Origin of the sequence: Rhizobium redzepovicii (assembly GCF_019793435.1) — a bacterium.
In the GTDB taxonomy this organism is placed as follows: domain Bacteria; phylum Pseudomonadota; class Alphaproteobacteria; order Rhizobiales; family Rhizobiaceae; genus Rhizobium; species Rhizobium redzepovicii.
The window spans coordinates 225,857-338,013 of the sequence record NZ_JAILYH010000006.1 but is presented as its reverse complement, the minus strand read 5'-3'; the positions used below and the strand labels follow the sequence as shown (position 1 = coordinate 338,013).

The 112,157-nt window shown below is 61.2% G+C and carries 111 protein-coding genes, 4 tRNA genes and 1 pseudogene (2 of these 116 running past the window's edge); 35 read left to right on the top strand and 81 right to left on the bottom strand.

Translation table 11 applies throughout. From position 1 onward, the window contains the following. The 4 genes in view from K6N12_RS12350 to K6N12_RS12335 are tightly spaced (at most 5 nt apart) and all read right to left on the bottom strand, a layout consistent with a single transcriptional unit that may run on beyond the window. Positions 1-1,456, bottom strand: partial view of an aldehyde dehydrogenase family protein gene (locus K6N12_RS12350; protein WP_097629936.1) — the 5' portion only. Its footprint begins 65 nt before the window's first position; 1,456 of the gene's 1,521 nt are visible here — the first part of the coding sequence; its start codon is at positions 1,454-1,456; the stop codon falls past the left edge of the window. Further along, complete coding sequence (locus K6N12_RS12345; RefSeq protein WP_097629937.1) at positions 1,456-2,235, bottom strand: enoyl-CoA hydratase/isomerase family protein; 780 nt, start codon at positions 2,233-2,235, stop codon at positions 1,456-1,458. The genes K6N12_RS12350 and K6N12_RS12345 overlap by 1 nt, the downstream gene beginning before the upstream one ends. Beyond that, positions 2,228-3,841, bottom strand: a complete 1,614-nt coding sequence (locus K6N12_RS12340) for an acyl CoA:acetate/3-ketoacid CoA transferase (RefSeq protein ID WP_179867209.1) — start codon at positions 3,839-3,841, stop codon at positions 2,228-2,230. Before K6N12_RS12340 ends, K6N12_RS12345 begins: the two co-directional genes overlap by 8 nt. A gap of 5 nt (positions 3,842-3,846) precedes the next feature. Next, positions 3,847-4,920 carry a LacI family DNA-binding transcriptional regulator gene (locus K6N12_RS12335; RefSeq protein ID WP_097629941.1) on the bottom strand — a complete coding sequence of 358 codons (1,074 nt, stop codon included), beginning with the start codon at positions 4,918-4,920 and terminating at the stop codon, positions 3,847-3,849. Positions 4,921-5,197: 277 nt separating this feature from the next. Here K6N12_RS12335 and K6N12_RS12330 point away from each other — a divergent pair, with 277 nt between their 5' ends. The 3 genes from K6N12_RS12330 to K6N12_RS12320 all read left to right on the top strand — a co-directional run bounded on the left by K6N12_RS12330 (position 5,198) and on the right by K6N12_RS12320 (position 7,939). Beyond that, positions 5,198-5,518 carry a hypothetical protein gene (locus tag K6N12_RS12330; protein ID WP_239620371.1) on the top strand — a complete coding sequence of 107 codons (321 nt, stop codon included), beginning with the start codon at positions 5,198-5,200 and terminating at the stop codon, positions 5,516-5,518. 198 nt (positions 5,519-5,716) lie between these two features. Beyond that, a complete protein-coding gene (locus K6N12_RS12325) occupies positions 5,717-7,252 on the top strand; it encodes a sensor histidine kinase (protein ID WP_097629943.1) in 1,536 nt (511 codons plus the stop codon). 63 nt (positions 7,253-7,315) lie between these two features. Further along, positions 7,316-7,939, top strand: coding sequence for a carboxymuconolactone decarboxylase family protein (locus K6N12_RS12320; RefSeq protein ID WP_012557380.1), 624 nt, complete (start codon positions 7,316-7,318; stop codon positions 7,937-7,939). A 39-nt stretch (positions 7,940-7,978) separates the two neighbouring features. Here the strand turns inward: K6N12_RS12320 and K6N12_RS12315 are convergent, their stop codons facing one another. Both K6N12_RS12315 and K6N12_RS12310 read right to left on the bottom strand, forming a co-directional pair. Further along, on the bottom strand, positions 7,979-8,953 hold the full coding sequence (locus K6N12_RS12315) for an alpha/beta hydrolase (RefSeq protein WP_179867210.1): 975 nt from the start codon (positions 8,951-8,953) through the stop codon (positions 7,979-7,981). Positions 8,954-9,123: 170 nt separating this feature from the next. Beyond that, positions 9,124-10,011 carry a LysR family transcriptional regulator gene (locus K6N12_RS12310; protein WP_097629946.1) on the bottom strand — a complete coding sequence of 296 codons (888 nt, stop codon included), beginning with the start codon at positions 10,009-10,011 and terminating at the stop codon, positions 9,124-9,126. 132 nt (positions 10,012-10,143) lie between these two features. Here K6N12_RS12310 and K6N12_RS12305 point away from each other — a divergent pair, with 132 nt between their 5' ends. After that, positions 10,144-10,995: an oxidoreductase gene (locus K6N12_RS12305; RefSeq protein WP_097629948.1), complete on the top strand. Its 852-nt coding sequence runs from the start codon at positions 10,144-10,146 to the stop codon at positions 10,993-10,995. Positions 10,996-11,079: 84 nt separating this feature from the next. Here the strand turns inward: K6N12_RS12305 and K6N12_RS12300 are convergent, their stop codons facing one another. Continuing rightward, positions 11,080-12,018 (bottom strand): alpha/beta fold hydrolase, encoded by a 939-nt coding sequence (locus K6N12_RS12300; RefSeq protein WP_097629958.1) that lies wholly within the window; start codon positions 12,016-12,018, stop codon positions 11,080-11,082. Positions 12,019-12,186: 168 nt separating this feature from the next. Here K6N12_RS12300 and K6N12_RS12295 point away from each other — a divergent pair, with 168 nt between their 5' ends. Further along, on the top strand, positions 12,187-12,498 hold the full coding sequence (locus tag K6N12_RS12295) for a DUF1883 domain-containing protein (RefSeq protein WP_131711842.1): 312 nt from the start codon (positions 12,187-12,189) through the stop codon (positions 12,496-12,498). 286 nt (positions 12,499-12,784) lie between these two features. Further along, the gene (locus tag K6N12_RS12290; RefSeq protein WP_097629950.1) at positions 12,785-13,459 is read left to right on the top strand and encodes a VIT1/CCC1 transporter family protein; all 675 of its coding nucleotides are present in this window, start codon (positions 12,785-12,787) and stop codon (positions 13,457-13,459) included. A 32-nt stretch (positions 13,460-13,491) separates the two neighbouring features. Here K6N12_RS12290 and K6N12_RS12285 read toward each other — a convergent pair whose 3' ends face one another. After that, on the bottom strand, positions 13,492-14,808 hold the full coding sequence (locus K6N12_RS12285; RefSeq protein WP_097629952.1) for a replication-associated recombination protein A: 1,317 nt from the start codon (positions 14,806-14,808) through the stop codon (positions 13,492-13,494). Continuing rightward, positions 14,805-16,208: a DegQ family serine endoprotease gene (locus K6N12_RS12280; protein WP_097629953.1), complete on the bottom strand. Its 1,404-nt coding sequence runs from the start codon at positions 16,206-16,208 to the stop codon at positions 14,805-14,807. Before K6N12_RS12280 ends, K6N12_RS12285 begins: the two co-directional genes overlap by 4 nt. Positions 16,209-16,465: 257 nt before the next feature. Here K6N12_RS12280 and K6N12_RS12275 point away from each other — a divergent pair, with 257 nt between their 5' ends. Then, on the top strand, positions 16,466-16,846 hold the full coding sequence (locus K6N12_RS12275) for a YkvA family protein (RefSeq protein WP_097629954.1): 381 nt from the start codon (positions 16,466-16,468) through the stop codon (positions 16,844-16,846). Positions 16,847-16,867: 21 nt separating this feature from the next. Further along, on the top strand, positions 16,868-17,221 hold the full coding sequence (locus K6N12_RS12270) for a lysozyme inhibitor LprI family protein (protein WP_097629955.1): 354 nt from the start codon (positions 16,868-16,870) through the stop codon (positions 17,219-17,221). 36 nt (positions 17,222-17,257) lie between these two features. On the opposite strand, the gene ilvD is transcribed toward K6N12_RS12270, so the two are convergent. Beyond that, a complete protein-coding gene (gene ilvD / locus K6N12_RS12265) occupies positions 17,258-19,096 on the bottom strand; it encodes a dihydroxy-acid dehydratase (RefSeq protein WP_097629956.1) in 1,839 nt (612 codons plus the stop codon). Positions 19,097-19,432: 336 nt separating this feature from the next. Between ilvD and msrP the strand changes: the two genes are divergently transcribed. Both msrP and msrQ read left to right on the top strand, forming a co-directional pair. Continuing rightward, positions 19,433-20,380: a protein-methionine-sulfoxide reductase catalytic subunit MsrP gene (msrP, locus tag K6N12_RS12260; protein WP_222148812.1), complete on the top strand. Its 948-nt coding sequence runs from the start codon at positions 19,433-19,435 to the stop codon at positions 20,378-20,380. Continuing rightward, the gene (gene msrQ, locus K6N12_RS12255; RefSeq protein ID WP_097629957.1) at positions 20,380-21,036 is read left to right on the top strand and encodes a protein-methionine-sulfoxide reductase heme-binding subunit MsrQ; all 657 of its coding nucleotides are present in this window, start codon (positions 20,380-20,382) and stop codon (positions 21,034-21,036) included. The genes msrP and msrQ overlap by 1 nt, the downstream gene beginning before the upstream one ends. 10 nt (positions 21,037-21,046) lie before the next feature. Here the strand turns inward: msrQ and K6N12_RS12250 are convergent. The 32 genes and pseudogenes from K6N12_RS12250 to rpsL all read right to left on the bottom strand — a co-directional run bounded on the left by K6N12_RS12250 (position 21,047) and on the right by rpsL (position 40,775). Continuing rightward, a pseudogene (locus K6N12_RS12250) lies at positions 21,047-21,467 on the bottom strand (ribosomal maturation YjgA family protein). A gap of 166 nt (positions 21,468-21,633) precedes the next feature. Then, on the bottom strand, positions 21,634-22,056 hold the full coding sequence (rplQ, locus tag K6N12_RS12245; protein WP_003573769.1) for a 50S ribosomal protein L17: 423 nt from the start codon (positions 22,054-22,056) through the stop codon (positions 21,634-21,636). A gap of 123 nt (positions 22,057-22,179) precedes the next feature. Next, positions 22,180-23,190, bottom strand: coding sequence for a DNA-directed RNA polymerase subunit alpha (locus K6N12_RS12240; protein ID WP_003547579.1), 1,011 nt, complete (start codon positions 23,188-23,190; stop codon positions 22,180-22,182). Between the two features lie 97 nt (positions 23,191-23,287). Next, positions 23,288-23,677 carry a 30S ribosomal protein S11 gene (rpsK, locus tag K6N12_RS12235; RefSeq protein ID WP_003547577.1) on the bottom strand — a complete coding sequence of 130 codons (390 nt, stop codon included), beginning with the start codon at positions 23,675-23,677 and terminating at the stop codon, positions 23,288-23,290. 133 nt (positions 23,678-23,810) lie between these two features. Next, positions 23,811-24,179: a 30S ribosomal protein S13 gene (gene rpsM / locus K6N12_RS12230; protein WP_003573772.1), complete on the bottom strand. Its 369-nt coding sequence runs from the start codon at positions 24,177-24,179 to the stop codon at positions 23,811-23,813. 221 nt (positions 24,180-24,400) lie between these two features. Then, a complete protein-coding gene (locus K6N12_RS12225; protein ID WP_222148811.1) occupies positions 24,401-25,051 on the bottom strand; it encodes an adenylate kinase in 651 nt (216 codons plus the stop codon). Continuing rightward, complete coding sequence (secY, locus tag K6N12_RS12220) at positions 25,048-26,388, bottom strand: preprotein translocase subunit SecY (RefSeq protein WP_012557367.1); 1,341 nt, start codon at positions 26,386-26,388, stop codon at positions 25,048-25,050. The genes K6N12_RS12225 and secY overlap by 4 nt, the downstream gene beginning before the upstream one ends. 233 nt (positions 26,389-26,621) lie before the next feature. After that, the gene (gene rplO / locus K6N12_RS12215; RefSeq protein ID WP_012557366.1) at positions 26,622-27,098 is read right to left on the bottom strand and encodes a 50S ribosomal protein L15; all 477 of its coding nucleotides are present in this window, start codon (positions 27,096-27,098) and stop codon (positions 26,622-26,624) included. A gap of 16 nt (positions 27,099-27,114) precedes the next feature. After that, on the bottom strand, positions 27,115-27,324 hold the full coding sequence (gene rpmD, locus K6N12_RS12210) for a 50S ribosomal protein L30 (RefSeq protein WP_003547566.1): 210 nt from the start codon (positions 27,322-27,324) through the stop codon (positions 27,115-27,117). 14 nt (positions 27,325-27,338) lie between these two features. Continuing rightward, positions 27,339-27,908, bottom strand: coding sequence for a 30S ribosomal protein S5 (rpsE, locus tag K6N12_RS12205; protein ID WP_003573784.1), 570 nt, complete (start codon positions 27,906-27,908; stop codon positions 27,339-27,341). Positions 27,909-28,038: 130 nt separating this feature from the next. Beyond that, entirely contained in the window at positions 28,039-28,401 is a 363-nt protein-coding gene (rplR, locus tag K6N12_RS12200; RefSeq protein WP_003573785.1) for a 50S ribosomal protein L18, read from the bottom strand. A gap of 12 nt (positions 28,402-28,413) precedes the next feature. Beyond that, a complete protein-coding gene (gene rplF / locus K6N12_RS12195) occupies positions 28,414-28,947 on the bottom strand; it encodes a 50S ribosomal protein L6 (RefSeq protein ID WP_003578670.1) in 534 nt (177 codons plus the stop codon). Positions 28,948-28,989: 42 nt separating this feature from the next. After that, a complete protein-coding gene (gene rpsH / locus K6N12_RS12190; RefSeq protein WP_003547562.1) occupies positions 28,990-29,388 on the bottom strand; it encodes a 30S ribosomal protein S8 in 399 nt (132 codons plus the stop codon). A gap of 12 nt (positions 29,389-29,400) precedes the next feature. Beyond that, the gene (gene rpsN / locus K6N12_RS12185; RefSeq protein WP_003573787.1) at positions 29,401-29,706 is read right to left on the bottom strand and encodes a 30S ribosomal protein S14; all 306 of its coding nucleotides are present in this window, start codon (positions 29,704-29,706) and stop codon (positions 29,401-29,403) included. A 32-nt stretch (positions 29,707-29,738) separates the two neighbouring features. Then, positions 29,739-30,296: a 50S ribosomal protein L5 gene (gene rplE, locus K6N12_RS12180; protein WP_003573788.1), complete on the bottom strand. Its 558-nt coding sequence runs from the start codon at positions 30,294-30,296 to the stop codon at positions 29,739-29,741. Next, positions 30,289-30,597, bottom strand: coding sequence for a 50S ribosomal protein L24 (gene rplX / locus K6N12_RS12175; RefSeq protein ID WP_003587195.1), 309 nt, complete (start codon positions 30,595-30,597; stop codon positions 30,289-30,291). Before rplX ends, rplE begins: the two co-directional genes overlap by 8 nt. An 11-nt stretch (positions 30,598-30,608) precedes the next feature. Beyond that, positions 30,609-30,977 (bottom strand): 50S ribosomal protein L14, encoded by a 369-nt coding sequence (rplN, locus tag K6N12_RS12170; protein ID WP_003573790.1) that lies wholly within the window; start codon positions 30,975-30,977, stop codon positions 30,609-30,611. A 257-nt stretch (positions 30,978-31,234) separates the two neighbouring features. Then, a complete protein-coding gene (gene rpsQ / locus K6N12_RS12165; RefSeq protein WP_003573791.1) occupies positions 31,235-31,474 on the bottom strand; it encodes a 30S ribosomal protein S17 in 240 nt (79 codons plus the stop codon). Between the two features lie 12 nt (positions 31,475-31,486). Continuing rightward, positions 31,487-31,687 carry a 50S ribosomal protein L29 gene (gene rpmC, locus K6N12_RS12160; RefSeq protein ID WP_003547556.1) on the bottom strand — a complete coding sequence of 67 codons (201 nt, stop codon included), beginning with the start codon at positions 31,685-31,687 and terminating at the stop codon, positions 31,487-31,489. 12 nt (positions 31,688-31,699) lie between these two features. Beyond that, positions 31,700-32,113 carry a 50S ribosomal protein L16 gene (rplP, locus tag K6N12_RS12155; protein ID WP_003573792.1) on the bottom strand — a complete coding sequence of 138 codons (414 nt, stop codon included), beginning with the start codon at positions 32,111-32,113 and terminating at the stop codon, positions 31,700-31,702. Positions 32,114-32,149: 36 nt separating this feature from the next. Beyond that, complete coding sequence (rpsC, locus tag K6N12_RS12150) at positions 32,150-32,881, bottom strand: 30S ribosomal protein S3 (RefSeq protein ID WP_003587196.1); 732 nt, start codon at positions 32,879-32,881, stop codon at positions 32,150-32,152. Beyond that, positions 32,881-33,270, bottom strand: a complete 390-nt coding sequence (gene rplV, locus K6N12_RS12145; RefSeq protein WP_003573794.1) for a 50S ribosomal protein L22 — start codon at positions 33,268-33,270, stop codon at positions 32,881-32,883. Before rplV ends, rpsC begins: the two co-directional genes overlap by 1 nt. A gap of 2 nt (positions 33,271-33,272) precedes the next feature. Continuing rightward, the gene (gene rpsS, locus K6N12_RS12140) at positions 33,273-33,551 is read right to left on the bottom strand and encodes a 30S ribosomal protein S19 (protein WP_003573797.1); all 279 of its coding nucleotides are present in this window, start codon (positions 33,549-33,551) and stop codon (positions 33,273-33,275) included. Between the two features lie 15 nt (positions 33,552-33,566). Continuing rightward, on the bottom strand, positions 33,567-34,403 hold the full coding sequence (rplB, locus tag K6N12_RS12135) for a 50S ribosomal protein L2 (RefSeq protein ID WP_003547551.1): 837 nt from the start codon (positions 34,401-34,403) through the stop codon (positions 33,567-33,569). A gap of 11 nt (positions 34,404-34,414) precedes the next feature. Continuing rightward, a complete protein-coding gene (locus tag K6N12_RS12130; RefSeq protein ID WP_003547550.1) occupies positions 34,415-34,708 on the bottom strand; it encodes a 50S ribosomal protein L23 in 294 nt (97 codons plus the stop codon). Further along, positions 34,705-35,325 (bottom strand): 50S ribosomal protein L4, encoded by a 621-nt coding sequence (gene rplD, locus K6N12_RS12125; RefSeq protein ID WP_003587197.1) that lies wholly within the window; start codon positions 35,323-35,325, stop codon positions 34,705-34,707. Before rplD ends, K6N12_RS12130 begins: the two co-directional genes overlap by 4 nt. A gap of 13 nt (positions 35,326-35,338) precedes the next feature. Further along, positions 35,339-35,980, bottom strand: a complete 642-nt coding sequence (gene rplC, locus K6N12_RS12120) for a 50S ribosomal protein L3 (protein ID WP_003587198.1) — start codon at positions 35,978-35,980, stop codon at positions 35,339-35,341. A gap of 39 nt (positions 35,981-36,019) precedes the next feature. After that, the gene (rpsJ, locus tag K6N12_RS12115; protein ID WP_003547547.1) at positions 36,020-36,328 is read right to left on the bottom strand and encodes a 30S ribosomal protein S10; all 309 of its coding nucleotides are present in this window, start codon (positions 36,326-36,328) and stop codon (positions 36,020-36,022) included. A 154-nt stretch (positions 36,329-36,482) separates the two neighbouring features. Further along, a complete protein-coding gene (gene tuf, locus K6N12_RS12110; RefSeq protein ID WP_003573803.1) occupies positions 36,483-37,658 on the bottom strand; it encodes an elongation factor Tu in 1,176 nt (391 codons plus the stop codon). Between the two features lie 68 nt (positions 37,659-37,726). After that, positions 37,727-39,826: an elongation factor G gene (fusA, locus tag K6N12_RS12105; RefSeq protein WP_097630068.1), complete on the bottom strand. Its 2,100-nt coding sequence runs from the start codon at positions 39,824-39,826 to the stop codon at positions 37,727-37,729. A 29-nt stretch (positions 39,827-39,855) separates the two neighbouring features. Further along, entirely contained in the window at positions 39,856-40,326 is a 471-nt protein-coding gene (gene rpsG / locus K6N12_RS12100) for a 30S ribosomal protein S7 (RefSeq protein ID WP_003578662.1), read from the bottom strand. Between the two features lie 77 nt (positions 40,327-40,403). Next, positions 40,404-40,775 (bottom strand): 30S ribosomal protein S12, encoded by a 372-nt coding sequence (rpsL, locus tag K6N12_RS12095; protein WP_003547537.1) that lies wholly within the window; start codon positions 40,773-40,775, stop codon positions 40,404-40,406. A 498-nt stretch (positions 40,776-41,273) separates the two neighbouring features. Between rpsL and K6N12_RS12090 the strand changes: the two genes are divergently transcribed. Next, positions 41,274-41,567, top strand: coding sequence for a hypothetical protein (locus tag K6N12_RS12090; RefSeq protein ID WP_003587200.1), 294 nt, complete (start codon positions 41,274-41,276; stop codon positions 41,565-41,567). A gap of 162 nt (positions 41,568-41,729) precedes the next feature. On the opposite strand, the gene rpoC is transcribed toward K6N12_RS12090, so the two are convergent. The 14 genes from rpoC to K6N12_RS12025 all read right to left on the bottom strand — a co-directional run bounded on the left by rpoC (position 41,730) and on the right by K6N12_RS12025 (position 57,422). After that, on the bottom strand, positions 41,730-45,938 hold the full coding sequence (gene rpoC / locus K6N12_RS12085; RefSeq protein ID WP_097630069.1) for a DNA-directed RNA polymerase subunit beta': 4,209 nt from the start codon (positions 45,936-45,938) through the stop codon (positions 41,730-41,732). A 190-nt stretch (positions 45,939-46,128) separates the two neighbouring features. Then, positions 46,129-50,268: a DNA-directed RNA polymerase subunit beta gene (gene rpoB / locus K6N12_RS12080; protein WP_097630070.1), complete on the bottom strand. Its 4,140-nt coding sequence runs from the start codon at positions 50,266-50,268 to the stop codon at positions 46,129-46,131. A 261-nt stretch (positions 50,269-50,529) separates the two neighbouring features. Beyond that, complete coding sequence (gene rplL, locus K6N12_RS12075) at positions 50,530-50,907, bottom strand: 50S ribosomal protein L7/L12 (RefSeq protein ID WP_064838108.1); 378 nt, start codon at positions 50,905-50,907, stop codon at positions 50,530-50,532. A 58-nt stretch (positions 50,908-50,965) separates the two neighbouring features. Then, positions 50,966-51,484, bottom strand: coding sequence for a 50S ribosomal protein L10 (gene rplJ, locus K6N12_RS12070; protein ID WP_003587203.1), 519 nt, complete (start codon positions 51,482-51,484; stop codon positions 50,966-50,968). Positions 51,485-51,813: 329 nt separating this feature from the next. Continuing rightward, entirely contained in the window at positions 51,814-52,515 is a 702-nt protein-coding gene (gene rplA, locus K6N12_RS12065; RefSeq protein WP_049734093.1) for a 50S ribosomal protein L1, read from the bottom strand. A 4-nt stretch (positions 52,516-52,519) separates the two neighbouring features. Further along, positions 52,520-52,951 (bottom strand): 50S ribosomal protein L11, encoded by a 432-nt coding sequence (rplK, locus tag K6N12_RS12060; protein ID WP_003547518.1) that lies wholly within the window; start codon positions 52,949-52,951, stop codon positions 52,520-52,522. A gap of 177 nt (positions 52,952-53,128) precedes the next feature. Further along, the gene (nusG, locus tag K6N12_RS12055) at positions 53,129-53,659 is read right to left on the bottom strand and encodes a transcription termination/antitermination protein NusG (protein WP_003573823.1); all 531 of its coding nucleotides are present in this window, start codon (positions 53,657-53,659) and stop codon (positions 53,129-53,131) included. A gap of 17 nt (positions 53,660-53,676) precedes the next feature. Continuing rightward, a complete protein-coding gene (secE, locus tag K6N12_RS12050; RefSeq protein WP_003547514.1) occupies positions 53,677-53,877 on the bottom strand; it encodes a preprotein translocase subunit SecE in 201 nt (66 codons plus the stop codon). Between the two features lie 194 nt (positions 53,878-54,071). Further along, positions 54,072-54,147: transfer RNA gene (locus K6N12_RS12045), tRNA-Trp, on the bottom strand. Between the two features lie 167 nt (positions 54,148-54,314). Next, on the bottom strand, positions 54,315-55,208 hold the full coding sequence (locus tag K6N12_RS12040) for an NAD-dependent epimerase/dehydratase family protein (RefSeq protein ID WP_097630071.1): 894 nt from the start codon (positions 55,206-55,208) through the stop codon (positions 54,315-54,317). 170 nt (positions 55,209-55,378) lie between these two features. Then, a complete protein-coding gene (locus K6N12_RS34645) occupies positions 55,379-55,513 on the bottom strand; it encodes a hypothetical protein (RefSeq protein ID WP_275593030.1) in 135 nt (44 codons plus the stop codon). Between the two features lie 204 nt (positions 55,514-55,717). Continuing rightward, the gene (tuf, locus tag K6N12_RS12035) at positions 55,718-56,893 is read right to left on the bottom strand and encodes an elongation factor Tu (RefSeq protein WP_003573803.1); all 1,176 of its coding nucleotides are present in this window, start codon (positions 56,891-56,893) and stop codon (positions 55,718-55,720) included. A 346-nt stretch (positions 56,894-57,239) separates the two neighbouring features. Further along, positions 57,240-57,313 (bottom strand) — tRNA-Gly (locus K6N12_RS12030). A gap of 24 nt (positions 57,314-57,337) precedes the next feature. Next, positions 57,338-57,422 (bottom strand) — tRNA-Tyr (locus K6N12_RS12025). 30 nt (positions 57,423-57,452) lie between these two features. On the opposite strand from K6N12_RS12025, the gene K6N12_RS12020 reads away from it, so the two are divergent. Genes K6N12_RS12020 through K6N12_RS12010 form a run of 3 tightly spaced genes read left to right on the top strand, consistent with a single transcriptional unit; the run spans position 57,453 to position 59,246 of the window. Further along, positions 57,453-57,629, top strand: coding sequence for a hypothetical protein (locus tag K6N12_RS12020; protein ID WP_165503909.1), 177 nt, complete (start codon positions 57,453-57,455; stop codon positions 57,627-57,629). Further along, positions 57,626-58,516 (top strand): 23S rRNA (guanosine(2251)-2'-O)-methyltransferase RlmB, encoded by an 891-nt coding sequence (rlmB, locus tag K6N12_RS12015; RefSeq protein WP_012557362.1) that lies wholly within the window; start codon positions 57,626-57,628, stop codon positions 58,514-58,516. Before K6N12_RS12020 ends, rlmB begins: the two co-directional genes overlap by 4 nt. A 37-nt stretch (positions 58,517-58,553) precedes the next feature. Beyond that, a complete protein-coding gene (locus K6N12_RS12010) occupies positions 58,554-59,246 on the top strand; it encodes an AprI/Inh family metalloprotease inhibitor (protein WP_097627271.1) in 693 nt (230 codons plus the stop codon). 7 nt (positions 59,247-59,253) lie between these two features. Here K6N12_RS12010 and K6N12_RS12005 read toward each other — a convergent pair whose 3' ends face one another. Next, positions 59,254-59,994 (bottom strand): hypothetical protein, encoded by a 741-nt coding sequence (locus K6N12_RS12005; RefSeq protein ID WP_097627270.1) that lies wholly within the window; start codon positions 59,992-59,994, stop codon positions 59,254-59,256. 154 nt (positions 59,995-60,148) lie between these two features. Here K6N12_RS12005 and K6N12_RS12000 point away from each other — a divergent pair, with 154 nt between their 5' ends. Together K6N12_RS12000 and K6N12_RS11995 are read left to right on the top strand one after the other, a co-directional pair. Next, positions 60,149-60,355 carry a hypothetical protein gene (locus tag K6N12_RS12000; protein WP_097627269.1) on the top strand — a complete coding sequence of 69 codons (207 nt, stop codon included), beginning with the start codon at positions 60,149-60,151 and terminating at the stop codon, positions 60,353-60,355. Positions 60,356-60,419: 64 nt separating this feature from the next. After that, entirely contained in the window at positions 60,420-60,557 is a 138-nt protein-coding gene (locus K6N12_RS11995) for a hypothetical protein (RefSeq protein ID WP_165503910.1), read from the top strand. Between the two features lie 33 nt (positions 60,558-60,590). Here K6N12_RS11995 and K6N12_RS11990 read toward each other — a convergent pair whose 3' ends face one another. After that, positions 60,591-60,926: a hypothetical protein gene (locus K6N12_RS11990; protein WP_097627268.1), complete on the bottom strand. Its 336-nt coding sequence runs from the start codon at positions 60,924-60,926 to the stop codon at positions 60,591-60,593. A gap of 111 nt (positions 60,927-61,037) precedes the next feature. Next, positions 61,038-61,113 (bottom strand) — tRNA-Thr (locus K6N12_RS11985). Positions 61,114-61,268: 155 nt separating this feature from the next. Between K6N12_RS11985 and K6N12_RS11980 the strand changes: the two genes are divergently transcribed. Genes K6N12_RS11980 through K6N12_RS11970 form a run of 3 tightly spaced genes read left to right on the top strand, consistent with a single transcriptional unit; the run spans position 61,269 to position 63,610 of the window. Next, positions 61,269-62,042, top strand: coding sequence for an NAD kinase (locus tag K6N12_RS11980; RefSeq protein WP_049734088.1), 774 nt, complete (start codon positions 61,269-61,271; stop codon positions 62,040-62,042). A 4-nt stretch (positions 62,043-62,046) separates the two neighbouring features. Further along, positions 62,047-62,556 (top strand): hypothetical protein, encoded by a 510-nt coding sequence (locus K6N12_RS11975; protein ID WP_097627267.1) that lies wholly within the window; start codon positions 62,047-62,049, stop codon positions 62,554-62,556. A gap of 34 nt (positions 62,557-62,590) precedes the next feature. After that, on the top strand, positions 62,591-63,610 hold the full coding sequence (locus K6N12_RS11970) for an alpha/beta hydrolase family protein (protein ID WP_097627265.1): 1,020 nt from the start codon (positions 62,591-62,593) through the stop codon (positions 63,608-63,610). Between the two features lie 55 nt (positions 63,611-63,665). Here the strand turns inward: K6N12_RS11970 and prfB are convergent. The 3 genes from prfB to K6N12_RS11955 form a co-directional block, all read right to left on the bottom strand. Beyond that, positions 63,666-64,797, bottom strand: a protein-coding gene (gene prfB, locus K6N12_RS11965) for a peptide chain release factor 2 (protein WP_165503911.1) whose coding sequence is annotated in 2 segments (ribosomal slippage) — positions 63,666-64,727 and positions 64,729-64,797 — 1,131 coding nt in all. Because the reading frame shifts where the segments join, the coding sequence is not laid out codon by codon here. Positions 64,798-64,897: 100 nt separating this feature from the next. Then, a complete protein-coding gene (locus K6N12_RS11960; protein ID WP_097627261.1) occupies positions 64,898-67,357 on the bottom strand; it encodes a penicillin-binding protein 1A in 2,460 nt (819 codons plus the stop codon). 365 nt (positions 67,358-67,722) lie between these two features. Then, entirely contained in the window at positions 67,723-68,997 is a 1,275-nt protein-coding gene (locus K6N12_RS11955; protein WP_097627257.1) for an N-acetylmuramoyl-L-alanine amidase, read from the bottom strand. Between the two features lie 625 nt (positions 68,998-69,622). On the opposite strand from K6N12_RS11955, the gene K6N12_RS11950 reads away from it, so the two are divergent. Then, the gene (locus K6N12_RS11950) at positions 69,623-72,526 is read left to right on the top strand and encodes an Rne/Rng family ribonuclease (protein ID WP_097627255.1); all 2,904 of its coding nucleotides are present in this window, start codon (positions 69,623-69,625) and stop codon (positions 72,524-72,526) included. Between the two features lie 141 nt (positions 72,527-72,667). After that, a complete protein-coding gene (locus tag K6N12_RS11945) occupies positions 72,668-72,877 on the top strand; it encodes a type II toxin-antitoxin system VapB family antitoxin (protein WP_097627292.1) in 210 nt (69 codons plus the stop codon). A gap of 285 nt (positions 72,878-73,162) precedes the next feature. Here K6N12_RS11945 and K6N12_RS11940 read toward each other — a convergent pair whose 3' ends face one another. Then, positions 73,163-74,821 carry an acyl-CoA dehydrogenase family protein gene (locus K6N12_RS11940; RefSeq protein WP_097627253.1) on the bottom strand — a complete coding sequence of 553 codons (1,659 nt, stop codon included), beginning with the start codon at positions 74,819-74,821 and terminating at the stop codon, positions 73,163-73,165. Between the two features lie 179 nt (positions 74,822-75,000). On the opposite strand from K6N12_RS11940, the gene K6N12_RS11935 reads away from it, so the two are divergent. The 9 genes from K6N12_RS11935 to rpmG all read left to right on the top strand — a co-directional run bounded on the left by K6N12_RS11935 (position 75,001) and on the right by rpmG (position 86,490). After that, positions 75,001-75,957: an aspartate carbamoyltransferase catalytic subunit gene (locus K6N12_RS11935; protein WP_097627251.1), complete on the top strand. Its 957-nt coding sequence runs from the start codon at positions 75,001-75,003 to the stop codon at positions 75,955-75,957. Continuing rightward, positions 75,954-77,243: a dihydroorotase gene (locus K6N12_RS11930; RefSeq protein ID WP_097627249.1), complete on the top strand. Its 1,290-nt coding sequence runs from the start codon at positions 75,954-75,956 to the stop codon at positions 77,241-77,243. Before K6N12_RS11935 ends, K6N12_RS11930 begins: the two co-directional genes overlap by 4 nt. A gap of 61 nt (positions 77,244-77,304) precedes the next feature. Beyond that, entirely contained in the window at positions 77,305-77,925 is a 621-nt protein-coding gene (gene plsY / locus K6N12_RS11925) for a glycerol-3-phosphate 1-O-acyltransferase PlsY (RefSeq protein WP_097627247.1), read from the top strand. After that, a complete protein-coding gene (dprA, locus tag K6N12_RS11920; RefSeq protein WP_097627244.1) occupies positions 77,925-79,067 on the top strand; it encodes a DNA-processing protein DprA in 1,143 nt (380 codons plus the stop codon). The genes plsY and dprA overlap by 1 nt, the downstream gene beginning before the upstream one ends. A 171-nt stretch (positions 79,068-79,238) precedes the next feature. After that, entirely contained in the window at positions 79,239-81,893 is a 2,655-nt protein-coding gene (gene topA, locus K6N12_RS11915) for a type I DNA topoisomerase (RefSeq protein ID WP_097627242.1), read from the top strand. A gap of 1 nt (position 81,894) precedes the next feature. Continuing rightward, positions 81,895-84,267 carry a ribonuclease R gene (gene rnr, locus K6N12_RS11910; RefSeq protein WP_131711060.1) on the top strand — a complete coding sequence of 791 codons (2,373 nt, stop codon included), beginning with the start codon at positions 81,895-81,897 and terminating at the stop codon, positions 84,265-84,267. Between the two features lie 71 nt (positions 84,268-84,338). Further along, the gene (locus K6N12_RS11905; RefSeq protein ID WP_097627238.1) at positions 84,339-84,791 is read left to right on the top strand and encodes a DUF983 domain-containing protein; all 453 of its coding nucleotides are present in this window, start codon (positions 84,339-84,341) and stop codon (positions 84,789-84,791) included. 254 nt (positions 84,792-85,045) lie between these two features. After that, positions 85,046-86,230, top strand: coding sequence for an MFS transporter (locus K6N12_RS11900; RefSeq protein ID WP_054181885.1), 1,185 nt, complete (start codon positions 85,046-85,048; stop codon positions 86,228-86,230). Between the two features lie 92 nt (positions 86,231-86,322). Next, a complete protein-coding gene (rpmG, locus tag K6N12_RS11895) occupies positions 86,323-86,490 on the top strand; it encodes a 50S ribosomal protein L33 (protein WP_003587245.1) in 168 nt (55 codons plus the stop codon). Positions 86,491-87,236: 746 nt separating this feature from the next. Here the strand turns inward: rpmG and K6N12_RS11890 are convergent. Next, complete coding sequence (locus tag K6N12_RS11890; RefSeq protein WP_097627236.1) at positions 87,237-88,610, bottom strand: PleD family two-component system response regulator; 1,374 nt, start codon at positions 88,608-88,610, stop codon at positions 87,237-87,239. An 18-nt stretch (positions 88,611-88,628) separates the two neighbouring features. Next, the gene (locus K6N12_RS11885) at positions 88,629-89,000 is read right to left on the bottom strand and encodes a response regulator (RefSeq protein WP_003547430.1); all 372 of its coding nucleotides are present in this window, start codon (positions 88,998-89,000) and stop codon (positions 88,629-88,631) included. 132 nt (positions 89,001-89,132) lie between these two features. Here K6N12_RS11885 and K6N12_RS11880 point away from each other — a divergent pair, with 132 nt between their 5' ends. Both K6N12_RS11880 and K6N12_RS11875 read left to right on the top strand, forming a co-directional pair. Next, positions 89,133-89,441 (top strand): DUF3572 domain-containing protein, encoded by a 309-nt coding sequence (locus K6N12_RS11880; RefSeq protein WP_097627234.1) that lies wholly within the window; start codon positions 89,133-89,135, stop codon positions 89,439-89,441. An 11-nt stretch (positions 89,442-89,452) separates the two neighbouring features. After that, positions 89,453-90,121, top strand: coding sequence for a hypothetical protein (locus K6N12_RS11875; RefSeq protein WP_097627289.1), 669 nt, complete (start codon positions 89,453-89,455; stop codon positions 90,119-90,121). Here the strand turns inward: K6N12_RS11875 and K6N12_RS11870 are convergent. Next, the gene (locus tag K6N12_RS11870; protein ID WP_097627232.1) at positions 90,096-90,683 is read right to left on the bottom strand and encodes a GNAT family N-acetyltransferase; all 588 of its coding nucleotides are present in this window, start codon (positions 90,681-90,683) and stop codon (positions 90,096-90,098) included. The genes K6N12_RS11875 and K6N12_RS11870 overlap by 26 nt on opposite strands. A 75-nt stretch (positions 90,684-90,758) precedes the next feature. On the opposite strand from K6N12_RS11870, the gene K6N12_RS11865 reads away from it, so the two are divergent. After that, the gene (locus tag K6N12_RS11865; RefSeq protein WP_097627284.1) at positions 90,759-92,051 is read left to right on the top strand and encodes a DNA polymerase IV; all 1,293 of its coding nucleotides are present in this window, start codon (positions 90,759-90,761) and stop codon (positions 92,049-92,051) included. A gap of 92 nt (positions 92,052-92,143) precedes the next feature. After that, positions 92,144-93,400 (top strand): L,D-transpeptidase family protein, encoded by a 1,257-nt coding sequence (locus tag K6N12_RS11860; protein WP_097627230.1) that lies wholly within the window; start codon positions 92,144-92,146, stop codon positions 93,398-93,400. Between the two features lie 58 nt (positions 93,401-93,458). Here K6N12_RS11860 and dnaE read toward each other — a convergent pair whose 3' ends face one another. After that, positions 93,459-96,956, bottom strand: a complete 3,498-nt coding sequence (gene dnaE / locus K6N12_RS11855; protein ID WP_097627228.1) for a DNA polymerase III subunit alpha — start codon at positions 96,954-96,956, stop codon at positions 93,459-93,461. Between the two features lie 503 nt (positions 96,957-97,459). Between dnaE and K6N12_RS11850 the strand changes: the two genes are divergently transcribed. Further along, positions 97,460-97,924 carry a DUF5680 domain-containing protein gene (locus K6N12_RS11850; protein ID WP_097627226.1) on the top strand — a complete coding sequence of 155 codons (465 nt, stop codon included), beginning with the start codon at positions 97,460-97,462 and terminating at the stop codon, positions 97,922-97,924. Between the two features lie 8 nt (positions 97,925-97,932). Here K6N12_RS11850 and K6N12_RS11845 read toward each other — a convergent pair whose 3' ends face one another. The 14 genes from K6N12_RS11845 to nuoH all read right to left on the bottom strand — a co-directional run. Then, a complete protein-coding gene (locus K6N12_RS11845) occupies positions 97,933-98,616 on the bottom strand; it encodes an ABC transporter ATP-binding protein (RefSeq protein WP_097627223.1) in 684 nt (227 codons plus the stop codon). Between the two features lie 14 nt (positions 98,617-98,630). Beyond that, a complete protein-coding gene (locus tag K6N12_RS11840) occupies positions 98,631-99,935 on the bottom strand; it encodes a lipoprotein-releasing ABC transporter permease subunit (protein WP_097627221.1) in 1,305 nt (434 codons plus the stop codon). Positions 99,936-99,950: 15 nt separating this feature from the next. Beyond that, the gene (gene proS, locus K6N12_RS11835) at positions 99,951-101,273 is read right to left on the bottom strand and encodes a proline--tRNA ligase (protein ID WP_064838076.1); all 1,323 of its coding nucleotides are present in this window, start codon (positions 101,271-101,273) and stop codon (positions 99,951-99,953) included. A gap of 593 nt (positions 101,274-101,866) precedes the next feature. Next, positions 101,867-102,142, bottom strand: coding sequence for a DUF1467 family protein (locus K6N12_RS11830; RefSeq protein WP_097627219.1), 276 nt, complete (start codon positions 102,140-102,142; stop codon positions 101,867-101,869). A gap of 131 nt (positions 102,143-102,273) precedes the next feature. Further along, the gene (gene mce, locus K6N12_RS11825; RefSeq protein WP_097627217.1) at positions 102,274-102,678 is read right to left on the bottom strand and encodes a methylmalonyl-CoA epimerase; all 405 of its coding nucleotides are present in this window, start codon (positions 102,676-102,678) and stop codon (positions 102,274-102,276) included. Between the two features lie 2 nt (positions 102,679-102,680). Then, complete coding sequence (locus tag K6N12_RS11820) at positions 102,681-104,351, bottom strand: ribonuclease J (protein WP_097627215.1); 1,671 nt, start codon at positions 104,349-104,351, stop codon at positions 102,681-102,683. Between the two features lie 17 nt (positions 104,352-104,368). After that, a complete protein-coding gene (locus K6N12_RS11815) occupies positions 104,369-105,133 on the bottom strand; it encodes a biotin--[acetyl-CoA-carboxylase] ligase (protein WP_097627213.1) in 765 nt (254 codons plus the stop codon). Continuing rightward, the gene (gene nuoN / locus K6N12_RS11810) at positions 105,133-106,578 is read right to left on the bottom strand and encodes an NADH-quinone oxidoreductase subunit NuoN (protein WP_003587266.1); all 1,446 of its coding nucleotides are present in this window, start codon (positions 106,576-106,578) and stop codon (positions 105,133-105,135) included. The genes K6N12_RS11815 and nuoN overlap by 1 nt, the downstream gene beginning before the upstream one ends. A gap of 18 nt (positions 106,579-106,596) precedes the next feature. Beyond that, the gene (locus K6N12_RS11805) at positions 106,597-108,108 is read right to left on the bottom strand and encodes an NADH-quinone oxidoreductase subunit M (RefSeq protein WP_097627212.1); all 1,512 of its coding nucleotides are present in this window, start codon (positions 108,106-108,108) and stop codon (positions 106,597-106,599) included. Next, positions 108,108-110,108 carry an NADH-quinone oxidoreductase subunit L gene (gene nuoL / locus K6N12_RS11800; RefSeq protein ID WP_097627210.1) on the bottom strand — a complete coding sequence of 667 codons (2,001 nt, stop codon included), beginning with the start codon at positions 110,106-110,108 and terminating at the stop codon, positions 108,108-108,110. Before nuoL ends, K6N12_RS11805 begins: the two co-directional genes overlap by 1 nt. 7 nt (positions 110,109-110,115) lie before the next feature. Next, complete coding sequence (gene nuoK, locus K6N12_RS11795; protein ID WP_049734055.1) at positions 110,116-110,424, bottom strand: NADH-quinone oxidoreductase subunit NuoK; 309 nt, start codon at positions 110,422-110,424, stop codon at positions 110,116-110,118. 22 nt (positions 110,425-110,446) lie between these two features. Further along, on the bottom strand, positions 110,447-111,061 hold the full coding sequence (locus K6N12_RS11790; RefSeq protein WP_003573901.1) for an NADH-quinone oxidoreductase subunit J: 615 nt from the start codon (positions 111,059-111,061) through the stop codon (positions 110,447-110,449). 140 nt (positions 111,062-111,201) lie between these two features. After that, positions 111,202-111,693: an NADH-quinone oxidoreductase subunit NuoI gene (gene nuoI, locus K6N12_RS11785; RefSeq protein WP_003587270.1), complete on the bottom strand. Its 492-nt coding sequence runs from the start codon at positions 111,691-111,693 to the stop codon at positions 111,202-111,204. Positions 111,694-111,733: 40 nt separating this feature from the next. Next, positions 111,734-112,157 carry the final stretch of an NADH-quinone oxidoreductase subunit NuoH gene (gene nuoH / locus K6N12_RS11780; RefSeq protein WP_003587271.1) on the bottom strand. Its footprint extends 620 nt past the window's final position, so only the last 424 of its 1,044 coding nucleotides appear in the window; the start codon falls outside the window, past its right edge; it ends in the stop codon at positions 111,734-111,736.

Sequence of the window (112,157 nt, the reverse complement as noted above, 5' to 3'; positions counted from 1 at the left end):
TCTTGGTCTCGGTATAATCCTCGACCGCATGGCGGCCGAGTTCGCGGCCGAGGCCGCTCTGCTTGTAGCCGCCGAAGGGAAGCTCCGAGGCGCCGTCCATGAAGGTGTTCATCCAGACCGTGCCCGCCCGCACCGACCGGCCGATCGTCAGGCAGGTGTCGAAATCACGGCTCCAGACACCGGCCGACAGGCCGTAGTCGATGGAATTGGCAATCCTGATCGCTTCGGCTGAAGTCTCGAATGTCAGGACTGACAGGACCGGACCAAAGACTTCCTCGCGCGCCACCGGCATATCGGGCGTGACGGCTTCGAGGATCGTCGGCGACATGAACTGCCCCATGCCGAGGTCGAGCGTCTCGCCGCCATGGGCGACGCGGGCGCCGCTGCTCCTGGCGCCGGCGACATAGCCTGAAATCTTCTCCAAATGGTGCGGCGTGATGATCGCGCCGACCTGCGTCGAGGGATCGAGGGGATCGCCGACCTTCACCCCCTTCGACAGCTCGGCGACACGCCTGACGACGTCTGAGGCGATCGACTTGTGAAGGATCAGCCGCGAGCCGGCGTTGCAGCACTCGCCGGCATTGAAATAGGCGCCGAAGACCGCGGCATCGATGAAGGCATCGAGGTCGGCATCGGGGAAAACGATCTGCGGGTTCTTGCCGCCCAGCTCCAGCGAGACTTTCTTCAGCGTCTGCGCGGCATTCGACATCGTCAGTTTTCCGACACCGGTCGAGCCGGTGAAGGAGACCATGTCGACATCGGGATGCGAGGTCATGACCGCGCCGACTTCAGGTCCCGTACCGGTGACAATATTGACGACGCCATCGGGAATGCCCGCCTGCTGCAGGATTTCGCCCAAGACGAGCGTCGATCCCGACGTCAGTTCCGAAGGCTTGACGACGGCCGTGCAGCCTGCGGCGAGCGCGAAGGGCAGTTTCTGGCCGACGATCAGGAACGGGAAGTTCCACGGCGTGATGATCGAGACAACGCCGATCGCTTCGCGCAGGACGACGCCGAGCGTGCCGTCGCCGAGCGTATTGTAACTTTCGCCATGGAGATCGCGTGCCAAAGCCGCCGCATAGCGCCAGATGTCGACCGAGCCGGCAATTTCTCCCCTCACCTGGGTGATGGGTTTGCCTGCCTCGATGGCATCGAGAAATGCCAGTTCTTCAGCACGCGCCGCGATCAGATCTGCAGCCTTGAGCAGGATGGCGGAGCGTTCGGACGCGGTCATGCGCGGCCACGGCCCGTCATCGAAGGCCTTGCGTGCTGCAGCAATCGCGCGCTCGGCATCCTTCCGACTGCCGGTCGAAAACCGGCTGACCACGACGTCATGGCTTGGCGCGATACGTTCGATCGGATTGGAGGCGCCGGCCTCCCATTTGCCGTCGATCAGCATCTTGAAATCGCGCGCCTTGTGGTCGCTGAGCGCCGTGGGGTTGACGAGAACCGTCATTACCATTCTCCCTTGAACGTTGCCGGGCGCTTCTCGCTGAATGATGCGACGCCCTCCTTCAGATCGCCGGTTTTCGCGGCGAGGATCGAGCCCAGGGCTTCGACCGCCGTTCCGTTGTCTTCGCCGTTCGCCGATGCGATCATCAATTTGACGATCTCGAGGGCCGCCGGTCCCCTCGCCGCGATCCGCCCGGCATATTCCCTGGCGGCGGCGACCGAGTTTCCTGTCGGAACGACCGCGTCGACGATACCGAGCAGGCGGGCTTCCTCGGCGGTGAATATCTCGCCGCCGAGCGCCATGCGACGGACGGCCTGGGCGCCGAACCGGCGCACGAGACGCTGGGTGCCGGACCAGCCCGGCACCATGCCAAGGCCGGTTTCCGGCAGGCCTATCTTAATGTGTTCCTCGGCGATGCGAATGTCGGCAACGCCCGCCAGCTCGAGCCCGCCTCCGAGAGCGTGGCCGTTCAGCGCCGCGACCAGCGGCACCCGAAGCGTCGCCAGCCGTTCGAAGATCCGGTGACCATGCCGAACCCAGGCGTGACCGAACTCCTGGGGCAGCATTCCGCCCCAGGCCTTGATATCGCCTCCGGCGGAAAAACCCTTTCCTTCACCGGTCAGAACCGCGGCGCGTACGTCCGGGTTTGCCTCCACGGCATCGGCGGCGTCCGCCAAGGCTTTCAGCATGTCGAGATCGAGCGCGTTGAGTTTCTCAGGACGACAAATTGTCAGGGTCGCAACATGTCCGTCGATATCGATCCTGACTGTTCCGCTAGCCATGGAAAGTGCCCTCCAGCGTCCGTGCCCGTTTGGCTGGAAGCGACAGGCCGATGCCGGCCTCGCCGAAGAGTGTCGCATCCATGACCTTCAGGTCGGGCGCGACGATCAGCGGAAATTCGGACTGATCGAGGATCTGGGACTGAAGATCGACGCCCGGGGCGATCTCGGTGAGGACGATGCCTTCGGGCGTCAACTTCATCACGCAGCGCTCGGTGACATAGATGATATCCTGCCCCTGCTCGATCGCCCGCCTGCCGCTGAAAGTGACGTGTTCGACCTTGTTGACGAGCTTCTTCAGCTTGCCCTCTTTTTCAATGAGCAGAGCCCCATCGGCGATCGAAAGCTTCGCCCCGGCGTTGAACATGCCTGAAAAAACAATCTTCTTTGCCCGCGCCGTGATGTCGACGAAGCCGCCGGCGCCGGCCGTCACATGCGGCCGGAAGGAAAGTTTGGAGACGTTGACCGACCCGTCCTTGCCGATCTCGAGGAAGGAGAGCAGCGACGCATCGAAGCCAGCGCCCTGAAAGTAAGTGAACTGATAAGGGGATGGCATATAGGCGTCGGCATTGGAGGCGCAGCCGAAGGCGAAATCGAGCAGCGGCACGCCGCCGACCGCGCCTTGCTCGATCACCCAGGTGACGGCGCCGTGGAGCCCCTCCTCCAGCAGAATGCGCGGTACATTGGCCGAAATTCCGAAGCCGAGATTGACGCAGCTTCCCGCCTGCAACTCCTGCGCGACACGGCGCGCGATCACCTTCTGAACATTGAACTCCGGAACGTGGAAGCTGTCGAGCGGGCGGAAGATCTCACCCGAAATCGCCGGATCATACCCAGTCTGCGTTGTCTGCTTCTGATCGGGATCGACGACGATATAGTCGACCAGCATTCCCGGCACTCGGACGTCATGCGGTTTCAAAGAGCCTTCCTTGGTGATCCGCTTGACCTGGGCGATGACGATGCCGCCGTTGTTGCGGGCGGCGAGCGCCTGATCGAGACCGCCGAGATAGGCGCCCTCATGTTCGTATGTCAGGTTGCCGCGCTCATCAGCGGTGGTGGCGCGGATGATGGCGACCTGAGGGACGATCGAGGGGAAGAACAGCCAGTCGTCGCCCTCGAAGCTGACGCGCTTGACCACCTGCTGCTCCGAAGCCAGCTCGTTCATCGCGCAGCCCTGCCGCCGGGGGTCGACGAATGTGTCGACGCCGATCTTGGTCAGCACGCCCGGCCGCTTGGCGGCGGCTTCGCGATGGATGTCGAACAGGATGCCAGAGGGAATGTTGTAGGCCGGGATCTCGTTGTTGGTGATCATCTGCCAGATCAGCGGCGGCTCGGACGATGACGGTCCCGACGGGTAGGAGCCGCCGATGATACGTTTCAGCAGGCCCTTCCTGGCAATATGGTCGATGCCCTTGATACCGCTCATGTCGCCGGCAGCGATCGGATGAAGGGTCGTCAAATCACGGGGATGGCCGGTCGCCTCGAAACGCTCGCCGATCGCCTTCAGCATGAGATCCGGGCAACCGAGACCGCTCGAAGACGATACCGTCACGACGGCGCCATCCGGGATGAGCGCGGCCGCTTCGGCTGGGGTGAGATGCTTCTTCATGTGCATTACTCGGCGTCCTGTTTCGATTTTACGCTCTTGCCGGTCTTCGACGGCGGGGCCCTGCCGGCGCCGCAGCTTTCGCGAACGACCAGCCGAACGGCCGTCGTCACCGTCTCCGCTTCGGCCTTGCCCGCATTGATCTGCTTGAGCAGCATCTGCGCGCCGCGACGCCCGATGCCCTGCGGGTCGACCGAGACCGTCGTCAGCGCCGGGACCGCTGCCTGGGCCTCGATGACATCGTCGAAGCCCACCACGGCGAAGTCGGCACCCGGCTCCAGCCGGCGCGCGCGCAACCCGTCGCAAACGCCGAACGCCACCGCATCGTTGAAGCAGACGGCCGCGGTCGGCCGGCGGCCGAGCGCAATCGCTTTTCCGATCGCCTCTACCCCGCCGGCCCGCGACGGCGCGGACGCGATGACGAGTTCTTCGTGATAGTCGAGCCCGGCTGCCTCAACGCCGCTTCGGTAGCCGGCAAGCCTGTCGTCGAAGACGGCGGTGTCCGGAAAGCCGCCGAGAAAAGCGATGCGCTTGTGACCGAGGCCCGCCAGATGCTTGACCGCGGACATCATGCCGGCCTGGTTGTCGGAAACGATCGACGAGACCTTGGCGCCGGGCAGGTTTCGAACGACGACCACAACTGGAATCCCGGCTGCAACGAGCGGCTTGAAGTCGGCGGCATCGGTGGCGCGGGCCGGCGAGACGATGAGGCCGGAAATGCCGTGCTCACGCATCGACGCGACAACCTCACGCTGCCGGTCGATGCTCTCGCCGGTGTTCGACAGGAACTGCACGAAGCCGGCCGACTGAACGACCATATCGACGCCGACCGCCAGCTCCGCAAAGAAGCTGTTCGTCAGATCGTTGACGACAACTCCGACAATCTTCGATTTCGCACCGGCTTGGCGAAGATTGGCGGCGCCGCGATTATAGACATAGCCGAGTTCGCGCATCACGGCATTGACCTTGGAGCGCGTCCCCTCATTGACCAGGGAGGAGCCCTGCAACACCAGCGACACCGTCGACTTGGAGACGCCGGCGGCCTTTGCGATGTCAATGACGGTCACCCGCGCCTTTGTCATTTCCCTCTCCGACCACGACGTCGACTGATGGATAAATATTTGGAACGTTCCAATTCTGTCAAGGGAAATTTAGGGATCCGGTATGCATTTATTTGCTTCTAGTGAGTTGCCAGCTTTATTTCGTTGTCAACATTTCAACTAAAAAATTGGAACGATCTAAATTCCGGCCACAGTTGAGAGGCGCCTGCGGTTGCAAAGTCGTGGAGGATTCGGGACTCGTCCCTTATGCTGTCGAGACAATGATTGCGCCGCGACCAGTGGAGGAGATCATCGAAACATGACATTGCGCGCTGAACTGACCGCTCTGCCGCCACGCGAACAGGCACAGCGCCTGACAGCCGTCGCCGCATCTCTGGTGGCGCAAATTAGGCGCACCGAACCCGACGCGGCGGAAGCAGAGGCCGCCTTGGCGGCAATCCGCGCCTGGGGCGATGGCGGGCGCCTAACCGGCGGATATTTCTCCGATCTTGTCTACGGCGATGAGGAGCGCGGGACTCTTCGTCGTCTTACCGAGGCGGCAGGTAAGCCCAGCGAAGGCGGGTGGAATGCACGTCGCCTGGCTTGTTTATCAGGAGACCGGCAAAGCCATGCCGAGTGACGTCAACGAGGCGGGAGAGGACAGCCTTGATCTTCTGGACGAGCAGCGCGACCAACGCGGCTAAGTGATGCAAAACCGCGGCGCACTGTTGCTGGAATTGCTCTCGATGAGCTCCCGCCGATAGGCTTTAGCGAAACTTTATCGTTTCTGACGAATGCTACGGATACGTGCAACGTGTCAGATCTGAAGCAGGGCGGGATGACGCCACACTCGTTTGAATCCATTCTGGAGAGCCTGCCGCAGGGCATCGTTCTGCTTGATTCTGCCAATAGGGTGACGGCGTTCAACTCCCGCACCCTCGATATTCTCGGGCTGCCGGCTGGAGCCATCGGCAGAGGAATGAATATCGACGGACTGCCGGGCACCGCCGATTGCCGCGCGGCCGCATGCCGGCGGTCGACGACAGGCAGGCCGCACACGTCTCAGTTTGCGCTGTCTGACGGACGGATGGTCTCAATGACCTACGCCCCATCGAAAGAGGGAGGCTGGATCCTCAGCTACGAAGACATCTCGACCCTGATCCGCGTCGAAGACAGTCTCACCGAACAACATCACCGGTTCGACGCAGCACTCCGCAACATGCCGCACGGGCTGTGCATGTTCGATTCGACGAAGAAGCTGATCCTGTGCAACCCAGCCTACGCGCGGATGTACAATCTGCCGGACCGATTGACGCAACCGGGGACGCCGCTTGTCGATATCCTGGCTTATCGCAGCCGCGAGGGAAATGGTCCGGCCGACACTGCCACCTATTTCGATGTGGTGTTCGAAGCGACCGCGCGCGGCGCGGTGGCCAGCCAGAATATCGTGCTTTCCGACGGCCGCGTCATCAAAATCACCCACAATCCGATGCAGAACGGTGGATACGTCGCCACCCACGAAGACGTCACCAAAACAGTGCGGCTGACGGAAGAGCTGCGCCAGCACCACGATCAGCTCGAAACGACGGTGCAGAGCCGCACGGCCGAGGTCGAGCGGCAGGCGCGGGAACTCGAGCGAATGCTTGCGCAGGAGCGGAACATCAACGAATTGCAGCGGCAGTTCGTGGCAATGGCCTCCCATGAATTCCGCACCCCGCTCGCCATCATCGACGCTGCCGCCCAGCGGCTGCTGCGCAAAAGAGGAGCAGTCGAGCCCGAATTCTTAAGCGACAAGGTCGATCAGATCCGCGCATCGGTGAACCGGATAGTCGATCTCATGGAGAGCATCCTTTCGGCCGGGCGCCTCGACACCGGCAAGATCGACATCAGCTACGATGCCTGCGCCTTGCGATCATTGATAAGAAGCTGTTGCGAGCGGCAGTCGACGATCGCCAAAACGCACAGCTTCGTGTTGGATATCGACGGGCTGCCGGAGTTCATCGATGCCGATCCCCGAACTTTAGCGCAGGTCTTTACCAACCTGCTGTCCAACGCCGTCAAATACGCGCCCGGAACCTCGGAAATTCGCGTCACGGCATGGGAGGAGACGGGAAACGTCAAAGTTTCGATCAGCGATGACGGGGTGGGGATCGATCCCGAAGACGTGCCCCGGCTGTTCCAGCGCTATTTTCGTGCCGGAACGTCGACCGGAATTGCCGGGACGGGCATTGGCCTGAACCTGGTGAAGCAGATCGTCGAACTGCACAACGGCTCGATAGAGGTTCGAAGCGCGAGAGGCTGCGGATCGACATTCACCGTAACCCTTCCGATCAGGCGCACCGGTAACGCTTCAGAGAACAGCGACGCTGCCTGATATTTCAGGATTGCTGTCCTCAATATCTACCCTATCCTTCTCGCTATAGAGGAGGACCATGCCATGGCTTTCATTCACACCCCCAATGCATCCGCCAGCGAGAAGACGACGTCGATGTATGCGTCGGCCGAGGCGAATTATGGTTATCTGCCGAACATGTACCGCGCCTTCGGACACCGGCCGGAGGTGATGGAGAACTGGGCAGCGCTGCTTTCCAGCATTCGCGGACATATGAGCCTCAGGCGCTATGAGCTGGTGACGCTGGCGGCGGCCAAGGAGCTGAAATCCTCCTATTGCATGCTGGCGCACGGCTCGGTGCTGCTGCGGGAAGGTTTTACCAGCGACGGGCTGACGGCTGTCGTCAACGAAACGGAGAAAGCGCCGATCGATGCCGGCGAAAGGGCGATCATGGCTTTTGCCGCCAAGGTGGCGCGCGACGCGACGTCGATCACCCAGCAGGATATAGACGGGCTGAAAAAACACGGGCTGAGCGATGCCGAGGTCTTCGACGTCACGGCCGCGGCGGCGGCCCGGTGTTTCTTCTCGAAAATGCTGGATGCGCTGGGGGCTGCACCCGATCACGCCTATATCGAGCGGCTGGAGCCGAATGTCAGAAAGGCGCTCAGCGTCGGCCGGGAGGTCGAGCGGCCTCTGGCGCCGTCACCGTCGCGTGGCACATCGCAATAAGGCGGAGCGCGAGGACGTGAAGCCCCTGCTTCTGCGGTCCTACTCCTGCGGCTTGTCTGCGAAATGCCGGATCGCAAATTCGGCGATATTCTGGCTCGACCGGTCGGCATCGTCGAGCAGCGAGGGAAACAGCTGCCACTGATGCGGCATGCCCGGCCAAATCTCGGTGGTGACATCCACCCCCGCCTGACGTGCCTTGTCGGCAAGCCGCAGCGTATCGTCCAGCAGCGCTTCGCCGGAGCCAACCTGCAGCAGTAGCGGCGGAAAGCCGGTCATGTCGGCATAAAGCGGCGATGCCTGGGGATCGTTCGGCGACCGGCTGCCGAGATAGGCCTTGCGCAAAGTTTCGATCGAGGCCCTGCCGACCAGCGGATCGCTGTCGGCATTCGATGTCATCGATCCACCGGTCGCGGCAAGATCGGTGATGGGGCTGAGCGCAATGACGGCCGCCGGCAGCGGTTTTGCCGCCTGCCTCTGCCGCAGCACCGTCTCCAGCGCGATATTGCCGCCGGCGCCGTCTCCCGCCACGACGACATTCTCGGCGCGATAGCCGTTGTCGAGAAGCCAGCGATAGGCCGTCAGCGCGTCGTTGATCTGAGCGGGATAGGTATATTCGGGCATTAGCCGATACTCGATCAGAAGCACGTCGCTGGATGCGGCCTTGGCGAGCGAGCCGGCAAGCAGGCTGTGCGTGCGGATAGAGCCGCCCGAAAAGCCGCCGCCATGAATATAAAGGATCACCCTTTGGCCGATCGGGTGATGAAGACGGGCGGGCCACATCAGCTCGGCATCGACGCCGTCGGCATCGACCTGCCGGACCTGGATGCGTGTTGGCCCCGGCGTCGTTTCCAGCAGCGTTCGGAAGGCTGTCCGCCGCTGCTGCAGGCTATCGGCGCCGGTAAAATGATCCTTCCAGAGGCCGACGAGTTTTTCGACCTGCTCGCGCGAGGCCTGGCTTTGCGGTTCAATGTCCTTTCCGACGGCCGCCGAGGCCAGCAACATCACCGTGGCCAATGCGGGCAACAGACCGCCGAGCCGCTTTAATGCGCTTCGATTGACAGTTGGCAAAATCCGACCGTTCATCAACCTCTCCCGATGATGCTGACCATGGCGGCCATGGCAGCATCATTGGCCGGTTCACCCGCAGGAGTCAAAAGGGTGAAGAGTGCGAATCCTGAGCTTTTTTACTCGGCTTTCATCGCATCGATGACCGCCCTGAAGCCCGCCGACATGTGGCGGCGGCTCGGATAGTAGAGATAGAGCGGCTCCTCCGGCTGGCACCAGTCGTCGAGCACCTGGATCAGTTCTCCGTCGGCAATCGCCTTCTCCACCCGCGGCTCCCAGATATAGGCAAGGCCGACGCCGCCGAGCGCTGCCTGCAGCATCAGTTCGTGATCATCGAGCGACAGAGGTCCGGTCGGCTGAAAGCTGACCGTCTGGCCATCCTTCTCGAACTCCCAGGCATAACGCGCGCCTGACGGAAACATGTTCTGGATACAGAGATGGCGCTTGAGATCGTGCGGCGTCGCCGGCTTCGGTCGGGCCTCGAAATAGGCAGGCGAACCGACGACGACCAGACGGATCCGCGGCTTGATGCGTAGCGCGATCATGCCCTCGGTGACACGCTCGCCGAAGCGGATGCCGGCATCGAAACCCTCCTCGACGATATCGACCAGCCTGTCCGTTGCGTTGATCTCCAGTTGCAGATTGGGATTACGCTGGAGCAGCGGGGCAATGACGCGGCCGATGACGAAGGGGCCGATCGAATTCGGCACGTTGATCCTCACCTTGCCGAAGGGCGTGTCGCGGTAACGGTTCAGCGCATCGAGCGCTGCCGCCATCTCGCCGAAGGCGGGGTCGAGATGCGAGATCAGTAGTTCGCCGGCCTCGGTCAGCGAGACGCTGCGCGTCGTGCGGTTGAGCAGGCGAATGCCTATCCGATCTTCGAGGTTGAGCACCGCATGGCTGACCGCTGAGGCGGTGACACCCCTCTCCTCGCCCGCTTTGCGAAAACTCTTATGGCGGGCAACGGCCGCGAAGGCAGCGAGTTCGGAAAGGTCGGTGGCGCGCATTGCTGAATTTTGCTCATCATAGTTTCAAGAATAACAAATCTTATACAGCAACGGATTTTCGGTCAAATTCAGCCTAGTCAGCACAGAGATGCGACGCCGAGACAGCCAATTAGTCGTCGAAAGGAATTTGTCATGAAAGTCTGGTTCATCACTGGTGCATCCCGCGGCTTCGGCGCGCTGATGACCAAGGAAGCTCTCGCCGCTGGCGATGCCGTTATCGCCACCGCCCGCAACCCGAAGACCGTCACCGAGCAGTTCGGCGATCATCCGAACCTCCTCGCCGTCGCCCTTGACGTCACCAACGAGGCCCAGGCGAAAGAAGCTGCGGCAGCCGGCATCGCCCGCTTCGGCCGCATTGATGTTCTCGCCAACAATGCTGGCTACGGCCTGCTCGGTGCCGTCGAGGAGGCCACGGCCGAGGAGATCGAAAAGCTCTATGCCACGAATGTCTTCGGCCTTCTGAAGGTGACGCGCGCCGTGCTGCCCTATATGCGCCGCCAGCGTTCCGGCCATATCCTGAACTTTTCCTCGATCGGCGGTTACTTCGGCTATCCCGGCTGGGGCGTCTACGGCTCGACGAAATTCGCCGTCGAGGGGCTGTCGGAATCGATGGCCGCCGAACTCGAACCCTTCGGCATCAAGGTGACGATTGTCGAGCCCGGCTTCTTCCGCACCGACTTTCTCGCCGACACATCGCTCGCGGTCAGCCCGGCCTCCATCGCCGATTACGAAGGCACGCCGGCCGGCAACATGCGCAATTTCGCCGCCGACGCCAATCATGCCCAGCCCGGCAACCCCGCCAAGCTCGCAGCCGGCATCATGACAATGGTCAATTCGGCCAACCCGCCGCTGCGCATGCCGTTCGGCAGCGACACGGTGGCGATGATCGAAGGGCAGCATGCGAGCGTCGAAATGGAACTTGCCGCCTGGCGTGAACTTGCCGTCTCCACGGATTTTCAGAGCGATGCAACGGCCTCGGCCTGATACCCAAGACCATGCCTGCGCCGCTTCCCGGATATCGGGGTGCGGCGCAGGTTCGCTCGTGACCAGAAGCCCGACCGCCTCACTTTATTTGCCGACCTGCTCGGCCCAGTTCGGCGCCTTGCCGCCGCCGTCGAGGAAAGTCATCGCCACATTGGCCATCAGCGGCGAAGCGAAGGTCTCGTAATGGGTGAGATCGGGCAGGATCGCCAGCCGGTTCTTCGACATGTTCTCCCGCATCCAGCCCGCATCGCGCAGGCCGCCGCCGAGCTTGTGGTAGAAGTCGATCATATGCTCGGGGCGGATCATATCGGCATCGCCATAGATCAGCATGACCGGCATGGTGAGCCTTGCGACGGCATCGCTATAATCCTTGGGTTCGCGCATCAACGCACCCATGGCGTCGAGCAGCTTCGGAAACTCGGAAACGTCGGGCGCCACCGCTTTGTAGGTGAGGAACATCGGCGTGTCTTTCATCATCTCGGCCATGCCGGCGCCGACGGCCGCCTGCTGCGGCAGCATCTCCGGGAAGAAGCCGTTCTGCGCATAGGGCGCCGAGAGGATTACCAGGCGGCGCACGCGGTCGGGCGCATTCGCCGCCATGTTCAGCGCCACCCCGCCGCCGAAGGAATAACCGAAGACGTCGAGCTTGTCGTAACCGAGCTGCTTCACCAGGATCGCAAGGTCGGCGCCGATTGCCGCAAGGTCGATCGGCCGCTTGCCGAGGGGCGTACGGCCATGGCCCTGCAGATCGACGGCGATCACCTGCCGGTGGTCGGCGAAAACAGGCATGACCGGCGCGAACATCTCGATCTGCCCGAGGCCGCCGTGCAGTAGCAGCAGCGGTTCGCCCTTCCCGCGGATTTCGTAGTAATAGTCAATACCGTTGACCGGTACGCTTCCCTTCCTGACTATCGGCGCGACCGCCTTATCCTCGCTCGGCGCACCGCCGGCGCCTGCCATGTCGGGCGCGGCCAGGAATGCGGCGACGGTTGCGATCATCGAAATCAGCCTCATTTTCAACATGTCCTTGCTCCGTTTTTGCATCAATACCGCAAGGACGGCGGGGGCCAGGCTTTTCCGACACCGGGTTTCGGAATTTCTCCGATCGGGCTTTGCGAGCGATATCCAACTTTTCCTTAACCGGCATGCTGGTAAAATCTCGCCGCAGAGACGTCAGACACCACGAGACCGATGCCGAAACCGAATTTTCGCTTCACCCACTACGATCTTAAGGAACAACGCGCCGGAACGATCGTCGAGGTGTCGTTGAATGCGGTGAACAATGTGCGGCTGATGTCGGCGCCGAATTTCCAGCGCTTCACCGAAGTTCTCGATTTCAAATATATCGGCGGCGTGGCGCGCAAATCGCCAGTCAAGCTTGCCGTTCCGGAACACGGTCACTGGCATGTCGTCGTCGACATGGAAGGTCATCACGGGTTGGCGGAATCCACCGTCAAGGTAATCGCCGCGCCAGCCAATCAGAAGACGCCGCGGTCCTCCTAAGCTTTGCAGCACCGCCCCTCCGCCACGTGGAAAGCACCGGGCATGTGCAGACAACGCCCCATCAGCAAGAGGCCCTGGTCACAATGTGGCCAATCACACTGACCTTTGATCGCAATCAATGAATTGGGCGGCAAGGTCGATAACAATTCTTCAGGCCGCCAGCTGCAACTCGGCTCGCGATTTCATGTTCCGATAGCGAGCGGAAACCGCTGGCTATTGCGTAATTCCTTGAATCGGAATCGACGACGCGCGACGCTGCAGGATTTTCATCATGTGGGAGTAGTCCATGACGTCGAACCCGACCGGTCGCATCACCAAAATCATCGATCCAGGCGATGCGTTAGGGGAAATCCTTTTCGGATTGATCATGGCGCTGACCTTGACGGTTGGTTCCAGGCTTGTTTTTGAAGAAGAAGGATTAAATGTCCACGAGTTGATCGTCGCGACGATCGGATGCAATGTCGCGTGGGGGATCATCGACGCCGTCTTGTTCATTCTGGGTACCACATTTTACAAGAGCAGGCGGCTGCGCCTTTTCCGGCAAATCAAAGCCGCCGGGGACGAATCTGAAGCGCTCATGGTTCTCGCGAACGAATTCCCGATTAAAGAAGCGCCATTCTCTGCGAAGGCCGCCGACACGGACGCGCTCTATCAATCGCTGCTGACCCTCGCACGCCAGGCCGCCCCAGTGAAGGTGTCATTTTCGAAAGGTGATCTGTCCGCCGCAATCGCCGTCTTCCTCCTGGTTTCGGCGACCGCCATTCCGGCAGTTCTCCCATTCTTTCTCCTCGAAGACGCGCACCTTGCCTTGAGGGTCAGCAACCTGTTTCTGATCATGCTGCTGTTTGTGACGGGTTATGCGTGGGCGAAATTTTCCGGAGGCAGGGCCTTTCAGGCAGGCATGACGATGACGTGTCTTGGATTGCTTCTGGTTGCAATAGCGATCGCTCTTGGCGGCTGAGCCGCGTTCGCAACCGAACAGCCACAGAGGCGTCAGCGCGGGTTGCGCTCCTTGCGAAGCTTCGCCCACCATTCCAGCCGCTTGCGGATATCGCGCTCGAAGCCGCGCTCCGGAGGATCGTAGAAGGTTTGGCGGCCCATTTTCTCTGGGAAATAATCCTGGCCGGAAAAGGCGTCCGGTTCATCGTGATCGTAGCGGTAGCCGTCGCCGTAACCTTCGCCCTTCATCAGCTTGGTCGGCGCATTGAGGATATGCTTCGGTGGAAGCAGCGAGCCGTTCTGCTTGGCGGCCTGGCTTGCCGCCTTGAAGGCGGTGTAGACGGCATTCGATTTCGGCGCGGTGGCGAGATAGACGCAGGCCTGCGCCAGCGCCAGTTCGCCTTCCGGAGAGCCGAGATACTCATAAGCATCCTTGGCGGCGTTGCAGATCACCAGCGCCTGCGGGTCGGCAAGGCCGATATCTTCCACCGCCATGCGCACCAGCCGCCGGCCGAGATAGAGCGGATCCTCGCCGGCATCGAACATGCGGGCGAGATAATATAGAGCGGCATCGGGATCCGAGCCGCGCACGGATTTGTGCAGCGCCGAGATCAGATTGTAATGGCCGTCCTGCGCCTTGTCGTAGACGGGCGCGCGGCGCTGGACGATCCGCGTCAGGCCTTCGGTGTCGAAGCTCTCGCCCTCGCGGGCGGCTCGCCACACCTCTTCGGCAAGGGTCAGCACCGCACGGCCGTCGCCGTCGGCCATGCGGATCAGGCTGAGACGCGCTTCCTCGGTCAACGGCAGCGGCTTCTGCTCGATCGCCTCGGCGCGCCTCAGCAATTCCTCCAGGCTCTCCTCGTCATGCGACTTGAAGGTCAGCACCCGGGCGCGCGACAGCAGAGCGGCGTTGAGCTCGAAGGACGGGTTTTCGGTGGTGGCGCCGACGAGGATAACGGTGCCATCCTCCATGACGGGCAGGAAACTGTCCTGCTGGGCGCGGTTGAAACGGTGGATCTCGTCGACGAAGAGCAGCGTCTGACGACCGTCCATGCGGCGCAGGCGGGCCGTTTCGAACACCTTCTTCAGATCGGCGACACCGGAAAAGATCGCTGAAATCTGCTCGAAAGCCAGCCCCGCCTCGCCCGACAGCAGCCGCGCCACCGTCGTCTTGCCGGTGCCGGGCGGGCCCCAGAAGATCATCGAGCCGAGCGAACCGCTTTCGATCATTCGTTTCAGCACGCCGTCTTCACCGGTCAGATGTTCCTGACCGGTGACATCGGCGAGCGTCTTCGGCCGCAGCCGGTCGGCAAGCGGCCGCTTGGCGGCAACCTCCTCCGGAACACGCGGCGCGAAGAGATCATTGCTCATCGGAAGAACTGCCGGATGCGCTGGCCGTCGCGCTCGATTTCCACCCGCCAGAGGCCGGGGTCGCTATCGGCGATTTGGGACAGCTCGCTGGTCGACTTCACATCGGTGCCGTTGATCGAGACGATGATATCCTTCGGCTCGAAACCGAGTCGGGCGGCAGGCGAATCCTCCTTCACCTCGGATACGACGACGCCTGCCGATTCCGGCGGCATGCGCAGCTCGTCGGCGACCCGCGGCGACAGGTTCTCGACGACAGCGCCGCTGAAGGGGGTACGCCCGCCGATGGTGCGCTGGTCGCGCGGCGAGGTTTCCGGGGCGCGATCGAGCGTCAGCGGCAGCTGCTCCTCGCGGCCGTTCTCGACGACCGTGAGCTTGACCGATTTTCCGAGACCGGCCGTCGTCAGCCGGTAAAGCAGCGCATCCGGATGCTCGACCGAAATACCGTCGACAGCGGTGATGATTTCACCGGCCTTCAGCCCGGCCTTGGCGGCCGGGCCGCCTTCCGAGACCTTGACGACCAGCGCGCCGCGAGCCTTATTCAGTCCAAGCGCTTCGGCGACTTCCGAGGTCACGGCATCGAAACTCGCGCCGACATAGGGCCGCTCGAAGGATTTGACGCCGGCATCGGCCGAGGCGAGGAAGACCTTGACCAGATTGGCGGGGATGGCAAAGCCGATACCGTTCGAGCCGCCTCCGCGCGAGAAGATCGCGGTGTTGATGCCGATCAACTCACCCTTCATGTTCATCAGAGCGCCGCCGGAATTGCCGGGATTGATCGAGGCGTCGGTCTGGATGAAGAAGCCGAACTCGTTCCTGACCACCTGGTTGCGGGCCAGTGCGGAGACGATACCGCTCGTCACCGTCTGGCCGACGCCGAAGGGATTGCCGATCGCCAGAACGAGATCACCGACCTCGACGGCATCGGAATTGCCGATCGGCAATGTCGGGAAACTTTCCTTGGTGTCGATCTTCAACACGGCAAGATCGACACGGTCATCACGCAGTACCACTTTGCAGGGGAATTCGCGGCCATCCGGCAGCGCAACCTTGATATCATCGGCGCCTTCGACCACGTGATTGTTGGTCACCACAGTGCCGTTCGCCTCGACGATGACACCGGAACCGAGCGAGGACTGCTTTTCCGAGCGATTCGGCATCTGCTGGCCGAAGAACTGCTCGAAGAAGGGGTCGCCGGCAAAGGGCGACTGCCGCCGGACGGTCTTTTCCGCATAGACATTGACGACGGCGCCCGACGTCTGTTTGACGAGCGGCGCGAAGGAGAGCTGCATCTGCATCTGGCTCTCGGGCACCGTCTTTGCGGTCTGCGCATTGGCCGCAGCCGGCAGAACGAGCATGAGAGCGAGTAGCGAGACGGAGGCGCGCTTGAACAGGCCTTGCATGGGTATCCCTTTTGAATCCTCTTGTGGATCGTTTTAGAGCATGATGCCGAAAAGTGTGAGCGGTTTTCGGACGACATCCTCCTCTAACTATTTAATGCGAACAGTATTCAGATTTCAGGCCGAACCGGCCCAAATTCATCCTGTCTGCCGCCCGACGCTAGAAAGGAAAGAGGGCGGAAGCATGGAAGAATGAGGCAGAGACGACCCCACGAGACTGCGCTTGAAGCCTTTGCGAATTCGATTCAGGAAATTTGGCCATGCAACTGATATCAAAAGCCAAAATCTGGGCGAAGTCACTGAAGCGTGACATCGTCGCCCTATGGCTTGCCGCGCGGGATCCGCGGGTGCCGTGGCATGCGAAAGCGGTGGCCGGCGCCGTTGCCGCCTATGCGCTGTCGCCCGTCGATCTCATCCCCGATTTCATTCCCGTGCTCGGTTATCTCGACGATCTCATCATCGTGCCTCTCGGCATTCTGCTGGCGACGCGGCTTATCCCGGCTGAGGTGATGAGCGCGCTTCGCGACGAGGCGGCAAGACGTATCGAGCGCCCCTCCGGCCGGGCCGGACTGATCTTCATCCTTGCCGTCTGGCTTGCCTGCATCATCTTCCTGGCTCTGGCATTGCGCAACCTGGTTTGACCGGCAGCAACAGGAACAGGAATGATGACGGCAAGAGCGATGATGATGGGTTTTGGTTTTGCGATTTCGATCTTCGCATCGGATATGGCACAGGCGGCGAGTTTCGACTGCGACGCGAAGGAATTGAAGCCGGACGAAAAGACGATCTGCGACAATCGCGCGCTCAACGACGCCGACGTGAAGATGGTGACGACCTTCGAGCTGCTCTCCGGCCTGCTGGCGATGGGCGCGCGCGGGACATTGCAGGACGAGCAGACCGCCTGGCTGAAGAAACGGCAGGAATGCGCGGCGGATGCCGTCTGTATCAAGGCTGCCTATGATGAGCGGCTGAAGCAGCTCGGCGAGAGCTATAAAAACATCAACCGGCCGCTTTGAAAGCGACCGGTCGAAAAGACTATCGATTGACGCGCGTTAGCGAGCGTTCAGATCCCGCACGGCGCCGCGATCGGCGCTCGTCGCGAAGGCGGCGTAAGCCTTCAGCGCCGTCGTGACGTTGCGCTTGCGCACTTCTGTGGGATGCCAGCCCTTGGCGTCCTGATCGGCGCGGCGGGCGGCAAGTTCGGCCTCGTCGACGCGCAGGCTGATCGTGCGGTTCGGGATGTCGATGTCGATCATGTCGCCTTCGCGCACCAGGCCGATCGTACCGCCATTTGCCGCTTCCGGCGAGGCGTGGCCGATCGAGAGGCCGGAGGTACCGCCGGAGAAGCGGCCGTCAGTGATCAGCGCGCAGGCCTTGCCGAGGCCCTTCGATTTCAGATAGCTCGTCGGATAGAGCATTTCCTGCATGCCGGGGCCGCCCTTCGGGCCTTCGTAGCGAATGACGACGACGTCGCCGGCCTTCACCTCATTGGCGAGGATCGCCTTGACGGAGGCATCCTGGCTTTCGAAGACACGGGCCGGGCCGGAAAATTTCAGGATCGATTCATCGACGCCGGCCGTCTTGACGATGCACCCGTCGGCCGCGAGATTGCCCTTGAGCACGGCAAGGCCGCCATCCCTAGAGAAAGGATGTTCGACCGAGCGGATGACGCCGTTCTGGCGGTCGGTGTCGAGTTCGTCCCAACGGGCCTCCTGGCTGAAGGCGACCTGGGTCGGAATGCCGCCGGGTGCGGCACGATAGAAGTTGCGGACGGTTTCGCTGGTGGTGCGGGTAATATCCCAGCGGTCGATTGCATCGCCCAGCGTTTCGGCATGCACTGTCGGGCAATTGCGGTTCAAGAGACCTCCCTTATCGAGCTCTCCGAGGATCGACATGATGCCGCCGGCGCGGTGCACGTCTTCCATATGAACATCGCTCTTGGCGGGTGCGACCTTCGACAGGCAGGGCACCCGGCGCGAGAGTGCGTCGATATCGGCCATGGTGAAATCGATTTCGCCTTCATGAGCGGCGGCGAGGATGTGCAGGACCGTATTGGTCGAGCCGCCCATGGCGATATCGAGCGCCATGGCATTCTCGAAGGCCTGCTTGGAGGCGATGGTGCGCGGCAGCGCCTTGATATCGTCCTGCTCGTAGTAACGGCGGGCAAGATCGACGATCAGATGGCCGGCCTCGACGAAGAGGCGCTTGCGGTCGGCGTGGGTTGCAAGCGTCGAGCCATTGCCGGGCAGCGACAGGCCGAGCGCCTCGGTCAGGCAGTTCATCGAATTCGCGGTGAACATGCCGGAACAGGAGCCGCAGGTCGGACAGGCCGAGCGCTCGATGGTCTGAACGTCCTCGTCGCTGATTTTTTCATCGGCTGCTGCGACCATGGCATCGACGAGGTCGAGCGCATGCGTCTTGCCGTGCAGCACGACCTTGCCCGCTTCCATCGGGCCGCCTGAGACGAAGACTGTGGGTATGTTGAGGCGCAGCGACGCCATCAGCATGCCGGGGGTGATCTTGTCGCAATTGGAGATGCAGACCATAGCGTCGGCGCAATGGGCATTGACCATGTATTCGACACTGTCGGCGATGAGTTCGCGCGAGGGCAGCGAATAGAGCATGCCGTCATGGCCCATGGCGATGCCGTCGTCGACGGCGATCGTGTTGAACTCCTTGGCAACGCCGCCGGCCGCCTCGATTTCGCGGGCAACGAGCTGGCCGAGATCCTTCAGGTGCACGTGGCCGGGCACGAACTGGGTGAAAGAATTCACCACCGCGATAATTGGCTTGCCGAAATCCGAATCCTTCATGCCCGTGGCGCGCCAAAGGCCGCGCGCGCCTGCCATGTTGCGGCCGTGGGTCGTGGTTCTGGAACGGTAGGCTGGCATCGGTATCTTCCTCGACGTGTCGGAGATCATCAGGCGAAGCGGGGCGGCATTGAGCCTGCGGCCGGGCAACGCTGCTGTTTGGAATTGTCCTAATCCAATCGGCGGGGGCTGTCACTACCGGCAAGGCCAAATCCGGTACGCTGCCTGGAGAAGCGCCTCGAGCGCCATTGGGCATATACGGTTCGGCGCGGCGCTCGGTTACAGCCTATTTCATCACAGCCGAACACAAAAAATTGGCTTCCCGTCAGCAATATTCAAGGCTTAGACACTAATCCGAATATGCGGGCGGTTCGTTTAAGAACTATATTGAGGAAATCCGCCTTGGAGGTTTTCGACATGCCTAGCTATCGCCCACCTAAGATCGCGTCGTCGGAGATCACGCCGCACCAGCTCTATCTGCGCCGCCGAGAATTCCTCGGTGCTGCAGCACTCGGCGCCATGGCGCTCTACGGCGCCGGCACAGCGAGTGCGGCGGCCCTTTCCGCCGTCGAGAGCAAATACAAGGTCGACGAGAAGCCGACGCCGATCAAGGACGTCACGACCTACAACAATTTCTATGAGTTCGGCCTCGACAAGGGCGATCCTGCGGCGAATTCCGGCGATTTCAAACCGCTGCCCTGGACGATCAAGGTCGACGGCATGGTCAACAAACCTGGCACCTTCGACCTCGAGGCGCTGATCAAGGAATTCCCGATCGAGGAGCGCACCTACCGCATGCGCTGCGTCGAGGCCTGGTCGATGGTCATTCCCTGGGATGGCTTTCCGCTGGCATCGCTGCTCGACAAGGTGGAGCCGCTCGCCAGCGCCAAATATGTCGCCTTCGAAACCGTGGTGCGGCCGGAGGAAATGCCGGGGCAGAAGGGCTTCTTCCAGTCGCTCGACTGGCCCTATGTCGAAGGTCTGCGGCTCGACGAGGCGCGCCATCCGCTGACGCTGCTTGCCGTCGGGCTTTATGGCGAAACACTGCCGAACCAGAACGGCGCGCCGATCCGCCTCGTCGTGCCGTGGAAATACGGCTTCAAGGGCATCAAGTCGATCGTCAGGATCACGCTCACCGACCAGCAGCCGAAGAACACCTGGCAGGTGACCAATCCGCAGGAATACGGCTTCTACGCCAACGTCAATCCTTCGGTCGACCATCCGCGCTGGAGCCAGGCGAGCGAACGGCGCATCGGCGAAAGCGGCTTCTTCGGCGCGAGCCGTCACCCCACCCTGCCCTTCAACGGTTATGCCGACGAGGTGGCGGGCCTCTATGCAGGCATGGATCTGAAGGCGAATTTCTGATGGCGGAATTGTCGCTCGCCATCCCGAAGCGCTGGCAGCCCGCTTCCGTCTGGCTGCATTATGTCGTGGGGCTGGTGCCTGCGGCCTGGACATTCTATCTCGGCGCGACCGATCAGCTCGGCGCCGATCCGGTCAAGACCTTCGAGCTGTTTCTCGGCATCTGGACGATCCGCTTCCTGATCGCAACACTTGCCGTCTCCCCGGCCCGCGAACTCCTCGGCTGGAACTATCTGCGTTACCGCCGCGCGCTGGGCTTGCTGACCTTCTATTACGCGCTGATGCATTTCACCGTCTACATGGTGCTCGACCAAGCGATGGATATCCACGCCGTCGTCAACGACGTGCTGAAGCGGCCTTTCATCATGTTCGGCATGGCCGGACTTGCGATGCTCATACCGCTGGCGGTGACATCCAACAACTTCTCGATCCGCCGCCTCGGCAAGAGCTGGATCTGGCTGCACCGCCTCGTCACGATCATCGCCGCCTGCGGAGCGCTGCATTTCGCGCTCTCGACCAAGATCCTCGATTTCGAGCAATATATCTATGTCGGGCTGATCATCGCCCTCATCCTCTACCGCTCCTGGCGGCCGATCGCCCGCAACCGGAAAAAGGGCCAGGGACGGACGCGCAATCGCGCCATGGCGTCGGCTTCATGAGACCGTAGAGCTATCGGCGGGAATCAACTGCCGCCCGATGGACGGGATCGCAGGCGCAGGCCACGGCGATACCGATCGCATAGGCCAGAATGTTCCAGAGCGAAAAGACGTGGCCGAGCAGCAGTGCGCCTGCGGTCGTCAGGCGAAATGCGTCGAGCCAAGGCGTATGATAGAGACGGAACAACTCCACTGCGATCGCCAGGAACAGCGCCATGACGGCAATGATTGCCGGTCGTGACCGTGCGACCAAGAGCGCCATGAGCAGATAGACCATCGCCCCCAGAGCGCCGACCGCCATATTTGACGACGATGAAGGGCAGCTCGATCGCGTAGCCGAAGCGCCTGAGCGCCAGTCCGAGGAAGATGACGAGAAGTAGAGTGGCGAGACGACGGAACTGCACGCGGGAGCGGGTTTGAATGATTTCCTGCAATTCAGCTGTCCCTCACAATCCCGGCCATTCCAACAGCTTTTATGCAGATACCGCATTGTCAGGCTTAGCCGTCGTCACAGAGCGAAGGTCCGGCCCGCTGCTCTGAACAAACAAAAACAGCCGGGCTTTGCGAGCCCGGCTGTTTTGTTTCCGACGGAGCGGAAGATTAAGCGGCGACGGCCTGCTCTTCGGCAGCGACGCGGGCCTTGTCGGCTGCGCCCTTGGCGAAGGTGTCGCGGTCAACGAATTCGACAACTGCCATGGCGGCATTGTCGCCCTGGCGGAAGCCGGCCTTCATGATACGCAGATAGCCGCCATTGCGGGTGGCGTAACGCGTTGCGATCGTGTCGAACAGCTTCGAGACGACAGCGGCATCGCGGATCTGCGAGATCGCCTGACGGCGAGCATGCAGGTCGCCGCGCTTGCCGAGCGTGACGAGCTTCTCGACGATCGGACGGATTTCCTTGGCCTTCGGCAGAGTCGTGACGATCTGCTCGTGGGTAATCAGCGAAGCCGCCATGTTGGCGAACATCGCCTTGCGGTGGCTTGCAGTTCTATTCAGCTTGCGGCCGGCTTTACCATGGCGCATTGCTATTCTCCTTTAATGCAGGTGCCCTTACGTTACGTGGGCCTGCCGTTTCCTGGCACATGCAGGCGATCGGCCTGCTGTTTGACGGGGAAAGGCAGCCGAAAGAGCCTGCCTTTTGTTTTCTCAATATTGGTCTTCGTAACGCTTGGCGAGATCTTCGATGTTCTCGGGCGGCCATGCCGGCACTTCCATGCCGAGGTGCAGGCCCATGGAAGCGAGAACTTCCTTGATTTCGTTCAGCGACTTGCGACCAAAATTCGGTGTGCGGAGCATTTCTGCTTCGGTCTTCTGAATGAGGTCGCCGATGTAGACGATGTTGTCGTTCTTCAGGCAGTTTGCCGAACGGACCGACAGTTCGAGTTCGTCCACCTTCTTCAGGAGAGCCGGGTTGAAAGCGAGTTCGGTGACTGCTTCCTCTTCGGTTTCCTTCTGCGGCTCGTCGAAGTTGACGAAGACGCCAAGCTGATCCTGGAGAATGCGCGCCGCAAAAGCGACGGCGTCTTCGCCGGTGATCGAGCCATCGGTTTCGATGGTCATGTTCAGCTTGTCGTAGTCGAGAACCTGTCCTTCGCGGGTATTTTCTACCTTGTAGGACACCTTCTTGACCGGCGAATAGAGGCTGTCGACCGGGATGAGACCGATCGGAGCATCTTCCGCACGATTGCGCTCAGCCGGAACGTAGCCCTTGCCGTTGTTGACGGTGAACTCCATGCGGATTTCGGCGCCCTCGTCGAGCGTGCAGATGACATGCTCGGGGTTGAGGATTTCGATATCGCCGACCGTCTGGATGTCGCCAGCCGTGACAACGCCCGGGCCCTGCTTGCGCACGACCATGCGCTTTGCGTCGTCGCCATCCATCTTGATGGCGATTTCCTTGATGTTGAGCACGATGTCCGTCACGTCTTCGCGGACGCCCGGAATCGAGGAGAATTCATGCAGCACGCCATCGATCTGCACCGCCGTAACGGCAGCGCCGCGCAGCGAGGAGAGCAGAACGCGGCGAAGCGCATTGCCGAGGGTGAGGCCGAAGCCGCGCTCCAGCGGTTCGGCAACAAGCGTCGCCCTGGTGCGCGAGCTCGAGGAGAACTCCACCTTGTTCGGCTTGATCAGTTCCTGCCAGTTCTTCTGAATCATGAGTTTGCCTTCCGTTCGTTGCCACCATCCAATCGTGGCAACCGAGCTTGAAAACCACCGGGAGCGCCAAGGCGCTCACCAGTGACGAGAGCGATGATCAGACGCGGCGCTTCTTGCGCGGACGGCAGCCATTGTGCGGGATCGGGGTCACGTCGCGGATGGACGTGATCATGAAACCTGCAGCCTGGAGCGCGCGCAGAGCCGATTCACGACCCGAACCCGGACCGCAGACTTCGACTTCCAGCGACTTCATGCCGTGCTCCTGAGCCTTCTTGGCGCAGTCTTCAGCAGCAATCTGGGCAGCGAACGGGGTCGACTTGCGCGAGCCCTTGAAGCCTTTGGCGCCAGCCGACGACCAAGCGATCGCGTTGCCCTGGGCATCGGTGATGGTGATCATCGTGTTGTTGAAGGTCGAGTTGACGTGAGCGACACCCGACGAGATGTTCTTGCGTTCACGACGGCGAACGCGGACGGCTTCCTTAGCCATGGTATTCCTTTCGTTGATCTCTTCACCGCCGTAATGCCAGCGGCTACACCGGAACGGCGCCTATATGGTCCCGCTCCAAACTCAAAAGAGGCCGGCGCAGACCGCCAGCCTCCCCACCCCGGTTTCCCGGAAATTACTTCTTCTTGCCAGCGATTGCCTTTGCCGGGCCCTTGCGGGTGCGGGCATTGGTATGCGTGCGCTGACCGCGGACCGGAAGGCCGCGGCGATGACGCAGGCCGCGGTAGCAGCCCAGGTCCATCAGGCGCTTGATGTTCATCGCGGTATCGCGACGAAGATCACCTTCGACCTGATAGTCGCGGTCGATGGCTTCGCGGATCTGAAGGACTTCGGCGTCCGTCAGCTGATGCACACGACGTTCAGCCGGGATACCGACCTTCTCGACGATTTCCTGTGCGAATTTCGGACCGATCCCGTGAATGTAGGTCAACGCGATAACAACGCGCTTCGCAGTCGGGATGTTGACGCCAGCGATACGTGCCACGCCTGTTCTCCTTGCATTCCAGTTGCCATCCGGCAAGTGGGCTTCGTTATGCGGCCTTTGGAACCGCTCGTTCAGATTTACGTCCGTAACATGTCAAAACGACCGCACCCGGACTTCCCTGGGAAATCCGCGCCGATCGCATGGAATGTCGCGAGTTGGCGCGGTGTTTAGCGGAATCACTGCTGAAAAGCAACCGTTCCGCCAAGTTTATTTTCAAAGCCTTAAAGCTTAGAAAGAATGTTTTCGACCTCGGCCGTCACCTGATCGATTTCCGCGATGCCGTCCACGGACCTGAGTTTGCCCTTGGCATGGTAATAGCCGATCAGCGGCGAGGTTTCCTTGTAATAGACCTGCAGCCGAGCCGTCATGGTCTCCGGGTTGTCGTCGGGACGGCGCTTGAAGTGCGTGGAACCGCACTTGTCGCACACGCCTTCGGCGGCCGGAACCTTATCGGTATCGTGATAGACGCTGCCGCACTGGGCGCAGGAGTAGCGGCCGGCGACACGGCGGACCAGTTCGTCATCGTCGACACGGAATTCGATGACGACGGACAGACCCAGACCCTTTGCCCTCAGCATCGCTTCGGTGGCATCCGCCTGGACGAGCGTCCTCGGGAAACCGTCGAGAATGAAGCCGTTGGCGCAATCGGGTTGATCGATTCGCTCGGAGACGATGGCGATAACGATCTCATCCGAGACAAGTTTGCCGGCATCCATCACCGCCTTGGCGCGCTTGCCGACATCCGTGCCGGCATTGACCGCTGCGCGCAGCATGTCCCCCGTGGAAAGCTGCGGAATGCCGTGCTTTTCCACGATCCGCTGGGCCTGGGTTCCCTTACCCGCGCCCGGCGGCCCTAAAAGGATAAGTCTCATCGCCCCCTCTTTCCTCCACGCAACTTCGATTTCTTGATCAGGCCTTCGTATTGCTGCGCGATCAGGTGACCCTGGATCTGTGCAACCGTATCAAGAGTTACGCTAACCACGATCAAAAGCGAAGTCCCACCAAGGGATAATGGAATGCCGGTTTGCGACACCAAGATCTCCGGAAGGATGCAGACGAAGACGAGATAGATTGCGCCGATCACCGTGATTCGGGTCAGCACGTAGTCGATATATTCGGCGGTGCGCTCGCCCGGGCGGATGCCGGGAATGAAGCCGCCATGCTTCTTCAGATTGTCGGCCGTGTCCTTCGGATTGAAGACGATGGCCGTATAGAAGAAGGCGAAGAAGGCGATCAGCGCCGCATAGAGCACCATGTAGAGCGGCTGGCCATGGCCGAGGGCCGCGACGATCGATGTTGCCCAGGAGGGCATCGCCGTGGTGTTGGCAAAGCCTGCAAGCGTTGCCGGCAGCAGCAGCAGCGACGAGGCGAAGATCGCCGGGATGACGCCCGAGGTGTTGAGCTTCAGCGGCAGATGAGACGTATCGCCCTGGAACATCCGGTTGCCGACCTGGCGCTTCGGATACTGGATCAACAGCCGGCGCTGCGCGCGCTCGACGAAGACGATGACCCCGATGACGCCGATCGCGACGATGATCACCAACAGAATGAGGAAGGTCGACAGCGCACCCGTGCGGCCGAGCTCGAGCGTGCCGGCAAGAGCTGTCGGAAGACCGGCGGCGATGCCGGCGAAGATGATCAGCGAGATGCCGTTGCCGATACCGCGCGAGGTGATCTGCTCGCCGAGCCACATCAGGAACATCGTGCCGCCGAGCAGCGTCAGAACGGTGGAAACACGGAAGAACAAGCCCGGATCGACGACGAGGCCCTGGCCGCTCTCGAGACCGGCGGCAATGCCGTAGGCCTGGAGCGCACCGAGGATGACCGTGCCATAGCGGGTATACTGGTTGATGATCTTACGGCCCTGCTCGCCCTCTTTCTTGAGGTTTTCGAGCGCCGGCACGACCGATGTCATCAGCTGCACTATGATCGAAGCGGAGATATAGGGCATGATGCCGAGCGCGAAGATCGCCATGCGCTGAACGGCGCCGCCCGAAAACATGTTGAAAAGGCCGAGAATGCCACCTGCCTGGCCGCGGAAAGCCTGGGCATAGGCTTCGGGGTTGAGGCCTGGAAGCGGAATATGGGTACCGAGCCTGTAAACGAGGAGAGCTGCCAGTGTGAACCACAGGCGCTTCTTCAAATCCTCGGCTTTGGCAAAGGTCGAAAAATTGAGGTTGGATGCCAATTGTTCCGCTGCAGAAGCCATGCGTTTCTCCGCGCTACCAATTCCGGCGTCTCTGGGGGATAGGCCGGCCCCGGAATCAGTATGAAAATTATTCAAAACCGGGTTCAGTACGGATTGCAGCGCAACCCCATGCCTCACCCTTGTTTCAGTCTTACCGGCATGACGCGGGCGCGCCAGCCAACATTTTGTGAGGCCCACATATGGGAGCAAAATCGCCCGGTGTGAAGCACCCCGGGCGATATATCATCAGATTATTATTCGGCTGCAGCCGGAGCCGAAAGCAGCGTCACGGTGCCGCCGGCCTTTTCGATCTTCTCGACGGCAGGCTTGGAGGCGCCGGCAACGACGATGGTGATCTTGGCCTTCAGCTCGCCGTCAGCGAGAACGCGAACGCCGTCTTTGGTGCGGCGGATGACGCCGGCGGCCTTGAGGGCAGCTGCGTCAACGGTCGCCTTGGCATCGAGCTTGCCGGCGTCGATCGCCGCCTGGATGCGAGCCAGCGACACAACAACAAAATCGGAAGCGAAAATGTTGTTGAAGCCGCGCTTCGGCAGGCGACGATAGATCGGCATCTGGCCGCCTTCGAAGCCGTTGATGGCGACGCCCGAACGGGACTTCTGACCCTTCACACCGCGACCACCGGTCTTGCCGGAGCCCGAGCCGATACCGCGGCCGAGGCGCTTGCGGCTGTGGGTCGAACCTTCGTTATCTTTAATTTCATTGAGTTTCATGAGCGTTTCCTCCGTCTCACTTCTCGTCGACGACGCGAACGAGATGCTGGACAGCACGGATCATGCCACGAACCGAAGGAGTATCCTCCAGCGTGCGGCGACGGTGCATCTTGTTCAGTCCGAGACCGATCAGCGTGCGCTGCTGAACATCCGGACGGCGAATCGGGCTGCCGATCTGTTCGATCGTGACAGTCTTCGCTTCAGCCTTCTTGGTAGCCTTGGCCATCTGTCAAACTCCTCTTATTCTTCAGAGGCGTTGCCGGAGGCGCTACGACGAGCCTGCAGCGTTGCATACTTGATGCCGCGCTGAGCTGCGATGTCCTTCGGGTGAACCTGGTGCTTCAGAGCGTCGAAGGTGGCGCGAACCATGTTGTAGGGGTTCGACGAACCAGTCGACTTGGCGACGACGTCGTGCATGCCGAGCGTTTCGAAAACGGCGCGCATCGGACCGCCGGCGATGATGCCGGTACCGACCTTGGCCGAGCGCAGCAGAACCTTGCCGGCGCCGTGGCGGCCGTGAACGTCGTGATGCAGCGTACGGCCGTCACGCAGCGGTACGAAGATCAGTTCGCGCTTGGCGGCTTCGGTTGCCTTGCGGATGGCTTCCGGCACTTCGCGTGCCTTGCCATGGCCGAAGCCGACGCGGCCCTTCTGGTCGCCGACGACGACGAGTGCTGCGAAACCGAAACGACGGCCGCCCTTGACGACCTTGGCGACGCGGTTGATCGCGACAAGCTTGTCGACGAATTCGCTATCGCGCTCTTCACGGCTCTGGCGGTCTTCCCGCTGCGGCCTTCTTTCCTGTGCCATTGTCCTCTTCCTTTTTCTTTTCCGGGTGCAATCGGCAAATACATGTGGACCGCATCAGCCTCCCCTTCCGGAGAGTGCCTGCGGTCCGGCGAAAATCCGGCCGGCGCCAAAGCGTCCGGCCGGAAACTGATCAGAAGGTGAGACCGCCTTCGCGGGCTGCATCGGCGAGAGCCTTGATGCGGCCGTGATAGATGAAGGCGCCACGGTCGAATACGACCTCGGTGACACCCGCCTTCGAAGCGCGCTCTGCAACGAGCTTGCCGACGAGGGCAGCTGCTGCTGTGTCAGCACCGGTCTTCAGAGAACCGCGCAGATCCTTGTCGAGGGTCGATGCAGCGGCAAGTGTCTTGCCGGCAACATCGTCGATAACCTGAGCGTAGATGTTCTTCGAGGAGCGATGAACCGACAGGCGCGGACGGCCGTTGGCCACCGACTTGAGATGACGGCGCACGCGGTTGGCACGACGTGCAAGTGCTTCTTTCCTGCTAGCCATTTCGCGTGATCCTTACTTCTTCTTGCCTTCTTTGCGGACGATCCGCTCGTCAGCGTACTTGACGCCCTTGCCCTTGTAGGGCTCGGGACCGCGATATTCGCGGATTTCGGCGGCGACCTGACCGACCTGCTGCTTATTGATGCCGGAGACAACAATTTCAGTCGGCTTCGGAACGGCGATCGTGATGCCGACCGGCGGCTCATAGATCACGTCGTGGCTGAAGCCGAGGGCCAGCTGCAGGTTCTTGCCCTGCAGGGAGGCGCGGTAACCGACGCCGTTGATTTCGAGCTTGCGCTCGAAGCCGTCCTTGACGCCCTTGAAGATGCCTTCGATCATCGTGCGGGACATGCCCCACTTCGAACGTGCATCCTTGGTCTGGTTCACGGGCGTCACGACGACCGCGTTGTTTTCGAGCTTGAGGCTGATTTCGTCGTTAGCAACGAAAAACAGCTCGCCCTTCGGGCCCTTTGCAGTGACCTTCTGGCCATCGACCGTAGCCGTGATCCCAGCAGGCACCTGAACGGGCTTTTTACCGATACGAGACATGTTTCAATCCTGTCTGTTCGCTATGGAGATCTCTGCCCGATCTTAGAAGACCGAGCAAAGAACCTCGCCGCCAACGTTCTGTTCGCGAGCCTGGTGATCGGCCATCACACCCTTCGGAGTCGAAAGGATGGTGATGCCGAGGCCGTTCGCGACCTGCGGAATGGACTTGACCGAGACATAAACCCGGCGGCCCGGCTTGGACACACGGCCGATCTCACGGATCACCGATGCGCCTTCATAATATTTCAGCTCGATGCTGAGTTCCGACTTGCCATTGCCGAAATCGACAACGGAATAGCCACGGATGTAGCCTTCGGACTGCAGGACATCGAGAACACGTGCACGGAGCTTGGACGCAGGCGTCGAAACCGACGACTTGCGGCGGGAAGCGCCGTTACGGATACGGGTGAGCATATCGCCCAACGGATCAGTCATTGTCATGTAACCTGCTCCTTACCAGCTCGACTTGACGATGCCCGGCACCTTGCCGAGATTGCCCAGTTCACGCAGCGCAATACGCGACATGCGCAGTTTGCGGTAATATGCGCGCGGACGCCCCGAAACTTCGCAACGGTTGCGAATACGGGTCTTCGATCCATCACGCGGCAGGGATGCCAGCTTGATCGAGGCCTTGAACCGCTCTTCGATCGGAAGAGCCTGGTTCATGATGATCGCCTTCAACGCAGCCCGCTTAGCGGCCTGGTTGGCGACGGTAGTACGGCGGCGCTTGTTCTTTTCAACTGCGCTTGTCTTCGCCATGTCAGGTTCCTTTTCTACGCTCGTCGTTACGGTTATTGACGGAACGGGAAGCTGAACTCTTTCAGAAGAGCCCGTGCTTCGTCGTCGGTCGTCGCCGTCGTGCAAACGATGATGTCCATGCCCCACATCTGATCAACCTTGTCGTAGTTGATCTCAGGGAACACAATGTGCTCCTTGATGCCCATGGCGAAGTTGCCACGGCCGTCAAAGCTTTTCGGGTTCAGGCCGCGGAAGTCGCGAACGCGCGGAAGCGCGATGTTGACCAGGCGATCCAGGAACTCGTACATGCGGGCGCCGCGCAGGGTGACCTTCGCGCCGATCGGCATCTGTTCGCGGACCTTGAAGCCTGCGATGGAGTTGCGGGCGCGGGTGATGACCGGCTTCTGGCCGGCGATCGCCGCGAGGTCGGCGGCAGCTACCGTCGGCTTCTTCGAGTCAGCGGTCGCTTCGCCGACACCCATGTTGATCACGATCTTGTCGAGCTTCGGGATCATCATCTCGTTGGCGTAGGAGAACTGCTCCTGCATCGCCTTGCGGATGCGCTCGACATATTCCTTCTTGAGCCGCGGCTCGTATTTTGCCTCAGCCATCGATCACTTCTCCAGAACGCTTGGCCACACGGACCTTTTTGCCGTCAACAACCTTGAAACCGACGCGGGTCGGCTTGCCGTCCTTGTCGACGATTGCAACGTTCGACAGGTGAACGGAGGCTTCCTTGTTGATGATGCCGGCTTCCTGGGTCTGCGTCTGGCGCTGGTGGCGCTTGACGACGTTGACGCCACGAACAACGGCACGATCTTCCTTCGGCATGACCTGGACAACTTCGCCGGTACGGCCCTTGTCCTTGCCAGCGAGCATGACGACCTTGTCGCCCTTACGAATCTTCTGCATCGCTTTGCTCCTTACAGTACTTCGGGAGCCAGCGAGATGATCTTCATGTGGTTCTTGGCGCGAAGTTCGCGCGGAACCGGTCCGAAGATACGGGTGCCGATCGGCTCTTTCTTGTTGTCGATGAGGACTGCTGCGTTGGTGTCGAAACGGATGACGGAGCCATCCGGACGACGGATGTCCTTGGCGGTGCGAACGACAACCGCCTTCATCACGTCACCCTTCTTCACGCGGCCGCGCGGGATCGCTTCCTTGATCGAAACGACGATGACGTCGCCGATCGAGGCATACTTGCGCTTCGAGCCGCCCAGCACCTTGATGCACATGACACGACGTGCGCCGGAATTATCCGCGACGTCGAGGTTTGTTTGCATCTGAATCATATCAGGTCGCCTTCTTGGTTTACCGGAATGGTTGGGCTAGCCCCCTACTCCGGCTTATGAAAATTTTCGCCGGCCGAACTGCCGTAACGGCAGCACAGACGCGGCAATGCTGAATAGCGCGGGATCGATCGTGCCAGGGTGGTTTCCCGAAGGACCTTCCGTGCGCTCAAAGCAAAAGAACGCCCGGCATTCGAGCGTTCTGACGCTGCTTCATACAGATATTTCGGCGAGACGCAAGGCCTCGCACAAAATTCTGTTTACTGGCCCTGGGCGGAAATTACCGTCCAGCGCTTGTCCTTGGAGATCGGCGCGCATTCCTCGATGGATACGGTATCGCCAATCTTGTACTGGTTGTTTTCGTCGTGGGCCTTGTACTTCTTGGAACGACGAACGGTCTTCTGGAGCAGCGGGTGAGCGAAACGACGCTCGACGCGAACCACTACCGTCTTCTCGTTCTTGTCGCCAACGACGACGCCCTGCAGGATGCGCTTCGGCATATTTTTCTTCCTTTAGGCCTTAACTTCTGCCGCCTTCTGGCGGGCAATGGTTTTCACGCGGGCGATGTCCTTGCGGACTTCATTGATGCGCGAGGACTTTTCGAGCTGGCCGGTCGCCTTCTGGAAGCGCAGGTTGAACTGCTCCTTCTTCAGCTTGGCAAGCTCGTCCTTGAGTTGGTCGGCGGTGAAGCCGCGAACATCTGAGGCTTTCATGAGCTCAATCCCTTACTCTGCAATGCGCTGAACGAAGCGCGTCTTGACCGAGAGCTTGGCAGAGCCGAGACGAAGCGCCTCACGGGCGATTTCTTCGCTGACACCATCGATCTCGAACATCATACGGCCGGGCTTGACCTTGCATGCCCAGTATTCAACGGAGCCCTTACCCTTACCCATGCGGACTTCGGTCGGCTTTGCGGTTACCGGAACGTCCGGGAACACGCGGATCCACACACGGCCGGCGCGCTTCATGTAACGCGTGATCGCGCGGCGGGCCGCTTCGATCTCGCGCGCGTTGACGCGGTTGGGTTCCTGAGCCTTCAGGCCGAATTCGCCGAATGCCAGGTCAGAACCGCCCTTGGCGACGCCCTTGATGCGGCCCTTGAACTGCTTGCGGTACTTGGTACGCTTTGGCTGCAACATTTTCTTATTCTCCGAACTTCTCTGCCACGCGCGCTATCAAGCGTTGTCGCGGCGACGGTCTCTGTCGCGGTCACGATCACGGCTTGCCGGACCCTGGGCGTCACCTTCCATCGCACGGCGCTCGGAAGCCATCGGATCGTGCTCAAGGATTTCGCCCTTGAAGATCCAGACCTTGATGCCGCAGATGCCGAACGCGGTTTCTGCTTCAGCCGTGCCGTAGTCGATGTCGGCGCGCAGCGTGTGCAGCGGCACACGACCTTCGCGGTACCATTCCGTACGGGCGATTTCAGCGCCGCCGAGACGGCCGGCGCAGGTGATCTTGATGCCTTCGGCGCCAAGACGCATCGCGGACTGAACGGCGCGCTTCATGGCGCGGCGGAAAGCCACGCGGCGCTCGAGCTGCTGGGCGATCGACTGAGCGACCAGCGTTGCGTCGACTTCGGGCTTGCGCACTTCGACGATGTTGAGGTGCGTTTCTGAGTTGGTCATATCCGACAGCTTCTTGCGGAGCTTGTCGATGTCGGCGCCCTTGCGGCCGATGATCAGGCCCGGACGTGCCGAGTGGATCGTGACGCGGCACTTCTTGTGCGGACGCTCGATGACCACCTTGGAGATCCCGGCCTGCTTCAGTTCGCTCATGACGAACTTGCGCATCTTCAGGTCTTCGTGCAGCAGCTGGCCGTACTCGGCATTGTCCGCGAACCAGCGGCTATCCCAGGTACGGTTGATGCCAAGACGGAAACCGATTGGATTGATTTTCTGACCCATTATGCGGCCTCCTCAACTGCCTGCACTTCACGAACGACGATCGTCAGGTGCGCGAAAGGCTTTTCGATGCGCGACGCGCGACCGCGACCACGAGCGTGGAAACGCTTCATGACGATCGACTTGCCGACATAGGCCTCGGCGACGACGAGAGCGTCGACGTCGAGATCGTGGTTGTTCTCAGCGTTGGCGATCGCAGATTCGAGCGTCTTCTTGACGGCACCTGCGATACGCTTGCGGGAGAACTCCAGCTCAGCGAGTGCGCGCTCGACCTTCTTGCCACGGATGGCCGCAGCAACCAGATTGAGCTTCTGGGGGCTGACGCGGAGCGTGCGGGCGACTGCTTGCGCCTCGTTGTCCTTCAGCCGGCGTTCGGCTTTTGCCTTGCCCATTGTTACTTCCTCTTCGCCTTCTTGTCCGCGCCGTGACCGTAGTAGGTGCGGGTCGGAGAGAATTCACCGAATTTGTGGCCGACCATGTCTTCATTGACGCTGACCGGGATATGCTTGCTGCCGTTGTAGACGCCGAAGGTAAGACCGACGAACTGCGGCAGGATCGTGGAGCGACGGCTCCAGATCTTGATTACTTCTGCACGTCCGCCTTCACGAACCTTCTCAGCCTTCTTGAGAAGATAGCCGTCAACGAACGGACCTTTCCATACTGAACGAGCCATTGGAGACTTCCTCTCTTACTTCTTACGCTGATGACGCGAGCGCATGATCATCTTGTCGGTCGACTTGTTCGACCGGGTGCGCTTGCCCTTGGTCGGCTTGCCCCATGGTGTCACCGGATGGCGACCACCGGAGGTGCGGCCTTCACCACCGCCGTGCGGATGGTCGACCGGGTTCATGACGACACCGCGGTTATGCGGACGCTTGCCGCGCCAAACGGTACGACCGGCCTTGCCGTCGTTGATGTTGGCGTGGTCAGGGTTGGAGACGGCGCCGATCGAAGCGAGGCAGGAGCCATGCACGAGACGCTGTTCACCCGAGTTCAGGCGAAGGATCGCCATGCCCTGGTCACGGCCGACGAGCTGTGCGTAGCCACCGGCGGAGCGAGCGATCTGACCGCCCTTGCCCGGCTTCATTTCCACGTTGTGGATGATGGAACCGACCGGGATGAACTGCAGCGGCATGGTATTGCCAGGCTTGACGTCGACAGCCTTCTCGGAAGCGATGACCTTGTCACCGGCAGCGAGACGCTGAGGAGCGAGGATGTAAGCCTTCTCGCCGTCAGCATAGTTGACCAACGCGATGAAAGCCGTGCGGTTCGGATCGTATTCGATACGCTCGACCGTGCCTTCGACGTCGAACTTGCGACGCTTGAAGTCGATCAGGCGATAGGTACGCTTGTGACCGCCGCCGATGAAGCGGGCGGTGATGCGACCGAGGTTGTTACGACCGCCGCTCTTGGTCAGGCCTTCCGTCAGCGCCTTGACCGGCTTGCCCTTGTAGAGGGCCGAACGGTCGACGATGACCAGCTGGCGCTGGCTCGGGGTGATCGGATTGAATGTTTTCAATGCCATTTTCTTATACCTCAGAGACCGGTGGAGACGTCGATCGTCTGGCCTTCAGCCAGGGTCACAACAGCCTTCTTCACGTCCTTCTGCTTGCCGACGAAACCGCGGAACCGCTTGGTCTTGCCCTTGCGCAGCAGAGTGTTGACGGCCGTAACCTTGACGCCGAACAGCGCCTCGACAGCAGCCTTGATTTCCGGCTTCGTCGCCTGCTTGGCGACATTGAAAACAACCTGGTTGTTTTCGGATACCAGCGTGGACTTTTCGGTGATCGCCGGAGAGACGATCACATCGTAGTGGCGAAGATCGGTCACTTGAATCGCTCCTCTAGCGCTTCAACCGCAGCCTTGGAAAGCACGAGCTTGCCGCGGCGCACGATGTCATAAACGTTGATGCCCTGGATCGGCAGAACATCGATGTTCGGGATGTTCTGAGCTGCGAGCTTGAAGTTGCCGTCAAGTTCTGCACCGCCGATGAAGAGGGCGTTGGTCAGGCCGAGCGTCTCGAATACGGACGCGAGAGCCTTGGTCTTGGCTTCAGCGGCAACCAGATTGTCGATGACGATGACGTCATCGGCCTTGATCTTGGCCGAAAGAGCGAGGCGCAGGCCGAGTGCACGAACCTTCTTGGGAAGGTCATGCTCGTGGCTGCGGACAACCGGGCCGTGAGCTTTGCCGCCGCCGCGGAACTGCGGAGCGCGAGCCGAATGGTGACGAGCGCGGCCCGTACCCTTCTGCTTGTACATCTTGGCGCCGGTGCGCGAAACTTCAGCGCGGCCCTTTGCCTTGTGGGTGCCCTGCTGCTTCTTGGCAAGCTGCCAGCGGATGACGCGGGCGAGAATGTCTTCGCGGGGCTCGAGGCCGAAAATCGCGTCCGAAAGGGAAACCTTCCCGGCGTCTTTTCCCTCGAGGGTTTTGACGTTGAATTCCATTGATCTGGCTCCCTTACTTCGCGGCCGACTTGACGGCGTCGCGCACGATGATCCAGGCACCCTTGGAACCGGGAACAGCACCCTTGATCAGGATCAGACCACGATCTTCGTCGGTCGAAACCACTTCCAGGTTCTGCGTCGTGACGCGCGTCTGGCCCATGTGACCAGCCATCTTCTTGTTCTTGAAAACCTTGCCCGGATCCTGGCGCGAGCCGGTCGAACCGTGCGAGCGGTGCGAAACCGACACACCGTGCGTGGCGCGAAGACCGCCGAAACCATGGCGCTTCATGGCGCCGGCAAAACCCTTACCGATCGTCGTGCCCGTCACATCGACGAGCTGACCGGCTGCGAAGTGACCCGCCTTGATCTCCGTGCCGATCTCAAGCAGCTGGTCTTCCGACACGCGGAATTCAGCAACCTTGGCCTTCGGCTCGACGTTGGCAACGGCAAAGTTGCCGCGCATCGCCTTGGAGGTGTTCTTCACCTTCGCCTGGCCGGCACCGAGCTGAACTGCGGTATAGCCATTCTTTTCGACAGTGCGCGTGGCGACGACCTGGCAGCCGTCCATACGCAGTACCGTTACCGGGACATGCTCACCGGCGTCGTTATAGACGCGGGTCATTCCCACCTTCTGTGCAATCACACCTGAACGCATCGGTTCAATCCTTCTCACTCAGCCCGAAGACCCGAGGTCTCAGAGCTTGATCTCAACATCGACACCGGCGGCGAGATCGAGCTTCATCAGCGCGTCTACCGTCTGCGGGGTCGGGTCAACGATATCGAGAAGGCGCTTGTGCGTGCGCATCTCGAACTGTTCACGGCTCTTCTTGTCGATGTGCGGGGACCGGTTGACCGTAAACTTCTCGATGCGGGTCGGAAGCGGAACGGGGCCCCGGACGCTTGCACCGGTGCGCTTAGCCGTCGATACGATCTCGCGCGTGGAGGCATCGAGAATCCGGTGATCGAACGCCTTCAGGCGGATGCGGATATTCTGGCCGTTCATTCGACTTTATCCTTGTGTCTGTTATCCGCGTGTCACCATTCAGGGACACGACTTACCTTCAGTTACGTTAGCGGGCCACCGGTTTCAAAGATCGAGAGGGACACCGAGATCGGCGTCCCTATCCTTTCCTTGGGCCTGGTGGCCCAGCCGCTAATTACTCGACGATCGAAGCGACGATACCGGCGCCGACGGTGCGGCCGCCTTCGCGGATCGCGAAGCGCAGCTTTTCTTCCATCGCGATCGGAACGATCAGCTCGACGGCAACCGTGACGTTGTCGCCCGGCATGACCATCTCGGTACCTTCCGGCAGCGTCACGATGCCGGTTACGTCGGTCGTGCGGAAGTAGAACTGCGGACGGTAGTTGGTGAAGAACGGCGTATGACGGCCACCCTCTTCCTTCGTCAGGATGTAGGCTTCCGCCATGAACTTCTTGTGCGGCTTGACAGAGCCCGGCTTGCACAGGATCTGGCCACGCTCGACGCCGTCACGGTTCACACCGCGAACCAGGGCGCCGATGTTGTCGCCAGCCTGGCCCTGATCGAGCAGCTTGCGGAACATTTCAACGCCGGTCACCGTCGTCTTCGAAGTTGCGCGGATACCGACAATCTCGACTTCTTCGCCAACCTTGACAATGCCACGCTCGACGCGGCCGGTCACAACCGTGCCGCGGCCGGAGATCGAGAACACGTCTTCGATCGGCATCAGGAACGGCTGGTCGATCGGACGCTCAGGCGTCGGGATGTAGGCGTCGACCGCAGCCATCAGCTCGCGGATCGCGTCTTCGCCGATCTTCTTGTCAGAATCTTCAAGAGCAGCAAGCGCCGAACCCTTGACGACCGGGATATCGTCGCCCGGGAAGTCGTAGGACGACAGAAGTTCGCGAACTTCGAGCTCGACCAGTTCGAGAAGCTCGGCGTCGTCAACCTGGTCGACCTTGTTCAGGAACACAACGATCGCCGGAACGCCGACCTGGCGGGCCAGCAGGATGTGTTCGCGCGTCTGCGGCATCGGGCCGTCAGCGGCCGAGCACACCAGGATCGCGCCGTCCATCTGGGCAGCACCGGTGATCATGTTCTTGACGTAGTCGGCGTGGCCGGGGCAGTCGACGTGCGCATAGTGGCGGGCCGGCGTCTCATACTCGACGTGCGCCGTCGAAATGGTGATGCCGCGGGCCTTTTCTTCCGGAGCAGCGTCGATCTGGTCGTACGCCTTGAACTCACCGAAGTACTTCGTGATCGCTGCCGTCAGAGACGTCTTGCCGTGGTCAACGTGGCCGATCGTGCCAATGTTGACGTGCGGCTTGTTGCGCTCAAACTTACTCTTTGCCATTTTCGGCTCTCCGTTTTGCTAGTCCCCGAAGGGATCTAATTCTTGTTATCGGTCAATTGGTATTCCGGTCACTTCTGACCGGAATACTTTGCCTGGATTTCAGTTGCGACGTTCGACGGGACCGGCGAATAGTGATCGAAGGTCATCGTGTACTGAGCGCGGCCCTGGGACATGGAGCGCAGGTTGTCGACGTACTTGAACATGTTCGCGAGCGGAACGTTCGCGTTGATGACCACGGCGATACCACGGCTTTCCTGACCCTGGATCTGACCGCGACGGGAGTTCAGGTCGCCGATGACGTCGCCGACATAATCTTCCGGGGTGACGACTTCGACCTTCATCATCGGCTCGAGCAGCTGAGCGCCGGCCTTCTTGGCTGCTTCACGGAAGCAGGCACGCGATGCGATTTCGAAGGCGAGAACCGAGGAGTCGACGTCATGGAAAGCGCCGTCGATGAGGGTCGCCTTGACGCCGAGCATCGGGAAGCCAGCGAGCGGACCCGAAGACAGGACGCTTTCGATGCCCTTCTGGACGCCGGGGATGTATTCCTTCGGAACGGAACCGCCGACGATCTTGGATTCGAACTTGAATTCGTCGCCTTCCGGGTTCGGTTCGAAGACGATCTTGACGCGCGCGAACTGGCCGGTACCACCGGACTGCTTCTTGTGCGTGTAGTCTTCTTCGTGCTGGCGCGTGATGGTTTCGCGATAGGCAACCTGCGGCGCGCCGACAGTTGCTTCAACCTTGAATTCACGACGCATGCGGTCGACGATGATGTCGAGATGCAGTTCGCCCATGCCGGCAATGATGGTCTGGCCGGATTCCTGGTCGGTCTTGACGCGGAAGGACGGATCTTCTGCAGCCAGGCGGTTGAGCGCAAGGCCCATCTTTTCCTGGTCGCCCTTGGTCTTCGGCTCGATGGCGATCTGGATGACCGGCTCGGGGAATTCCATGCGCTCGAGGATAACCGGCTTCAACGGATCGCAGAGCGTGTCACCCGTCGTGGTTTCCTTGAGGCCGGCGAGAGCGACGATGTCGCCTGCGAAGGCTTCTTCGATGTCTTCACGCGAGTTGGAGTGCATCTGCAGCATGCGGCCGACGCGCTCGCGCTTGTCCTTGACCGTGTTCATGACCGACGCGCCCTTTTCGAGCTTGCCGGAGTAGATGCGGGCGAAGGTCAGCGAACCGACGAAGGGGTCGTTCATGATCTTGAAGGCGAGCATGGAGAGCGGCTCGTTGTCATCGGCATGACGCTCGATGTCAGCTTCCGTCTTGAAGTCGATGCCCTTAATGGCCGGGATATCCATCGGCGACGGCAGGTAGTCGACGACGGCGTCGAGCAGCGGCTGCACGCCCTTGTTCTTGAACGCGGTGCCGCAGAACATCGGGTGGAACTTGACGTCGATCGTGCCGCGGCGAACGAGCGCACGGATCTGATCGTTGTCGGGCAGAACGCCTTCGAGATAGGCTTCCATCGCGGCTTCGTCGATGTCGACGACGGTTTCGATCAGCTTTTCGCGATATTCTTCGGCCTTGGCCTTCATGTCCTCGGGGATCTCGACGACATCCCACTGGGCGCCGAGCGACTCGTCGCGCCAAATGAGAGCGTTCATCTCGATCAGGTCGATAACGCCCTTGAACTCGGTTTCAGCACCGATCGGCAGCTGCATGACGACAGCCGTTGCGCCGAGGCGGGTCTTGATCATCTCGACGGAGCGATAGAAGTCGGCGCCCGTCTTGTCCATCTTGTTGCAGAAGATCATCCGCGGGACATTGTACTTCTCAGCCTGGCGCCAGACGGTTTCCGTCTGCGGCTCGACACCGGCGTTGGCATCGAGCAGCGCGATAGCGCCGTCGAGAACGCGCAGCGAACGCTCGACTTCGATAGTGAAGTCGACGTGGCCGGGGGTGTCGATGATGTTGAAGCGGCGCATCTTGCCGTCACGGCCCTTCCAGAAGGTCGTGGTGGCAGCGGAGGTGATCGTGATGCCACGCTCCTGCTCCTGCTCCATCCAGTCCATGGTGGCTGCGCCGTCGTGGACTTCGCCGATCTTGTGCGACTTACCGGTGTAATAAAGGATACGCTCGGTGGTCGTGGTCTTGCCGGCGTCGATATGCGCCATGATACCGAAATTACGGTAGTCTTCGATCTTATATTCGCGAGCCATTGTGGACTGCCTTTCGATACCGTTCGGAATTACCAGCGATAGTGCGAGAATGCACGGTTGGCGTCAGCCATCTTGTGCGTGTCTTCGCGCTTCTTGACGGCGGAGCCGCGGTTGTTGGACGCATCGAGCAGTTCGCCGGAAAGGCGGTCAACCATAGTCGTTTCATTGCGCTTGCGGGCGGCAGCGATCAGCCAGCGAATGGCGAGAGCCTGGCGGCGCTCCGGACGAACATCGACCGGCACCTGATAGGTCGCACCACCGACGCGGCGCGAGCGGACTTCAACGTGCGGAGCAATGTTGTCGAGCGCAGAATGGAATACCGTGAGCGGCTCCTGCTTGGACTTGCCCTGGACGACGTCGAACGCGCCATAGACGATGTTTTCAGCAACGGACTTCTTGCCGTCGAGCATGATGGCATTCATGAACTTGGTGACGACGAGGTCGCCGAACTTCGGGTCCGGATTGATCTCGCGCTTTTCTGCTTTATGACGTCTGGACATAGTTTTCGTCTCTTCAACCGTTAAGGCGCTTCGTCACGCGGAGGACCTCGCGCAGCGCCGGATTATTCAAAACCGAATTACTTCGGACGCTTCGCACCGTATTTGGAGCGGCGCTGCTTGCGGTTCTTGACACCCTGGGTATCGAGAACGCCGCGGATGATGTGATAACGGACACCCGGAAGGTCCTTGACGCGGCCGCCACGGATCATGACGACAGAGTGTTCCTGAAGGTTGTGACCTTCGCCGGGGATGTAACCAATGACTTCGAAGCCGTTGGTCAGGCGGATCTTTGCGACCTTACGCAGAGCCGAGTTCGGCTTCTTCGGCGTCGTCGTATAGACGCGCGTGCAAACGCCGCGCTTCTGCGGGTTCTCCTGGAGTGCGGGAACCTTGTTACGCTTTACGTTCGCCTGGCGAGGCTTGCGGATCAGCTGGTTTACGGTAGGCATTCAACCATCCCTTACGTTTTATCTCAGTACCCTTGCGGGCTTGAACTCGCGCCGTCTCCGGCAGTGACGCATGCTTTCCGTCAATGCGCAAAATATGGCCCAATCCGCTTCCGCAGATGGACCACAAGGAGCAGAGGACGCATAAAATATGCGTCGTGCGTGCAGCATCATGACTTCAACGTGCGTTTAGAACCTTGTTTGAGGTGAACTTCAGGGCGCGTCGCCCCGAACAGCCAAGCCTCACATGGGATCTGATGGCCGGGGTACTACTGGTTTCCACCCCTCTCGTCAAGGCCGGTTAAGAAATAAACTCGCCGTATCGCCTTGATCTGCGGGCCTAACGCCCTGATTTCATCCTTCTAGACGAAATGGCGGCCGTGCACCAAGATAAAAACTTGGGCATCGCGGCAAAAGCAGTTAAGGAATCAGCAATTGCGGCGTGCGGCCCTCACAGCAGGATTCGAGCGACCGAATCGTCAAAGAGCCGAAGGACAGGCGATGATTACGACACCTGATAACGACAATAATTTCGACGGACCGATGGTCTTCATCATCATCGGCAAAGGCTACGAGTCCGACGACAGCGAAGGCATCGACCTGCACATCATGCTGAAGGCGCCCGACGACGACACGGCCGTGCGCGAGGCCCTGAACGCCCTTGCCGAGGAAGGCTTCATCGAGGCCGATCTCGACCAGATCGGCATGCTGACCGAGGTGCCCGCCGAAGAGCCGCACGCCTCTGCTTACCAGGGTGCCGTCGACGGCGAGGTCGCCATCATCCGCTTCAACTGAAGGAGCCGCCGCTGACGCTGCGGGTCGCAAAGGCAGTATAAGCGGAAGCAGCACCTTCCCTCCCCCAACCAATCAATGCAGACCAAAAACGAAAACCGCCCGGATCGCTCCGGGCGGTTTTTCAATTCGCGTGCCACCTGAGTGGTGGTCGTCGGCTGCGGATTATTCTGCAGCCGGAGCCTTTTCGGCCATGTCCTGCAGCATCGGCGTGGCAACGGCAGCACCCGTGCCCTTGCGGCGCTCTTCGAGGATCAGTTCGTCGCGCGACGTGGCGATACGACGGATCTGGGTCATGGTGCCACCGGTGCCGGCCGGGATCAGACGGCCGACGATGACGTTTTCCTTCAGACCCTGCAGGCCGTCGGTCTTGCCGGCGATCGCAGCTTCCGTCAGCACCTTGGTCGTTTCCTGGAAGGATGCGGCCGAGATGAAGGACGGGGTCTGCAGCGACGCCTTGGTGATGCCGAGAAGAACCGGATCGCCGTAGGCCGGCTTCTTGCCCTGCTCGATCAGGTGATCGTTGACGTCTTCGAGCTCGATCCGGTCGACATTGTCGCCGACGATATAGGTCGAGTCGCCTGCATCGGTGATTTCCACCTTCTGCAGCATCTGACGGACGATCACCTCGATGTGCTTGTCGTTGATGACAACGCCCTGCAAGCGGTAGACTTCCTGGATCTCGTTGACGAGGTAGGAGGCCAGAGCCTCCACGCCCTTGATCGCCAGGATGTCGTGCGGAGCCGGGTTACCGTCGAGGATGTAGTCACCCTTTTCGATATAGTCGCCTTCCTGAAGGTGGAAGGGCTTGCCCTTCGGGATCAGGTATTCGACAGGCTCGACACCGTCTTCCGCCGGCTCGATGATGACGCGGCGCTTGTTCTTGTAGTCGCGGCCGAGGCGGATCGTACCATCGATCTCTGCGATGATGGCATGGTCCTTCGGACGGCGGGCTTCGAAGAGCTCGGCAACACGCGGCAGACCGCCGGTGATGTCCTTGGTCTTGGCGCTTTCCAGCGGCGAACGCGCGAGAACGTCACCCTGGGAGACCTTGGTGCCCGGCTCGACCGACAGAATAGCGTCGACCGAGAGCAGGAAGCGGGCGTCACCGCCACGCGAAAGCTTCGCGACATTGCCGCTGGCATCCTTGATGACGATCGCCGGCTTGAGGTCCGAACCGCGCGGGGTCGAACGCCAGTCGATGACCTGACGCTTGGTGATGCCGGTGGATTCGTCGGTGGCTTCCAGAACGGAGAGACCATCGACCAGATCTTCGAACTGAACGGTACCAGCCACTTCGGTCATCATCGGACGGGTGTAAGGATCCCACTCCGCCAGACGCTGGCCGCGCTTGACCTTGTCGCCTTCGTCGACATGCAGCTTCGAACCGTAGGCGACACGCTGCGACGACCGTTCCACGCCACGCTCGTCCAGGATCTGGACGGTCATGTTGCGGCCCATGGCAACGAGGTTGCCATCGGAGTTACGCAGGATGTTGCGGTTCTTGATCTGCACCGTACCTTCGTACGAGGCTTCCAGGAACGACTGATCGACCACGGTTGCCGTACCGCCAAGGTGGAAGGTACGCATGGTGAGCTGGGTGCCCGGTTCACCGATCGACTGAGCGGCGATGACGCCGACGGCTTCGCCCATGTTGACCGGCGTACCGCGGGCCAGGTCGCGACCGTAGCAGACCGAGCAGACGCCCGTCTGGATTTCGCAGGTCAGCGCCGAGCGGATGCGGATCGACTGGATACCGGCCTTCTCGATCTCGATGACATCGGGCTCGAGGATCATCTTGCCGGCATCGACGATGCGCTCGCCGGTGACCGGATGATCGATATCGTCGAGCGCCGTGCGACCGAGGATGCGGGCGCCGAGCGAGGCGACAACCTGACCGGCATCAACGATGGCGGTCATGGTGAGGCCGGTTTCGGTGCCGCAATCGACGTGCGTGACGATGCAATCCTGCGCGACGTCGACGAGACGGCGGGTCAGGTAACCTGAGTTGGCGGTCTTCAAGGCGGTATCTGCCAGACCCTTGCGGGCGCCGTGGGTCGAGTTGAAGTACTCGTTGACGGTCAGGCCTTCCTTGAAGTTCGAGATGATCGGCGTCTCGATGATTTCACCCGACGGCTTGGCCATCAGGCCGCGCATGCCGCCCAGCTGGCGCATCTGGTTCGGAGAACCGCGGGCGCCGGAATGGCTCATCATGTAGATCGAGTTCATCGGCTTCTGACGGCCGGTGTTCTCGTCGAATTCGACCGCCTTGATGCGGGCCATCATCTCTTCGGCGACCTTTTCGGTAGCCTTGCCCCAGGCGTCGACAACCTTGTTGTACTTTTCGCCCTGAGTGATCAGGCCGTCATTGTACTGCTGCTCGTATTCCTTCACCAGGCTTTCGGTGTCGGCAACGATCTTCGCCTTGGCATCGGGAATGACCATGTCGTCCTTGCCGAACGAAATGCCGGCGCGGCAGGCATGGGAGAAGCCGAGCTGCATGATGCGGTCGCAGAAGATGACCGTGTCCTTCTGGCCGCAATGGCGGTAGACCGTGTCGATCATCTTGGAGATGTTCTTCTTGGTCATTTCCTGATTGCAGATGTCAAAGGGCACCTTGCCGTTCTTCGGCAGCAGTTCGCCGATGAGCAGACGGCCAGGCGTCGTCTCATAGATCTTCGAGTAGGGCTTGCCATCCTCGTCGACCGACTTGAAACGGCCGCGGATCTTGGTGTGCAGCGTCACGACCTTGCTTTCAAGAGCATGATGCAGTTCGCCGAGATCGGAGAAGGCCATGCCTTCGCCCGGTTCGTTCTGGTTCAGGATCGACAGGTAATAGAGGCCGAGAACCATGTCCTGCGAGGGAACGATGATCGGCGCGCCGTTGGCCGGATGCAGGATGTTGTTGGTCGACATCATCAGCACGCGGGCTTCGAGCTGGGCTTCGAGCGACAGCGGCACGTGAACGGCCATCTGGTCGCCGTCGAAGTCGGCGTTGAAGGCCGTGCAGACGAGCGGATGCAGCTGGATCGCCTTGCCTTCGACCAGGGTGGGTTCGAAGGCCTGGATGCCCAGGCGGTGCAGCGTCGGTGCGCGGTTCAGCAGAACCGGATGCTCGCGGATGACCTCGTCGAGGATATCCCAGACTTCAGGCTTTTCCTTTTCGACCAGTTTCTTGGCCTGCTTGACGGTCGAGGAGTAACCCTTGGCGTCGAGGCGGGCGTAGATGAACGGCTTGAAGAGCTCGAGCGCCATCTTCTTCGGCAGGCCGCACTGGTGCAGCTTCAGTTCCGGACCGGTGACGATGACCGAACGGCCGGAATAGTCGACGCGCTTGCCGAGCAGGTTCTGGCGGAAGCGGCCCTGCTTGCCCTTCAGCATGTCGGAGAGCGACTTCAGCGGACGCTTGTTGGCGCCGGTGATGACGCGGCCGCGACGGCCGTTGTCGAACAGCGCGTCAACCGATTCCTGCAGCATGCGCTTTTCGTTGCGGATGATGATGCCGGGCGCACGAAGCTCGATAAGGCGCTTCAGACGGTTGTTGCGGTTGATGACGCGGCGGTAGAGGTCGTTCAGATCCGACGTCGCGAAACGGCCGCCGTCGAGCGGCACCAGTGGACGCAGATCCGGCGGGATGACCGGAACGACCTTCATGATCATCCATTCCGGACGGTTGCCCGACTCCATGAAGTTCTCGACGATCTTCAGGCGCTTCATCAGCTTCTTCTGCTTGAGATCCGACGTGGTGTCGGCAAGCTCGGAGCGCAGGTCGCCAGCGATCTTTTCGAGGTTCATCGAGGCCAGCATCTCGTAGATCGCCTCAGCGCCGATCATCGCGGTGAACTGGTCTTCGCCGTATTCGTCAACGGCCAGCATATACTCTTCTTCCGAGAGGAGCTGGTGCTCCTTCAAAGCAGTCAGGCCCGGCTCGGTGACGATGTAGTTTTCGAAATAGAGGACGCGCTCGACATCCTTCAGCGTCATGTCGAGCAGCGTCGAAATGCGCGACGGCAGCGACTTCAGGAACCAGATATGGGCAACGGGAGCGGCGAGCTCGATATGGCCCATGCGCTCACGGCGAACGCGCGACAGCGTGACTTCGACGCCGCACTTTTCGCAGATGATGCCCTTGTACTTCATGCGCTTGTACTTGCCGCACAGGCATTCGTAGTCCTTGATCGGCCCGAAGATGCGCGCGCAGAACAGACCGTCGCGTTCCGGCTTGAACGTGCGGTAGTTGATGGTTTCCGGCTTCTTGATCTCACCGTAAGACCAGGAGAGGATCTTCTCCGGAGATGCGATCGAAATCCGAATGGAATCGAAATTCTGTGCAGGCACCTGCGGATTGAAAAGATTCATGACCTCTTGGTTCATGCCTGTCTCCTTCATGGGCTAAAGCGCCCTCAAAATGCGATGGTCGGCGGCAAATTCCCGGGAGCCGCCTCCCTCGCTTAAACGAGAATAACCGCAAGATGCGGCGAAACTTCCCTGCAGGGCCGATACGGATACGGCGCCCGGCGGGACCGGCGTGCGCCGCATTGGCAGCGCACGCCCTATCAGGTGCTTACTCGGCCGCGTCGGGCAGCTGCGCTGCCTGCGCCTCGTCAAGCTTGGTGTTTTCGAGCTCGACGCTGAGGCCCAGCGAGCGCATTTCCTTGACAAGAACGTTGAAGCTTTCCGGAATACCGGCTTCGAACGTGTCGTCGCCGCGGACGATGGCTTCGTAGACCTTGGTGCGGCCGGCGACGTCGTCCGACTTCACCGTCAGCATTTCCTGCAGCGTGTAGGCCGCGCCGTAAGCTTCGAGCGCCCAGACTTCCATTTCGCCGAAGCGCTGACCGCCGAACTGCGCCTTGCCGCCCAGCGGCTGCTGGGTCACGAGCGAGTAAGGACCGATCGAACGGGCATGGATCTTGTCGTCGACCAGGTGGTTGAGCTTCAGCATGTAGATGTAGCCCACGGTCACCTGGCGGTCGAACTGCTCGCCGGTACGGCCGTCATAGAGCGTCGACTGGCCGGTATCCTTGAGACCTGCCAGACGCAGCATGTCGTTGACGTCGGCTTCGTTGGCGCCGTCGAAGACAGGCGTTGCAATCGAAACGCCACGCTTCCACTGGTCGGCGAGACGCAGAACCGAGTCGTCGTCGAAATCCTGGACCTGTTCGGCCTTCGGACCGTCACCGACGACATCGCCGATGGTCTTGCGCAGCGGCTCGATGTTGCCATTGGCCTTGTATGCGTCGATCAGTTCGCCGATCTGGCGACCCATGCCGGCGCAAGCCCAACCCAGGTGGGTTTCGAGGATCTGGCCGACGTTCATACGCGAGGGAACGCCGAGCGGGTTCAGAACGACGTCGACATGCGTGCCGTCTTCGAGGAACGGCATGTCCTCGACAGGCACAATGCGCGAGACGACGCCCTTGTTCCCGTGACGGCCGGCCATCTTGTCGCCCGGCTGGATCTTGCGCTTCACGGCGACGAAGACCTTGACCATCTTCATGACGCCAGGAGGCATTTCATCGCCGCGCTGGACCTTCTCGACCTTGTCCATGAAGCGCTGTTCAAGGCGCGACTTGGATTCGTCGTACTGGCCGCGAAGGGCTTCGAGCTCGCTCTGAACCTTCTCGTCCTCGACGGCGAACATCCACCACTGCGAGCGGGGATATTCGGAGACGACGGCGTTCGAAAGCTCGGTGCCCTTCTTGAAGCCCTTCGGGCCGGCGATGGAGGCCTGGCCGCGCAGCATTTCGATCAGACGGCCGTAGACGTTACGGTCGAGGATCGCCTGCTCGTCGTCGCGGTCCTTTGCAAGACGTTCGATCTCTTCGCGCTCGATTGCCATCGCGCGCTCGTCCTTCTCGACGCCATGGCGGTTGAAGACGCGGACTTCGACGATCGTGCCGTAGGTGCCGGGCGGCATGCGCATGGAAGTGTCGCGCACGTCGGAGGCCTTTTCGCCGAAGATGGCGCGCAGAAGCTTTTCTTCCGGCGTCATCGGGCTTTCGCCCTTCGGCGTGATCTTGCCGACGAGGATATCGCCCGGCTGAACTTCGGCGCCGATGTAGACGATACCGGCTTCGTCGAGGTTCTTCAGCGCTTCTTCCGAAACGTTCGGAATGTCGCGGGTGATTTCCTCAGGACCAAGCTTGGTGTCGCGCGCCATCACTTCGAATTCCTCGATGTGGATGGAAGTGAACACGTCGTCGGCAACGATACGCTCGGAGAGCAGGATCGAGTCTTCGTAGTTGTAGCCGTTCCAGGGCATGAACGCGACGAGCGCGTTGCGGCCGAGCGCCAGGTCGCCGAGATCGGTCGACGGGCCGTCAGCGAGGATGTCGCCGCGGTTGACCTCGTCACCGACGGTGACCAGCGGACGCTGGTTGACGCAGGTGTTCTGGTTCGAACGCTGGAACTTCTGCAGGCGGTAGATATCGACGCCGGATTTGCCGGCTTCGAGGTCTTCGGTGGCGCGGATAACGATACGCGTCGCGTCGACCTGGTCGACCACGCCGCCACGGCGCGCGCCGATGGCGGCGCCGGAGTCACGGGCAACGACCGGCTCCATGCCGGTACCGACGAACGGGGCTTCGGCACGCAGCAGCGGCACGGCCTGACGCTGCATGTTCGAGCCCATGAGCGCGCGGTTGGCGTCGTCATTTTCCAGGAACGGGATGAGCGCGGCTGCGACCGAAACGACCTGCTTCGGCGAAACGTCCATCAGGTTCATGCTGTCGCGGGGTGCGAGCATGACTTCGCCGGCATGACGGCAGACGACGAACTCGTCGACGAAGGAACCGTCGGCGTTCATTTCGGCGTTGGCCTGGGCGACGTAGTACTTCGCCTCTTCCATGGCGGACAGGTAGAGCACGTCGCTCGTCACCTTGCCGTCGACGATACGGCGGTACGGGCTTTCGATGAAGCCGTACTTGTTGACGCGGGCAAAGGTCGCAAGCGAGTTGATCAGACCGATGTTCGGGCCCTCAGGCGTTTCGATCGGGCAAATACGGCCGTAGTGGGTCGGATGCACGTCGCGGACTTCGAAGCCGGCGCGCTCACGGGTCAGACCACCCGGGCCAAGAGCCGACAGACGGCGCTTGTGGGTGATTTCCGAGAGCGGGTTGACCTGGTCCATGAACTGCGAGAGCTGCGAGGAACCGAAGAATTCGCGCACGGCGGCAGCCGCCGGCTTGGCGTTGATCAGATCCTGCGGCATGACCGTGTCGATCTCGATCGAGGACATGCGTTCCTTGATCGCACGCTCCATGCGGAGCAGGCCGAGACGGTACTGGTTTTCCATCAGCTCGCCGACCGAGCGGACGCGGCGGTTGCCGAGGTTGTCGATGTCGTCGATCTCGCCCTTGCCGTCGCGCAGTTCGACCAGCATCCTGACCACGGCCAGGATGTCGTCCTTGCGCAGGATGCGGACGGTGTCTTCGACGGTCAGGTCGAGACGCATGTTCATCTTGACGCGGCCGACGGCGGAGAGGTCGTAACGCTCCGCATCGAAGAACAGCGAGTTGAACATGGCTTCGGCCGATTCCATGGTCGGCGGCTCGCCCGGACGCATGACACGGTAGATGTCGAACAGAGCGTCCTGACGGTTCTCGTTCTTGTCGGCCGAAAGCGTGTTGCGGATATAGGCGCCGACATTGATGTGGTCGATGCCAAGAACCGGGATCTCGTCGAAGCCGTTCGCCAGGATGATGCCGAGCGTCTTCTCGTCGATTTCGTCGCCGGCTTCGAGGTAGATTTCACCGGTGGAGTAGTTGACGATGTCGCCGGCGAGATAGTTGCCGTAGAGATCGTCGTCAGCGGCCTTCAGCGCCTTCAGGCCCTTGTCTGACAGCTGGCGCAGCAGGCGCGGGGTCAGCTTCTTGCCGGCTTCGACGACGACTTCGCCGGTATCGGCGTCAACCATCTCGGTGATCGCCTTGGCGCCCTTCAGCGTTTCCGGCTTGAAGGGAATACGCCAGCCTTCGCCGTCGCGCTTGTAGAGCGACTTCGTGTAGAAGGTGTCGAGGATTTCCTCGCCGTCCATGCCGAGCGCCATCAGCAGCGACGTGACAGGGATCTTACGGCGACGGTCGATACGGGCGTAGACGATATCCTTGGCGTCGAATTCGATATCGAGCCAGGAACCGCGATAAGGGATGACGCGGGCAGCAAAGAGCAGCTTGCCGGAAGAATGGCTCTTGCCCTTGTCGTGATCGAAGAAGACGCCCGGCGAACGGTGCATCTGGGAAACGATGACGCGCTCGGTGCCGTTGACGATGAACGTGCCGTTGTTGGTCATGAGCGGCATGTCGCCCATATAGACGGACTGTTCCTTGATGTCCTTGATCGACTTCGCGCCCGTATCCTCGTCGATATCGAACACGATCAGGCGCAGCGTCACCTTCAGGGGTGCCGCATAGGTCAGGTCGCGCTGACGGCATTCGTCAACGTCGAACTTCGGCGGTTCGAACTCGTAGGATACGAATTCCAGCATCGAAGCGCCGGAAAAATCGGTGATCGGGAAAACCGACTTGAAAACGGCTTGAAGGCCCTCGTCGGGCCGGCCGCCTTTCGGCTCTTCAACCATCAAAAACTGGTCGTAGGACGCCTTCTGAACCTCGATGAGGTTCGGCATTTCTGCGACTTCGGGGATCTTACCAAAAAACTTGCGTACGCGCCTACGACCGTTGAACGAAAGGGTCTGAGCCATCGTCGCTCCTTCAAAATCTTGCACCCGGGCCTGCAACGGACGGGAACCGATGGCCAGTCGATCCCGTCTATCAATGAGTCATCCAATCTCGTCCGACACCCGAAAACGCTCAGCTCGGATTGCTGTGCTGCCCTCGATGCGAGACTATCCTTTTGAAGAACCCATTACCCAAAAGCCGGTTTGACGCGGCTTTTGGGTAATTCGTTCAGAAAAACGGCAAATGGGAGGCAGCAAAGACTGCCTCCCAAAAGCGTTTCAAGATTACTTGACGTCGGCCTTGGCGCCAGCGTCTTCAAGCTTCTTCTTGATGTCAGCGGCTTCAGCCTTGTTGACGCCTTCCTTGACAGCCTTCGGAGCGCCTTCGACGAGGTCCTTGGCTTCCTTGAGGCCGAGACCGGTGATGGCGCGGACTTCCTTGATGACGTTGATCTTGTTGGCACCGGCGTCGACGAGGATAACGTCGAATTCGGTCTTTTCTTCTTCAACGACAGCCGGGCCAGCACCACCAGCAGCGGCAGCAACAGCTACCGGAGCAGCAGCGGAAACGCCCCACTTTTCTTCGAGAAGCTTCGACAGTTCTGCAGCTTCCAGAACGGTCAGAGCGGAGAGGTCGTCAACGATCTTTGCGAGATCAGCCATTTTACTAGTTCCTTTTGTTCGGTTCGAACCGGTTGATTATAAACAGCGAAAAACCGCCTTAAGCGGCTTCGTCCTTCTTGGCGTAAGCCGCGAACACGCGAGCAAGCTGGCTTGCCGGTGCTGCAACAACCCCAGCGATGCGGGTAGCCGGTGTCTGGATCATGCCCAGCAGCTTCGCACGCAGCTCATCGAGCGAAGGCAGGGTCGCAAGCGACTTGACTGCATCGGCGTTGAGCGTGGTTGTTCCCATGGCGCCGCCCAGAACAACGATCTTGTCGTTGGTCTTGGCGAAGTCCATGACGACCTTCGGAGCGGTGATCGGATCGGTGCTGTATGCAATCAGCGTCTGACCCTTGAAGAGATCAGTGATCCCTTCCGCTTCCGTACCCTGAAGGGCAATTTTGGCCAGGCGGTTCTTCGCGACTTTGACGGTACCGCCAGCTGCACGCATCTTCGAACGAAAGTCGTTCATCTGCGCGACTGTGGCACCAGCATAGTGGGCCACGACAACTGAGCCCGAAGCCTTGAAGACTTCGTTCAGTTCCGTGACGAATTCGCGTTTTTCCGCTCTTTCCACTGCCTATCTCCAGTTGGCGGGACCGAAAACGGGCCCGCCGGGTTGCCTTTTGCCTCCCGGGATCATGTGAGATCCCAAGCGACGCTTGAGGATCCTGTCCCCCCGCGCTCCCGCGCCAATCAAGGCTAAAGAGGCACAAGGCATCCAAGGCTCGAACCGATTTCCTAGAAGCGAACTTCATGAAATTCGGGTCTTACCCGTCTCATGCAGGCGAAGTGATTAAGGGAAAACCACCTGCAATCTCGGACAGGATTCCGGATTTCTCCGGAATATTCCGGCCCCTTGCGAGGCCGGAATTTCAGTGACCGGACCGAGGTCCGGCAATCAACTTATGCAGTCGGAGCTGCGGTGACCGAGCCGACTTCAATCTTGACGCCCGGGCCCATGGTCGAGGAAATCGCCACGCGCTTGACGTAGTTGCCCTTGGCGCCAGCCGGCTTCGCCTTGATGACGGCGTCAGCAAAGGCGCGGATGTTTTCTTCCAGAGCCTTGGCGTCGAAAGAGGCCTTGCCGATGCCGGCATGGACGATACCAGCCTTCTCGACGCGGAACTCGACAGCGCCGCCCTTGGAAGCCTTGACGGCTCCGGCGACATCCATGGTGACGGTGCCGACCTTCGGGTTCGGCATCATGCCGCGGGGGCCGAGAACCTTACCGAGACGGCCGACGAGCGGCATCATGTCGGGGGTGGCGATGCAGCGATCGAATTCGATCTTGCCACCCTGGACGATTTCGACGAGGTCTTCAGCGCCGACGATATCGGCACCGGCGGCCTTGGCTTCATCGGCCTTGACGCCACGAGCGAAGACGGCGACGCGAACCGTGCGGCCCGTGCCGTTCGGCAGGTTGACGACGCCGCGAACCATCTGGTCCGCATGGCGCGGGTCGACGCCGAGGTTCATCGAGACCTCGATTGTTTCGTCGAACTTGGCGACAGCCCGTTCCTTGACCATGCCGATAGCCAGGCTCAGAGCGTAGAGCTTAGTGGGATCAACACCTTCGTTGATCTTCTGCGTGCGCTTACCAGCCATGATCTTAACCCACCACTTCCAGGCCCATGGCGCGGGCAGAGCCCTCGATCATCGCCATTGCACCTTCGATATCCGCTGCGTTCAGATCCTTCATCTTGGCTTCTGCGATCGACTTGATCTGAGCCTTGGTGAGGGAGCCGGCCTTGGCGCCCTTGCCGGGCGTCTTGGAACCGGACGTGATCTTCGCTTCCTTCTTCAGCCAGTAGCTGACCGGAGGCTGCTTCATCGCGAAGGTGAAGGACTTGTCCTGGTAATAGGTGATGACGACCGGGATCGGCATACCCTTTTCCATTTCCTGCGTGGCGGCATTGAACGCCTTGCAGAATTCCATGATGTTAATGCCACGCTGACCAAGCGCCGGACCAATCGGCGGGGACGGGTTTGCCGATCCTGCCTTGACCTGAAGCTTGAGCTGGCCTGCAACTTTCTTAGCCATATCTCTCTGCCTTTCATGAACGGCCGGTCGCCCGGCCCGTGATGCCGGATCTCTCCGGCGGCTGCGGTTGCGTGGTGCGGATCATTAGGGTCCGGCTAAGACCCCTCACCTTCCACGCGGGTGCGGACAAGGTCCGCAGGAAACCGGCCGCAAGGGCCTGCTTCCAATCTCTTACAATCAGACCTTCTCGACCTGAGCGTATTCCAACTCGACCGGCGTTGCGCGGCCGAAGATCGACACTTCAACCTTCAGGCGCGAACGCTCTTCGTCCACATCCTGAACCGTGCCGTTGAACGACGCGAACGGGCCGTCGGAAACGCGAACCTGCTCGCCGATCTCGAAGGTAATGGAGGCCTTCGGCCGCTCGACACCTTCCTGGACCTGGCCGAGAATGCGCTCGGCTTCATGATCCGGAATCGGAACGGGCTTATTATCGGAGCCGAGGAAGCCTGTGACCTTCGGCGTATTCTTGATCAGATGGTAGGCTTCATCCGTCAGATTGGCGCGAACCATGACATAGCCCGGGAAGAACTTGCGCTCGCTGTCGACCTTGCGGCCGCGACGCACTTCCACCACCTTTTCGGTCGGCACGAGGATTTTCTCGAACAGGTGCTCAAGCCCCTTCTGGCGAGCCTTGTTCTCGATGTCTTCAGCAACCTTCTTTTCAAAATTTGAATATGCGTGGACGATGTACCAACGTGCCGCCATTTTCATCTCCACCCGTATCAGTTGCCGGTATTGAGCACGAAGCTCAGAGCCCAGCCGATCAGCTGGTCAGCGGCAAAGAAAAACAGCGCGGCGAAAACCACCATCACAAGCACCATGACCGTCGAGATCATCGTCTCGCGGCGCGACGGCCATGTAACTTTGGACGTCTCGGAGCGAACCTGCTGCAGAAACGCAAACGGATTGGATTTTGATGCCATCGACTGCCCACGCAATTACGGCGCGTAAAGCTGAAACTATCAGCCCCACGCACCGCGTGTCTGTTGAACCCTAAATAAACACCGATTCCCGAATAGACAAGAGGGAAACCGAAGTTTAACGAAATTAGTCACCGCCCATCGATCCCCGGCCGGAATGCCGCGAGCACGTCCGCGCTGTCCCGCATCAAGGAAAATGGCAGGGGCAGTAGGGCTCGAACCTACGACCTGCGGTTTTGGAGACCGCCGCTCTACCAACTGAGCTATACCCCTTCATGCCGCTCATTCAGCGCTGGGCCAAGGCCCGCAAATCGCTGCTGAAAAGCATGGCGCTCCCTTTAAGACGGCGACGGCGGATTGGCAAGCACGATTTTCGTTTTTCATAGCCATTCTGCGCATATGCGAGCGATCGGCTTGCTCATCGCGCCACCGATATGGGTTCAGACCTTCACGTATTTCCGCCAATCGTGCTCTTCTTTAAAACCCAGCACTTCGCGAATCTTGCGGTTGGAGAGCAGGCCTTCATATTCGCCGATCTCCCGGGTGAAGGGCACGTTGGGGAAGAATCGCTTGGCAAGCTCCCTCGACGGCGTATTGGCCGAGACGGTGTCGTTGGCCGCGTTGAAGACCTGATAGCCGAGACCGTCCTTTTCGATGCAGAGATGGCAGATCTGTCCGAGATCGCGGGCGTCGATATAGCTCCAGGCAATGCGCTTGCGCATCTCGGGATTGGCGAAATAGGTGGGAAACCTCTCATATTCGTGCGGCTCGATGACGTTGCCGATGCGCAGCGCATAGATGTCGAACCCCGAACGCTCGGCAAAGGCACGCGCCGTCTTTTCGTTGACCACCTTGGAAAGCCCGTAAGAATCCATCGGATTGACGTCGTAGTCTTCCTCCAGCGGGAACTGATGGAAATCGCGATGACCTTCGGCGAAGCAGACCCCGTAGGTCGTCTCGCTGGATGCGACGATAATCTTCCTGATGCCGAGCTTCACCGCCGCCTCGATGACATTATAAGTGCCCATCGTATTGATGCGGAAAGTCTCATTGTCGGGTTTGATCAGAATGCGCGGGATGGCGGCGAAATGCACGACGGCATCGAAGGGTTGCACGCCCCTGCCCGCATCGAGATCGGGAAAATCCCGGTGCATCGACAACGCATTGAAGACCTGACCGCTATCGGTGATGTCGGCAATGAGATTGGTGACGCCGGGACTGTCCAGCGGCACCAGATCGAGGTTGTGAACCTCGTAACCCGCATTGACGAGCCATGGCACGGCATGGCGACCTGCCTTGCCCGAACCGCCCGTAAACAGAATTCGCTTCTTCATGGAATATCCTCCGCATCATCAAATCGGAGGCATAGTTAGACGCTTCCGCGCGAAGAGCAAGCGAGCGTCCTGCAAGGGTTCACCCCCGCGTCGCCAGGAGCAGCCTATCCGGGGCGCCTGGCCGATCATTTCCGTTCACCGCAGACGCCTGCGGTGAACTGCTGAAATCGTCACTTAACGACGGTTACGTCACCGATCTGCACTCCGGCTGCCTGAACAACCTCCTGCGGAATTGCAGCGATGAAAAACATCGTGAAAACATACATCGCGAATATGGTCGCAGCGAACGTGGCCTTTGGAATCATCCGGGCTCTCCTCTTTGCATGAAGGAGTCTGGACTAAAATGAACCAATCACAACTGGTTTCTGAATGTGAGATGAACAAAATACTGTGACGGGCATATTTAACGATATTTTTACAACACCTGTTAATCCCTCAAACAGGCATCAAAACGAAAAAACCCCGCCGTTTCCAGCGGGGTTTTTCCTGAATTTCGGGTAATCCCAGGATTACTCGACGATCGAAGCGACGATACCGGCGCCGACGGTGCGGCCGCCTTCACGGATCGCGAAGCGCAGCTTTTCTTCCATCGCGATCGGAACGATCAGCTCGACGGCAACCGTGACGTTGTCGCCCGGCATGACCATCTCGGTACCTTCCGGCAGCGTCACGATGCCGGTCACGTCGGTCGTGCGGAAGTAGAACTGCGGACGGTAGTTGGTGAAGAACGGCGTATGACGGCCACCCTCTTCCTTCGTCAGGATGTAGGCTTCCGCCATGAACTTCTTATGCGGCTTGACAGAGCCCGGCTTGCACAGGATCTGGCCACGCTCGACGCCGTCACGGTTCACACCGCGAACCAGGGCGCCGATGTTGTCGCCAGCCTGGCCCTGATCGAGCAGCTTGCGGAACATTTCAACGCCGGTCACCGTCGTCTTCGAAGTTGCGCGGATACCGACAATCTCGACTTCTTCGCCAACCTTGACAATGCCACGCTCGACGCGGCCGGTCACAACCGTGCCGCGGCCGGAGATCGAGAACACGTCTTCGATCGGCATCAGGAACGGCTGGTCGATCGGACGCTCAGGCGTCGGGATGTAGGCGTCGACCGCAGCCATCAGCTCGCGGATCGCGTCTTCGCCGATCTTCTTGTCAGAATCTTCAAGAGCAGCAAGCGCCGAACCCTTGACGACCGGGATATCGTCGCCCGGGAAGTCGTAGGACGACAGAAGTTCGCGAACTTCGAGCTCGACCAGTTCGAGAAGCTCGGCGTCGTCAACCTGGTCGACCTTGTTCAGGAACACAACGATCGCCGGAACGCCGACCTGGCGGGCCAGCAGGATGTGTTCGCGCGTCTGCGGCATCGGGCCGTCAGCGGCCGAGCACACCAGGATCGCGCCGTCCATCTGGGCAGCACCGGTGATCATGTTCTTGACGTAGTCGGCGTGGCCGGGGCAGTCGACGTGCGCATAGTGGCGGGCCGGCGTCTCATACTCGACGTGCGCCGTCGAAATGGTGATGCCGCGGGCCTTTTCTTCCGGAGCAGCGTCGATCTGGTCGTACGCCTTGAACTCACCGAAGTACTTCGTGATCGCTGCCGTCAGAGACGTCTTGCCGTGGTCAACGTGGCCGATCGTGCCAATGTTGACGTGCGGCTTGTTGCGCTCAAACTTACTCTTTGCCATTTGAATGCTTCCTGTGAACGAAATGGTGGGCCCCGGCGAACCGGTTTAGTGCCGCCGTTTAAGGCTTTCGGCGACATTGCGCAAGACTTAATTGCAGACGCCATTCTTGGTGTGACAGCGCATATGGGGGACAATTCGCCGGCTGCAAGGCGATTCGCCGGAATGCAGGGGAAAATCACTGAAATCCTTGCAGAAAATCGCGTGGACGGCGGGAGATGAAGCACGGGCGCCCGGGGCCGAGCGCCCTCGCCTGTCAGTCGAGAGCCGCTGTCGCCAGCCTGTTCCGAAAGATCTACGCGCGGAATTATCGCGGCAGCATCGGGCCCATGAACGAGCTTTGGAGAACTGGAGCGGGTAGCGGGAATCGAACCCGCGTATTCAGCTTGGAAGGCTGCTGCTCTACCATTGAGCTATACCCGCGGGGTGGTCCGATCCGATGACGAATGGTGGAGAGAGTTGGATTTGAACCAACGTAGGCTGAGCCAACGGATTTACAGTCCGTCCCCTTTAACCACTCGGGCATCTCTCCAGTTTTTCGTCCGGATCTAGAAGACCAAGTTTGTCAGACTTCGAAGCGATGCCGCCCGTCGTCTGCGCCGCGTATATGACCGGAGCATTTCAGTCTGTCAACACGATGACAACGGAAAAAACACGAAAAATTTCATTCGCCACCGAAAGCCGGCATATGAAAGAAAGCCTATGCGGCGGCGAGCGCCATGGCTATAAAGCCGCATGAGCAAAGACAAAAAACCTGGCGGCAAGGCCGCGACAGACCCATCGGCCAAGGATACGCACTACGCCACGCTGCGGCGCGCCCACCGTGACGCAAAGCGCGAACGCGGCGAGATTCCGACCCCTCAGCCGCAGAAACGCAGGCGCGGGGCTGAGGACTGGAAGCCGCCGGCGCTGGCGCCCGACCAGGTGCATCTCTATGGCCTGCATACGGTGCGCGCCGCCCTCGACAATCCCGAGCGCAAGAAGATCAAACTCTTCGTGACGCAGAACGCGCTGGCGCGGCTCGAAGTCGACGTCGAAACGCTCGGCATTCCCTTCGAGATCGTCTCGCCGCAGGAGATCGACAAGGTGCTCGGCCCCGAGGCGATCCATCAAGGCGTCATGCTGGAAACACGGCCGCTGCCGGTCCGCCGGCTCGAAGCGCTGAAGGACAGCCCTCTCCTGCTCGTCCTTGACCAGGTCACCGATCCGCATAATGTTGGCGCGATCATGCGCTCGGCCGTCGCGTTCAATGCCGGCGCCGTCATCACCACCCAGAGACACAGCCCGACCGAGTCAGGCGTGCTCGCCAAATCAGCCTCCGGCGCGCTGGAACTGATACCTTATATACAGGTGACCAATCTCGCCGATGCGCTCGGTGAACTGCACAAGCTCGGCTTCTCCACCATCGGCCTCGATTCGGAAGGACCTGCGGCGCTCGAGGGCACGTTTTCGGGTGAGAAAGTGGCGCTGGTGCTCGGCTCCGAGGGCAAGGGGCTTCGCCAGAAGACGCGGGAAACCGTCAACGCACTTGCCCGTCTCGACATGCCCGGCGCAATCAAATCGCTGAACGTCTCGAATGCGGCGGCGATCGCGCTTTATGCGGCGCGGCTTTACCTGAAGGCATAGGCTGATCCGCATACGAGCGGCGACAAGGGGGACTGTCATGATCCGTTTGGTCTTTCCGCTCGCGGCTTGCGCAGCCGCCCTCCTCCTCTGCGGCGTGGCGTATGGGCAGGATATCGATCCCGATATCCTCAGAGCACAGGCAGGGACCTATCTCGTCGCGCCGGAAGACGGGCGCGCGGGATGCAGGATGACGCTCGAAACCGACATGGCGATCGGCGGCTATTCGATTTCCGGGCAGGAGGCCTGCACCAAGCCGTTACCATCACTCGCGGATGCCTCTGCGTGGAATTTCGACGGCAATGGCGGCATCATCCTGATCGATCCGACGCGCAAGGTGCTCGCCCGTTTCCTCGAAAAGGAGGGCTCTCCCTTGAAGACGGAAGACGGCAAGCTTTACCTGCTGACCGCCGCCCCCGACGGCGTCGATCACCTGCCGACCTTCGACAGCCTTGCCGGGACGTGGACAATGCAGCGGCCGGACGGAGCAAGGCTTTGCGGCGTAACGCTCGACAGCAATGTCGGGACGGACGGCAACGCGCCATTGTCACTTTCCGGTGACTGCGCTGCCAATGTCGCCAAGCTCAAGCTTGCGGTCTGGCATATCGAGGGTTTCGCCCTCACGCTGATGGGCGGTGACGGCTCGTCGCTCGGATTCGACATGCGCAGCGACGGCAATTTCGACAAATCGAAGCAGGAAGGCGGCAAGCCGCTTTCGCTTGTACGTCGCTGATCCCCACTCAGTCAGGCGTCCTGCAAGTGGTCGGGCCGTCCATCGGCTGTCGCGTCGTATCGCCGGCCGCATAGGCAAGCTCGACGGGATAGACGACCACGCTCGGCAGTTTCTCGATTTCGCTGGCGTGGTCGGGGCTGCGTTTGATTTCCGCCTTGTAGGCCGCGGCGCAATCCGGCAGTTGCTTCGGCGCCAGGCCGGTCTCGGCGGCAATCGCTTTCGCGCAGTCGGCACCTTCGTGGTAGAGCGAGCAGGAAGCGGTGTAGACGCGGCCAAAATCGAGTGTCAGCTCCCCCTTCCCGCTCCTGATCGCGGCAAAATCGTCGCCATCGAGGGAATCGTCGAGCAGTCGCTCGCCCGTCGCCGCATCGTAGACGACGAAGGGCAGCCCGCCGTTCCACCCGTCCGCCGCCCGGAAGAAGACGAAACCGGCGCTGACACCCATGAGATATCCGGCGGTATCGTCCGCGATCACCCGCTCGCGCTCGCTTGTGCGCTCACAAGGCGCATCGGCGGCAAGCAGCGCCAGCTTTTCGGCGCCGACCTCGCCGAGATCGACCTCCTTGACCACGAAGGCCGGATAGTGGCTGCAGGTGATCTTCGGCTTTGCATCGGGATTGAGCTCATCCTTCGGCAACGCGACGACATCCACTTTTATCGGCTTGTCGAAAGCTCGCGCATTATCAGAGGCTCCGGCGAACGAGATGAATGCCGCGACAACGACCGATGCTCTAACCGTCCGTTTCATGACCGTCCCCAACTGTTTCAGGCATCCCTGACACAGTTCAACCCGGTGCGACAGAGGGAAAACGCAAGCCTGAGATAGCCGGGCAAGGCTCGACCGATGCCGGAGAAGTTCGATTTTGCCTTGGAAAGACCTCCTGGACCACTATGATCGGGCGATGACCGATCGCAACGACCGGTCGGAAGCAAGAAGGAACGATCCCGTCATGGCTATTCGACCGCTGATTTTCGGTATCCTCTTCATCGCGGTCTTCGTCGGGATCATTCTCAGCATTATATGGGTGGACACCTCGCATCCGATCCACCAGCCCGATCCCCTGTCGCCGACGGCGCCGGGCCCTGCGACGCCGGGAACGGTGCAATAGATCCGGCAGGAACGCGGATGGCGATCAAGCGTTAATCCCGGAATCGAACGAGGATTGAACGCTTATGCGCATAATGATCGCCGTCGTCGCCTTCATGGTCGTCTCCGTGCTCAGCATCGCGATACTGTCGCCGTCCGGCGCCGGCCAGACCGGCAATGGCGGCAGGATCGAGGCGAGCGTCAACGAGCCCCTTACACATTAAAAACGGCCCGGATGATTTCCGGGCCGATCACCCTCAGCTGCGATAGAGCCAGAAAGGGATAGCGCGATCGCGATGGCGCCACTCGCGGCGTTCCTGCCAACGCTCGGCACGCCACCGCCGCCAGCGGCGGTCATCGTCGCGCCAGTCGGACCGGCGCCAATTGCGGTCGTCGCGCCAGCCACGGTCGCCGCGCCAGTCACCGTCATCACGCCAACGGTCGCCCCGCCAGCTATCATGAATTTGGACGATATCGCCTTGGGCGGCCGTCACACCCGGCCGTTCGGCCGGCATGGCGGAAGCAGGTGCAAGCGATGCGAAAGCCGCACCGGCGGCAATGGTTGCGGTGAGAATAATGTGTGCGAGCTTCATGGCTGCTTCCTCATTGATGATGAGGAGACAATGCGCCGGAGCGGCTGAACTGCCGCTGAAGCAACCCTTCAGCCAGGGTTCATCCAGGGACAGCGTATCGGAGAATAAGAATGGTGCCCCCGCCAGGGTTCGAACCCGGGACCCCCTGATTACAAATCAGGTGCTCTACCAACTGAGCTACAAGGGCAATAGGTGCCCAACTAGCAGATTCTATGATTCTGTAAAGAAAAATTCGTGTCTATGCGGAGAAGTCGGCCGCCCTCAAACGCTTGGCGATAGAAAACGTCCTTGTCGCACCAGCCCTTTATCCGTTAGCTAGAGCAGCTTCACAAAGGGCATTGCATGGGCCGTTCATTTCAGACTCTTTCCTTTATCGCCTCGCCGACGACGGAGGCGCTCGCCGCGCGCGAGGAGTTGATTCGCATCTATGGCGACGTGCCGGCCGACGATGCCGATGTCATCGTCGCGCTTGGCGGCGATGGTTTCATGCTGCAGACGCTGCACAACACCATGAATTCCGGCAAGCTGGTCTACGGCATGAACCGCGGCTCGGTCGGCTTTCTGATGAACGACTATCGCAGCGAACAGCTTCAGGAGCGTATCTGCGTCGCTGTCGAAAACGTCTTCCGGCCGTTGCAGATGACGACGGCCAACGCCGATGGCACCAACTCGACGGCGCTCGCCATCAATGAGGTCTATCTTTTCCGTCAATCCTATCAGGCGGCGAATCTGAGGGTGACGGTGGACGGGCGCGTCCGCCTGGAGGAGCTGATCTGCGACGGGCTGATGGTCGCGACCCCTGCCGGATCGACGGCTTATAATCTTTCCGCCCATGGTCCGATCCTGCCGCTGGAGGCGCCGCTGCTCGCCATGACGCCGGTCAGCGCTTTCCGGCCGCGGCGCTGGCGGGGCGCACTGCTGCCGAACAAGGTGACCGTCGATATCGATGTGCTCGAGCCGGTGAAGCGGCCGGTGAATGCGGTGGCCGACAATACCGAGGTCAAATCGGTGCTGCATGTCCGCATTGCCCAGTCGGAGCATATGACCGCACGCATCCTTTCCGATCCCGACCGCTCCTGGTCCGACCGTATTCTCGCCGAGCAGTTCAAGGATTGAGACGATGGCTGTGCGACGGATATTGATGACCACGGTTTTCCTCATCGGATGGTCGGCCGCAGCCTTGCCGGCGCAGGATGCCATCCTGCCGGCATCGGTGATTTTCGCGACCAGCACCGGCTACTGGGAGGATGACGGCAACGCACCTGATGTCGAGCGGGCGCCGACAGGCGCCGAAAGTGTTGCCAGCCCGCAGGCAAAGGCCACGCAGCGCCACGGCTACTACAAGCTCTTTGCCGTGCGCCAGGCAGACAGGACCTCCAAGGTCTATCTCCAGCAGATTGCCCAGACCGAGACCGGCCCGACGATCGCTTCTACCGTCGAGTTGCAGGAGATCAGCGACCTGAAGCCTTATGTTACCGATATACGCCCCGAAAATTCGAACGGCATCATCAAGGAACCGGGGCTGTTCGCGACGATCTATCTGAAAACCGAGCCCAATGCCGAGCCGGATGGTTGGACCGTGCTGATCGACGAATTCGGCGACATTACCGTCGAAAAAGCGACGAATTGAACCACTGGGAATCGTTCGGGAAGGAGTAGAAGAGATGAAACTCGGCTACCGCGACGGCGTCCTTTACGACAAGAACAGGTCGAATTGGGACGCAAACGGCCCCAGACCGATCAGCTGGTCGCTGTGGTACCGCGCTGCCGATGAGGCGCGGGAAAGCGATACAACGGAAAGAAGCTGGTTCAAGAAGGCGGTCGTCGCCCGCGACGCACCCGTCCGGCCGGATGTCCGGTCCTATCCCCTCGTCCTGTTGTCGCATGGGACCGGCGGATCCGCGGCCGGACTGGAATGGCTAGCGCGACGGCTGGCCGATCGCGGATTTGCAGCACTCGGCGTCAACCATCACGGCAATACCGGTAACGAGCCCTATCGCGCCGAAGGCTTCGCCTGCCTCTGGGAGCGGGCGCCGGATCTGAGCTTCATGCTTGACCACAGCGATGAATGGCTCGGCAATCTCTCCTGTCATATCGATACAACCCGCGCGTTCGCCGCCGGATTTTCGGCCGGGGCCTATAGCGTCGCGCTGCTTCTTGGCGCGGTCGCCCAGTTTTCGCAATTCGAACCATCCAGAATGAAGCCGGGTGGCACGCGCGGACCAAGGGAATTTCCCGATCTTGCCGATCATATCCCGACCTTGCTTCGCAGCAGCGATGTGTTTCGCGATTCATGGTCGCGCATGTCGAAGTCCTACCGGGACGACAGAATCAAGGCCGCGCTCCTGTGCGCGCCGGGCCGGTCCGTTCTCGGTTTCAGCGAGGAAAGCCTGAAAGCTGTCGACGCGCCCGCCCTCATTCTGGTCGGCGACGCAGACAGGGCGGCACCGGCCGCGGAATGTTCGGCATGGCTGCATGCGCGGCTGAGACACAGCACTCTTAAAATCTTCGGCGGCGGCCTTGGGCATTACGTCTTCGTGCCTGAGGGCACCGCACTCGGCCTGGCCTTTGCGGCAGAGCTCTTTACCGATCCCCCTGATATCGAGCGCGCAGCCATCCATGATGAGACTGCCGATCTGTCGGCAGCGCTTTTCCAGCACAGCGCCGTCAAAGGGCTCGCCTGAGCATCAAAAAAGCCCCGTCTCCGGGGCTTTCTCGTCTCAATTCTGCTTTTGTCTATCAGTCCACGTCGTCAACGACTGCGTCGGCGGCGCCGCTGATGCGGTGGGCGAGAGCCGCTTCCATGAACTCGTTGAGTTCGCCGTCGAGCACGTCGTCCGGCGCGGTGCTGGCGACGCCAGTGCGCAGATCCTTGACCAGCTGGTAGGGCTGCAGCACGTAGGAGCGGATCTGGTGGCCCCAGCCGATATCCGTCTTGGAGGCGGCTTCGGCGTTGGCGGCGTCCTCACGCTTCTTCAGCTCGGCTTCATACATGCGGGCGCGCAGCATGTCCCAGGCCTTGGCGCGGTTCTTGTGCTGCGAACGCTCTTGCTGGCACTGCACGACGATGCCGGTCGGCATATGCGTGATGCGCACCGCCGAGTCGGTGGTGTTGACGTGCTGGCCGCCGGCGCCCGACGAACGATAGGTGTCGATGCGGCAGTCGCCTTCGTTGATCTCGATCTGGATCGAGTCGTCGACCACGGGATAGACCCAGATCGACGAAAAGGAGGTGTGGCGACGCGCGTTGCTGTCGTAAGGCGAGATGCGCACCAGCCGGTGCACGCCCGATTCCGTCTTCAGCCAGCCATAGGCATTGTGTCCCTTGACGAGCAGGGTCGCGGATTTGATGCCCGCCTCTTCGCCGTCATGAACTTCGAGAAGCTCGACCTTGAAACGCTGGCGTTCGGCCCAGCGGGTGTACATGCGCAGCAGCATGTTCGCCCAGTCCTGGCTTTCGGTGCCGCCGGCGCCTGAATGAACTTCGAGATAGGTGTCGTTGCCGTCGGCCTCGCCGGAGAGCATCGCTTCCACCTGGCGGCGCGCAGCCTCGGCCTTCAGGGCCCTCAACGTATCCTCGGCTTCCTTGACGACACCTTCGTCGCCCTCTTCCTCGCCGAGCTCGATCAGTTCGATATTGTCGTTCAGCTGTTGTTCCAGCTGCTTGACGCCGCTGATGCCGTCATCGAGTTGCTGGCGCTCGCGCATCAGCTTCTGCGCTTCGGTAGCGTCGTTCCAGAGGTTCGGATCCTCTGCCTTGTTGTTCAACCAGTCCAGCCGTCTTATCGCCTGGTCCCAGTCAAAGATGCCTCCTCAGCAGGGTGATAGCCTGCTTGGTTTCATCGACCACGTTTTCGATTTCGGCTCGCATTTTCCTGCTTTTCTGTAACGGTCTTCTTCAAATGCTGCTGAATAGAGACGCCCGCCGCGGATGTAAAGAGCCGCGGCGGGCGTTCAAAATTCGGCGACGGTCAGAACAGGCCGGGCGTGCCGGTCTGGACGGCCTGGTTTGCCTGCGGCGAGGTCTTCAGGATCTCTTCCGGCGCCATGGTGCTATCCATGCCGATGACGTTGAAGCTGTCGGCCGGGCCGGTGCCTGGTTTGAAGGCCTCGATGATGGTGTTCGGATCGCCGTCGACGGCGGCCATGCCGGTCTTGCGGTCGATCGAAATCAGGTTCATGCCCGGCGGGATGACGAACTTCGATTCCGGCGTGTCCTTGACGGCGGCCTGCATGAATTCGTTGAAGATCGGGGCGGAGAGACCGCCGCCGGTGCCGCCGCGGCCGAGCGGGCCAGGCGTATCGAAGCCCATATAGAGGCCGGCGACCAGATCCGGTGTGAAGCCGACGAACCAGGCATCCTTCTCGTCGTTGGTGGTGCCGGTCTTGCCGGCGACGTCGCGGCCGCCGAGATCGATCTTGCCGGCGGCGGTGCCGCGCTGAATGACGCCCTGCATCATCGAGGTGATCTGATAGGCGGTCATCGGGTCGAGAACGGTCTCGCGGTTGTCGACGACATTCGGCTCTTCCTGGTTCTGCCAGTCGCCGGCATTGCAGCCCTCGCACAGACGCTCCTCATGCTTGAAGATCGTCTTGCCGTAGCGGTCCTGGATGCGGTCGATCAATGTCGGCTTGATCTGCTTACCGCCATTGGCGATGACCGAATAGGCCGAGACCATGCGCAGCACCGTCGTGTCGCCAGCGCCGAGCGACATGGAGAGAACCGGCAGCATGTGATCGTAGATGCCGAAGCGCTCGGCATATTCGGCGACGATGTTCATGCCGAGATCGTTGGCGAGGCGCACCGTCATCAGATTGCGGGAATGCTCGATGCCCGAACGCAGCGTCGACGGGCCGCCGGATTCGCCGCCGTAGTTTTCCGGCCTCCAGACCTGGCCGCCCGAGACGATCTCGATCGGCGCGTCCATGATGACGGAGGCCGGCGTATAACCATTGTCCATCGCGGCGGCGTAGACGAAGGGCTTGAACGAGGAGCCCGGCTGGCGCATCGCCTGGGTGGCGCGGTTGAATTCGGACTGCGAATAGGAGAAGCCGCCGACCATGGCGAGCACGCGGCCGGTTTTCGGATCCATGGCGACCAGGCCGCCCTGCACCTTCGGCGGCTGCTGCAGGCGATAGGAGGTCGAGGCGTCGTCGCCGAGCTTTGCGACATAGACGACATCACCGGGGGCGACGGCGCCGACCGGCGATTTCGTGCTCTTGCGGGCGCTGTCGGCCGAACGGAAGGCCCACTGCATGTTCTTGGCGTCGATCGTGCCGCGTTGACGGTCGGCCGAAACCTTGCCGCTTCCATCCTTGGGTGGCTGCAGGCCGATATCGACGGTGCTGTCGGAGACGGCGAGCACGACGGCAAGCCGCCATTCCGGGACGTCGGCGAGCGCAGGAATATCGGCAAGCGCCTTACCCCAGTCACCGCTTGCATCGATCTGCTTGATGGGCCCGTGGAAACCGCGGCGCTCGTCGTAGGTCACCAAACCGTCCTGCAGCGCCTTGCGGGCAGCGAGTTGCATCTGCGGATCGAGCGAGGTGCGCACCGAAAGGCCGCCTTCATAGAGGACTTTCTCACCATATTGGTCGATCAACTGGCGACGCACGGCTTCGGCGAAATAGTCCGAAGCAAAAAGCGAGGGGCCGGTCGTGCGGGCGGTGACGCCGAGCGGCTGCTTCTTGGCTTCCTCGCCGTCGCTCTGGCTGACATAGCCATTCTCGACCATGCGGTCGATCACCCAGTTGCGACGCTCGAGCGCAGCTTCGGGATGGCGGAAAGGATGATAATTGGCCGGACCTTTCGGTAGCGATGCCAGATAGGCGGCTTCGGCAACCGTCAGTTCGGTAACGGATTTGTTGAAATAGGTGAGTGCCGCGCCGGCGATGCCATAGGAATTCAGGCCGAAAAAAATCTCGTTCAGGTAGAGCTCAAGGATTTTGTCCTTGCTGTAGGCCTGCTCGATACGGAAGGACAGGATCGCTTCCTTGATCTTGCGGTCGATCGTCTGGTCAGAGCTCAAAAGGAAATTCTTGGCGACCTGCTGGGTGATCGTCGACGCGCCGACGGGGCGGCGGCCGGAACCGAAATTCTGCAGGTTGACGAGGATGGCGCGGCCGAGACCGGTGAGATCAACGCCCGGATGGTTGTAGAAATTCTTGTCTTCGGCCGACAGGAAAGCCGCCTTGACGCGGTCGGGGATGGCCTGGATCGGCAGAAAGAGACGCTTTTCCTTGGCGTATTCGGCCATCAGCGCACCGTTGCCGGCGTGGACACGGGTGGTCACCGGCGGCGCATAGCTGTTCAGAACGGCATAATCCGGGAGATCCTTCGCGACGTTGGCGAGATAGATGGCAACACCCGCCGCCGCGACCAGAAACAGGACGCAGGCCATTCCGAAGAAATATCCAAAAAGTCTAACCATATTTTCAGCTACCGGTCTCTTCGATCTTCAATCGGCGCAGAACGCAACGATTGCACGGATCAAGGCAATTTGCACGTTGCGCGGCTTACTCCATGAGCGCTACCGCCACAAGCCGATTCCGCGCCACAGGCTTACGAAACATAAGCCGGAGTAACGGCGCGATTGTGAGGAAAATAGGGCTCTGCCCGCCGCATTCACCGCTGCGGCCGCGTTTCATTAGAACTGTCACATCCAAGCAACGCCCGCCCCCGCCGCCAATCCGAACCATCCCGCTCAGACTTTGAGTCATGCGACTTACATTAAGTCTTTGTTTTCATTAATTTCGCCGACCCACAACCCCTATGGATTTATGGGTCGGTCAGGCATCAGCCGCCATTGGCGATGACGGCAGCGCGGTAGCGCTTCACCGCATCGGTCAAAAGACCGACGATCTTGCCGCGCCAGGTCTCGTCGAGCAGCAGTTTCTCATCGTCGGCATTCGAGAGGAACCCGAGTTCGAGGAGGATCGACGGCACGTCGGGGGCCTGCAGCACGCGAAAACCGGCATGACGGTGCGGGTTGTTGATGGTGCCGACCTGGTCCTTGAAAGAATTCAGCACGCTTTCGGCGAGCGAGATCGAGAAAGCCTGGGTCTCGCGCCGGGTCAGATCGAGCAGGATATCGGCGACCTCGGGCGGCTCGGCGACCGTCTCCTTGCCGGCAATCTGGTCGGAGAGGTTTTCGCGTTCGGCAAGGTCGGCGGCGAGCTTGTCGGATGCCTTGTCGGAGATGGTGTAGACGGTAGCGCCGCGGATATCCTTCTGCTTCAGCGTGTCGGCATGCAGCGAAATGAACAGGCCGGCATGGTTCTGGCGGGCGATCAGCACACGCTGCGAAAGCGACAGGAATTCGTCATCTTCGCGCGTCAGGAAAGCCTTGATGCCGGGCTCCTTGTTCAGCCGCTCGGTCAGCGCCTTGGCGAAGGCAAGCGTCACCTGCTTTTCCTCGGTCTTGGTGTCGACCCCGATCGCGCCGGTATCGATGCCGCCATGACCGGCGTCGACGGCGATGACGAAATCGCCGGGGGCGGGTTTCTCAGGCGCCGGAATGGCGCTCGTCGTCTGGGCCGCCTCGCTCCCATCGCTCGACGTCCGATCATTCCAGGATTGCGTCTTCACCAGTTCGGCAAAGGCCTGCTTGTCGATCATCTCGGCATCGAGCACAAGACGATGACCCTTGCCGGCCTCGTCGGCCTGCACCTTGGCGAGCGCCAGCTTCACCGGCCGTGCCGTCGTCAGAACGATGCGGGCGCTTTCCTCGTCCATCTTGCCGTAGCGGATATCCTTGAACAGGCCGCGGGCAGCGAGATCCTCGGCCGGAAAACCGAAGGCGGTCGCCGGCAGGTCGATGACGATGCGTTCCGGATTGGCGATATAGTGGACCGAGAAGCGCGGTTCGCGATCGAAATCGATGACAATACGGGTCCTTGCATCGTCGCCGACGATGCGCGCGCCATAAGCAAGCAGCGGATCCCCGGCCTCGGCGGAACCGGCAACGGCCGGCAGCAGACCGACGGCCAGAAGTGCTGCCAGAATCCGCCTTGCGAATGTCGATCGCCGCCGCCCTGCGGATTTCGCCGCGATCCGAGCCCTCTTAAACAATAACCCGCCACACCCTATCTGTATTGCGATGGAGCCGACGCGGCCGCGTCGAACGTCGCCTGGACGAAACACCCTTTGCGGCCCGCCGAATCGCAATCACTCTATCCCCAGTTTCTATGCGTTACGAAATCCATCAATATTATGGCACATTTGGCTTTTCCCTTGCTATTGTGACACAGAAAACATACAACGAATTTTAGGGTAAAGTGTTGACGGGATAGAGTCGCCGCAAAGGCTGCCAGCCAGATCAGGACCTGGCGCCACCACCGGTCATCGTCCGCCGTCTCATGCGCTTCATCCCTAGAACTGGATCCTGATTTTCCGGCTTATTGTCGGAATTCATTGGTGGATCAGCCACCACGCTCTCAGGGAGCAAACTCATCGGACCCGAACGGGTCTTCGTATTTGTCGATCACGCTTGGTTGTTGATGGTTTCGCAGCAGGTTTTATCTGAAGTGTACAGGCCCCGGACCGAAATGGTTCCGGCTGCGGTCTGGCTGCTGCCCTCCCCCTCGCATCAGGCGCGACTTTCATTATCCGGCGCGGCTACAGTGGACCGCATTCTTTCTGTTTCAACAGCAGTCGGGAATGCGCTCTCGCGGCCACGCCGAGGAGCACAGCTTACATGGCAGACAAAATGCTTATCGATGCGTCTCACGAGGAAGAGACGCGCGTCGTTGTCGTTCGCGGGAACCGCATAGAAGAATTTGACTTCGAGTCGCAGCACAAGAAGCAGATCCGCGGCAACATCTATCTGGCAAAGGTAACGAGGGTCGAGCCCTCGCTGCAAGCCGCTTTCGTCGATTACGGCGGCAACCGGCACGGCTTCCTGGCCTTCGCCGAAATCCATCCCGACTATTATCAGATACCGCTTGCCGACCGTCAGGCGCTGCTTCGGGCCGAGGCCGAGGAGCATCGCCGCGATGAAGATGTCGAGCATGTCGAAACCGCGCCGATGGTCGATCTTTCCAAGCAGGATCAGCCGGATGTCGGCATCGTGCCGGCAGAGGCGCCGGAAACGGCTGCTGCGACGGAAGAGCCGGCAGCGGCAGCGGTAGAGGCCGCTGCATCGCCCGAGGCCGCTGAGGAAGCGCCGGCCAAGAAGGCCAGACCGCGCCGCAGCCGCAAGAAGGCAGCCGAGCCGGCTGCCGAGACGACCGCGACCGAGGACGCCGTTCCCACAGACGTCGAAGCCGAAGGCGCTTCGAGCGTCGACAACGAGGATGACGGCTCGACCGGCGGCGCGATGGCCGCCATGGTGGAAACAGACTCGATCTCCGAAGACGTCGACACCAGCAAGCGTCGCCACGATGATGACGACGATGATGACGATCACGGCGAAGAGGAAGTCATCGAATCCGTCGGCGCCGAAGACGCGATGGAGGAAGTGCCGGATCGCGTGCAGCGCAAGCCGCGCAAGCAGTACCGCATCCAGGAAGTCATCAAGCGCCGCCAGATCCTGCTCGTCCAGGTCGCCAAGGAAGAGCGCGGCAACAAGGGTGCAGCGCTCACCACCTATCTATCGCTTGCCGGCCGCTATTCCGTGCTGATGCCGAACACGGCGCGCGGCGGCGGCATTTCCCGTAAGATCACCAACCCGGCCGACCGCAAGCGCCTGAAGGAAATCGCGCGCATGCTCGAGGTGCCGCAGGGCATGGGCGTCATCCTGCGCACGGCCGGCGCCAACCGCACCAAGGTCGAGGTCAAGCGCGACTTCGAATATCTGATGCGCCTCTGGGAGAACGTGCGCACGCTGACGCTGGCGTCCACGGCTCCCTGCCTCGTCTATGAGGAAGGCTCGCTGATCAAGCGCTCGATCCGTGACCTCTACAACAAGGATATCGGCGAGATCATTGTTGCCGGCGAGGAAGGCTATCGTGAAGCGAAAGACTTCATGAAGATGCTGATGCCGAGCCATGCCAAGGTGGTTCAGCCCTATCGCGACATTCACCCGATCTTCTCGCGCTCCGGCATCGAAGCCCAGCTCGACCGCATGCTGCAGCCGCAGGTGACGCTGCGCTCCGGCGGCTACCTGATCATGAACCAGACGGAAGCGCTGGTTTCGATTGACGTCAACTCCGGCCGCTCGACGCGCGAACACTCGATCGAGGACACCGCGCTGCAAACCAACCTCGAAGCCGCTGAGGAAATCGCCCGCCAGCTTCGCCTGCGCGACCTCGCCGGCCTGATCGTCATCGACTTCATCGACATGGAAGAGAAGCGCAACAACCGCGCTGTCGAGAAGAAGCTCAAGGAATGCCTGAAGAACGATCGCGCCCGCATCCAGGTCGGCCGTATCTCGCATTTCGGCCTGCTGGAAATGTCGCGCCAGCGCATCCGTGCCTCGGTTCTCGAATCGACGACGCAGGTCTGCTCGCATTGCGGCGGCAGCGGCCATGTGCGTTCGCAGTCCTCCGTCGCGCTGCATGTCCTGCGCGGTATCGAGGAATATCTGCTCAAGAATACCACGCACAATATCAGCGTACGCACCACGCCTGACATTGCGCTCTACCTGCTCAACCACAAGCGCCAGACAATCATCGATTACGAAAACCGTTTCGGCGTCGCTATCGTCATCGATGCGGACGGTTCGGTCGGGGCGCAGCATTTCGCCATCGATCGCGGCGAGGCCGTGGAGAACCCGGTCAAGATCGAGACGCTCTTCAATTTCGCAGCCATTCCCGAGGATGACGACGACGACATCGTCATCGAAATGGATGAGGAAGAAGACGAGGAACTCGAGGAAAAGCCGGCAGCCACTGAGCGACCCGTCGCGGCACGCTCCGAAGGCGAAGGTGACGGCAACCGCAAGCGCAAGCGCCGCCGGCGCCGGCGCGGCCGCAACGGCAATGCCGAGCAGCCGGCATCGGCAGCAGGCGAAGCCGGCGACGAGGATGAAGACGGCGACGACGAGGGCGGCGAAGGTGATGAAACCACCGAAGCCACGTCCGAGACGCTGGCTGAGAGCGAAGAATCGCAGCGCCGCAAGCGCCGCCGTCGCGGCAAGCGCGGCGGCCGCCGCAACCGCGCCGAGGACGGTTCCGAACTGACGGCCGGCGAAGCCGGTGAAGACAATGGCGCTGACGGGGGCGGCGAAGAGAGCGAAGGCGACGACGTTTCGAACAACGGCGCTGCTGGAGAAGCCGAAACAGTCGAAGCGGTTGCCGAGCAGGCTGGCGAAAGCCAAGCCGCAGCTGCCGCTGTCGAGGGTGCGGCTGTTGTCACCGAGGATGTGAAGCCAGCCCGGGGCCGCGGCCGCCGCAAAGCCGCCCCAGCGCCTGTGGAGGAGCCAGTAGCAGAAGCAGCTCCTGTCGCCGAAGCCGAGCCGGAGCTGGTCGAGGCCTCCGCCGATCTCGAAACGCCCGCTCAGGAAGAGGCCCCGGAAGAGGCAAAGCCAGTTCGCGCCAACCGCGAATCCAACATCACCTCCTCCGAGCCGACTGTGAAATCCACCCGCAGCGAAAATGGCGAAAGCGACGACGGCAAGCCGAAAAAGGCCGGCTGGTGGCAGCGCCGTGGCTTCTTCTGAACGCTGATTTTCGGACGTAAATGATCAATCCGGCCGCGGCGACGCGGTCGGATTTTTGCTTGTGGCAACGGTACCTTCAGTGAAGTTGAACCCCAAGGGATGGGCGTGTACCTTCATCATATTGGTACAGCCGAGGTTGTCATGCGGACGACGATCGATATCGATGACGGCTTGCTCGACGCAGCAATGATCGTCACGGGATTGGCGACAAAAGATGCCGCCGTCGAACAGGCTTTGCGAAACCTCATCGAGAAGCACCGCCGGAAAAATGCGATCGCCGATCTCGCAGGCATAGGCTGGGAGGGCGACCTGGAAGAGAGACGTTGCGACCAGCCGGACGACGGACAGTGATCGTCATCCACAGTCGGTGGTGGATCGTGCATCAGCGCGGGACAAGTGTGGCCAGCCAGGTCCGGGAGATCGTCGACACCCCCCTCATCCGCCTGCTGGCACCTTCTCCCCGCGCGCGGGGAGAAGGGGATATGCCGCAACGTCTCCATCCGTCGCCAGTGTCTCGCGGGGCACGTCCCCTCGCCCCGTTTACGGGGAGAGGGTTAGGGTGAGGGGCAGCCGTCGGCGCAGCGCTTCGCTATCGATTGGATCGACGAGGCGAGGTGAACAATACGCCGCCTGTGGTCAGCCCGCCGGCGGATAGAGCAGGTCGACGATGTAGCTGGCGTCGAAGCGGGAATCGAGCATGCCGTAGGTGGAGCGCCAGCCGCCGGCAAGGCGCGTCTCGATGAAGGCATCGGCAATGCGCCCAGCGCCCAGCCGATAGAGTTCGGCGGCACCGGCGGCAAGCGCCAGCTGCTCGACGAGCAGGCGCGCGGCCCCCTCGTCCTGTTCGCAGAGCGCGATTGCAGCGCGCAGCACGTCGATCGTCTTCTTGCCGGCCGGACCGAGATCGCGGGCAAGACCAGCGAACACCGTCTCGAATAGGTCCTTGCCGCGGTTGAGCACGCGCAGCACGTCGAGCGCCATGACGTTGCCGGAGCCTTCCCAGATGGCGTTGACGGGAGCTTCGCGGTAATGGCGGGCGATCGGGCGTTCCTCGATATAGCCGTTGCCGCCGATGCATTCCATCGCCTCGTAGATCAGCGCCGGCGCGATCTTGCAGCACCAGTATTTGGCGACCGGCGTCATGACGCGGGCATAGGCTGCCTGCTCGGCATTGCCACGCGCCTTGTCGAAGGCGTCGGCCAGACGGAAGGACAGTGCGGTGGCGGCGGCGACATCGAGCGCCATGTCGGCCAGCACGCGCGTCATGATCGGCTGGTTGACGAGCATCTTGCCGAAGACGTTGCGGCCGCGGGTGTGGTGTACGGCTTCGGCCAGCGAGGCGCGCATCATGCCTGACGAGGCCAGCGCGCAGTCGAGCCGCGTCAGCGTCACCATGTCGAGAATGGTGCGGATCCCGGCATCCGCGCCGCCGAGCAGGAAGCCGAAGGTATCGGTGAACTCGACCTCGGCAGAGGCGTTGGATCGGTTGCCGACCTTGTCCTTCAGCCGCTGGAACTGCAAGCCGTTGGCCGAACCATCCTCCAGCAGCCGCGGCACGAGGAAGCAGCCCATGCCCTCCTTCGTCTGCGCCAGCATGATGAAGGCATCGCTCATCGGAGCGGACATGAACCATTTGTGGCCGGACAGCCGGTAGATGCCTTCGCTGACCTTTTCGGCAGCACTGCGGTTGGCGCGCACATCCGTGCCGCCCTGCTTTTCCGTCATGCCCATGCCGATGGTGACGGCGGATTTCTGCATGGCGGGTTTGTTCGACGAATCATATTTGCGCGAGAGGATTTTGGGCGCCCAGTCCTTCTGCACCGCGGCCGAGGCCGAGAGCGCGGCAACGGAGGCGCTGGTCATCGTCAGCGGGCAGAGATGGCCGGATTCCAGCTGCGCGGTCAGATAGAAGCGGGCGGCGCGAACCTTGTGGGCCTGATCCTTGGCATCGGCATCGGCCTGCGGATCCCAGACGGAAGAATGCAGGCCGACCGACATGGAGCGGCGCATCAGTGCATGCCAGGCCGGGTGGAATTCCACGACGTCGAGGCGCTCGCCGCGCGGACCGTGGGTGCGCAGCTGCGGCGCGCCCTGGTTTGCCATGCGCGCCAGCTCCTGCGCCTCCGGCGAGGTGACGTAGCGGCCCATGTTTTCCAGGTCTTCGCGAATGCCGCGCGGCAGGGCCGCCGTCAGATCGACGATCAGCGGATCGGACCGATAGGCGTTGATGCCAGACCACAGGCTCGGCTGGTTGAGTTCTGCGAGTTTTTCGTCAGTCCGGTTGGCGGAGGTCATAATTCGCTTCTAGTGTAAGAACCCGGCAAAGGGAAACCGGAAGTTATGATTCGGTTCATTCTGCTCTATCGGAATTCTGGCGAAAATGCATGGGGACATAAGCCTTTGCCCACAGCGCATGCTTGCCCCGGCGGGCCGCACTCTTTATAGACCCGCCAGAGACAGCAAGAGGCAGGGTCATGGTCTTTTTCCCCCACCGCCACCTCATCGGCATTAAGGGCCTCACCGAGCAGGATATCACCTATCTGCTCGACAAGGCCGACGAAGCCGTCAAGATCAGCCGCCAGCGAGAGAAGAAGACATCGACGCTGCGCGGACTGACGCAGATCAACCTCTTCTTCGAGGCATCGACACGCACGCAGGCCTCGTTCGAACTTGCCGGGAAGCGGCTCGGCGCCGACGTCATGAACATGTCGGTCGGCAATTCCTCGGTGAAGAAGGGCGAGACGCTGATCGATACGGCGATGACGCTGAATGCGATGCGCCCCGACGTGCTGGTCATCCGCCATTCGAGCGCGGGGGCGGCCGCCCTTCTCGCCCAGAAGGTCTCCTGCTCGGTCGTCAATGCCGGCGACGGGCAGCACGAACATCCGACCCAGGCGCTGCTCGATGCGCTAACGATCCGCCGCGCCAAAGGCAAGCTCCCGCGCATCATCGTGGCGATCTGTGGCGACGTGCTGCATTCGCGGGTGGCGCGCTCCAATATCCTGCTGCTCAATGCGATGGGCGCCCGCGTGCGCGTCGTCGCGCCCGCCACTCTGCTGCCCGCCGGCATCGCCGATATGGGCGTCGAGGTCTTCCATTCGATGAAGGAAGGACTGAAGGACGCCGATGTGGTGATGATGCTGCGGCTGCAGCGCGAACGCATGTCCGGCGCCTTCGTGCCTTCGGTGCGCGAATACTATCATTTCTACGGGCTCGACGCCGAAACGTTGAAGGCGGCGAAAGAGGATGCGCTAGTCATGCATCCCGGCCCGATGAACCGCGGCGTTGAGATCGCCTCCGAGGTGGCGGACGGTCCGCAGAGCGTGATCGCCGAACAAGTGGAAATGGGGGTCGCGGTGCGAATGGCGGTGATGGAGACGCTGCTCGTATCGCAGAACCAAGGCCCCCGAACCGATGGATTGAAGGCATGAGCAACCCGATCGTCCTCCAGAACGTCCGCATCGTCGATCCCTCGCGCAATCTCGACGAGGTGGGTTCGATCATCGCCGCAAACGGGGTGATCCTGGCTGCCGGCAGCGCGGCGCAGAACCAGGGCGCGCCCGAAGGCGCTGATATCCGCGACTGCGCCGGCCTTGTCGCCACGCCCGGCCTCGTCGATGCGCGCGTCCATATCGGCGAACCCGGCGGCGAGCACCGCGAAACGATCGCCTCGGCGAGCCGGGCGGCCGCAGCCGGCGGCGTCACCTCGATCATCATGATGCCGGACACCGATCCCGTCATCGACGACATCGCGCTCGTTGAATTCGTCAAGAAGACGGCGCGCGACACCGCTGCCGTCAACGTTTATCCGGCCGCCGCCCTGACCAAGGGGCTTGCCGGCGAGGAGATGACGGAGATCGGCCTGCTGATGCAAGCAGGCGCCGTCGCCTTCACCGACGCCCATTCCAGCGTCCACGACACGCAGGTGCTGCGGCGGATCATGACCTATGCGCGCGAATTCGGCGCCGTCATCTGCTGCGAAACGCGCGACAAATATCTTGGCGCCAACGGCGTCATGCATGAGGGGCTTTTCGCCAGCTGGCTCGGGCTCTCCGGCATTCCAAGAGAAGCCGAGCTGATCCCGCTCGAACGCGATCTCAGGATCGCAGAGCTGACACGCGGCCGGTATCATGCCGCGATGATCTCGGTGCCGCAGTCGGTCGAGGCGATCGAACGCGCCCGCAGCCGCGGCGCCAAGGTGACCTCAGGCATCTCGATCAACAATCTGGCGCTCAACGAAAACGACATCGGCGAATATCGCACCTTCTTCAAGCTCTACCCGCCGCTGCGCCCGGAAGACGACCGGGGCGCCATGGTCGAGGCGTTGGCACGCGGCGAGATCGATATCATCGTCTCCTCGCACGACCCGCAGGATGTCGATACGAAGCGACTGCCCTTCGGCGAGGCTGAAGACGGGGCGATCGGCCTCGAAACCATGCTGGCGGCGGCTCTGAGGCTTCACCATGGCGGCCAGGTGAGCCTGATGCGCCTGATCGACGCCATGTCCACCCGCCCGGCTGAGATTTTCGGCCTCCCCGCCGGCACGCTGAAGCCGGGGGCTGCGGCCGATATCGCGCTGATCGATCTCGATGAGCCTTGGCTTGTCGCCAAAGACATGCTTCTCTCGCGCTCGAAGAACACGCCGTTCGAAGATGCGCGCTTCAGCGGGCGGGCGGTCGCGACATATGTCTCGGGAAAGCTTGTCCACGCGCTTTAGGAAACGGTGTCCTTAAAAAACGGGATATTAGGGATAGGCCACGGAGGGGCTGAGGCGGTATATGTTATCCAATCTCATGTCATGGCAGATCACGCTGCCGATCGCGCTTGCCGCCGCCGTCATCGGCTATCTCTTCGGCTCCATTCCTTTCGGCCTGATCCTGACGCGCGCCGCCGGGCTCGGCGACGTGCGCAGCATCGGCTCCGGCAACATCGGCGCGACCAATGTGCTGAGAACCGGAAATCGCAAGCTCGCGGCGGCGACGCTGCTGCTCGATGCGCTGAAGGCATCGGCGGCGGCCTGGGTCGTCGGTTACTTTCTCGGTGAGGAGGCTGCGATCATCGCCGGCTTCTTCGCCTTCATCGGCCACCTCTTCCCGGTCTGGATCGGCTTCAAGGGCGGGAAGGGCGTCGCCACCTATATCGGCACCCTGCTCGGCGTCGCACCGATCATGGTAGTGCTCTTCGCCGCCGTCTGGCTGGCAATCGCCTTCACCACCCGCTATTCCTCGCTGTCGGCGCTGGTCGCCATGCTTGTCATCCCGGTTGCGCTGTGGATATTGGGTAATGAAAAGGTTGCAGCCGTCATGGCGATCATGACGCTGATCTCCTACTGGAAGCACAGGGCGAATATCTCCCGGCTGATGGGCGGCACGGAAAGCAAGATCGGGGCGAAGGGATAATGGATGCGCTGAGCGCGGGACCAAAAGGCACTGTGCTGAGCGAACGGCAGAGAATTGCCTGGCTGCGCCTCATCCGTTCCGACAATATCGGCCCGGCGACCTTTCGCGACCTCATCAATCATTTCGGTTCGGCCGAGGCGGCGCTTGCGGCGTTGCCGGAGCTTTCGGCGCGCGGCGGTGCGACGCGGGCAATCCGTATCGCCAGCGAGGCCGAGACGCATCGGGAGCTGGAGGCGGCGCATCGTTTCGGCGCCCGCTTCGTCGGCATCGGCGAGCCGGACTATCCACAGGCGCTGAAGCAGATCGACGGCGCGCCGCCGCTGCTGGCCGTCAAGGGCACGCTTGCCGCCGCCAAACGACCTGCTGTCGGCGTCGTCGGCTCGCGCAACGCCTCGATCGCCGGCGCCAAATTCGCGGCGATGGTGGCCCGCGACTGCGGCCGGGCTGGATATACCGTCGTCTCGGGCCTGGCGCGCGGCATCGACACATCGGCGCATCGGGCAAGCCTGGAGACGGGCACGATCGCGGCCCTTGCCGGCGGTCTCGACCAACCCTACCCGCCGGAGAATATCGGCCTGCTTGCGGAGATAACCGGCGGCAACGGCCTGGCGGTCAGCGAAATGCCTTTCGGCTGGGAGCCCCGCGCCCGTGATTTCCCGCGGCGGAACCGGCTGATCGCCGGCATCGCGCTCGGCCTCGTCGTGGTGGAAGCGGCAACGCGCTCGGGATCGCTGATCACCGCCCGCCTTGCCGGCGAGTTCGGCCGGCTGGTATTTGCCGTACCGGGCTCACCGCTCGATCCGCGCTGCCATGGCACCAACGGCCTGCTCAAGGACGGCGCTTCGATCGTCACCGCACCCGCCGATGTCATCGAGGCCTTGGCGCCGCTTGTGCAATTCGAGCTGTTCCCGTCGTCGATGGCGGAGGAGCCGCCGCGTGACGGCGGGGCAATGACGATGCCGCCCGGCGATACGGATCGCAATCGCATCATCGATGCGCTCGGGCCGACGCCGGTCGAGATCGACGATATTATCCGCCACACCGGACTGTCGGCATCGGCGGTCTATCTGATCCTGCTGGAACTCGACATCGCAGGCAGGCTGCACCGGCATCAGGGCGGTCTCATCTCGCTTTCCGATTGAGCTTTGCGCGATACGGGCCGGCCGCTTTGCAGCAGCCGCAAGACGTAAAATTGTAGCTAACCCCTTGACCGCAGCGATTTCCCTGTCCATGTCGGAGGGCCGACATCCATGTCGCGGTGTGTGTTGCGCTGGTTTCAACGCTGGCGTCGTTTCCTTTTTTAGAGAATCATCATGAATGTTGTAGTGGTGGAATCGCCTGCCAAGGCCAAGACGATCAACAAGTATCTGGGTTCGGGATACAAAGTGCTCGCCTCCTTCGGCCATGTGCGCGATCTGCCTGCCAAGGATGGCTCGGTCCTCCCCGATCAGGATTTCGAAATGCTTTGGGAGGTCGACGGGGCCTCGGCCAAACGGATGAAGGATATCGCCGACGCGGTGAAATCTTCCGACGGCCTTTTTCTCGCGACCGACCCGGATCGCGAAGGCGAAGCGATTTCCTGGCACGTCCTCGACATGCTCAACAAGAAGCGGGTGCTGAACGGCAAGCCGGTCAAGCGAGTCGTCTTCAACGCGATCACCAAGAAGGCGGTGCTCGACGCGATGGCCGATCCGCGCGACATCGACGTGCCGCTGGTCGACGCCTATCTCGCGCGCCGCGCGCTCGACTACCTCGTTGGCTTCAATCTTTCGCCGGTCCTCTGGCGCAAGCTGCCCGGCGCACGCTCCGCCGGCCGCGTCCAGTCGGTGGCGCTTCGCCTGGTCTGCGACCGCGAATCCGAAATCGAGCGGTTCATTTCGGAAGAATACTGGAACATCTCGGCGCTGCTGAAGACGCCGCGTGGCGACGAGTTCGAGGCAAGGCTGGTTTCGGCCAACGGCAAGCGGCTGCAGCCGCGCGCGATCGGCAACGGCGAGGACGCGGGCCGCCTGAAGGCGTTGCTGGACGGCGCGAGCTATGTCGTCGACACGGTCGAAGCCAAGCCGGTCAAGCGCAATCCCGGACCGCCATTTACGACCTCGACCTTGCAGCAGGCTGCCTCCTCCAATCTCGGCTTCTCCGCATCGCGCACCATGCAGATCGCCCAGAAGCTTTATGAAGGCGTCGATATCGGCGGCGAGACCGTCGGTCTCATCACCTATATGCGAACCGACGGCGTGCAGATGGCGCCCGAGGCGATCGAGGCGGCGCGCCGCGCCATCGTCGACCAGTTCGGTGAGCGTTATATGCCTGAAAAGGCGCGCTTCTATTCCACCAAGGCCAAGAACGCCCAGGAGGCGCACGAGGCGATCCGCCCGACCGATTTCTACCGCTCGCCCGACCGCGTGCGCCAATTCCTCGACGCCGACCAGATTCGGCTCTACGACCTGATCTGGAAGCGCGGTATCGCCAGCCAGATGGCCTCGGCCGAAATCGAGCGCACGACGGCTGAAATCACCGCCGACAACAAGGGCGAGAAGGCCGGGCTGCGCGCCGTCGGCTCGGTCATCCGCTTCGATGGCTTCATAGCCGCCTATACCGATCAGAAGGAAGACGGCGAGCAGAGCGACGACGGCGACGAGGGTGGCCGCCTGCCGGAGATCAATGCGCGCGAGACGCTCGCCAAGCAGAAGATCAATTCGACCCAGCATTTCACCGAGCCGCCGCCGCGCTACTCAGAAGCCTCGCTGATCAAGAAGATGGAAGAGCTCGGCATCGGCCGCCCCTCTACCTATGCCGCGACGCTGACGACGCTGCGCGACCGCGACTATGTGACGATCGACAAACGCAAGCTGATCCCGCAGGCCAAGGGCCGGCTGGTGACGGCTTTCCTCGAAAGCTTCTTCACCAAATATGTCGAATACGACTTCACCGCCGATCTCGAGGAAAAGCTCGACCGGATTTCCGCCGGCGAGCTGAACTGGAAGCAGGTGCTGCGCGATTTCTGGAAAGATTTCTTCGCCCAGATCGAAGACACCAAGGAACTGCGCGTCACCAATGTGCTCGATTCGCTGAACGAGGCGCTGGCGCCGCTGGTCTTCCCGAAGCGGGAAGACGGCAGCGATCCCCGGATCTGCCAGGTCTGCGGCACCGGCAACCTGTCGCTGAAGCTCGGCAAATACGGCGCCTTCGTCGGCTGCTCGAACTATCCGGAATGCAATTACACCCGCCAGCTCTCCTCCGAAAACGGCGGAGAAGCGGATGGTGCCGCCCTCAACGAACCGAAGAACCTCGGCACCGATCCGACGACCGGCGAGGAACTGACGCTGCGCTCTGGCCGCTTCGGCCCCTATATCCAGCGCGGCGACGGCAAGGAGGCCAAACGCGCTTCGCTGCCGAAGGGCTGGAAGCCTGAGGACATCGACTACGAAAAGGCGATGGCGCTGATTTCGCTGCCGCGCGATATCGGCAAACATCCGGAATCGGGCAAGATGATCTCGTCTGGCATCGGCCGCTATGGGCCGTTCCTGCTGCATGACGGTTCCTATGCCAATCTGGAAACGATCGAGGATGTGTTCTCGGTCGGCCTCAACCGCGCCGTGACCGTCATTGCCGAAAAGGCAAAACAGGCGCCGGGCCGCGGTTCGCGCGGCACGCCGGCGGCGCTGAAGACGCTCGGCGATCATCCCGATGGCGGCGCCATTACTGTTCGCGACGGCAAGTACGGTCCTTACGTCAACTGGGGCAAGGTCAACGCCACACTGCCCAAGGGCAAGGATCCGCAGGCCATCACCGTCGAGGAGGCGCTGGCGCTGATCACGGAAAAGGCCGGCAAGGCGCCTGCGGGCAAGACGAGCAAGGCGAAAGCCAAGCCGAAGGCGGCGGCGGCCGAAGCCAAGACCACCAAGACGGCGGCCAAGCCAAAGGCAACGAAGGCGAAAGCGCCCGCGAAATCGAAAAAGAGCTGACGTGAGCAGAATACCGCGCGACAGAACGAACCCTGCGGGCAAGCGCCCGGGCAAGATCGGCCGTGCCGGCAAGGATGCTCCCGCCGTCGAGCCGCTGAATATCGTCCACGGCGCGCTGCCGTCGCGGGAGGTGATCCTGCGCTTCATCGCCGATCATCCGCAGAAAGCTTCCAAGCGGGAACTCGCCAAGGCTTTCGGGCTGAAGGGCGACAGCCGCGTCGAGCTCAAGCACATGCTGCAGGAGCTCGAGCAGGAAGGCATGCTGCAGAAGAACCGCAAGTCGCTGATCCGCCCCGGCGCGCTGCCGCCGGTCACCGTTCTCGATATCACCACGCGCGACAAGGACGGCGATCTGATCGGCCGGCCGGCGGAATGGCCCGAGGATCAGGGTGTCGCGCCCGCCGTCGCCATCCGCCAGCAATCGCCCGCAGGCCGCCAGGGCAAGGGCAAGGCACCGGTCGCCGGCCTCGGCGACCGCATTCTGGCGAAGATCTTCCCGGCCGTCGATCGCGGCGGGCCGGCCTATACGGCGCGGATCATCAAAGTGATCGACAAGCGCCGCGGCGCCTCGATGGGCGTTTTCCGCGCAGCACCCGGCGGCGGCGGCCGGCTGCTGCCGATCGAGCGGCGCGGCGAGGAGATGGTCATCGATCCAGACTTCACCGGCGGTGCCAAAGACGGCGACCTGGTCGAGATCGAAGTCGCCCGTCTCGGGCGCTTCGGCCTGCCCCGCGCCAAGGTGCTTTCGGTCGTGGGTTCGGTCGGCTCGGAAAAGGCGATCTCGATGATCGCCATCCATGCGCACGGCATTCCGCATGTCTTCCCGCCAGCCGTCATCGCCGAGGCGGAGGACGCAAAACCGGCGACGATGTCGCATCGCGAGGACTGGCGCGACGTGCCGCTGATCACCATCGATCCGGCCGATGCCAAGGACCACGACGACGCCGTCTATGCCGAACTCGACCCCTCGCCCGACAACCCCGGCGGCGTCATCGTCACCGTGGCGATTGCCGACGTCTCCTGGTATGTCCGCCCGAAGTCGCCGCTCGACCGCGAGGCGCTGAAGCGCGGCAACTCGGTCTATTTCCCGGATCGCGTCGTGCCGATGCTGCCGGAGCGCATTTCCAACGATCTCTGCTCGCTGAAGGAAGGCGTCGACCGCCCGGCGCTTGCCGTGCGCATGAGCTTTTCCGGGGAAGGCCGCAAGATCGGCCACACGTTTCATCGCGTCATGATGAAGAGCGCGGCCAAACTCTCCTACCAGCAGGCGCAGGCGGCGATCGACGGCAAGCCGGACGACAAGACCTGGCCGATGCTCGAGCCGATCCTGAAGCCGCTCTGGCACGCCTACGAGGTGATGAAGCGCGGCCGCGACCGGCGCCAGCCGCTGGAACTCGACATGCCGGAGCGCAAGATCCTGCTGAAGCCCGACGGCACCGTCGACCGGGTCCACGTGCCGCCGCGGCTCGACGCGCACAAGCTGATCGAGGAGATGATGATCCAGGCGAACGTCGCCGCCGCCGAGACCCTGGAAAAGAAACGCCAGCCGCTGATCTACCGCATCCATGACGGGCCGACGCTTGCCAAGCAGGAAATCCTGCGCGAGTTCCTGGCGACGCTCGGCATCCCGCTTGCCAAGGGCGGCAATATGCGCGCCAACAACTTCAACGGCATTCTGGCGAAGGCCGACGGCACGCCGCACCAGACCATGGTCAACGAGATGGTGCTGCGCTCGCAGAGCCAGGCGATCTACGGCCCCGAGAATATTGGCCATTTCGGCCTCAACCTGATGAAATACGCGCATTTCACCTCGCCGATCCGTCGTTACGCCGATCTCATCGTGCATCGCGCCCTCGTCGGCTCGCTCGGCTTCGGCGAAGGCGGCATCACGACAGAGGAAGAGGCAGCGCTCGACGATATCGCCGCGGAAATTTCGACCTTCGAGCGCCGGGCGATGGCGGCCGAGCGTGAGACGGTCGACCGGCTGATCGCGCATCATTTGAGCGGACGCGTCGGCGAGGAATTTGCCGGGCGGGTCTCGGGTGTTACGAAATCCGGGCTTTTCATCGCCCTGCCGGAGTATGGCGCCGACGGTTTCGTCCCGATATCGACGCTCGGCACCGACTATTTCATCTATGACGAGGCGCATCAGGCGCTCTCGGGTGAACGTACGGGGCTCGGCTATCGCCTTGGCGACAACGTCACGGTGAAGCTTGCCGAAGCAATCCCGCTTGCCGGCGCGCTTCGGTTCGAGATGGTCAGCGAAGGGCGCGCGATGCCGGCGGCGGTGCGCTCCTTCCACAAAGCCGGCCGCCGCGACCGGGGCCAGCTTCGCAAGAAGCCGGGAACGAGGCCACCGCGCGGGCGGCATTGAAATGTTCCGGCTGTCCGAAAGCGGCATTGGGCGAGATTCACCAGCCTATGCGGCCTGAAGAGGAAGATGCGATGAGCACACCGACCGAACCGGTCGTCCGCTATGGCGACAGGCCCGAGGCCGAGCGTCCGCTGGGACGCTCCATCCTGCGCGGGCTGGTGAACCGCTGCCCGGCCTGCGGCAGCGGCAAACTTTTCCGTGCCTTCCTGAAGCCGGTCGATCATTGCGCGGCCTGCGGCGAGGCGATGCATCACCAACGCGCCGACGACCTGCCGCCCTACATCGTCATCCTCGTTCTCGGACACGTCGTGGTCGGCGGCTACATGCTGACCGACATGACCTTCGTGCTGCCGATATGGGTGCATATTGCCATCTGGGCACCGATCACCGTCATCACCGCGCTCGCCTCGATCCAGCCGATCAAGGGCGGCGTCATCGGCCTGCAATGGGCGCTGCGCATGCACGGTTTCGGCGGCGAGAGCGATGGTCCGGACGATTATGACATCCCCGGACCCCCGGAGTGATCACTTTCACCTTCCAGACATATTTACCGTGTAGTGCCAGCGCTCCACCGACCACCACCCAAATGCGGCAGCCGACGATCCTCAACCCGACATGGTAAGCATTTCTTGGCCGAACGGGCTTTACATTCCGCAGATGGTCACTCACATCGGAAATACTGCGAAGCGGCATCCGTCACCCGGATTTGGCACGTCTGTGTCTATCTGTCCGACGGGGACCGGCCGATTCGCTCGCGCAGCTTTCTAAGGATGGATAAATGTCTCAGCCGAGAAACGGCACACCGGGCGATGTCGAGGAAATCCATTGGCCTTCTCTGGTGGCAGCCATCTCGTCGATCTCAGCCGTTGGCATAGCAATCGGCCTCGGGCTCCCGCTTCTTAGCATCATCCTGGAAAAACGCGGCATCTCGTCTACACTGATCGGGCTGAACACGGCGATGGCAGGCGTCGCGGCGATGGCCGCCGCACCCATCACCACCAGGCTCGCGCATAAATACGGCGTTGCGCCGACTATGCTCTGGGCGGTGCTGATTTCGGCGCTGAGCGCGCTTGGGTTTTATTATGCCCAGGATTTCTGGATGTGGTTTCCGTTGCGTTTCGCCTTTCACGGCGCAACGACGACGCTGTTCATCCTTTCCGAATTCTGGATCAATGCCGCCTCGCCGCCGTCCAAACGCGGCTTCGTGCTCGGCATCTATGCGACCGTGCTTTCCCTCGGCTTTGCGGCCGGGCCGCTCTTGTTTTCGATCCTCGGCAGCGACGGCATCTTCCCCTTCCTGATCGGCGCCGGCGCTATCCTGCTGGCCGCCATTCCGATCTTCATTGCCCGCGACGAGAGCCCGGTGCTCGAGGAAAAACCGGAGCTGCATTTCATGCGCTACGTCTTCCTGGTGCCGACGGCAACGGCGGCGGTCTTCATCTTCGGCGCGGTCGAAGCGGGCGGCCTGTCCCTGTTCCCGATCTTTGCCGTACGCGCCCATTTCACCGAATCGCAGGCCGCACTTCTGCTTACCATGATGGGCGTCGGCAATGTCATCTTCCAGATCCCGCTCGGCCTGCTTTCCGACCGCATTCCCGACAAGCGGCCGCTTCTGGCCGGCATGGCGCTGATGGGCTTCGTCGGTTCGATGATGCTGCCGCTGCTGGTTGACAACTGGCTGCTGATGGCCGGGCTCCTGCTTTTCTGGGGCGGCTGCGTCTCCGGCCTTTATACGGTCGGCCTCAGTCATCTCGGCTCACGGCTGACGGGCTCCGACCTTGCGGCGGCCAATGCCGCCTTCGTCTTCTGTTATGCGATGGGAACCGTGGCCGGGCCGCAGGCAATCGGTGCGGCGATCGATGTCGCCGGAAATAACGGTTTTGCCTGGGCGATTGCCGCATTCTTCGGCCTCTACGCCCTACTTTCCGGCATCAGACTGATGTTCATTCGAAAACGGACTTGACTTTTCGGGCGGGATTCGTAGTTTCGCGCCAGAATTTGCCGTGGAGCCCATCCGGCTTCCACGGCTTTCATTTTCTTAAAGGCAGGACGACCATGGCCAAGGCTACAACAATCAAGATCAAGCTGCTGTCGACAGCCGACACCGGTTTCTTCTACGTCACGACGAAGAACAGCCGTACGATGACGGACAAGATGACGAAGACGAAGTATGACCCGATTGCTAAGAAGCACGTCGAGTTCAAGGAAACCAAGATCAAGTAATCACTTGGTTGCCGGATTTCGCAAAAAGCGCGCGCCCTCGGGTTGCGCGTTTTTTATTGCCCGAATTGGCCCTCTTGAAAATGACAGCGCAAACAGAAAAACGCCGCCCTTCCATCTTCGGGAAGTGGCGGCGTTTTCTTGAAAGGGGGTCGGCCAGCATGCAAAACGGCACGAGGAACCGCTATAACTTGCCTACTAGCCGACCGACCCCACGACCCAGGAGATGCGGCGGACCTGAGCATCATGGGGTATCGACAACTCCTCAGCGGGAGCGCTTCTCTTATGAGCCGATAATTTGCGCAAAAATGAAAGAAAATCAACAAATTCTTAATGATGATTTTTGCGGACTTGATTCTATGGTTAAAAGTCCAGTTTTGGTACATACAAAGATTTATCGCCTCTGCTTAGGGATGAAGCCTAGACGCTGACCCACCCAAGAAATTCGACAATATAACGTAATAACCTACACCTGCCCTCCCCCTACGTGATGTGGTGCGGCGGGACTCTATTTCCGCCCATCGGCCGAAGGCGGTTTTTATAGTCGGGGTTTTATTTTTAGCTATGGCCGGACGCCTTCAAGACTATCGGGCAGCGGCGCATCCGCAGCAAAGCCGGAAATCCATTTTTGGGCTATTTGACTGCAAATTTTTCACGCCGCGCTGTGTGGGCGAGCATTAAAAATCGGTAATAGTCCGCTTACCACGGTGGAAAACCCATAAACGGCACATAAGGCGACAGCTGATTCGTCAGGCCGCGGCAGCGACGACGCGATTGCGGCCGGTATTCTTGGCTTCGTAGAGCGCAAGATCGGCCTGCTTCATCAGCTGATCCGGGGTCAGCACCGAACCGACGCGCGACGCGATGCCGAAGGAAGCGGTGACATTCAGCGCCTCTCCCGCGTGTTTCAGCCTGAAGGGCGCGTTTTCGACGGCCGCCCGCAGGCGCTCGGCGACAGCGGCGGCAATTTCCGGCGAGGTATCCGGCATGACGACGACGAATTCCTCCCCGCCGTAGCGGCAAGCGAGATCGGCGCCGCGAATGGTCGAGCGGACACGATTGGCAAACTCCCGCAGCACTTCGTCGCCGCCGTCATGACCATAGGTGTCGTTCACCTGCTTGAAGCGGTCGATATCGGTGATCAGCACCGAAAGCGGCCGGCCGCGCGCCATCGAACGGTTGAAGAGCACGTTCAGGTGATTGTCGAGATAGCGCCGGTTATAAAGGCCGGTCAGCGGATCGGTCACGGCAAGCTCGATCGTCTGCTTGACGCTGGCGCGCAGGCGGTCGTTGCAGCGCTTGCGACGGATCTGCGTCAGGCTGCGGGCAACAAGCTCGTTGGGATCGACCGGGCGGATAATGTAGTCGTTGACGCCGAGATCGAGCGCACGCACGACCATCTCGTCCGCGCCCTGCTCGGTGATGATCAGGATCGGCAGAAAGCGCGTGCGCTCCAGCGAGCGCAGCTGCGAGCAGAGGCGCAGCGGATCATAATCGTCGAAATTGGCGTTGACGATGACGAGGTCGAACGGGCTTTCGGCCGCCTCGAAGAGCGCTGCCTGCGGATCGGAAAGGGCAAGCACGTCGGCGACGGGCTTCAGCGCCTTGATGATGCGCTCCTGCGAATTGGCGCGGCCGTCGACGAGCAGGATCTGACCGGTCTCGTCGGCACGGCCCTCGCCTGCCCGCATGAGGTCGTCGATGCCCATCGTATGGGCGGTGTCGGCGCGGATGCGCAGTTCATCGCTCAACGTCTTCAGCCGCAGCAGGCTCTTCACCCGTGAAATCAGCTGAAGGTCGTTGACGGGCTTGGTGAGGAAATCGTCGGCGCCGGCCTTCAGGCCGCGGACGCGGTCGGCCGGCTGATCAAGTGCCGTGACCATGACGACAGGGATATGGGCGGTCTTGCGGCTGGCCTTCAGCCGCTCGCAGACCTCGAAACCATCGATGCCGGGCATCATGATGTCGAGCAGGATCAGATCGACCTGGTTCCGCTCGCAGATCGCCAGCGCCGTGTAGCCGTCGGCCGCGGTCATCACGTCGAAATACTCCGCAAGCAGCCGCGCTTCGAGCAGCTTCACGTTGGCCGGAATATCGTCAACCACCAGTATTCGCGCAGTCATAGCTGTCTTTCCGATGCGTCAGGCATCGCCCAGATAGGTCTTGATCGTCTCGATGAATTTCGGAACCGAGATCGGCTTGGAAACATAGGCTTCGCAGCCGCCCTGGCGGATCCGCTCCTCGTCGCCCTTCATCGCGAAAGCCGTGACGGCGATGACGGGAATCACGTGCAGCTCGTCGTCTTCTTTCAGCCATTTCGTGACTTCGAGGCCGGAGACCTCGGGAAGCTGAATATCCATCAGGATGAGGTCGGGGCGATGCTTGCGCGCCAGATCGAGCGCCTCCATGCCGTTTCTGGTCTGGATCGTGGTATAGCCGGACGCCTCGATGAGGTCGCGAAAGAGCTTCATGTTGAGCTCGTTATCTTCTACAATCATCACCTGTTTGGGCATGACAAGCTGTCCCTACGTCCGTTCGCGCAGCGGTTCGTCCCATGAGAAAGGCACATGCGGACAAGAGCTCCGTGAAACCGATAGCGCACGCTAGCGGCATTTGGTTGAAGAAAAGGTAACTTACCCCTCGAAATGCAAAGCAACTTCAAGACTTCGAAACAACAGGCCGCCGACCCGCACGCGACCGCGATCGCCGTGCTCGGCTGGCTTGCCGACGACCCCGACATGTTCGGCCGATTTCTTGCGCTGACCGGTGTCGCGCCCGGCCAGGTGCGCAGCGCCGTCAACGACCCCAGCTTTCTCGCCGGCATGATGGATTTCCTGATGAACCACGAACCGACGGCGATGGCTTTTTGCGCGGCGAGCGGCATCAGCCCGGAAGCGGTCACTGCCGCCTGGCAGCATTTCTCTTCGCCGGGCCTCGATTCCGGGGAATATTGACGGTGACCGGCATGGGGGAACTCGATATCTCGCATATCCGGCTCGGCAAACGGCCGCTGATCGTCTGCGACGTCGACGATGTCGTGCTGCAGTTCATCGGCCCCTTCCAGCTTTTTCTTGAAAGCCAGGGTCATGCGTTCCTGCCGCGCTCGTTCCGGCTCCACGGCAACATCGTCTCGCAGACGGATGGCGCGGAGATCGAGGATCAGCAGGTCAGCCGACTGATCGAGGAGTTTTTCGAGGCGCAGGAGCTGTGGCAGACGCCGCTCGATCGCGTCGTCGAAACGCTCGGCCGGCTTTCTGAGGCCGCCGACGTGCTGTTCCTGACGGCCATGCAGCCGCGGTTCCAGGATCAGCGCCGCCGCCTCCTCGACCGGATCGGCCTGCTTTTTCCACTGCTTGCCAGCGAAGAGCCTAAGGGGCCGATCGTTCACGCATTGCATGCCAGCCGCTCCCTTCCCGTCGTCTTCATCGATGATATGGCGCGCAATCTGCATTCCGTTAGGGAACATGTTGCCGATTGCCTGCTGATTCACCTGATGCCCGACTCTCCCGTCCATCGTTTCGCGCCGGCGGCCGCCGACGGCATCACCCGCGTCAGCGACTGGACTGATGCCGCCGCGCTGATCGAGGCGCATTTCCTTGCCGGCGCTTTCAGCCCTGCAGTTCCAGCCGCATGAGCGGACGGCCGTCCTTGCGCCGAGCCACCGTCTCAAAACCGGCCGCGTCGAAGATCGCCGTCGAGCCGATGCAGAGAGTCACCGATTTCGACTGCTTCACATGATCGATCGGACAGGCCTCGAGCAGCCGCGCGCCCTGGCGCCGGGCGTGATCGATCGCTAGGGAAAGCAGGCGATGGCTCATGCCCTTGCCGCGCAAGCGCGGTAGCAGGAAGAAGCAGCTGACGGCCCAGATCGACGGATCGTCCGCATCGCCCTCCTCCAACGGCCGCGAGACCGTGCGCGAAGAATTGAACTGCGGCACGTCATGGCGCGGCCCGATCTGGACCCAGGCGACCGGCGCGCCACCGGCATAACAGAGAATGCCCGGCGGCGGCCCGGCCTTGATCCGGTCGTGCATATGCGCCTTGCGCTCGTCGGCCGCCATCTTCGTTCTGATCGCATGCGGCAGGCGCAACGCGAGGCACCAGCAATTGTAGAAGGCACCCTGCGGCCCGAACAGGGTTTCGAAATCGTCCCAGCGTTCTGCCGTTACCGGTTCGAAACGAAGATCGTTATCCATAGGCAAAGCTCCCGCCTCTCTTGAGACTCGGAAGCTTAAGGCGTAGTGTCGCGGCGTTCAACCTTTGTTCTCATGATGACGCCCGCGCCCGACAAGACACCCGGCTTCTGTCGCGACTGCCTTGCCGAGCAGAAGGGCGAGGCGCGCCGTTGCGTGTCCTGCGGCAGCCCGCGTCTGGTGCGCCATCGGGAGCTCTATGCCTTGACGCTTGCGCATATCGATTGCGACGCCTTCTATGCGGCCGTCGAGAAACGCGACAATCCGGATCTTGCCGACAAGCCTGTGATTATCGGCGGCGGCAAACGCGGCGTCGTCTCCACCGCCTGCTATATCGCCCGCATCCACGGCGTGCGGTCGGCGATGCCGATGTTCAAGGCGCTGGAAGCCTGCCCTCAGGCGATCGTCATCCGGCCGGACATGGAAAAATACGTCCGAGTCGGGCGCCAGGTGCGCGCCATGATGCAGGATCTGACGCCGCTGGTGCAGCCGCTGTCGATCGACGAGGCCTTCCTGGAGCTCGGCGGTACCGAGAGGCTGCATCACGATCCGCCGGCCCGTACACTCGCCAAATTCGCCCGCCGGGTCGAAAAGGAGATCGGCATCAGCGTGTCGGTCGGGCTTTCCTATTGCAAATTCCTCGCCAAGGTCGCCTCCGACCTGCAGAAGCCGCGCGGCTTTTCCGTCATCGGGCGTGAGGAAGCGGTCGAGTTTCTGGCGCCGCGTCCGGTCACTACGATCTGGGGCGTCGGCAAGGCCTTTGCGGCGACGCTGGAAGCGGACGGCATCCGCACCATTAGCCAATTGCAGCAGATGGAGGAAAACGACCTGATGCGCCGCTACGGCAGCATCGGCCAGCGGCTCGCCCGGCTTTCGCGCGGCATCGACGACCGTGAAGTGCATCTCAATGATGCGGCCAAGAGCGTTTCATCGGAGACCACCTTCTTCGAAGATATCTGGCGTTATGACGATCTGGTGCCGATCCTGCGCAATCTCTCGGAAAAGGTCTCCTGGCGACTGAAGAAAAACGACATCGCCGGCCAGACAGTGGTCCTGAAGATGAAGACCGCCGACTTCAAGTTACGCACGCGCAACCGCAAGCTCGAAGACCCGACCCAGCTTGCCGACCGGATCTTTCGCGTCGGGCTTGAGCTTCTCGAAAAAGAAACCGACGGCACGAAGTTCCGGCTGATCGGCATCGGCGTCACCGATCTCGGCGATGCCGCCCGCGCCGATCCGCCCGATCTCATCGACCGGCAATCGGGCCGGCGGGCGGCCGCCGAAGCGGCGATGGACAAGTTGCGCGACAAGTTCGGCAAGAACACCGTCGAGACCGGCTACACCTTCGGCAGCGGCAAGCGCGATCACTAAAGCGTGAGGCGTGAGCGCCGTGCGACCTATAAAATCTTCCTTAAACTTCGTCCCATAATGTGCCGGGCAAGTATTGCGTATGGTTGGCTATCATGTTCTCGCGTCTCGTCTTCGGCCTCGGCTTGCTGTCGGCCACCGCACTCGTGCACCCTGCTCTGGCCGCGGACGCGCGCACGCTGCAGATCATCGTCTCGAAGGACAAGCAGTCGCTTGCGGTCTATGACGGCACCGAGGTCGTCGCGACCTCGAAAGTCTCGACCGGCAAGGACGGACATACGACGCCGAGCGGTATCTTCTCGGTGCTCGAAAAGCAGAAATACCACGAATCCAATCTCTATTCGAACGCGCCAATGCCCTTCATGCAGAGGCTGACATGGTCGGGCATTGCGTTGCATGAATCCAATTCCGTGCCGCGTTATCCGGCCTCGCACGGCTGCGTGCGCATGCCCGGCGCCTTTGCAAAAAAGCTATACGGGATGACCGAGCCCGGCATTCCCGTCATCATCAGCGATGGCGAAGTGGTGCCGCAGCCGATCGACCATCCGACCCTTTTCCATCCGCAGGCGCCGGCGCCGATGCTTCTGCTTTCGGATGTCGAACTGCGGCCTTCGATGCCCGACAGCCCGGGCACGCCGGTGCAGGTGGCGATGAACGACACGGCTGCGATGCCGATGCCGGCAGCACCGCCGGTTGCAGCGCCCGAAGCGGAGCGGCCATCCGAACCGATCAGCATGCTGATCACCCGCCGCACGTTGCGCGAGACGGTGATCGACATCCAGACGCTGCTGAACCAGCTCGGCTTTTCCGCCGGCGTTCCGGACGGGTTGCTCGGGCCGGCGACCGTGCAGGCGATCAAGGCGTTCAAGACGCTGCGGCCGGCGGAATTTGCCGGCGACAGGAGCCTCATCTCCGACACGCTGCTGAAATCGGTCTATGCCGCAACAGGCAAGGGCGAGCCGCCGAACGGCGTCATCATGGTGCGCCGGGCGTTCAAGCCGATCTTCGAAGCGCCGGTGACGATCGCCGATCAGGGCTTGGCGCTTGGCACGCATTTCTTCACGCTGCATGCACTCGATGAAAAGGCCGGTTCGGCGGATTGGCTCGGCATCACGCTCGAAAACAATCTCTCCCGCGAGACGATGAAGCGGCTCGGCGTCACCAATCAGGAAAGCTCGATCGTCAGCGGCAGGCCGATCGCCCGGTCGCTCAACCGCATCACGATCCCGGAGGAGACCCGGCACAGGATCGAGGCGCTGATCGCACCCGGCTCGACGCTGACGATCTCCGATACCGGCCTTGGCCGGGATACCGGCGAAGGCACGGATTTCATCACCATCACCCGGGGTTGATCGCAATCACCCCGGGATGATCAAATCGCCCAGGGTGATGTGCATCACCCCGAGATGATCAGACAAGCTCGACATCGACAACACCGGGGGCGGCGCGAAGAGCGGCGGCGATCTCCGGCGTGATGCGGTATTTCTCAGCCAGCGCCACTTCCACCTCGCGTTTGCCCTCCTCCTTGATGACGATGAAGGAAACGAGGCCATCGCCCCTGGCGTTGAGATGGCCGGCGACCATCTTCAGCGGCCCGGAATCTCTGATATAGACGCGCAGCGCCTTCTGCATCTGCAGCGACTTTTCCTCCAGCGACTGGATCGTCTGGATGCGCAGGCCAATCCCCTCCGGCCGCTCCTCGCCGGTGGCGGTCAGCACGAAGGATTTTCCCGACTCCAGCACGTCGCGGTACTGGTTGAGCATTTCCGAAAACAGCACCGCCTCGAACTGGCCCGAAGAATCGGAAAAGACGATGATGCCCATCTTGTTGCCGGTGCGGGTCTTGCGCTCCTGCTTCGAAATGACGGTGCCGGCGAGGCGCGCATTGAAGGCGCCCTGTTTGATCGCCTGGGAAAATTCGGCAAAGGTCTGCACCCGCATCTTCTGCAGGAGGTTGTTGTAGGAATCGAGCGGGTGGGCGGTGAGATAGAAGCCTAGCACCTGGAATTCCTTGAGCAGCCGCTCGGAGGCAAGCCAGGGCGAAAACGGTGGAAGGGAAATCTTCTCGGGCCCCGAGGTCAGCGTGCTGCCGAAAATATCCGACTGGCCGCTCAGCTTGTTCTCCTGGGCGCGCTGGGCATAACCGAGGATGCGGTCGAGGCCGGCTGAAAGCTGGGCGCGATCGGTGCCGAAACAATCAAAGGCGCCGGCAAAGATCAGGCTTTCCAATACACGGCGGTTGACCTGGCGCGGATCGATGCGCAGGCAGAAATCCTCGATGCCGGCAAAGGGCTTGTCGCCACGCACCTCGACGATATGGTCGACGGCGGATTCGCCGACGCCCTTGAGGGCGGCCAGCGCGTAATAGATGCGGTTGTCGCCGGTCTGGAAATGGCGGAAGGACGTCTGCACCGAGGGTGCGATCACCTCGATGCCTAGCCGCTTGGCATCCTGGCGGAAGTCATTGACCTTTTCCGTGTTGGACATGTCGAGCGTCATCGAGGCGGCGAGGAATTCGACCGGATAATGCGCCTTCATATAGGCCGTCTGGTAGGAGACGATCGCGTAAGCAGCGGCATGCGACTTGTTGAAGCCGTAATTGGCGAACTTCGCCAGCAGTTCGAAGATATTGTCGGCCTGCGGCTTCGAGACGCCGTTCTTGACGGCGCCGACGACGAAGCGTTCGCGCTGCTGGTCCATCTCGGCCTTGATCTTCTTGCCCATGGCGCGGCGCAGAAGATCGGCCTCTCCGAGCGAGTAACCGGACAGGACCTGGGCGATCTGCATCACCTGTTCCTGATAGACGATGACCCCTTGGGTTTCCTTGAGCAGGTGGTCGATCATCGGATGGATCGATTCCAGCTCTTCGTCACCGTGCTTGCGGGCATTGTAGGTCGGGATGTTCTCCATCGGACCCGGGCGATAGAGCGCCACCAGCGCGATGATGTCCTCGATGCAGTCCGGCTTCATGCCGATCAGCGCCTTGCGCATGCCGGCACTTTCCACCTGGAACACGCCGACCGTCTCGCCGCGCGACAGCATCTCGTAGGTCGGTTTGTCGTCGAGAGGAATGGCCGCGAGATCGACCTTGATGCCGCGCTTGGCGACGAAATCGACGGCGACCTTCAACACCGTCAGCGTCTTCAGGCCGAGGAAGTCGAATTTGACGAGGCCGGCCTGCTCCACCCACTTCATATTAAACTGGGTAACCGGCATGTCCGAGCGCGGATCGCGATACATCGGCACCAGCTTGGAAAGCGGGCGGTCGCCGATGACGATGCCGGCGGCATGCGTCGAGGCGTGGCGGTAAAGCCCCTCGATCTTCTGGGCAATGTCGAGCAGGCGGGCGACGACGGGCTCCTTCGCCGCCTCCTCCTGCAGCTTCGGCTCCTCCTCGATCGCTTTGGAGAGCGGCGTCGGATTGGCCGGATTGTTCGGCACCAGCTTGCAGATCTTGTCGACCTGCCCATAAGGCATCTCAAGCACGCGGCCGACGTCACGAAGGGCGGCGCGCGCCTGCAGCGAACCGAAGGTGATGATCTGCGCCACCTGCTCGCGGCCATACTTGGCCTGGACGTAGCGGATCACCTCTTCGCGGCGGTCCTGGCAGAAGTCGATGTCGAAGTCCGGCATCGAGACGCGTTCCGGATTGAGGAAGCGTTCGAAGAGCAGCGAAAACCGCAGCGGATCGACGTCGGTGATCGTCAAAGCGTAGGCAACCAGGGAACCCGCGCCCGAACCGCGGCCGGGACCGACCGGAATGTCGTGCTGCTTGGCCCATTTGATGAAGTCGGCAACGATCAGGAAGTAACCGGGAAAACGCATGCGCTCGATGACGCTGAGTTCGAAATCCAGCCGCTCGCGATAATCCTTTTCCTCGTAGCCCGGTGACATGCCGAGCGTCGAAAGCCGCATATCCAGCCCTTCCACAGCCTGGCGGCGCAGTTCGCTCGCCTCGGCGCGTTCAGCCTCCTCGGCGTCGTCAGTCGCGCCGGTGAAGCGCGGCAGGATCGGCTTTCGCGTCTTCAGCACGAAGGAGCAGCGCTTGGCGATCTCGATCGTGTTTTCCAGTGCTTCCGGCAGATCGGCGAAGAGCTTGGCCATCTCGGCCCGGCTCTTCAGATAATGGTCCGGGGTCAGGCGAAAGCGGCTGTCGTCGGAGACGATGGCATTGTGGGCGACCGCCATCAGCGCATCATGGGCGTCGTAATCGTCGCGTGTCGGAAAGAAGGCCTCGTTGGTCGCAACCAGCGGCAGGTCATTGCTATAGGCGAGGCCGATGATCTTTTGTTCGTGACGTTTGTCGTAAGTGCCGTGCCGCTGCAATTCGACGTAGAGCCTGTCGCCGAAGAGACGTTTCAGCACAAGCAGCCGGGCCTCCCCCTGCGCGGGATGGCCTTCCTTGATCGCCGCGTCGACAGGCCCGGTCAGGGCGCCGGTCAGGGCGATCAGCCCTTCCGTGCCGGCCTCCTCCAGCCAGGAGGCACGGATATGGATAGCCTGGTTGCTTTCACCGCCGAGATAGGCGCGGCTGACGAGATCGACCAGTCGTTCGTAACCGGCATCCGTGGCGGCGAGAAGAACGATCGACGGCAGCTTGACCAGCGCCTGCTGGCCGCCGCGCTTTTCCGTTTCCAGCCCGTCTTCCATGTCGATCGAGACCTGGCAGCCGATGATCGGCTGCAGGCCGTCGTCCATCGCCTTCTGGGAGAATTCCAGCGCGATGAACAGATTGTTGGTATCGGTGATGGCGATCGCCGGCTGGCTGTCGCCGGTTGCCTTGTAGAGGATCTTCTTCAGCGGCAAGGCGCCTTCGAGAAGCGAATAGGCGGAGTGGACCCTCAGGTGGATGAAGCCCGGCGTGCCGCCGATCGCCTCGCCCGTAGAACCCTTTGCCGTATCCGCCATGTCATGCCTTCCCAATCACCCGAATGAGTCGGACGCATTGTCGGCATAGAGGGCGATGATGTCCAGAACAAGTCCCGCTTGCGGACCGCATGATGGCCATGCGGTCCCCTGAAAACTTTAGATCGCCATGACGATGAGCGAGAAGCTGGCGACGAACATTGCGATGGAGGTGAATGCTGCGATATCACGGATCATGTCAGTCATTTGGCTCTCATTTACTCGTTATGTTTTCAATTTGTTCGATTTATGTTCCATTGTCAACAGGAATCTTTTCCTTCTTTCTTGCGTTTTAAAATCCAGGACGCGAATCGCGAATCGATGAGAGTGCCAAGCGATACGATGGGCTGCGCCTGTTCTCTCGCGATCGGTGACGGATCGGACAGGCTACTCAAACGGCAGTGCGCCTCTCGCAGCGACCCGCCTTGCTTGCCGTTTTTGTTCTGTTTCTGTTCTTTACATGCCGCAGCATATTTGCCAGCATCCGGCCGAGAGGAGAACGGGATATGCTCGACATTGCAATGCTCAATGAATTCGTCGTGGAGGCCAAGGCTGCGACCTATGTCGGCGGCGGTGTGCCGCGCGTGCCCTGCCGGCCGGGTGCCCACGATATCGGCTATGAGTGCGGCGACTGGCGCTATCTCGACAGCTACTTTGGCGGCACCGATTTCGCGGGACAGGAGGTTGTCTGGTTTGCCGGGGAGCCTGTCTGGGTGATGAATTATTTCGGCTGGATCGTTGTCCCTGAGCTCATCGACGGCGCTGCCGCCGGCGCGGTGATCAAGGCGGCACTTTCAGCCATGTATCAGCAGGGGCGCTTTCTCGGCGGAATGGAATTCGATCATGCGTTCGGCCGCTACATCGATCACAGCGAAGGGAACTGCGAGCGGTTCAGCGGCAATGAATGCATCATGGTCGATGACCGGAAAGCCTATATGCTCGATTATCGCGGCGGGCTAGTCATCCCCTGACCTCAGTTTCAGAAATCGACGATCTTGCCATCCGAGATAGTCACACGCCGATCCATGCGGCGGGCGAGTTCGTGATTGTGGGTGGCGATGAGGGCCGCGAGGCCGGACTGGCGCACCAGCGCCTCCAGCGCATCGAAGACGTAGCTTGCCGTTTCCGGGTCGAGATTGCCGGTCGGCTCATCGGCAAGCAGCAGGGTCGGCGCATTGGCGACGGCCCGGGCGATCGCCACGCGCTGTTGCTCGCCGCCGGAGAGTTCGCCAGGGCGATGGGCGCCGCGGTGGCCGATGCGCATGTAATCGAGAAGCTGGCCGGCCCGCTCTCCGGCTTCCTTCCAGGACAGCCCGGCGATTAGCTGAGGCATCATGATGTTCTCAAGTGCGGAAAATTCCGGCAGCAGGTGGTGGAACTGGTAGACGAAGCCGATTTCGCTGCGGCGGATCGCGGTGCGTTTCTCATCGCTCAGGCCGTCACAGGCATGGCCGCTGATGTTGACTTCACCGCCGTCCGGATGCTCCAACAGGCCGGCGATATGCAGCAGGGTCGATTTGCCGGTGCCGGAGGGAGCGACGAGAGCGACGATCTCGCCCTTCGACATCGAAAAATCCGCGCCCTTCAGGATCGGCAGCAGCGTATCGCCCTGCCCGTAATGGCGCTCGACGCCGGTAAGCTTGAGAACGACGTTGCGTTTCATAAAGGCGGCATTCCTTATTCGTAGCGCAGGGCCTGCACCGGATCGAGCCTGGACGCGCGCCAGGCCGGAAAGATGGTCGCGATGAAGGAGAGCGTCAGCGCCATGATGACGATCGAGATCGTTTCGCTGAGCTGCATCTCGGCCGGCAGCTGACTGAGGAAATAGACCTGCGGATTGAAGATCACCGTGCCTGAAATCCAGGAGAAGAACTGACGGATGGATTCGATGTTGACGCAGACGAGAACGCCGAGCAGCACGCCGGCAACAGTGCCGACGATCCCGATCGCCGCCCCGGTCATGAAGAAGATGCGCATGATCGCGCCGGCGCTGGCGCCCATGGTGCGCAGAATGGCGATATCGCTGCTCTTGTCCTTCACCAGCATGATCAGGCCGGAGATGATGTTCAGAGCCGCGACAAGCACGATCAGCGTCAGGATCATGAACATGACGTTGCGCTCGACCTGCAGCGCCGAAAAGAAGGTCTGGTTGCGCTGGCGCCAGTCGGTGAGGTTGATCTGGCGGCCGGCCGCTTCCTCCACCTTGGGCCGCAGAGTGTCGATATCGTCGGGGTGATCGACGAAAAGCTCTATCGACTGCACCAGTCCCTCGGCATTGAAATAAAGCTGCGCTTCCTCGAGCGGCATGAAGATGATCGAAGAATCATATTCCGACATGCCGATCTCGAAGAGGCCGGAGATCTTATAGGACTTAACGCGCGGGCTGACGCCCATCGGTGTAATGTCACCATCCGGCGAGGTCAGAGTGATGAGGTCGCCGACGCTCAGGCCGAGCTGGTTGGCCATGCCGGTGCCGATCAGCACGCCCTGGCCGGAGGCAAAACCGACCATGTCGCCGGATTTGATGTTCCCGGAGATCGTCTTGAGCTTGGTCAGGTCCTCGGCGCGGGCGCCGCGCACCAGCGCGCCGGTGCTACCACCGGCCTGGGCGGAGGCGAGCACCTGGCCTTCCACCAAAGGCAGCGCCATCTTCACTCCCGGTACGGCAGCGAGCCTGCTGGAAAGGTCGGCATAATCGGTGAAGGGGCCATCGGACGGCTGGACGATCATATGGCCGTTGATGCCGAGGATGCGCGAGACGAGCTCGGTGCGGAAGCCGTTCATGACGGCCATGACGATGATCAGCGTCGCAACACCGAGCATGATGCCGACGAAAGAAAAGCCGGCGATCACTGAGATAAAAGCTTCCTTGCGGCGGGCGCGCAGGTAGCGCCACGCCACGAGGCGTTCGAAAGTGGAAAATGGCTTGCCAGCCGGACCCAAGCCGGATTTCGAACTCCGGTCCACTGCTGCCTCTGCCATTTCGCCTCCGTTTCCTTAAGCCACGAACCTGTTGATCGCCGCTTCGATGGTCATCGTTTCGCGGGCGCCAGTCTTGCGGTCCTTCACTTCGACCTCGCCGTTGGCGACCGCGCGCGGGCCGGCGATGATCTGGACGGGTACGCCGATCAGGTCGGCGGTCGCGAATTTCGTGCCGGCCCGGTCGTCGGTATCGTCGTAGAGCACATCCTTGCCGGCCTTGGTGAGCGCCGCATAGATCAGCTCGCAAGTATCGTCGCAGGCTTGATCGCCCGCCTTCATGTTGATCACCACGATATCGAAGGGCGCGACCGAGGCCGGCCAGATGATTCCGTTGTCGTCATGCGATGCTTCGATGATGGCGGGAACAAGGCGTGTCGGGCCGATACCGTAGGAACCCATGTGAACGAAGTGTTCCTTGCCGTCGGGGCCCTGCACTTTCGCGCCCATCGCCTCGGAATATTTCGTGCCGAAATAGAAGATGTGGCCGACCTCAATGCCGCGCGCCGACAGGCGCTCGCCTTCGGGGACGGCGTTGAAGGCCGCCTCGTCGTGCATTTCCGAAGTCGCCGCATAGAGCGAGGTCCACTTGTCGAAGATCGACTTCAGGCCCTCGACGCTGTCGAAATCAGTGCGGTCGTCGGGAATATCGAAGCCGACGAAATCCTTGTGACAGAAGACCTCGGATTCGCCGGTATCGGCGAGGATGATGAATTCGTGGCTGAGATTGCCGCCGATCGGGCCGGTATCGGCGCGCATCGGAATGGCGCGCAGGCCGAGCCGATCGAAGGTTCTGAGATAGGCGGCGAACATCTTGTTATAGGAATGCTCCGCCCCTTCGCGCGTCAGATCGAAGGAATAGGCATCCTTCATCATGAATTCGCGCGAGCGCATCGTGCCGAAGCGCGGACGGATCTCGTCGCGAAACTTCAGCTGGATGTGATAGAGATTGAGCGGCAGGTCCTTATAAGATTTGACCGAGGAGCGGAAAATATCCGTCACCATCTCCTCATTGGTGGGACCATAGAGCATCGGCCGATCCTGGCGGTCCTTGATGCGCAGCATCTCCTTGCCATAGGCGTCGTAGCGGCCGCTTTCCTGCCAGAGTTCGGCCGATTGCAGGGTCGGCATGGACAACTCGATTGCGCCGGCCCGGTTCTGCTCGTCGCGAATAATGGCGTTGACCTTGTCGAGCACGCGTTTGCCGAGCGGCAGCCAGGAATAGATGCCCTGCGACTGCTGGCGGATCATGCCGGCGCGCAGCATCAGCCGGTGGGAGACGATTTCCGCCTCCTTGGGGTTTTCCTTGAGGATGGGCATGAAATAGCGGGACAGACGCATGGCGGATTCCGAAGCAGTTGAGATCCCGCAGCAGGCGGAATCGAAAGACAATGGTTAATGTCGGGAGCGTTCATAGCCGCTTCGCGGCAGGAAGGAAACCCGCAACTGATGCCGGCAACCTCCCGCACGCGCATGTTCGGCCCCGCAAAATGACAGGGCATGAAAAAGCGCGTGTTTATAAGGACTTAAACGAAAATCTTGTCAACAGAAAAATTTTGCTAGAGTGTAGCAAAAATGCAAAAAAAGCTAATGACAAAGCCCAATGTTTGAGCTAGCTTTAGCTCACAAAACAGGCAGGAAGGATAAATTCTTGCCGAATTCGCGGTCAAGTCTTGGGAGGATCAGATCTTAGGCGCGCTCGTCGCTGCCCCGGCAACGGTTACAGATCACGCGATACTTAAAACAAGGCTTTTAGCCTTGTTTTTTTTTGGCTTTTCGGCTTCATCCGACCCCAAAAATCCAGCCAACTACCGTAAGGGAATGATGCTCATTCCGTAACGGCAGCTCTTTTGCCGCAACACCATGACGCTGGTATGACGAAGGTCGCTTTTTAATGATATACATATGCCCAAAGTTTGGGCAAAAGTTTGATCTTAATAGAAGCTCGGCCCGAGTTGTGGAAGGGCATCGAAGCCCCAGCCGAAATAGGTGTCGCAGACATACCAGGTGCCGTAGACCAGAGCCGAGATCAGCGTCGTCAGCGAAAAGGTGAAGACGGCACGAAAGCGGCTCGGCGCGCTTGGAACGGTGCCGAGCACGACATCATTGTCCTCGGCCTGGGTGCGCAGACCGATCGGCAGGACAGCGAAAAGCGTCATCCACCAAATGATGAAGTAGACGGCAAATCCCTGAAGAAATATCTGGAGCATTGGGGTTCCCGGTGGTGTCGCGCCGACAGACGTTCTGTCACTTTGAGCTAGGCGCCCTTATACGGCGGAATGGCAGCCAACTCAAAGCCGATGAAGCGCTTGGCCGCCTTGAGGGCATTCTGCCGCAGGCTTCACGCCTGTTCGAGTTCGATCAGCGTGCCGAAGAAATCCTTGGGATGCAGAAAAAGCACCGGCTTGCCATGCGCGCCGGTCTTCGGCTGGCCGTCGCCGAGCACCCTCGCCCCGGCCGCGACCAGCCGATCACGCGCAAGCAGGATATCGTCCACCTCATAACAGATGTGGTGCATGCCGCCGGACGGGTTCTTTTCGAGGAAGGCTGCGATCGGCGAGGTTTCCCCAAGCGGCTGCAGCAATTCGACCTTCGTGTTCGGCAATTCGACGAAGACGACGGTGACGCCGTGTTCCGGCAGAGCCTGCGGCTGCGATACGGCAGCACCCAGCGTGTCGCGATAGGCGGCCGTCGCCGCTTCCAGATCGGGAACGGCGATGGCGATGTGGTTTACCCGGCCAAGCATGGTCAGACCTTGGTGACGAAGGCGGTGACAATCGGCTTCTTGCCCCAGGCATGGTTGGCAGAGGCGCGGATAGCGCGGCGCACGGCCTCCTGCACCATGTCGATATCCTTGCGACGGGCGCGCGGAATGCTTTCGATAGCACTGATCGCCGCATCGAAGAGCGTATCTTCCATCTCTTCGCCCTCGTCGTCGTAGACAGGCAGGCCGATCGAAACGAGATCGGGATCACCGACGATGTCATAACGGGCGTCGAGCACGACGCTGACTGCGACATGGCCAACATAGGAGAGCTTCTTGCGCTCGCCGATCCCCATCTCGTCGAAATCGCCGATCAGCGAGCCGTCCTTGTAGATGCGGCCATGCGGCGCCTGGCCGATCACCTCGGCGGGGCCGGGTGCCAGCCGCAGAATGTCGCCGTTGCGCACCCTCGGCACGATGGCGATGCCGGATTGCTCGGCAAGTTCCTTATGCGCCGTCAGATGCGTCGCCTCACCATGCACCGGCACGACGATCTTCGGCCGCGTCCACTCATACATCCGCTGCAGCTCGTTGCGGCGGGGATGGCCGGAAACGTGAACCAGCGCCTCGGTATCGGTGATGATGTGTACGCCCTGCTCGACGAGGCCGTTCTTGATGTCCTGGATCGCCTTCTCGTTGCCGGGAATGGCGCGGGAGGAAAAGACGACGATATCGCCTGCCGCAAAGGCAACATTGCGCATCTCGTCGCGGGAGAGCTTGGCAAGCGCTGCCCGTGCCTCGCCCTGGCTGCCGGTCAGGATGACGACGACCTTATCGCGCGGGATGTAACCGTATTCTTCCTCGGAGATGAAGGGTTTCACGCCCTCCATCAGGCCGATATCCTGGGCGACGTCGACAACCCGCTTCAGCGAGCTGCCGAGCAGCAGCACTTCGCGGCCAGCCGCCTCGGCCGCCTCGGCGACGGTGCGGATGCGCCCGACATTCGACGAGAAGGTGGTGATCGCCACCCGGCCCTCGGCATCTTCGATGATCTTGCGCAGGCTTTCCGAGACATCCTTTTCGGAGGGCGAAACACCGTCGCGCAGCGCATTTGTGGAATCGCACATCAGCGCCAGCACGCCCTCGTCGCCGAGCTGGCGGAACCGCGTCTCATCGGTCAGGGGGCCAAGCGAGGGCTCGTGGTCGATCTTCCAGTCGCCGGTATGGATGACATTGCCGGCCGGCGTGCGGATCATCAGCGACATCGGCTCGGGGATCGAATGGTTGACGGCAACGCCTTCGATGCTGAAGGGGCCGACATTGATCGTGTCGCCCGCCTTGAACGGCGTCACCGGCACTTCGCCGATCCTGGCCTTTTCGAAATTGCGCTTGGCTTCGAGCAGACCAGCGGTAAAGCCCGAGGCATAGACCGGCACGTTCAGGCCCGGCCAGAGATCAGCGAGCGCGCCATAGTGGTCTTCATGCGCATGCGTGATGATGATCGCCTTGAGATTCTTGCGCTCACTGGCGAGGAAGCGGATATCGGGCAGCACGAGGTCGACGCCCGGCAGGTCGGGGCCGGGAAAGGTGACGCCGCAATCGACCATGATCCATTGGCGATGCTCGGGCGGGCCGTAGCCATAAAGAGCGAGATTCATGCCGATCTCGCCAACGCCGCCCAGAGGCAGGAATACCAACTCGTCCTGTTTCGCCATAATTTTCGTTTTTTCCGCTATCCAAAAAACACATCACCGGCAGCAATGGGCATTATCCTGCCAGTGCCGGTATCGAGCATCAACAAGCCATTATCATCAATTCCGGCGAATTGTCCGGAAATCGATCTGTCCGGCAAATTCACCGTGATCTTTTCGCCGATGCCGCAGGCGATCGCGCGCCAGAGTGCTGTGATCTCGGCGATGCCCCGGCCCTCGTCCCATTGATCAAGCACATCCGCCATCGCCGCGAAGAGATGGGCGAAGAGTTCTTCCGGCGACGCCGCACTTGCATGGTCACGCAGGCAAGTGACGGGATAGAGCGGATTATCCGGCATGACCGAAACATTGATTCCGATGCCGACGATCAGAGCGTAACGGCCGTCCGGTAGCCTCTCGCCTTCGACGAGAATGCCGCAGGTCTTCTTGCGGCCGATGAGGATGTCGTTCGGCCATTTGACCTCGAGCGGCTCGGCGCCCGGCGGCAGCACATGGCGGATCGCCTGGTGCACGGCAACGGCGACGGCAAGCGGCAGGGAACTCAGGCGCTCCATCGGCGCCGGATCGATCAGCAATAGAGAGGCGTAAAGATTGCCGCGTTCGGACACCCAGAGCCGGCCGCGGCGGCCGCGTCCGCCGGTCTGCCGTTCGGCCGTCACCCAGAGATTGCCGCCGTCGCCCGCCCGAGCCCGGGCAAGGCATTCGCTGTTGGTGGACGATGTTTCCGACAGAGCCTCGTGCCTGAAATCGCCGAGCGATATCCGGCGCCGTCCGTCGGAAGCCATCAAAAGAGCGTCGCGGCGGCCAGCTCTGCCGCGCCGCCGATCGGGCCGCCGATTAGGACATAGGCGGTGACGAAGAGGCCGGAGAGACCGAAGACCAGACGCAACGAACCGGAGACGCGGGCGAATTCGCCGGTCGCCTCATCGAACCACATCAGCTTGATGACGCGCAGATAATAGTAAGCGCCGACGACCGAGGCGAGAACGCCGATGATGGCAAGCGCATACAGCTTGGCTTCAATGGCAGCGACGAAGACGAAGTATTTGGCGAAGAAGCCGGCGAGCGGCGGAATGCCGGCAAGCGAGAACATCAGCGCCGTCAGCACCACCGCCATGAACGGGTTGGTGGTGGAGAGGCCGGCGAGATCGTTGACCTCCTCGACCACGGTGCCGTCCTTGCGGCGCATCGACATGATGATCGCAAAGGTACCGAGGGTCATGACCATATAGATGACCATGTAGAGCATGACACCGGAAACACCGGTCTGATTGCCGGCGGCAAGGCCGACCAGCGCATAGCCCATGTGGCCGATCGAGGAATAGGCCATCAGCCGCTTGATGTTCTTCTGGCCGATCGCGGCAAAGGAGCCGAGCAGCATCGAAGCGATCGAGATGAAGACGACGACCTGCTGCCAGTCGGCCAGAACCGGCTGGAAGGCAGTGATGACGATGCGGGTCATCATTGCCATGGCGGCAACCTTGGGGGCTGCGGCCAGGAAGGCGGTGACCGGCGTCGGCGCGCCTTCATAAACATCCGGCGTCCACATATGGAAGGGAACGGCGGAGATCTTGAAAGCGATGCCGGCGAGGATGAAGACCAGGCCGAAGATCAGACCGAGCGAACGCGCACCCTCGACCGAAAGCGCCTGGGCGATCTCGGAGAAGTGGGTGTGGCCGGTAAAACCGTAGACCAGCGACATGCCGTAGAGCAGCATGCCGGAGGAAAGCGCGCCGAGGACGAAATATTTCAGACCGGCTTCGGTCGACTTCAGGCTGTCGCGGTTGATCGCGGCAACGACATAGAGCGCCAGCGACTGCAGTTCCAGCGCCAGATAGAGCGAGATCAGGTCGTTGGCCGAGATCATCAGCAGGATGCCGAGGGTCGCCAGCACCAGCAGAACCGGGAACTCGAACTTGTCGAGCTGATTTTCCCTGGCATGGCCCATCGTCATGAACAGGGCAACCAGTGAACCGATGAGCGCTACCAGCTTCATGAAGCGCGAGAAGCCGTCGGCCATGTAGACGCCGCCATAGGCAAGGCCTTCCGCCGGCACGAAGAGCAGCCACAGACCGGCGGCGAGCAGCAGGACGATGGCGAGGCCGGTGACGACGAGGCCAGACCGCTCGCCTGAGAAGACGCCGACCATCAACAGGACAAGGGCGCCGACCGCGAGGATGAGCTCCGGCGCGGAAAGATGCAGACTGAGGAGAATTGTTTCAGCGGTCATGTCCGATAAGTCCCGTCATCAATTCATAGACAGCGCAATATTCTGCGCTGCGTGCACGGCGGCCGTGTAGTTGTTGACCAGCAGATCCACCGAGGCGGCCGTCGCATCGAAGACCGGGGCCGGGTAAACGCCGAAGAAGATGGTCAGTGCGACCAGCGGGTAGAGGATCAGCTGTTCGCGTCTGGAGAGATCGAGCAGCGCCTTCAGCTTTTCCTTCTCGAGCGCGCCGAAGATCACCCGGCGATAAAGCCAGAGCGCATAGGCGGCCGAAAGGATGACGCCGGTGGCGGCAAAGAGCGCGACCCAGGTGTTGACCCGGAAGACACCCAGCAGCGTCAGGAATTCACCGATGAAGCCCGATGTGCCGGGAAGCCCGACGTTGGCCATGGTGAAGACCATCATGGCGACGGCATACTTCGGCATGTTGTTGACGAGGCCGCCATAGGCGTTGATCTCCCGGGTGTGGGTGCGGTCGTAGACGACGCCGACGCAGAGGAAGAGCGCGCCGGAGACGATGCCGTGTGAGAGCATCTGGAAGATCGAGCCCTGAACACCCTGCATGTTGGCGGCGAAAATGCCCATGGTGACATAGCCCATGTGCGCCACCGAGGAATAGGCGATCAGCTTCTTGATGTCGTCCTGCATCATCGCCACCAGCGAGGTGTAGATGATGGCGATGACCGACAGCGCGAAGACGAACGGCGCGAAATAATCGGATGCGACCGGGAACATGCCGAGCGAAAAGCGGATCAGACCGTAGCCGCCGAGCTTCAAGAGCACGCCGGCCAGGATCACCGAGCCCGCCGTCGGCGCCTGAACGTGCGCATCGGGAAGCCAAGTATGAACCGGCCACATCGGCATCTTCACCGCAAAGGAGGCGAAGAAGGCAAGCCATAACCAGGTCTGCAGCGCCGGCGGGAACTTATAGGCGAGCAGCGCGGTAATGTCGGTCGTGCCGGCCTGCCAGTACATCGCCATGATGGCGAGCAGCATCAGCACCGAGCCGAGCAGCGTATAAAGGAAGAACTTGTAGCTCGCATAGACACGGTCCTTGCCGCCCCAGACGCCGATAATCAGGAACATCGGAATGAGGCCCGCCTCGAAGAAGACGTAGAACAGCACGATATCGAGCGAGACGAAGACGCCGACCATCATCGTTTCCAGGATGAGGAAAGCGATCATGTATTCCTTCAGGCGCTTCTCGATCGAAAGCCAGCTCGCCAGCACGCAGAAGGGCATGAGGAAGGTAGACAGAATGATGAACAGCATGGAGATGCCGTCGGTGCCGACATGATAGCCGATGCCGGTGCCGAGCCAGTCATGCTTCTCGACCATCTGGAAGCCCGGATTGGCATTGTCGAAGCCGATCCAGATGAAGAGCGAGACGACGAAGGTGAAGACGGTGGTGATCAGCGAGATCCACAGCACGTTCTTCCGGCCGCTCGCGCTCTCGCCGTTCATCAAGAGCAGGAGCACCACGCCGACGAGCGGCAGGAAGGTGACCGTTGTAAGAATAGGCCAATCGGTCATCAGAAGGAACTCCCGAGCATCATCCAGGTAACAAGCGCCGCAATGCCGATCAGCATGGCGAAGGCGTAGTGATAGAGGTAACCGGTCTGCAGGCGGACGACGCGGTCGGTGACGGCGACGACCCGGGCGGCCACGCCGTTCGGGCCGTAGGTGTCGATGACGCCGACATCACCCTTCTTCCACAGGAAGCGGCCAAGCGCCTTGGCGGTGCGGACGAAGAGGAAATCGTAGAGTTCGTCGAAGTACCACTTGTTCAACAGGAACTGATAGAGAACCCGGTGCTGCCTGGCGAGGGTGCGCGGCGTCTGCGGCGAACGGATATACATGTACCAGGCAAGGGCGAAGCCGAGCAGCATGGCGATGAAGGGGCTCAGGCCCACGAGCGCCGGCACGTGATGGAACTGTTCGACGAGTTCGTTCTCGGCGCCGGTGAAGAGCGCGCCCTTCCAGAACTCGGCATATTCCTCGCCGTAGAAGCGACCTTCGAAGATCACGCCGGCAAGCACAGCGCCGATCGCGAGGAGATAGAGCGGCACCAGCATGACCTGCGGCGATTCATGAACGTGGTGCATCACTTCGTGCGAAGCGCGCGGCTTGCCGAAGAAGGTCATGAAGATCAGGCGCCAGGAGTAGAAGCTCGTAAACAGAGCCGCGATGACCAGCAGCGAGAAGGCAAAGCCTGCGACCGGCGAATGCGAAGCATAGGTCGCCTCGATGATCACGTCCTTGGAGAAGAAGCCGGCAAAGCCGATCGGCGTGAAGGGAATGCCGACACCGGTAATCGCCAGCGTGCCGATGATCATCAGGCCGCCTGTAACTTTGATATGCGGCCAAAGCCCGCCCATGTAGCGCATGTCCTGCTCGCCATCGACGGCATGGATGACTGAGCCGGCGCAGAGGAAAAGCAGCGCCTTGAAGAAGGCGTGCGTGAACAGATGGAAGATTGCCGCGCCGTAGGCCCCGACCCCGAGCGCCACGAACATGTAGCCGAGCTGCGAGCAGGTCGAATAGGCGATGACGCGCTTGATGTCGTTCTGCACCAGGCCGACCGTCGCCGCGAAGAAGGCGGTGATCGCGCCGATCACCGTGACGACGACGAGTGCGTCCGGCGACAGTTCGAAGAGCGGCGACATGCGGGCGACGAGGAAGACGCCGGCGGTGACCATGGTGGCGGCATGGATGAGGGCCGAGACCGGGGTCGGGCCTTCCATGGCATCAGGGAGCCAGGTGTGCAGCAGGAACTGCGCCGACTTGCCCATGGCGCCCATGAATAGCAGCAGGCAGACGCCGGTCAGCGCATGCGCCTTGTCGAGCTGCATGCCGAAGAGGTTGAGGATCACTTCGCTCGCCTCGCCGCCGCCTTCATGCGGGGCGAAGTTCGAGGCATTGGCGAAAATCGTGTCGAAGTTGATCGAACCGAACAGCACGAAGACGCCGGCAATGCCGAGCACGAAGCCGAAGTCGCCGACGCGGTTGACGATGAAGGCCTTCATCGCCGCAGCCGTTGCCGACGGCTTCTTGAACCAGAAGCCGATCAGCAGATAGGAGGCAAGACCGACGCCTTCCCAGCCGAAAAACATCTGCGCCAGGTTGTCGGCCGTCACCAGCATCAGCATGGCGAAGGTGAAGAGCGAGAGATAGGCGAAGAAGCGCGGGCGATGCGGATCGGTGTGCATGTAGCCGATCGAATAGACGTGAACCAGCGTCGAGACCGTGTTGACGACGATCAGCATGACGGAGGTCAGCGTATCCACGCGCAGCGACCAGGAGACGTCGATGCCGCCGGACTGGATCCAGCGCAGCACCTCGACCTTGATCGGGCCGCCTTCGCCGTGGCCCATGCCGACGGTGAAGAAGACGTACCAGGAGAGGATGGCGGCGATGATCATCAGGCCGCTGGTGACATATTCCGAAGCCTTGGCGCCGATGGCGCGGCCGAACAGGCCGGCGACGATCGCACCGATCAAGGGAAGAAAGACGATAGCCTTATAGAGGAACATGAGCCACTCAGCCCTTCATCATATTGACGTCTTCGACCGCGATCGAGCCGCGGTTGCGGTAGAAGACAACGAGAATTGCAAGACCGATCGCCGCTTCGGCAGCCGCCACCGTCAGGATGAACAGCGCGAAAACCTGGCCGACGATGTCGTTCAGGAAGGAGGAGAAGGCGACCATGTTGATGTTGACGGAAAGCAGGATCAGTTCGACCGACATCAGGATGACGATGACGTTCTTCCGGTTCAGGAAGATGCCGAACACCCCGAGCGTGAAGAGGATGGCGCTGACCGTCAGGTAGTGGGAAAGTCCGATGACCATGTTCTTTGTTCCTTGACCTGCCTTAGACGCCCTGCCCGGGCTTGACCGACACCACCTCGACGGCGGTGGCGGGCGTGCGGGCAACCTGCCTCGGGATATTCTGACGCTTGATGTTGGTGCGGTGCCTCAGCGTCAGCACGATGGCGCCGATCATCGCGACCAGCAGCACCAGACCGGCGATCTCGAAGAAATAGACGTAGTTGGTGTAAAGCACGTCGCCGAGAGCAGCCGTATTCGTGCGCTCGCTGAGCGCCGGGATCGGCATGGCGACGGATTTGGCGATCTCAGGCGAGATGACGCTGCCGCCGATGACGACGATCAGCTCGGCTGCGAGAATGATCCCGATCAGGCCGCCGATCGGCGCATATTCGAGAACCCCTGCCCTGAGCTCGGTGAAGTCGATATCGAGCATCATCACCACGAAGAGGAAGAGCACGGCGACGGCGCCGACATAGACGACCAGCAGGATCATCGCGAGGAATTCGGCACCGAGCAGCAGGAAGAGGCCGGCCGCGTTGAAGAACACCAGGATCAGGAACAGAACCGAGTGAACCGGGTTCTTCGCCCAGATGACCATGAACGCCGACGCCACCGCGACAAAGGCGAAAAGATAGAAAAATAGAGCCTGCAGACCCATGTTGGTGCCTTTTTCATCTTCCCCCGGGCAGCCGGGAGTTTTTCTGCCCGATAGAGTTTGCGCGGCTGACCGGCAAAGCTCCTGTGCATATTGACCGCGACCGGAGCAGCAAAGCTCCCTTGCGGCATTTCAAAACTCGATCAGCGGTACGGCGAGTCGATCGCGATATTGCGGGCGATTTCGCGCTCCCAACGGTCTCCGTTGTCGAGAAGGCGCGCCTTGTCGAAATAGAGCTCTTCGCGGGTTTCCGTCGCAAATTCGAAATTCGGCCCTTCGACTATCGCGTCGACGGGGCAGGCTTCCTGGCAGAAGCCGCAATAGATGCACTTCACCATGTCGATGTCGTAGCGCACCGTGCGGCGGGTGCCGTCGTTGCGGCGCGGACCGGCCTCGATGGTGATGGCCTGGGCAGGACAGATCGCCTCGCAAAGTTTGCAGGCGATGCAGCGTTCCTCGCCGTTCGGATAGCGGCGCAGCGCATGCTCACCACGGAAACGCGGGGAAACCGGTCCCTTTTCGAAGGGATAGTTGATCGTCGCCTTCTGGCGGAAGAAATAGCGCATCGACAGAAAGAACGCGCCGAAGAATTCCTTGAGGAACAGCGAGCTGATGGAGCTGGACAAGCTTCCCATCTTCAACCTCCAATTTTGCCGGAAACGAGAGAGGGCGTCATCATGCCCATCCCATCAGCTTCAGCACGAATGCAACGATGATGACCATGGCGAGCGACAGCGGCAGGAAAACCTTCCAGCCGAGGCGCATGAGCTGGTCGTAGCGATAGCGCGGGACGAAAGCCTTGACCATCGCGAACATGAAGAACACGAAGCAGGCCTTCAGCATGAACCAGATGATGCCCGGGACCCAGTTGAGGATCCAGATGTCGACCGGAGGCAGCCAGCCGCCGAGGAAGAGGATCGTCGTCAGCGAGCACATCAGGCAGACGGCCGCATATTCGCCGAGCATGAACATCATGTATGGCGAGGAGCCGTATTCGACCATGAAGCCGGCAACGAGTTCCGATTCGGCTTCCGGAAGGTCGAAGGGCGGACGGTTCGTTTCGGCGAGCGCCGAAATGAAGAAGATGATGAACATCGGG

What these genes read in the sequence shown, in the direction of transcription:
- K6N12_RS11845 (WP_097627223.1), bottom strand. Translation starts at nt 98,616, where the DNA reads ATGAAACGCAACGTCGTTCTCAAGCTTACCGGCGTCGAGCGCCATTAC.
- K6N12_RS12310 (WP_097629946.1), bottom strand. Translation starts at nt 10,011, where the DNA reads ATGCGCGCCACCGACCTTTCCGAACTCGCTGCCTTCGCGGCCGTTGCC.
- K6N12_RS12285 (WP_097629952.1), bottom strand. Translation starts at nt 14,808, where the DNA reads ATGAGCAATGATCTCTTCGCGCCGCGTGTTCCGGAGGAGGTTGCCGCC.
- K6N12_RS12300 (WP_097629958.1), bottom strand. Translation starts at nt 12,018, where the DNA reads ATGTTGAAAATGAGGCTGATTTCGATGATCGCAACCGTCGCCGCATTC.
- fusA (WP_097630068.1), bottom strand. Translation starts at nt 39,826, where the DNA reads ATGGCTCGCGAATATAAGATCGAAGACTACCGTAATTTCGGTATCATG.
- nusG (WP_003573823.1), bottom strand. Translation starts at nt 53,659, where the DNA reads ATGGCGGCACGTTGGTACATCGTCCACGCATATTCAAATTTTGAAAAG.
- tuf (WP_003573803.1), bottom strand. Translation starts at nt 56,893, where the DNA reads ATGGCAAAGAGTAAGTTTGAGCGCAACAAGCCGCACGTCAACATTGGC.
- K6N12_RS11860 (WP_097627230.1), top strand. Translation starts at nt 92,144, where the DNA reads ATGTTCTCGCGTCTCGTCTTCGGCCTCGGCTTGCTGTCGGCCACCGCA.
- rplD (WP_003587197.1), bottom strand. Translation starts at nt 35,325, where the DNA reads ATGGAATTCAACGTCAAAACCCTCGAGGGAAAAGACGCCGGGAAGGTT.
- rplR (WP_003573785.1), bottom strand. Translation starts at nt 28,401, where the DNA reads ATGGCTAGCAGGAAAGAAGCACTTGCACGTCGTGCCAACCGCGTGCGC.
- rpsE (WP_003573784.1), bottom strand. Translation starts at nt 27,908, where the DNA reads ATGGCACAGGAAAGAAGGCCGCAGCGGGAAGACCGCCAGAGCCGTGAA.
- rplC (WP_003587198.1), bottom strand. Translation starts at nt 35,980, where the DNA reads ATGCGTTCAGGTGTGATTGCACAGAAGGTGGGAATGACCCGCGTCTAT.
- K6N12_RS12305 (WP_097629948.1), top strand. Translation starts at nt 10,144, where the DNA reads ATGAAAGTCTGGTTCATCACTGGTGCATCCCGCGGCTTCGGCGCGCTG.
- rplL (WP_064838108.1), bottom strand. Translation starts at nt 50,907, where the DNA reads ATGGCTGATCTCGCAAAGATCGTTGACGACCTCTCCGCTCTGACCGTT.
- rplK (WP_003547518.1), bottom strand. Translation starts at nt 52,951, where the DNA reads ATGGCTAAGAAAGTTGCAGGCCAGCTCAAGCTTCAGGTCAAGGCAGGA.
- dprA (WP_097627244.1), top strand. Translation starts at nt 77,925, where the DNA reads ATGGATGCGCTGAGCGCGGGACCAAAAGGCACTGTGCTGAGCGAACGG.
- K6N12_RS12295 (WP_131711842.1), top strand. Translation starts at nt 12,187, where the DNA reads ATGCCGAAACCGAATTTTCGCTTCACCCACTACGATCTTAAGGAACAA.
- topA (WP_097627242.1), top strand. Translation starts at nt 79,239, where the DNA reads ATGAATGTTGTAGTGGTGGAATCGCCTGCCAAGGCCAAGACGATCAAC.
- rplA (WP_049734093.1), bottom strand. Translation starts at nt 52,515, where the DNA reads ATGGCTGGTAAGCGCACGCAGAAGATCAACGAAGGTGTTGATCCCACT.
- K6N12_RS12280 (WP_097629953.1), bottom strand. Translation starts at nt 16,208, where the DNA reads ATGCAAGGCCTGTTCAAGCGCGCCTCCGTCTCGCTACTCGCTCTCATG.
- K6N12_RS12335 (WP_097629941.1), bottom strand. Translation starts at nt 4,920, where the DNA reads ATGACAAAGGCGCGGGTGACCGTCATTGACATCGCAAAGGCCGCCGGC.
- rpoB (WP_097630070.1), bottom strand. Translation starts at nt 50,268, where the DNA reads ATGGCTCAGACCCTTTCGTTCAACGGTCGTAGGCGCGTACGCAAGTTT.
- rplN (WP_003573790.1), bottom strand. Translation starts at nt 30,977, where the DNA reads ATGATTCAGATGCAAACAAACCTCGACGTCGCGGATAATTCCGGCGCA.
- nuoN (WP_003587266.1), bottom strand. Translation starts at nt 106,578, where the DNA reads ATGACCGCTGAAACAATTCTCCTCAGTCTGCATCTTTCCGCGCCGGAG.
- rpsJ (WP_003547547.1), bottom strand. Translation starts at nt 36,328, where the DNA reads ATGAACGGCCAGAATATCCGCATCCGCCTGAAGGCGTTCGATCACCGG.
- K6N12_RS12345 (WP_097629937.1), bottom strand. Translation starts at nt 2,235, where the DNA reads ATGGCTAGCGGAACAGTCAGGATCGATATCGACGGACATGTTGCGACC.
- plsY (WP_097627247.1), top strand. Translation starts at nt 77,305, where the DNA reads ATGTTATCCAATCTCATGTCATGGCAGATCACGCTGCCGATCGCGCTT.
- rpoC (WP_097630069.1), bottom strand. Translation starts at nt 45,938, where the DNA reads ATGAACCAAGAGGTCATGAATCTTTTCAATCCGCAGGTGCCTGCACAG.
- rpsN (WP_003573787.1), bottom strand. Translation starts at nt 29,706, where the DNA reads ATGGCGAAGACAAGCGCAGTTGAAAAGAACAAGCGCCGCCGTACTACC.
- dnaE (WP_097627228.1), bottom strand. Translation starts at nt 96,956, where the DNA reads ATGGCGGATACGGCAAAGGGTTCTACGGGCGAGGCGATCGGCGGCACG.
- K6N12_RS12325 (WP_097629943.1), top strand. Translation starts at nt 5,717, where the DNA reads ATGACGCCACACTCGTTTGAATCCATTCTGGAGAGCCTGCCGCAGGGC.
- K6N12_RS12090 (WP_003587200.1), top strand. Translation starts at nt 41,274, where the DNA reads ATGATTACGACACCTGATAACGACAATAATTTCGACGGACCGATGGTC.
- K6N12_RS12040 (WP_097630071.1), bottom strand. Translation starts at nt 55,208, where the DNA reads ATGAAGAAGCGAATTCTGTTTACGGGCGGTTCGGGCAAGGCAGGTCGC.
- K6N12_RS11820 (WP_097627215.1), bottom strand. Translation starts at nt 104,351, where the DNA reads ATGGCGAAACAGGACGAGTTGGTATTCCTGCCTCTGGGCGGCGTTGGC.
- rpmC (WP_003547556.1), bottom strand. Translation starts at nt 31,687, where the DNA reads ATGAAAGCCTCAGATGTTCGCGGCTTCACCGCCGACCAACTCAAGGAC.
- K6N12_RS34645 (WP_275593030.1), bottom strand. Translation starts at nt 55,513, where the DNA reads ATGATTCCAAAGGCCACGTTCGCTGCGACCATATTCGCGATGTATGTT.
- secY (WP_012557367.1), bottom strand. Translation starts at nt 26,388, where the DNA reads ATGGCTTCTGCAGCGGAACAATTGGCATCCAACCTCAATTTTTCGACC.
- K6N12_RS11945 (WP_097627292.1), top strand. Translation starts at nt 72,668, where the DNA reads ATGCGGACGACGATCGATATCGATGACGGCTTGCTCGACGCAGCAATG.
- nuoL (WP_097627210.1), bottom strand. Translation starts at nt 110,108, where the DNA reads ATGTTCCTCTATAAGGCTATCGTCTTTCTTCCCTTGATCGGTGCGATC.
- rplX (WP_003587195.1), bottom strand. Translation starts at nt 30,597, where the DNA reads ATGCAGAAGATTCGTAAGGGCGACAAGGTCGTCATGCTCGCTGGCAAG.
- rpsG (WP_003578662.1), bottom strand. Translation starts at nt 40,326, where the DNA reads ATGTCCAGACGTCATAAAGCAGAAAAGCGCGAGATCAATCCGGACCCG.
- K6N12_RS11970 (WP_097627265.1), top strand. Translation starts at nt 62,591, where the DNA reads ATGAAACTCGGCTACCGCGACGGCGTCCTTTACGACAAGAACAGGTCG.
- mce (WP_097627217.1), bottom strand. Translation starts at nt 102,678, where the DNA reads ATGCTTGGCCGGGTAAACCACATCGCCATCGCCGTTCCCGATCTGGAA.
- K6N12_RS11865 (WP_097627284.1), top strand. Translation starts at nt 90,759, where the DNA reads ATGACGCCCGCGCCCGACAAGACACCCGGCTTCTGTCGCGACTGCCTT.
- rpsC (WP_003587196.1), bottom strand. Translation starts at nt 32,881, where the DNA reads ATGGGTCAGAAAATCAATCCAATCGGTTTCCGTCTTGGCATCAACCGT.
- rlmB (WP_012557362.1), top strand. Translation starts at nt 57,626, where the DNA reads ATGAGCAAAGACAAAAAACCTGGCGGCAAGGCCGCGACAGACCCATCG.
- K6N12_RS11815 (WP_097627213.1), bottom strand. Translation starts at nt 105,133, where the DNA reads ATGGCTTCCGACGGACGGCGCCGGATATCGCTCGGCGATTTCAGGCAC.
- nuoK (WP_049734055.1), bottom strand. Translation starts at nt 110,424, where the DNA reads ATGGTCATCGGACTTTCCCACTACCTGACGGTCAGCGCCATCCTCTTC.
- rplB (WP_003547551.1), bottom strand. Translation starts at nt 34,403, where the DNA reads ATGGCATTGAAAACATTCAATCCGATCACCCCGAGCCAGCGCCAGCTG.
- rpsL (WP_003547537.1), bottom strand. Translation starts at nt 40,775, where the DNA reads ATGCCTACCGTAAACCAGCTGATCCGCAAGCCTCGCCAGGCGAACGTA.
- K6N12_RS12320 (WP_012557380.1), top strand. Translation starts at nt 7,316, where the DNA reads ATGGCTTTCATTCACACCCCCAATGCATCCGCCAGCGAGAAGACGACG.
- rpmG (WP_003587245.1), top strand. Translation starts at nt 86,323, where the DNA reads ATGGCCAAGGCTACAACAATCAAGATCAAGCTGCTGTCGACAGCCGAC.
- K6N12_RS11790 (WP_003573901.1), bottom strand. Translation starts at nt 111,061, where the DNA reads ATGGGTCTGCAGGCTCTATTTTTCTATCTTTTCGCCTTTGTCGCGGTG.
- rplV (WP_003573794.1), bottom strand. Translation starts at nt 33,270, where the DNA reads ATGGGCAAGGCAAAAGCCGAACGCCGGCTGAAGGACAACGAGGCGCAA.
- K6N12_RS11975 (WP_097627267.1), top strand. Translation starts at nt 62,047, where the DNA reads ATGGCTGTGCGACGGATATTGATGACCACGGTTTTCCTCATCGGATGG.
- proS (WP_064838076.1), bottom strand. Translation starts at nt 101,273, where the DNA reads ATGCGTCTGTCCCGCTATTTCATGCCCATCCTCAAGGAAAACCCCAAG.
- K6N12_RS12290 (WP_097629950.1), top strand. Translation starts at nt 12,785, where the DNA reads ATGACGTCGAACCCGACCGGTCGCATCACCAAAATCATCGATCCAGGC.
- rplP (WP_003573792.1), bottom strand. Translation starts at nt 32,113, where the DNA reads ATGTTGCAGCCAAAGCGTACCAAGTACCGCAAGCAGTTCAAGGGCCGC.
- tuf (WP_003573803.1), bottom strand. Translation starts at nt 37,658, where the DNA reads ATGGCAAAGAGTAAGTTTGAGCGCAACAAGCCGCACGTCAACATTGGC.
- K6N12_RS11950 (WP_097627255.1), top strand. Translation starts at nt 69,623, where the DNA reads ATGGCAGACAAAATGCTTATCGATGCGTCTCACGAGGAAGAGACGCGC.
- rpsH (WP_003547562.1), bottom strand. Translation starts at nt 29,388, where the DNA reads ATGACAATGACTGATCCGTTGGGCGATATGCTCACCCGTATCCGTAAC.
- rpsQ (WP_003573791.1), bottom strand. Translation starts at nt 31,474, where the DNA reads ATGCCGAAGCGCATCCTGCAGGGCGTCGTCGTTGGCGACAAGAACGAG.
- msrQ (WP_097629957.1), top strand. Translation starts at nt 20,380, where the DNA reads ATGGCGGAATTGTCGCTCGCCATCCCGAAGCGCTGGCAGCCCGCTTCC.
- K6N12_RS12275 (WP_097629954.1), top strand. Translation starts at nt 16,466, where the DNA reads ATGCAACTGATATCAAAAGCCAAAATCTGGGCGAAGTCACTGAAGCGT.
- K6N12_RS11935 (WP_097627251.1), top strand. Translation starts at nt 75,001, where the DNA reads ATGGTCTTTTTCCCCCACCGCCACCTCATCGGCATTAAGGGCCTCACC.
- nuoI (WP_003587270.1), bottom strand. Translation starts at nt 111,693, where the DNA reads ATGGGAAGCTTGTCCAGCTCCATCAGCTCGCTGTTCCTCAAGGAATTC.
- K6N12_RS12270 (WP_097629955.1), top strand. Translation starts at nt 16,868, where the DNA reads ATGATGACGGCAAGAGCGATGATGATGGGTTTTGGTTTTGCGATTTCG.
- K6N12_RS11960 (WP_097627261.1), bottom strand. Translation starts at nt 67,357, where the DNA reads ATGGTTAGACTTTTTGGATATTTCTTCGGAATGGCCTGCGTCCTGTTT.
- K6N12_RS11850 (WP_097627226.1), top strand. Translation starts at nt 97,460, where the DNA reads ATGCTCGACATTGCAATGCTCAATGAATTCGTCGTGGAGGCCAAGGCT.
- rplO (WP_012557366.1), bottom strand. Translation starts at nt 27,098, where the DNA reads ATGAAACTCAATGAAATTAAAGATAACGAAGGTTCGACCCACAGCCGC.
- K6N12_RS11930 (WP_097627249.1), top strand. Translation starts at nt 75,954, where the DNA reads ATGAGCAACCCGATCGTCCTCCAGAACGTCCGCATCGTCGATCCCTCG.
- rplE (WP_003573788.1), bottom strand. Translation starts at nt 30,296, where the DNA reads ATGGCTGAGGCAAAATACGAGCCGCGGCTCAAGAAGGAATATGTCGAG.
- rpmD (WP_003547566.1), bottom strand. Translation starts at nt 27,324, where the DNA reads ATGGCCAAGGCTACCAAGAAGGCTGAAGCGAAGACTGTCACGATCGAA.
- rpsS (WP_003573797.1), bottom strand. Translation starts at nt 33,551, where the DNA reads ATGGCTCGTTCAGTATGGAAAGGTCCGTTCGTTGACGGCTATCTTCTC.
- K6N12_RS12330 (WP_239620371.1), top strand. Translation starts at nt 5,198, where the DNA reads ATGACATTGCGCGCTGAACTGACCGCTCTGCCGCCACGCGAACAGGCA.
- K6N12_RS11870 (WP_097627232.1), bottom strand. Translation starts at nt 90,683, where the DNA reads ATGGATAACGATCTTCGTTTCGAACCGGTAACGGCAGAACGCTGGGAC.
- K6N12_RS11875 (WP_097627289.1), top strand. Translation starts at nt 89,453, where the DNA reads ATGGGGGAACTCGATATCTCGCATATCCGGCTCGGCAAACGGCCGCTG.
- K6N12_RS11805 (WP_097627212.1), bottom strand. Translation starts at nt 108,108, where the DNA reads ATGACCGATTGGCCTATTCTTACAACGGTCACCTTCCTGCCGCTCGTC.
- rpsK (WP_003547577.1), bottom strand. Translation starts at nt 23,677, where the DNA reads ATGGCTAAGGAAGCCGTCCGCGTTCGCCGTCGTGAACGCAAGAACATC.
- K6N12_RS11940 (WP_097627253.1), bottom strand. Translation starts at nt 74,821, where the DNA reads ATGACCTCCGCCAACCGGACTGACGAAAAACTCGCAGAACTCAACCAG.
- ilvD (WP_097629956.1), bottom strand. Translation starts at nt 19,096, where the DNA reads ATGCCAGCCTACCGTTCCAGAACCACGACCCACGGCCGCAACATGGCA.
- rplQ (WP_003573769.1), bottom strand. Translation starts at nt 22,056, where the DNA reads ATGCGCCATGGTAAAGCCGGCCGCAAGCTGAATAGAACTGCAAGCCAC.
- K6N12_RS12010 (WP_097627271.1), top strand. Translation starts at nt 58,554, where the DNA reads ATGATCCGTTTGGTCTTTCCGCTCGCGGCTTGCGCAGCCGCCCTCCTC.
- K6N12_RS12225 (WP_222148811.1), bottom strand. Translation starts at nt 25,051, where the DNA reads ATGAGACTTATCCTTTTAGGGCCGCCGGGCGCGGGTAAGGGAACCCAG.
- K6N12_RS11905 (WP_097627238.1), top strand. Translation starts at nt 84,339, where the DNA reads ATGAGCACACCGACCGAACCGGTCGTCCGCTATGGCGACAGGCCCGAG.
- K6N12_RS11990 (WP_097627268.1), bottom strand. Translation starts at nt 60,926, where the DNA reads ATGAAGCTCGCACACATTATTCTCACCGCAACCATTGCCGCCGGTGCG.
- K6N12_RS11995 (WP_165503910.1), top strand. Translation starts at nt 60,420, where the DNA reads ATGCGCATAATGATCGCCGTCGTCGCCTTCATGGTCGTCTCCGTGCTC.
- K6N12_RS12240 (WP_003547579.1), bottom strand. Translation starts at nt 23,190, where the DNA reads ATGATTCAGAAGAACTGGCAGGAACTGATCAAGCCGAACAAGGTGGAG.
- msrP (WP_222148812.1), top strand. Translation starts at nt 19,433, where the DNA reads ATGCCTAGCTATCGCCCACCTAAGATCGCGTCGTCGGAGATCACGCCG.
- K6N12_RS11890 (WP_097627236.1), bottom strand. Translation starts at nt 88,610, where the DNA reads ATGACTGCGCGAATACTGGTGGTTGACGATATTCCGGCCAACGTGAAG.
- K6N12_RS11880 (WP_097627234.1), top strand. Translation starts at nt 89,133, where the DNA reads ATGCAAAGCAACTTCAAGACTTCGAAACAACAGGCCGCCGACCCGCAC.
- rplF (WP_003578670.1), bottom strand. Translation starts at nt 28,947, where the DNA reads ATGTCTCGTATCGGTAAAAAGCCCGTTCAGGTGCCTGCTGGGATCACG.
- K6N12_RS11980 (WP_049734088.1), top strand. Translation starts at nt 61,269, where the DNA reads ATGGGCCGTTCATTTCAGACTCTTTCCTTTATCGCCTCGCCGACGACG.
- K6N12_RS11900 (WP_054181885.1), top strand. Translation starts at nt 85,046, where the DNA reads ATGTCTCAGCCGAGAAACGGCACACCGGGCGATGTCGAGGAAATCCAT.
- K6N12_RS12000 (WP_097627269.1), top strand. Translation starts at nt 60,149, where the DNA reads ATGACCGATCGCAACGACCGGTCGGAAGCAAGAAGGAACGATCCCGTC.
- K6N12_RS12340 (WP_179867209.1), bottom strand. Translation starts at nt 3,841, where the DNA reads ATGAAGAAGCATCTCACCCCAGCCGAAGCGGCCGCGCTCATCCCGGAT.
- K6N12_RS11830 (WP_097627219.1), bottom strand. Translation starts at nt 102,142, where the DNA reads ATGCTCCAGATATTTCTTCAGGGATTTGCCGTCTACTTCATCATTTGG.
- K6N12_RS12005 (WP_097627270.1), bottom strand. Translation starts at nt 59,994, where the DNA reads ATGAAACGGACGGTTAGAGCATCGGTCGTTGTCGCGGCATTCATCTCG.
- K6N12_RS11885 (WP_003547430.1), bottom strand. Translation starts at nt 89,000, where the DNA reads ATGCCCAAACAGGTGATGATTGTAGAAGATAACGAGCTCAACATGAAG.
- K6N12_RS11840 (WP_097627221.1), bottom strand. Translation starts at nt 99,935, where the DNA reads ATGGCAGAGGCAGCAGTGGACCGGAGTTCGAAATCCGGCTTGGGTCCG.
- secE (WP_003547514.1), bottom strand. Translation starts at nt 53,877, where the DNA reads ATGGCATCAAAATCCAATCCGTTTGCGTTTCTGCAGCAGGTTCGCTCC.